Below are 85,656 nucleotides of genomic sequence, written 5' to 3'. Positions count from 1 at the left end.
GATTTCGATGAGCTTGGTGCCCAAGCCATTGAGCAGTGCATACACCAGCACTACGTGAAACGCTATGACCAGCCCTATGCCCAGGAACTTCTTGCCCGGCTCTTGCTGGCGATCTGAAAAATCCATTCCGACTGTCTCCTTAAGCTAAGAATACGAAGGCGCTAATAATAACCTCTGTTGAATAAAAAATTTCGTCTGCTGCCTGAAAAGTTTTCATATTTTTTGTAGCAAAGACAGATTTTTTTTGCATATAGTCCCTTTTTTTGTTGTTAATACCTCTTTATTGCCAGTGCTGACCAGTGTTGGATTCGCCAGTCAGTCCACTTTGTTGCCTTTTTTGCTTTTGTTTGATGACTGAAAAAATATAGGCCTTAATATCGGTAGCACGATCATGATTTTGTGATGATGGCAATTTCAGTTGAGCTCGACAAAACACACTACGCTAAGCGCTGGGAGAATGAAGCTGCCACTCTCGCTGACAAAGTGCGCTTCATTGGCAATACGCTGATCGCCGGCACCATGCATCAGGTGTACCGGATGCAGTTGAAAGTGGCGACCTTGTTGTTCCGGAATGACTAAGCGCTGTTCCTGCTTGCTGACATTAATGAAATACATCACTGCTTTAAAGTGAGCTGTGCTCAGATTTTCGCCATTCAGATGGGCGGCGATGATGGCCGGATTTTGTTCCGGGCCAGTATTAAAGAAGCGCAGCCGCTGCTGAATATCTGTGCTGCTGGACAGGCGGAATAAGACGGAGCTGCTGCGTATTCTCAGCAGATCGCGAAACGCATCGCGGCTCATGGCAATATCCTGCGGGCGTGGCTTGATCCGCTGATCCGCCAGCAGTGGGCGCATGACAGGATAAAAACGCGCATTCTCTTTTTCAGGCGGTAGCCCGGTGCCGAAATAATTTTGTTGATACGTCCAGTCGAGCCGGTTGAACCAATCACCGGAATTGTAACTGTTGCCATCCAGCGATTTGGAACGCAGGATGTCTGATCCCGCATGGAAATACGCAATGCCCTGACTGAATGCCGTTAATCCTAATCCAATAATCTGCACTCTGGCACGGTCTTCGTGACTCGTTGTGAGGGGTAGCCGGAATGCATTGATGTCAAACAGAGTATGGTTATCGTGATTCTCAACATAATTAACGACTTCTGCTGGTGAGCTGACGTAGCCAGCAGGCTGATCGTTGTACTTAATCTCGCTGAGTTTTTTCGTCTGACCATCTGCGGTCTGCATGACGTAGTTAGCAATGGATCCAGCCAAGCCCACCCGCACCATGTCGGCACTACGCTGCACTGTATTGTTTAACAGCGCTGGCGATGCGCCGGCGGCTTCCAGTAAGCCATTGATATACCCCTTGTTTTGTACGATGGCAGCGGCATTGTCGCCATGCCCGCCACCGCGAATGGCATCGCGGGCACGATCGCTGAAGGTGCCGATCTGACTGCCATTCAATGCTAACTGAGATGCCTGAATAAAGCGGCTGCCATTCGCAACTTCGCCAAAATTCCAGCCTTCGCCTATCAGTTGTATCTCTCTGCCATTATCGGTCTGCAATGCTGCTTTTATTTTCTCCATGACCGCGCGAGGCTGATGCCCCATCAGATCAAAACGAAATGAATCCATCTTATATTCACGCGCCCATAGCCTGACGGAATCACTCATCAGCTTTGCCATCATGCGGTTTTCGGTCGCCGTGTTGCCGCAGGGCTGGCAAGTGGAATCTTCAACTTTTCCTTGTGCGTTCAGTCTGTGGTAATAGCCGGGAACGATACGATCGAGGACGGATTGCGGATGTTGCCCCGCAAACGCTGTATGGTTATAAACGACATCCATACCGACCCGCAGACCAGCCTGATGCAGCGCCATCACCATTTTTCTCAGTTCAAGAATACGCGTCGCACCATCGTCAGCATTGCTGGCATAACTACCTTCGGGAGCGTTGTAGTGATAAGGATCGTAGCCCCAGTTGAAGCAGTCTTTACCGGCCTGCGCATTGATGATTGCTTGTTGACGCAGGCTGTCTGCGCCACCGCTGACGTTAGGGCTGATGCAGTGGCGCTCGGGAATGGTGGCAATATCGAAAATCGGTAATAAGTGGATATCGGTGATACCCGCTTCGCTAAGCGCTTGCAGATGACGCATGCCAGCCGATGCCGGTTCGGTAAAGGCCAGATATTTGCCACGGTAGGCGGGGCGTACACTGCTGTCATTGATAGAAAAATCGCGCACATGCAGCTCGTAAATTGCCATGTCTGTCGGATTCTTTACCCGCTCGGGTATTTTGTGCTGATCCCAGCCTGCCGGTTTCAGCGTGGCATTTTGCAGGTCGGCGATATAACTGCGGCGCGAATCGCTGGTCAGGCTGATGGAATAAGGATCTGTGACGCGATTGCGTATCAGCCCTGCGCCTGGAACGAAGACATCGACCAGATAGCGGTAATAGCTGCCGCTCGCATCCTTATTTATTGAGCTTGCCCAGATGCCTGTGCGTTTATCCAATGTCATTGGTAGCATTGCGTTGGCATGGCTAGCTCCCGTCTTATATATGCAGGCACTGACGTGTTGTGCCGTTGGCGCCCATAAACGGAAGTTGGTACTTGCCCGCACGCTGCCATCAGCAGACGATGCGGTCACAGTGACACCAAGTTTTGTCTCTTCAGTAGCTGTCTGATACAGATCGTCTATCACACCGGCGATTTGTACATAGGTGAAATCAATGACTTCGCCACGCTCGTTTTCCTGAACCAGAGTCAACTGTTGCGTGAGTATATTTGCCAGTGTCTGCGCGGACAGCGAATGCCTGAGCAAAGCACCTTCGCCGATGAACTTGTATCGTTGCCGGATGTCTGTTGGCAGAGCCGTAGTTGTGGCAGTTGGGGTAGTCGTGCTGATTCTCAGATCGGCATCGCTGACAGGCAAACCTTTTTGTATGCGCAGTTTTCCGCTGGCTGATGCATAGAGGGTGAATGTCCCTTTTGGGCCTTTCCCTGGCCATTGGATAAAGTCGCGATTCAGCCAGTAGGCGCGGGCGTCTGACTGGATAGATGTCTTATTCAGGATGGTCTGATGTGAAGGGTGATCGCAATCGCGTACGTCAGATGTGCTGGTAAGCGGAGTTGTCTTTGCGTTGATTTGTGCCGAATCTGCCGTATCTGCCAATGTCGCAGAGCAAGTGGCATTCGAAAAGAATAAGGCTAAGGCGCTGACACAGGCGATCAGTCCGGCTCTTGTTCTGATTGGTACAGGCGAAGGCAACACGATGTGCTTGCTTATCTGCACTTTTGTCTCCAAATAAGTAGTTCAACTACATTTAGTATTTTTTGAATATCGCCAGAAAATCTTTGTTTTCTATAGGTTTGCGTTATTAATCAACAAATTTTGTCTGGTAAGTTAAAAAATATTAGACAGGCATATTTGATGAATGTAGTATTGTTACATAAATTTATCTGAACTTGTTCAGAAATTTTTTCAATTTGAGCTTATTCATACTAATGGTGAGAAGTCAGTGCAAGATTTAAAAAAACAAAACTACACATCGCCACGTTTGCTTGCCGATATCGGTGGGACGAATGCGCGTTTTGCGCTGGAAACCGAGCCGCATCGCTTTGAGGCTGTGGCGGTACTGGCGTGTAATGATTACGCTACATTGCATCTGGCGATCTCTGCTTACCTGCAAAGCGATGCAGTACAAAGAATCTGTCAGCAGCCTGTTCAGCATGCAGCGATAGCGATTGCGAATCCGGTTAATGGCGATCAGATCAGCATGACAAATCATCACTGGGCGTTCTCTATTCAGGCCTTGCGCGATGCCTTGCATTTGCAGACATTATTAGTTGTGAATGATTTCACGGCTTTGGCGATGGCTTTGCCTTACCTGGAAAATCATCAGCGCGTACAGATCGGTGGTGGGCAGGCGCAGCCAGAGCGGGTAATAGGCTTAATCGGACCTGGTACCGGTCTCGGCGTCTCCGGTATCGTCCCGGCTGGCAAGCAATGGATTCCTCTCAGCAGCGAAGGCGGGCATGCCAGCTTTTCTCCGGCTGATGCGGCAGAGGTCGATTTATTGAAAGTGATCTGGCGAGAATTTCCGCATGTTTCCGCTGAACGCTTAATCTCGGGTATGGGCTTGGAAATTATTTATCGCGCGCTGGGTGAATTACATGCGGACGGTGCGGATGCCAGTTTGTCTGCCGCCGATATCAGTCGTCGCGCATTGGACGGCAGTTGCGCCAGATGTCGCCAGACCGTTGCCCATTTCTGTGGCATGCTGGGAACAGCGGCTGGCAATCTTGCCATCACTTTAGGTGCGACCGGTGGCGTTTATATTGGTGGTGGCATCGTGCCGCGTCTCGGTGATTTATTTATGCAATCGTCTTTCCGTCAGCGTTTCGAGGCGAAAGGGCGGTTTGCAAACTATCTGGCGGCTATTCCGACCTTCCTTATCACTGCGGAATACCCAGCGTTTCTGGGCGTGTCTGCGATATTAGCGGAAAAATTATCGCTCGCTGATCACGCTACGCACTGATGTCGTATTGTTCTTTTATTCTTGCTTACTATGTCTCCTACATCGATCTCAGGTAATTCCGTTCAGCAATCTGATTCCCATTCGCAGTGGTGGCGCGAAGCGGTGATTTATCAGGTGTATCCGCGCAGCTTTTTGGATACCAATGGTGATGGTGTCGGCGATCTGCCAGGCATTACTGCAAAACTGGATTACATCGCACAGCTAGGCGTGGATATCGTCTGGATTTCACCATTCTTTACTTCACCGATGAAAGACTTTGGTTACGACGTGGCAGATTACTGTGATGTTGATCCTTTGTTCGGGACGCTGAGTGATTTTGACCGTTTGCTCGAACGGGCGCATGCATTGGGTTTGAAAGTCATGATTGATCAGGTGCTTTCGCATTGTTCGGATCAGCATCCATGGTTCGTGGAAAGCCGTCAAAGCCGTGATAATCCCAAGGCGGAATGGTATGTGTGGGCAGATCCGCAGGCAGATGGATCGCCGCCGAATAACTGGCTCTCTGTTTTTGGCGGATCTTCCTGGCAATGGGATGCGCGCCGCCGTCAATATTATCTGCATAATTTTCTGACGAGTCAGCCAGACCTGAATTTTCATCACCCTGATGTACAGCAGGCGCATTTGGACAACATGCGTTTCTGGCTGGAACGTGGCGTTGATGGTTTCCGCCTCGATGCCTGTAACTTTCATTTTCACGATCGTTCTTTGCGCAGTAATCCTCCGGCCACTAAGCGCGATACCAAGACGGTGCAAGACAATAATCCTTACGGTATGCAGTCGCATATTTATGACAAGACGCAGCCTGAGAATATCGCTTTTCTGGAAAAAATGCGCAGTCTGCTGAATGAATACGGCGCGATCGCGATCGGTGAGGTCGGTGCCGATGACTCGCTCGGCGTTATGGCTGAATACACCGCTGACGACAATAAACTGCATATGGCGTACAGCTTCAATTTACTGACGCCTGACGTGTCTGCAGCATATATCCGCACTCAGGTAGAGGAATTTGAAGCGCGGGTGAAAGGTGGCTGGGTTTCGTGGTCGGTAGGTAATCACGACGTGGTGCGTGTGATGTCCCGTTGGGGTGGCGATGCAGCTACACCGCAGTTTGCAAAAATGATGATGGCACTGCAGGCAGCCCTGAAGGGCACGCCATGTCTGTATCAGGGGGATGAGCTGGCGCTGACCGAGGCTGATATTGCGTATGAGGATATACAGGATCCTTATGGAATTACCTTCTGGCCGGAATTCAAAGGGCGCGACGGTTGCCGTACTCCTATGCCGTGGCGCGCCGATCAGCCGCATGGCGGATTTACCGGCGGTAAGCCGTGGTTGCCAGTGCCAGCTGAACATATCGCTGTTGCGGTATCGCAGCAGGAACAAGATCCGGATTCTGCTTTGACGTATGCGCGTCACATCTGGCGCTGGCGCAAGCAGCATCGACAACTGATGCTCGGCGAGATTCATTTTTTTGACGCGCCGGAACCTGTATTAGCGTTTTGTCGTCAGCTTGATGGCGAGCCGACAATTTTTGCCGCATTTAATTTAGGCGATCAGACTGTCAATTTTGTATGGCCGGAAGTGGCAGGAGCAATGCTGCTCACGGGCTACAATTTGCCCGGAACACTGAACAGCAAGACCTTGGAATTACCAGCGTTTGGCGCCTGGTTCGGCACGCGTTAAGAATGTTTGCAGGTGTGGCAGATCACACAATTTGTGTCGATTCTGTCGTGCCTGAGTATCTGAGGCAATCTGAGACAATGCTGGGAAATGAGGAAATTATTTCCCAGTCAGATAAATTTTGTCATCAAAAGTGAATAGCCATTCAGGGCGATAAACTGCAAAAATTGTCGTCAGAAAACCAACTAAAAATGCTTCACCCCATGTCAGTAACAGCATGTAGGCAATGGCGTCGCCAGGGATAATTTTCACTGGTGCGAGCAGCATGTGCGCTGTCAGAGCAAGTAGTCCCGCACTGGCGTTGACGACCAGTGAGCCAAAGAAACCATTGCCAAATAAGTATACAAACATGTGATGAGGTAAATACTGGCGGGTTTTGTTCAGTATCAGTTCACTCAGATAACTGGGGAAGACCGCCAGTACAAGAATATTCGCACCGAGATTCAGCCATATACCATCGTATTCTGCGGTGTATGCCAGCGTGGCAACTGCAATTCCTAAGATCGCCAGTGATCTGCCAAACATCAGTGCAAATAAGGCGACCCCCATCAGATGAAGATGCAGATCGTTATGAACGGGAACGCGCATACGCCATAGCAGTATCAGCACAATGATGCTGGCACACCAGGCGGAAAAAACGGTAGGTTCCTGCAAGCGCTGCCAGGGGATTTTGCGGATTTCCACCCCGAGCAGAACCAGTGCGACCAGCATTCCAAAAATGCATAAACTGATATCAACAGGAGTATAAAAAATGCCCATGGGAGATGCGCGACAGTTGTCCGGATGCTTATCATAATCCTGATTGGCTAACCACGCACTGCGTGATATCAAGAAAAAAAGACAAGCAAAAAAGTATCGTTGCTTGTCTTTTTAGTTTAAGCGCAGCACAAATCAGGGATCGACCAGGGTCACCGTCGCCGTTGCTGTTTTTCCTTTGCCGTCGCTTATGGTGTACTGAAAACTGTCACGTATAAAGCTGCCGAACGGCGAGAAAATCACCTTGTTACCTGAGATGCGGAGTGTGCCCGTATTTCCTGCCATCGGAGTGACCGATACGAGTGTCAAAGGATCGCCATCGGGGTCGCTGTCGTTGGCGAGTGGATCGATCGTTGTTTCAGTGGTACCGGGAACGATGAAGGAATCATTTCTGGCGACAGGCGCGTTATTTACCGGAGGAGCAATGACGTTGAGAGTGACTTGTGCACTTGCTTTTCCACCGCGACCATCGCTGATCGTATATTGAAAACTACCGGGTAAAGAATTGCTGCCCGAAGTGAAAATGACCTTGTTACCTGAAATACGGACGCTGCCGTTGTTTCCGGATAAAGCGGTAATTGCAGAAATGGTTAATGGATCGCCATCAGGGTCACGGTCGTTCGCGAGCAAATCAAGAACGATGTCCGAACTACCCGGGACGGTGAATGTATCGTCATTCGCGACTGGTGCCTTATTCGCAGCGGCAACGCTGACATTGACTTGCGCGGTGGATTGTCCGCCACGACCATCGTTGATGGTGTAAGTGAAGCTGTCATTACCGCTGTAATCGGGATGCGGAACATAGAGAATTTTTTGCGATTGTATCGTCGCCGTTCCGTGCGCAGCGTTGCCGACCGTGCTGATAGTGATTGCATCCGAATCCGGATCAGCGTCGTTACTTAAAACGTCGATCACGACGGATTGATTTTGCTGTGTGCTGGCGCTGTCGCTGGCCGCTTGTGGCGCGCGATTCAGGTAATTTCTGGTTTTAGTTTCGGTTTGAGTTTTTTCCTGATAGCGATACGTATCGACTGTGCGTTTATGCTCTACCGAGTTACGCAGTGCCCTGCGTATCCATGCCGGCTCTTGAGAAATATCCTCGCGTTTGTAAGTGACTTCCGCCGCCGGCGCAGGCAGAACCTGTTCTGGTATTTCTATGACTTCAGTTTTATCGATGCGGCTGACAAACTCGAGATCCACCCGGCGATTTTTTTCGCGCGTTTCTTTGGTTGCTGGATACTTAGGCTCCAACTTGCCTTTGCCTTCAACCACAACTTCTTCGGTATTTACCACACCCAAAGAGATCAGGTAATCCCGCACCGCCACCGCACGTGATAACGACAGTTTTTGGTTGTAGCTGACAGAGCCAATATCGCAGGTATGTCCGGTAATTCTGACATTGCCTTCATGCGGATATTTTTTCAAGGTTTCAGCGATTTTTGCTAATTCCTGTTTTGCAAAATCCGTTAACCCGGCACTATCGATTTTAAAGAACGCGTCACCAGTCATGGTTGTCGTTGTTTTGACCAGACGCTGCTCGGTTCTGGCAGGAATAATAGTCGGAGCTGTTGGTGTGGCGGGTACTTCAACCATCCTGTATTTTTGCTCAAAGCGACTGCTGGTACCGCCAAAACTATAGCGATACATCAGATTAATCCGGCGATCATTTTGTTGGCTGTCGAAATCCCCCGATTTGCGATACTGACCAATTTGCAGTGCCAGACTGTGCGGCGTACCAACAAAGAACTTTTCCGCAGTGAAGCTCACACCGATTTGTTTGCTGCTGGCTTTGCCCCATTCGTAATCAAGCCCAGCACTGACTCGCACGGCATTTTCCGTATAGTAGTGTCCCGCGCGGGCACCAACGCCATAATCATAGGCGCGCTCATACAGACGCGTATTTGTGGTTGTGGTGATGGTATCAATATATCCACGCCCGGCGTCATTGCCGTTTTGTTCGGTAATCGTTGTTGTCAGCGTGTTTTGTAACAGCCGTTTATTGCCGGGGCTGTAACTGGCATACACATGACCAAACCAATCCTGATTTTCCTGACCAATACCTATGCTGAGTTTTTTATCCTTTTGCTCATTCTGGTCGATTGCCGCAAAATATTTGACGACAGAATTTTGTTGCTGCGAGTGGTAACTCAGTTTGCCGCCGCCAGATTTATTGCTCAGCCATACTTCACCCAGCCAGACATTTGTCCCTGAGTCTGATAACACACCAAACAGTTCGCCCGTAAATGTGCCACCATTTTGATAGCCGATGCCGATGCGCGAATTTTCGCCGATGAATTGTAAATTGCCGCCGTTCTGAATGCCCGGATCTGTGGACTGTTGTGCCGAAGCCTGATTCAACTGGGCGAGCAAAGCGAGAAATAGAAGGGATAGCTTAGGTTGAGTGTATCGGGCAGACATAACAAGCGAAGTAGTGATTGAAACGAAACCATGCACGCGGGCTGGCGATAAATGATGGCAGGTCGCCTGATCAAAACGCTGCGTTAATTGGCATAAAAAAACCGCATCAGCCAGAGCGTAATGCGGACGTTTTAATTACTTCAAAAACGTATCAGGTGTATCTGATCGACTATCTCACCATCAAGAGTGCCCGATACTATATTTTGCTTGTTTGGGTGTCAAGCTTCACTGACGGGTTCGTCCAATCATAGCGATTTGTGTCGCAATCAATGGGAACAGGGGATGCAGAAAGAAAAAAGGGCTTACATTTCTGTAAGCCCTTGAATTCTGGTGGTGATAGGTGGACTTGAACCACCGACCCCAGCATTATGAGTGCTGTGCTCTAACCAGCTGAGCTATATCACCAAGAAGCCTTAGATTATGTCAGTTGGCTGTTCTGGTGTCAATACCAGGCATCTGTTTTTATGGAATTCATCGGGTATTTTGCAAAAAAACAAGCGGTTTTTCATGAAATAAGTGTCGAATTACTGCTTCTTGACTACATTCTTGCCATCTCCTGTTGTACCAGATGCAGGATTTGTTGTGATGGATTCTGGCTCAGGCAATCTATCAATATGCGCTCTGGCATGGAGCGTAACCAGGTGAGCTGGCGTTTTGCCAGCTGGCGGGTGGCGATAATGCCGCGTTCCCGCATCTCTTCGTAAGTGCAGAGATGATCAAGGTAATCCCATGCCTGACGATAGCCGACACAGCGTATCGACGGCAGATTTGCGTGTAAATCCTGTCGTTGCTTTAACTGTTTCACTTCCTCTAAAAAGCCGTTTTGCAGCATCAGATCGAAGCGGCTTGCGATACGCTGATGCAGAACGCTGCGATCTGAGGGTTCCAGAGAAATCGGCAGCATGGCGAACGCTGGCCCGGTTTTTGTTTGGCGGGCGAGCAGTGCAGACATAGCCTGTCCGCTCAGTGTGATGATTTCCAGCGCTCTTTGTATTCGCTGGCTGTCATTGGGATTCAGCCGTGCGGCCGTTTCAGGGTCGAGGGTCGCCAGACGCGCATGCAAACCCGGTACGCCTATGCGTTCTGCTTCGGCATCCAGTTCTGCTCGTAACGCGGGATCGGCACCGGGCAGATCATCGAGTCCGTGTTTCAGCGCATTGAAATACATCATGGTGCCGCCGACCAGAATGGGCAATTTACCTCTCGCCTGAATATCAGCGACCAGTCTTTCTGCATCTTTACGGAATTGCGCGACGGAATACGATTCCACCGGATCAATAATATCGATCAGATGGTGTGGCGCGCTGGCGAGTTCCTCGGCAGAGGGTTTGGCCGTGCCGATATCCATGCCGCGATAAATCAGTGCTGAATCAACAGAGATAATTTCGGACGGAATGTGTCTGGCGATTTCCAGCGCGGCAGCCGTTTTGCCGGATGCGGTCGGCCCCATGATCGCGATGACGTTGGCTGCATTCGAGGTGTTCATGCTAATTCCGTATTTATAATTGGTGCAGTCGGTAACGGTGTTGATAGTTCACGATGGTTAGAATTCACTGGCCACGCAAGAACATTTTATCGAGATCGTTCAGACCAAGTTGCACCCATGTTGGTCGCCCATGATTGCACTGATCAGCGCGCTCCGTTTGCTCCATCTGACGCAACAGCGCATTCATTTCCGGAACGGTGAGGCTGCGATTGGCACGCACCGCTGTATGACAGGCAAGGGTGCCGAGCAATTCATTGCGTCTGTCAATCAGGACGCGTGAGCCGCCGAATTCGCGCACTTCACGCAATACGTCTCGTGCGAGTGATTGTGCATCGGCATTTTTAAGCAATGCTGGCACGGCGCGCACCGCCAGCGTGGTGGGCGATATCGCCGCCATGTCAAACCCTAGCGCTTTTAATGTGTCCTGATGTTCTTCGACAGTGCCGACTTCAATTGCGTCAGCATAAAAGGTCACCGGGATCAGCATCGGTTGCACAGGCATGGCGTTTTCATCGAGCGCATTCTTGAGCTGCTCATACAAGATGCGTTCATGTGCGGCATGCATATCTACCAGTACCAGACCTTTGCTGTTTTGTGCGAGTACATACACACCGTGCAGTTGTGCCAGCGCAAAGCCCAGAGGATGTTCATCCTCTGGTAGTGCTTGTGTGGGAACGGCATTTTCTGCGCGGGAACTGTCGCTGAACATAGCACCATAACTTTGCAGATTCTGCGCGACACCATTACCGCTACCTGTCTGATTGCGACCCCATTGGTCGTAAGCATTCGGCGTGCTGTTGCCTGCATTCGTATAGGGGGACGGCGTTGCGAATTGCGCCGCAAACGTCGTTTGTTCACCGGCAATCCAGGGTATCGCTTTTCCTGCCAATACGGATGATGCCGATGCTGCGGTGGCAGGTGCCGGAACGGTGCCGAAAGCAGTGGCAGATGTCTGCGCCAGTGCACGGCTGACGGCATGAAATACAAATTGATGAACGGCGCGGCTATCGCGAAACCGCACTTCAATTTTTGATGGATGAACGTTTACATCAACCAGCGCCGGATCAAGATCCAGCGCCAGAACATAAGATGGATAGCGATCGCCATGCAACACATCCTGATAGGCAGCGCGTACCGCATGGGTCAATAATTTGTCACGGACAAAGCGGCCGTTCACATAGAAAAATTGTGCATCGGCACGCGCTTTAGAGGCGGTCGGCAAACCGACAAAACCATGCAGGCGCAATGGCCCTGCACTTTCATCGAGTGGCAGACGCGCGCTGGAAAATGCATCCCCAAGTATCTGCGCGCTGCGCTTATCAATTGCGCTGACATTCCAGTGATCAACCGCTTTGCCATTATGTGTGAGGGAAAACGAGACGTCGGGGCGCGCCAGCGCGATACGGCGGACAACCTCCGCACAATGACCGAACTCTGTTTGTTCTGATTTTAAAAATTTCCGGCGGGCGGGCGTGTTGTAATACAAATCCTGCACATCGACCGTGGTGCCCGGCGCACCCGATGCCGGAGAGACCTTACCATTTTCAATCTGCCACGCATGCGGCGCATCGGCGGTACGTGTCGTCAGCGTCAGCAAGGAAACCGAGGCGATGGAAGCGAGCGCTTCGCCGCGAAATCCCAGGGTCGCGACATTTTCCAGCTCCGTCAGCGAGGCGATTTTCGACGTTGCATGACGTGCCACGGCGAGTGACAATTGCTCTTGCGGTATGCCGCGTCCGTTATCGCTGATCGCTATCCGTTTGACGCCACCTTCTTCGAGCCGGATGGTGATGCTGCTGGCTCCCGCGTCCAGCGCGTTTTCCAGCACTTCCTTGACGACGGCAGAAGGCCGTTCGACGACTTCGCCGGCAGCAATTTGAGAGATCAGGTTATCAGGCAGCGCCTGAATCGGACGGTAAGGAGAGGAATTCGGATTCATCGCGAGATTATACCTGCGCTGTCTTGCGTGTACTGCGGCTTAGTGTATGATTGCCGCGATTTCTTTGACTGGAACAATAATGGATTTCATGCAACTGTTAGACATGATTTTGCATGTCGATAAGATGTTGGGGATGGTGATTGCGGAATACGGAACGCTGGTGTACGTCGTTTTGTTTGCGATTGTTTTTTGTGAGACTGCCTTTGTGATTTTTCCGTTTTTACCCGGCGATTCATTATTGTTTATTGCCGGCGCTTTTTGCGCGACGGGTGCGATGAACCCCTGGCTGCTGGTAGGTTTATTGCTGCTTGCATCGATCTCCGGCAACACGATTAACTACTGGATCGGCAGCCTGATTGGTCACAAAGTCATGGCGCATGACTATCGCTGGATAGATAAGGCGGCGCTGAAAAAGACCCATGAATTTTATGAAAAGCATGGCGGTAAAACCGTTGTGCTGGCGCGTTTTGTGCCTATCGTGCGTACCTTTGCGCCTTTCGTGGCGGGTATCTCTGATATGACACACCGTACTTTCCAGCTCTTCAATGTGCTTGGTGCGTTGTTATGGATATTGTCGCTGGTCATGAGCGGTTACTTCTTCGGTAACATTCCTTTCATACAGAAAAATCTGAACGCCATCGTACTGGTGGGGGTCGGCGCCGCGATTGTGCCTCTGTTGCTGGGGGCATTGTGGAAAATGCTGAAGCGCTTGCGTAAAGCGGTCTGACGATTGTGAAAAAGCCGACTTCATCGACGCTGATCTGGCTACGTCAGCAAGCGCCGTTGAAACCAGAAGTCGGCCTGGCCTGTAATGGCTGTGGTGTTTGCTGCGCTGCCGAGCCTTGCCCGGTGGCGCTTGTTTTTTTGTGGCAGCGGCATGGAAGTTGCCGCGCCTTATTATGGGATCAGGCTTCAATGTCCTACCGCTGTGGCATGCTGACTCAGCCTGCACAGTATCTGCGCTGGCTTCCGCTACGCTGGCAAGCCTGGTTTGCGCGCAGAGTCCGACGCTGGATCGCCGCTGGCGTTGGCTGCGATTCCAGCGCACAGGCAGAATAAAAAATGCCCGGCGAAATCGTCGGGCATCGTTGTGCTAACTCTGTTGCGGATGATGGATCAGGTCAGCCGGCTTTTTGCCAATGGCGGATTTTTCGAAAAATATTTCTTAATACCTTTCATCACTGCATCCGCCATCTGATCCTGATACGCATCATCGGTCAGTTTTGCTTCCTCTTCCGGATTCGAAATAAACGCCGTTTCTATCAATATGCTGGGAATATCCGGCGCTTTCAGTACCGCAAATCCGGCTTGTTCCACCGAGCCTTTGTGCAATTTATTGATACCGCTGATTTCTGTCAGCACAACTTTGCCGAGTTTTAAGCTATCGTTGATCTGCGCCGTTGTGGATAAATCCAGCAAGACGCTGGCGAGCTGTTTGTCGTGATTTTTGATATTCACGCCACCGATCAGATCGGCCGCATTTTCTTTATCCGCCAGCCAGCGCGCCGCGGTTGAACTCGCACCTTTGTCGGATAACACAAACACCGACGAACCACGCGCAGATGAATTCACAAACGCGTCGGCATGCACCGACATGAATAAATCGGCCTGCACCGCTCTGGCTTTTTGCACCCGCACGTTCAGCGGCACAAAATAATCGGCATCGCGCGTCAGCATTACGCGCATATTTGGTTGCTGTTCTATTTTGGCTTTCAGTCGTTTGGCAATCGCCAGAACCACATCTTTTTCGCGGCTGCCACCACGCCCGGTGGCGCCGGGATCTTCACCGCCATGACCCGGATCAATCGCAATTGTGATCATGCGGGTCATCGCCGGTGCAGCCGATTTGTCTGGTGATTTTTCACTCAGATGCGGTTCAGTTTTTTCGCTGTGTTTCAGCGCCGACTTATCATCAGGCTTAGCCTCCGCCATGAGTTCCGGTTTAGATGCTTTTGGATCAGATTTGCCATCGGCTTTGACTTCACCCGCCATCGTCGGGGTGGTCGGGGCGACGCTTCTGGTCTGAGTGTCTTTGTGCCACTCGCCTTTCTCTATCAGCGCGGCAATTGGGTCGGCCGGATTGGCTGGATACAGATCGAAGACCAGCCGGTGTTTATAGTTGCCAACAGGTTGCAGAGTAAACACCTGTGGGCTGATTTCTTCTTTTAAATCGAACACCAGGCGCACAACGTTCGGTTTATTCTGACCAACCCGCACCTGCTTGATGTAAGGGTCATTCGGCTGTATCTTCGCCACCAGTTCTTTCAGGGTGGGATTTAATTCCAGACCTTCGATATCAACCACCAGGCGCTCAGGATTTTTTACTGTAAAAAAATTGGTATTGAGCTCAATATCATTTTCCAGGGTGACGCGGGTGTAATCTTCGGCAGGCCAGACCCGGACAGCAAGAATTTTCGCCGCATTTGCTGCTTGCGGCACACAAACGGAAAGCAGCAGGGTGCCGCCAGCTTTAATGAAAGCGCGTCGCTTTCCTGATGGGGATTTCTGGCTTACAGATTGGGGGCGAATTGGAGTGATGCGAGACATGCGATACCTTTGGCAGACAACGCCTGCAATTCTACCTCACGACCATCACCTGCAACGCTTAAAAATACATTCAGATCAGGTTCTGGCAGCACGCCATCTGCTTTTTCTGGCCATTCGACGATACAGATATTCGATGCGTTAAACTCTTCGCGGAATCCGGCGTCCAGAAATTCTTCGGCGCTCAGCATACGGTACAGATCAAAATGCATGATCGTTGTTGTTTGCGATTGGATTTTTACCTGATACGGTTCTGCCAGTGTATAAGTCGGGCTTTTTACATTGCCGGTAAAACCAGCGGCGTGAATCATGGCGCGGGTGAGGGCGGTTTTACCAGCACCCAGATCGCCGTGCAGAAAAATAACCAGCCCCGGCACTAAAGTGTGGGCGAGACTTTTTCCTAATGCCTGCGTTGCTGCTTCATCCGGCAGTGTGGTTTTATAATGTGACATTTCCTGCAAAGTCCGTATTCATGAATTCGCTAAACATAGCATATTGCCCCGCCCTTGTGTATTTGCCGGAGTCTGCCGCGTGAATCTGGATGTCGACAGCTTATCTGCTTTATCCGCACAGATCAAAAGCTGGGGCAAAGAACTCGGCTTTGCAGAAATTCGTATTGCCGATGTTGATCTCAGCCACACCGAAGCCGGTTTTCAGAAATGGCTGGACGCCGGTTTTCATGGCGATATGGCGTATATGGCGGCGCATGGCACCAAGCGCAGTCGCCCGGCTGAATTAGTGCCTGGCACCGTCAGGGTGATTTCGGCACGCATGAATTACTTGCCAGCCGATCCGCACTGGCGCGCTGCGGAAGCACAGCATACTGCAGATACAGCGGTGATTTCTATCTATGCGCGCGGTCGCGATTATCACAAAGTTTTACGCAGTCGCCTGCAGCAGCTCGCAGAAAAAATCAGTCAACAGATCGGTGATTTTGGCTACCGTGTCTTCACTGATTCTGCGCCGGTAATGGAAGTGGCGCTGGCAGAAAAATCGGGTCTCGGCTGGCGTGGCAAACATACCTTGCTATTGAGCCGTGAAGCAGGTTCCATGTTTTTTCTGGGCGAGATACTGGTCGATCTGCCGTTGCCGCTTGACCCGCCAGTTGGCAATCACTGCGGTCAGTGTTCATCGTGTATCGATGTCTGCCCAACGAAGGCGATAGTTGCACCATACACCGTCGATGCACGGCGCTGTGTGTCGTATCTGACGATAGAACTGCACGGCAGTATCCCAATCGAATTCCGGCCGCTGATCGGTAACAGGGTGTATGGTTGCGACGATTGCCAGTTGCATTGTCCGTGGAATAAATTTGCGCAAGTTGCCGCAGTCGGTGATTTTGCAGTCAGGAATGGTTTGGATCACGCGCGCATGGTGCATTTGTTTGCGTGGACGGAAGAGCAGTTTTTGCGCATGCTGGAAGGCAGCCCTATCCGTCGTATCGGGCATGAACGCTGGTTGCGCAATATCGCGGTTGGTCTTGGTAATGCGGCGACCACGATGTGCGGCGATGCGGGCATCGTGGCGGCCTTACGCGCGCGTCTTGATCATCCGTCAGAGATGGTGCGTGAGCATGTGATCTGGGCGCTAGCCTGCCATGGCCTGAGCGCGTAGTGAAAATGTGGTGCTGCTATCGCACCAGCGCCAGCCAGATCGGCAGGGTCAGTACTGACAATACGGTGCTGGCAGAAATCAGAAATGCGACGAACGGGCCATTGCCACCCATGCGCGCCGCCAGCACGTAGGCGCTCGATGCAGTCGGCAGCGCACAGAAAATGACGGCGATCTGCAATTGCAGAGCTGGCAATTCCAGCCAGCGGCCAAGTACCAGCGCTATCGCCGGTAACGCCAGCAATTTCACCGAGAGAAAATAGGCGGCGATACCTTTCGCTTCGTGTATCGCTGACACCTTCATCCCGGCACCCACGGCAAGCAAGCCGAGTGCGATGGCGGCATTGCCCAGCCGCGACAGCGTTGCGGCTATTCCTTCCGGTAAGGGAATGTCCAGCAGACTGACGATCACACCGCTGGCGGTGCCCACCACCAGCGGGTTACTGGCGATTTCTTTCAGCAAGCGACCACTGTTATGAGCCAGCGCATAGACCGCTGCCATATTGCAGAGTGGAACCAGAAAGCCTATCAGTAATGCCATCAGCGCGGTGCCCTGATCTCCCGCGAGGCGGGACGCGATCGCCAGCGCAATATAAGAATTGAAGCGGAATGCCGTCTGCACGCCCGATTCAAAAATACGCGGTGCTGTTTTGAACAGATACTTCGCGAGCCAGCCCAGCAACATGCCAGCTATCGTGGCGATGATGGCGACCTGCAACAGATGTCCGGTCGCATGAAAATCAAAACGTGTGCGTGCGGTGGTGTAAAACAGCAGGGCAGGAAACAGCAGGAAGTAAACGAGCTTTTCGACACCAGCCCAGAAATGGCCTCCCCAGTGGGAATGACGGGCGAGCAGGAAGCCGATCAGAATTAAACTAAAATCAGGAAAGAGTAAGGTGAAGATAGACATACTGGGTGGAGTATATTTCAACCCCTAATGTTTACAAGGAGAATAGGGTGAAAATCAAGGATACTCCCCCATTTTTACTAAAAACTACTTCAGGATTCCCGCCAGTTCGACGGCAGTTTTGACTTGCATTTTGTCGAACACATGCGCGCGGTGCACTTCCACGGTACGCATGCTGATACCGAGTTCATCGGCGATGACCTTGTTCATTTTGCCGAGCAAAATCAGTTCCAGCACTTCTTTTTCGCGCGCAGATAAGGTCGCCAGACGTTCATGCACGGCAGCAGAAACACCCGCTGCACGCGATTGCGCCAGCGCTTCCTGCACTCTGTCCATGAGCTTGTTATCGTTAAATGGTTTTTCAAAGAAATCAAAAGCACCGCGTTTGAGCGTATCGACCGCCATCGGCACGTCGCCATGCCCGGTCAGAAAAATCACCGGCAGACGTTTGGTCAGTTTTTTGCCGGATAAAATATCAAACAGATGAATGCCGCTCAGCCCTTCCATGCGCACATCCAGCAAAATGCAGTCGCCTTCGGCATCGAAGCGCAAAGGTTGATCGAGCGAGGCAAGAAACTGTTCTGCACTGCTGTAGCCAATCGCGGCAATCTGGCGCGAACGGGCGAGCCAGGAAAGTGAATCGCGGATCACGTCCTCGTCGTCAATGATGTGTAGCATGTCGTCTCCAATTGCGATATCAGAATGTCACGGGCAGAAGCGGTCACGCTGTATCGGTATGACCGTACGTTGACCGTCTCATTATTCTTTTTGTGACGCTACAGTCGGCAGGTCAGCGGGATTATTTTCTTCTTGCACTGCCGGCAGAATGAAGCGGAAGATACTACCACCGACCGGGTTATCGCGGTGAGTAAGTTTGCCGCCATGAAACTCAATTGCCGTTCTGCAGATATTCAGCCCCATGCCCATACCGGTTGTTTTGGTGGAAAAAAACGGTGAAAACAATCGGTCAGCAACGCTGGCAGGAATGCCATGTCCACGGTCGATGACTTCCACGACGATATCGCCATCGTTGTCGAGGCTGGCTTGTATGCGTAAATTTCTATGTTCCGGCGGTGTGTCTTCCATCGCTTCAATCGCGTTGCGGGTCAGATTCAGCAATACCTGTTCGATCAGTACCTGATCCGCCAGCACCTGTGGTGTGCCGGGCAGTGGCAGCCATTGCAGGCTGATGTGCGCGGCCTGCGCTTGCAATTCGACCAGCGGCAGCGCATTTTTAATCAATACGTTGATGTCGACCAGCTCCCTGGTTGGTTCCCGTTTTTTGACGAACTCATGTACGCTGCGGATAATCTGTCCGGCACGCTGCGCCTGGGTTTTCACTTTTTCCATCGCTGATAACAATAAGGCTTTATCGGTATCGCCCGCTTCCAGCAGATTCATGGCACCGGTGGTGTAACTGGAAATAGCGGCCAGCGGCTGATTCAGTTCATGCGCCAGCATTGAGGCAATTTCGCCCATGGTGGCGAGCCGCGCACTGGAGTGCAGTTTGGCTTCTTGTTGACGAGTCAGTTCCTGCGCCCGTTTGAGTTCGGAAATATCCAGTATCGAGCTCATCCAGCCGGTTTGCTTACCGCTTTCATCAATCAGCGGCGATTCATAAATCAATACCGGAATCCGTTCGCCACTGGCATGCTGATAAATGGTTTCAAAGCCGTCTTGCGGAACCGATCCTGCCAGCAGTTTAGAAAAGCGTTGCTGATATTCTTCGACGACTTCGGGAGCCCAATACGGCATTGGTGGCAGACGACCGATGATTTGCTCTGCCGGGTAACCAACCATTTTGCAGAATGCCGGATTCACATAGGTCATGCGGCCGTGCATATCGCGCGCGCGCAAGCCGGTGATCAGTGAGTTTTCCATCGCAGTACGGAAGATGACTTGCTGGCGCAGAGCGCCTTCTGCTGCAAGGCGACGATTGATGTCGCGCCACAAAGCAACCAGACTCCATATCAAGCCCATTGACAGCAGAATGACCATCACCACCAGCAAATTGGACAGTAGCTTGGGTTCGCTCTTATTGCTATTGGTGCGCAGCGCGAGTGTGACGCCGGGCAGTTCCAGATTGCGGTTATGGGTATACACATTTTTACCCGGCCCGCCGGCGGCCCGCGTTGCAATCACTTTGTCATCGTTGTCCAGCAGAGAAATCTGGTTTTCCTGCGCAAACCACCATGGGACTAATTCTTCCAGTATGCCATTGGCATGGTAAGTGATGATGATGCTGCCGAAATAGTGATTTTCTTTCTTTAAGGGAATCTGACAACTGATGGCGTAATTGTATTTCTGTGATTTGGTTTCCTGCCTCGGAGCAAAACATCGGGTTTTGTTATCCAGTTCTGCCTGCGCAGATTTGATGTCATCGGGTATCAGAATATTGGATGAATTGAACGCTGTGTCATGTGACGACGTGACAACAGCATTGTGCTGGTCGAGTAAGACCAGACGGGAAATCTCATGATTGTTTTGCAGCAGATTCCGGAAGCGCAGCAAAATGGCATCCGGCTTCAGGCCAATATTCATCATATCGGCGCCGATCTGACGCAGCATTTCGTCGTTGCGGTCGATCTGAAATTGTATCGCCTGCTCTACCCAAAGAGTGTCGGCAATCAGTTGCTCCTGCCTTTCATTCGCCTCCATGCGTTGTGCCTGCCACGGCAACCAGATCAGCGTGGTCAGAAACAAGGCAATCAGCAAAATAGGAATGATCCAGCGCCACTTGTCGTTAGGCCATCGCTGCGATTTATATAGACGTTTCATGCTGTTAGTTTACTGCAGGTGTTGTTTATATGGGCAATCGAATGCGGTATGTGGTTTTCCACAATTGTTCAGAGGGTGACTATTTCGAATAATCGTAGAATAATAACTTTGATAATTAATAAACTGGAGACTCTCATGAAAATCAAATCCGTTCTGTTTTCGCTTCTCGCGGCATCACTGGTTAGTGGCGCTGCATTTGCTCAATCCCCTATCGTCATTAAATTCAGCCACGTTGTCGCCAGCGATACACCAAAAGGAAAAGCTGCAGAGCGCTTTAAAGAACTCGCAGAAAAAGCGACCAAAGGACGCGTGAAAGTCGAACTGTATCCCAACAGCACGCTGTATAAAGACAAAGAAGAATTAGAAGCATTGCAGTTAGGTGCAGTACAAATGCTGGCGCCATCGCTGGCTAAATTCGGCCCTTTAGGCGTCAAAGAATTTGAGGTGTTTGATCTGCCATACATTTTCCCGACCAAAGATGTGTTGTATGCAGTCACAGAAGGGCCTATCGGTAAAGATCTGCTGAAGAAACTGGAAAGCAAAGGCATCACCGGTCTGGGTTACTGGGATAACGGTTTTAAAGTCATGTCGTCGAATAAACCTATCCATTTGCCGTCCGACATGAAGGGACAAAAATTACGCATACAATCGTCCAAAGTGCTGGATGCGCAAATGCGTGCATTGAATGCGAACCCGCAAGTGCTGGCATTCTCCGAGGTTTATCAGGCGTTGCAGACTGGCGTGGTGGATGGCACAGAAAACCCGCCATCAAATCTGTACACACAAAAAATGCATGAGGTGCAAAAGCATGTGACGATAACAAATCATGGCTACCTTGGCTATGCGGTGATCGTGAACAAAAAATTCTGGGATGGCTTGCCCGCAGATATCCGCAATGAGTTAGATGGCGCGATGAAAACGGCGACCAAGTATGCGAATGCGATTGCCCAGCAAGAGAACGATAATGCGCTGGAAGCAGTGAAAAAATCCGGCAAGACCACGGTCTATGTACCAACTGATAAAGAAAAAGCAGAATGGCGCAAAGCCTTGCTGCCAGTGCAAAAGCAGATGGAATCACGGATCGGTAAAGATCTGATTGCGAACGTCAACAAAGAAGCCGTTAAACTCGGTATCAAGTAAGTTCTTTCCGTCAAATGAGAACCGGTAAGCTCAGGTTTGCCAGTTCTCATTTCTCATCTCTCATTTTTATCCTTCACAGGAGAACACAATGAAGTTCCTTGATCACCTAGAGGAATGGTTGATTGCGACCCTGATGGGCGCTGCGACCTTGGTCACTTTTATAGCGGTGGTACACCGTTATCTTTCGGGATTTGAAATCCCTTATCTGCAAGACGAGCTGTTAAAAATAAATACCAGTTGGGCACAAGAGCTGACCATTTACATGTTTGTGTGGATGGCAAAGTTTGGCGCTGCCTACGGTGTGCGCACTGGTATCCACGTTGGTGTCGATGTGCTGATCAACAAACTGAGCCCTGCGAATCGTTATAAATTTGTGATTCTGGGATTAGCTGCCGGCGCTTTATTTACCGGTATTGTCGGCACACTGGGCGGTAGTTTTGTATGGGAAATTGCCCACACTGATCAGACCTCCGCTGATCTGGAAATACCGATGTGGTGGGTTTACATGGCGATACCGTTAGGTTCCTATCTGATGTGTTTCCGTTTTCTGCAAGTTATCTGGAATTTCGTTAAAACAGGTGAATTGCCTAAACACGATCACACCCATGTTGATGGTCTCGAAGATGAGGTGAAAGCATGAACGCCACCATTATTTTTGTCTTGTTAATGCTGTTGATGCTGACCGGCATGCCGATTTCGATTTCGCTCGGCCTGACAGTACTGACGTTCCTCTTCACGATGACACAGGTACCGATTGAGTCGGTTGCCTTGAAGTTATTTACCGGAATAGAAAAGTTCGAAATCATGGCGATTCCGTTCTTCATTCTGGCCGGTAACTTTCTGACGCACGGCGGCGTTGCCCGCCGGATGATTAATTTTGCGGCAGCGATGGTCGGGCATTGGCATGGCGGTCTGGCTCTGGCTGGCGTTCTTGCCTGTGCTTTGTTTGCGGCTGTTTCGGGTTCGTCGCCAGCGACCGTGGTGGCCATTGGCTCAATTATTCTTCCTGCCATGGTCAAGCAGGGTTATCCAAAAGGCTTTGGTGCTGGGGTGATTACGACATCCGGTGCATTGGGTATTCTGATCCCACCTTCGATTGTGATGGTGATGTATTCGGTTTCGACCAATACCTCGGTTGGGCAATTATTCATGGCGGGCGTTATCCCCGGCCTGATGCTGGCATTTTTTCTCGGTCTGACTACATGGTTTCTGGCGCGTAAGCACAACTATCCTCGCATGCCGAAAGCAAGCTGGGGCGAGCGTTTTACTGCGTTCAGAAAAAGTGCCTGGGGCTTGTTGCTGATTGTGATTGTGATGGGTGGTATTTACAGCGGTATGTTCACGCCGACAGAAGCTGCCGCAGTTGCAGCAGTCTATGCGTTCGTGATCGCCGTGTTTGTCTATAAAGACATGACTTTGAAAAAAGTACCCAAGGTCTTGCTGGATTCCGCTTCGATGTCAGCGATGCTGCTCTACATTATCACTAACGCAGTACTGTTCTCATTCCTGATGACCAGCGAAAATATCCCGCAAGCGATGGCAAGTTGGATCATGGACAAAGGTTTCGGCATGATCAGTTTCCTGCTGGTGGTGAATATCCTGCTGTTGTTAGCGGGTAATGTGATGGAGCCGTCGTCGATTGTGCTGATCATGGCACCGATTTTGTTCCCGGTCGCGATGAAACTTGGTATCGACCCCGTCCACTTTGGTATCATTATGGTGGTGAATATGGAGGTCGGTATGTGTCATCCACCCGTCGGTCTGAATCTGTATGTCGCCTCTGGTATTACGAAAATGGGTATTACCGAGCTGACAGTTGCCGTTTTACCGTGGCTGATGACGATGATCGCGTTCTTATTGCTGATTACGTATATTCCAGAGATTTCTACCTGGCTGCCGAATTTAATTTACAAATAATTGATTTTTATAATAAATAAATTGGATTAGCACATTTTTCGGATATGTACATGTCTTTTACATATCCGCAACAATTAAGTATTTTTGCGTAGTTTTTTTTTGTCACTGGTATTCGGTCGTGCTATATTCTGCGCAGTCGAACTTTTAGCAGTTCAGAAGATTAAAAGGCGGTAGTGCAAGAAAACGGTACCCATGCCGTACACTGAGGAGACGCGCGTTTTTATTACAAGCTGAGTATTGTGGCAACACAATAACTAAACAGCCGAAAACGCGAAACATGCTTTCAAGGCGCATCATTGATGCGCCTTTTTTCTTTTCCGGATGATATTTATCGCGGTAAGCATTCTGGAATCAGCACATCTGGCGGATAAATTTGTCAGTATCTGTGTGCTATTTTTTTATGCTGACGGCGAGTGCGCTGGCGTTTAAAATTCACAAAGATTTGATTGATGAGCAGGCTGATCTGACGATGGGCATGTTTTCGTCACACTTACTGAAGCAAGTTTTTCCCTTTTTGAGGAACACTCATGTCAGACAAAGAGAGCGGTATTTTTTCTGCCATCGTTGCTGCACCATTTGGCGCAGTCGGAATCCGCGTCGCTGATTCCTTACTGACAGAGCTGGTTTATTTGCCACCAAGGTTCCATGAGAAAGACCCTGGTGATTCCCTCTCTGAGAAGGTGGCGACACAAATACTGCACTACTTCGACGATCCTGATTTTCAGTTTGATCTTCCTTTGCGGACTGTTGGTACGACATTTCAAAATTCGGTCTGGCGTGGAATTTCATCTATCCCACGTGGACAGGTACTGACTTACGGTCAGATTGCCAAGCAAATCCGCTCTGCGCCGCGCGCTGTCGGTCAGGCTTGCGGTGCGAACTGGTATCCGCTGGTGATTCCCTGCCATCGCGTTACCGCAGCGGGTGGTTTGGGCGGGTTTGCTCATCATGATGATGAAACGGGTTTTCACCTCGGAGTAAAGCGCTGGTTGCTGGCGCATGAGGGTGTGGCTGATTATGCGTGAGGATGTTGTCAGTTTAAAAAAGACAGGTTTAATGCCGAAAGATAATTCAGTGCCATTTTTATTGCCTGCAGAATTGATGGCGCAGATAGACCAGTTCTGTGATGTTTTGTGGCTTGAAGACGGGTTGGCAAAAAATACCGTAGAAGCTTACCGGCGCGATATGCGCCTGTTTGCCGAATGGTTGTCCGAAGCGACTGGCAAAGACTTATATCAGGCTGACTACAACGATATCAGCGCCTATATCGCGCTGAAACACACATCATCCAAGGCAACTTCTGCCAATCGCCGCCTCAGCGTATTGAAACGTTTTTATTTGCTGGCTGTCCGGCAGAATCTGGTCAGGCAAAATCCGTGCAGCAAACTCAAATCGGCAAAACAACCCGTCCGCTTACCCAAAACCCTGAGCGAAACACAGGTAGAGTCTTTGCTGCAGGCTCCCGATGATTCTCCTCTCGGGATACGGGATCGCACCATGCTGGAATTGCTCTACGCATGCGGGTTGCGTGTCAGCGAACTGGTGCAACTCAAATCTTTGGAAGTTGGCTTAAATGAGGGCGTTCTGCGTGTAACCGGTAAAGGGGATAAAACACGTTTGGTGCCATTTGGCGAGCACGCCAGATTATGGCTGGAACGTTATTTGAAACAAGCACGTCCGGTGATATTAAATGGTCAAATTGATGATGCCTTATTCGTGACAGCAAGGGGCGGTGCGATGACGCGGCAGATGTTCTGGATCCTGATCAAGAAATATGCAGCACAGGCGGGGATTACGATTCATCTCTCCCCTCACACTTTACGCCACGCATTTGCCACGCATTTACTCAATCACGGGGCGGACTTGAGAGTCGTGCAGCTGTTGCTTGGGCATGCTGACATCTCCACTACACAAATTTACACTCACGTTGCCAGAGAACGATTAAAACAACTGCATGCATTGCATCATCCGCGAGGGTGATTATTTGTATCGTATAACGCGGTTTATCAGCCGTAAGAAATAAAAAAACCTGCGTGGCTCTGAGCGACGCAGGTCTGGTAATTTTGTTGAACGACTTATTTCACTGCGGTATTTTCGTTTAAGAATTTTTCAGCGCGGGTCCAGAAGTCAACATTGTTTTTCAGGGTGCGCCATCCGTGGCCTTCATTCGGATAAGTGATCCATTCAATTTTTGCGTCTTTAGGTGCTGCTTTTTTGAATTGTTCACCGTGTACCAATGGCACTCTTCGATCTGCTGCGCCATAAGCAAGAATCAATGGTTTTGTTAAACGATGTGCTTGCGTGACAGGCGAGGTCGCTTTCAGTTGTTCTGCATCCTTGGTCTGATCACCGATCATCAATGGCATACCGTAACGTGTCCACGCCGAACCAGAGGTATCACTCCAGGTGACATCAAATAAGTAATTGATGTCAGTCACACCAACCCAACTGATACCGCAACGATACAAATCCGGCTCTTTGATTAAGCCCATCAGTGTTGCGTAACCACCATAGCTGGCGCCTGCGATGCAGATACGTTTGGGGTCAGCATAACCCTGAGCAATCGCCCATTTTGTCGCATCTGTTACGTCATCCTGCATTGCCAGTCCCCATTGTTTCCAGCCCGCCCGGAACAACTTGATTCCATAACCTGTACTACCGCGGAAGTCAGGTTCAAGTACAGCATAGCCGCGAGATGCAAGAAACTGTGTTTCGCGGTTCCATTCCCAATGTCCACCCCGGACATAAGGGCCGCCATGTACCATCACCACCATGGGTAAATTTTTACCACTACCGTTTTTTGGCAGCGTGATATAGGCCGGAATTTCCATACCATCCCGCACTTTAATGCGGACAAAGTCTTTATAGGACATGGTCTTAGAATTGATTTCAGGATGGACGTCACCAATCGGAACAAATTTCTTTGTCTCGGTGTTAAAGAGCAAATAGGATCCAGGATGAACGTCAGAGAACGAGTGAACAAGGATAGTATCGTTGTTCGCAGTTTCCGGGCCCCAAATCAGATTTGCCGTATTTGGCAGTGCGGCATCGACTGCTTTTTGCAAACTATTCCATTTTTCATCCAGCCATAAAGTGGAAAAAGCATCGCTCTCGTAATGAATCCCTAGAAGCTTATTTTCTTTTTTGTTAAAAACGAAATTACCATGGAAATCAAATCCTTTTGTGGCGACGATAGGCGTGTCATCCAGTTTATTTTTTTCCAGATCAAAACGGAACACGGAAACCGTGTCACTTTTCTTCGCCGTTGTGACATAAAACTGGCCATCCGGTGCAATAAATGCTGGAGAGAAACCATGCCCTTTTACGTTGTCGTACTCAATCAATTTTCGCCATTGCTGTGTTTTTGGGTCTTTATAATGAACAGCAGAGAGGTTGTCCTCAGAGGTTTCTGCAACCCTTACGTCGCCGAATTTATCAATCATGAAACTAACGGAATTCGTAGGAGTCTGTACGGTTTCGTTGTAGCCGTTCAGGGTATTCAGTTTCATTAAAGTGTAAGACGGTGTTTTACGCGTTCCAGTGCTGCGCGTTATATACACGTCATTGGAGTCTGGCACGTGAGTGACATCAAGAAAATCGTGATAGCCATTGAGCACTCTGAATTTGCCACCGGTGTCACCGGTCGCAATCAATTCTCGTAACTCACTGCCATCTTTATTAATTGCAAATAAACCATTGCCTCTATCGCGGTCACCATCGCCAATGGCGCGATCTCCGACGCCAAAAACAAGTCGTTGGTTATTTACCCAGCTAAAAAATACCACGTCAGTCTTTTCGTAACCAGCCACAATTTTTGGCTTTAACTTATCCACTTCCATGATCGCCAGAACCAAACGATCATTTGCTCCCGCAGCCAACATCGCGATGTTTTTGCCGTCAGGTGAAAACATGACATTCGAGATCTGTTCGCTTTTGAAAAAATTTTCTACTGGTATCAGTTTGTTTTGTGCATGAGCTGACAATGGCATTGCGGCAGTGCTGGTAATCAATACACCAATAGCGAGCGCCCTACAAAATTTGTGAAGCAATGTTTGCATAAATTCCTCAAAGAGAAAGTGATTCAGGCGATAGAAAAAATAAACGCCCCGTTGAACGAGGCGTTTATTGTCCAGCTAACTACACAATATTAACGGAAAGTATATTTCGCAGATACGCGGAAATAACGGCCAGTATTGTTATGCAGTGTCGAGTTGTAACCCTGAGCGATGGACGCAGCAGTAATTGTTGGATAGTAAGGTGCTTTGGTATCCAAAATATTGCTGATGTTGATACCCAGTGTCAGATCTTTGAAACCGGTGTAAGTATAGCCAAGGTCAACTGTTGTCCAGCTTGGAACTGTGCAATCTGGATAGTAGTCGAGGTACTTAGGAATGCCTCCCAGCTGCGGCGTACCTGCTGGCTGACCAGAACCCCAATGACAAACTCCACCATTTGCATAGGTCACATCATTGTTGTAACGACGATATTGCGTGATGCTATCAACAAAGCGGATTGCTCCATTAACGCTATGGGGGCCTTTTTCCCAACGACCACTCAATGTTGCTCTCAAACGAGGAATAGGTCCAACCGAGGTTGCAAAGTCGTTCAGATCACCAGCTGTACCAACAGCATTACGCTCTACGTCACCTGGTTGTTCTGCACGACGGTAGGAGATCAGATAGGTCGTTTGCAGACCGGTAGTCAGTTTGCCGTATTCACCCAGATTTGTACGTAATTTCATATCAACGTCAATACCGCTGACTTCAGTGCTACCTTGGTTGGTCCATGGCGTTTTTATCGCCAGAAGAGGACCCGTACCTGAGATAGGATTACCATTCGCATCTTTCAACTGATTCAATGGATTCGTATCACGAGTGATGTAATCTGCCGGGAAATTAGCAGGATGTGTGAGCAAGAAAGTGGAATCAGCAAGAGCAACAACACCCTCTTGGCGCAGTTTATAAGCATCCACGGTCATGTCAAAGTCTTTTGTCGGCGAGAAAATCAAGCCCAGCGCCAGACTCTTGGATGTTTCTGGCTTCAGATCAGGATTTGCGCCGCCGACCCCTGACATACTCTTAGCGCAATCGGTTTGATCTGCACCGGCAACAGGTGTTGTACCACTCGGGCAGCGAACAGGATCAACAACGTTACTGAGGAAGTACTGTGCACCACCTGGCGCAACTTGTGATAATGCCGGAGCACGGAAACCCTCTGAATAGCTACCACGGAAAGCAAGGCTATCAGTTGCAGTCCATTTTGCGCCGACCTTAGGAACGAAGTTGGCCTTCAGGTTCGGATATTTATCCACACGACCTGCAAAATCCATCTCGAAGTTTTTCATGAATGGAGTACGGACTTCAAAGAAAGCCGAAGAAACATTACGTTTTGCTTCAATTGCAGTTGTCGCCAGACCCAGAATGTCACCGCGAGCATTTGCCGCATCAGGACTAATAGACAGTTTTTCCTGGCGGAGTTCTGCACCGACCGCGAAACCGATTGCACCACCCGGCAAGCTACCAAATTCAGTGCTGGCTTTACCATCCCATTGGGCGATTTGCGAAGTTCCGTTATTTGTCAGGTCTTTAGTGATCGTAGGATCCGCTGCCAAAGAAGCCAGTGAGCGGTTTTCTGTAATCAACTTACGCAAAGTTGGCAGATACAGGAAACCGTACGATGTCTCAATGCGTTTAGAACGGTTCCACAAAAGAGCAGATTCCCAATCCCAGCTACCGAGGCTGCCACGCAAACCAGCCAGCAGACGAGCATTTTGGTTTTCCAGATCAGTACCTGTTTTCAGGTTCTCGAAGCGATAAACGACTGCTGAGCGCGCATCTGGGTTTGGATTGTCTGGATGACCGATTGGCAGAATAGCTTGGAATGGGTCTCCAAGGCCACCAACAACATAGTTAGTCGTTGGAGATCTGCCGTCAATGGTTCTGGCCGCCGAACGATAAACCCGTTTCGAATCAGTGAAAGCAACTTCACTGAATGCAGACAGATTTTCATTAATTTTCAGGTTGCCGACTGCCATGAAGTTGATGTCGTCGGATTTACCCTGAACATCGGTAAATTGATCTGCATCGTAGTTACAGAAAGTACGGCCATACAATACACTGCTTGTCGCGATGCCATTTGCTGCAGAACCAGTTATTTTACGGGACGCGTCGCAATTAGTTTGATTGATAACCGTAGGGCCAGTCGTAATGAATGACTTAGTGTTAGGTGATCTTTCTTTATAGAAAAAACCTTGATTAGAAGCAAAACTGGAATATGGATTCAGACGATAGTTCATGGCTGCATATTGTTCAGCCTGGATATCGTTGGAACCATTGCGTTCGCTGGTAGCTTGTTTCTTCGTCGCATCCAATGACACTAAAACGTTATAGCCTTGGCTTGCGAAATCGCCAAAACCAATGGTGCCGTTCACATTTTGGCGACCAAATTCGCGATCATCATTCGCGCCTGCGGATACACTGACTTCACCGCCTTTGTAATCGCGTTTGGTAATGAAGTTGATAACGCCTGCAATCGCGTCTGAGCCATACACAGCAGATGCGCCGTCTTTGAAAATTTCGACGCGTTCCAGAGCAGACAGTGGAATACTGTTCAGATCATACAACGCAGACTGACCGTTATTTGGATTGGCGTAGGCAGATGGAGCCATACGACGGCCATTCAACAGAATCAGTGTGGAAGTAGAGCTAAGACCACGCAAGGACGCCGTTGCTACACCGCGGGAAAAGCTATTTTGATCAGGAGTATCGTTATAACCGCCAGTACCCATCGATGGGACTTGTTTCAACAAATCGAGAACTGTGGTTGCGCCACTTTCTTTGATTTCTTTGGCAGTAATAGTCTGAATCGGAGATGTGCCTTCTTTATCAGCACGTTTAATATTAGAACCAGTGATTTCGACTTTCTGAACACTTTTCTCTTCTTGAGCTTGAGCCATGCCGGATAACATGACCGTGCCAGCTAAAACTCCGATTGCCAAGCGTACTGACTGTACGCCTATCTTTTCTTTAAAAATCATAATGATCCCCAAACGGTTAACGAACGCAACGCTGATGCTTAAAAAACTGAGTAGATAAAGACTTCCATAGCGAAATAGAAAACGAACCTGAAGGTTTTTTCACGCAATTGGAGTTTGTCTTTTGAACTAGTCAGACTTTGAAAGAAAATGAAAGTTATTAAATCAGACGCACTTCGATTATGTAAATAAAATAGGTATATGTGAAAGTGTTTGTTACATTAATATGACTATTTGTTGCGTATTGGATACAGGAATGAAAATTTCTTTTCTTTTTTCCATGAAATGGGATTTATCTGTTCACCTGAATTCGCTAGAAATGCCCTAGTTGCTCCAGCGAAGTTGTACTAAGTAATTGAAATTTAAAATTTATTTCGGCCCATAAGTAGATGAATGGCTGATGGTTTGCTGATTATTCTCCTTCTTCACCTGCGTATTTTTCTTTAAATCTTTTGTCAGAAAAGGATACTTTCCGTTACGATCAGTCATCATTTTTTTGCATAAGCATCCTAAAAATTGCACTTAATTGGTGCGCAAAATGGCAATTAAAAACTTTTTATTCCTATCTTTATTCAATTTTCTATTTCCTTGAATTATTTCTGTGCATTAAAAACAATTCAGATGACATGGTCTAGAGTGTCCGATACGTTCTCAGTTTGTAAGCAGCGGCTATAATCGCTTGAATATATTCATAGCAATACGAGGTTGAATTTTGGCTAAGAAAGAACACGTATCTGAAACGCCTGCGACGCAGTTTTTGCGTAAAAACAAGGCGGAGTTTTCTGAGCATCCTTACGCCTACGAAGAACATGGCGGTACTGCGGTTTCTGCGCGTGAGCTTGGGGTGGATGAGCATCATGTGATCAAGACGCTGGTCATGCAGGACGAGGCGGCGAAACCTTTAATCGTGTTGATGCACGGTGATCGTAAGGTATCAACTAAAAATCTGGCTCGACAGATCGGCTGTAAATCTATCGAGCCCTGCAAACCGGAAATAGCGCAAAAGCATTCAGGTTATATGGTCGGCGGCACCTCGCCGTTCGGCACTAAAAAAGTGATGCCGATTTATGTCGAGCAGGCGATTCTTGATTTACCGAAAATTTACATTAACGGTGGTCGTCGCGGTTATCTGGTCGGAATTTCCCCCGCACTGTTGCAGAGTTTATTGCAGGCGCGCGCTGTTGAATGCGCTCTGGAAGAGTAATTCTGAGGGAGTATGTTATAAAATGCCCTTATTGTCTGCGTAAATAAAGCGCTTTTAAAAATACTGGGGGGAGTATATTTTTCGCCCCGTAGCTTCTTTAGGAAACACATGAATACTATTCTGGCCGGTGTGCTGGCTTACCTGATTGGTTCTGTCTCGTTTGCCGTGGTGGTGAGCAAATTATTTGGTTTATCTGATCCGCGTACTTATGGTTCTAAAAATCCCGGTGCAACGAATGTTTTGCGTAGTGGTAATAAGGCGGCCGCAGTATTGACGCTGTTGGGGGACGCGGTCAAAGGTTGGTTTGCGGTCTGGCTGGCGACGCATTATGCGGAGCAGTTTAATCTTGATGATGGCAGCATTGCGCTGGTCGCTATTGCGGTTTTCCTCGGGCATCTGTGGCCGGTATTCTTTAAGTTTGTTGGCGGCAAAGGCGTGGCCACTGCGGCTGGCGTATTGATCGGTATTAATGCCTGGCTCGGCGTTGCGACGCTGGTGACCTGGCTGGTGATTGCCTTTGCATTTCGTTATTCCTCACTGGCGGCACTGATCGCCGCGATTTTTGCGCCACTCTATTACGGCATGTTATTTGGCCCGGATGTGAAGTTACTGGCCGTATTTGTTATGAGTGGTCTGCTGGTTTACCGTCATAGTCAGAACATTGTGAATCTGATGAAGGGCAAAGAAAGCAAAATTGGCAGCAAGAAAAAGTAAGAATTCCTGTGTGCCGCGCATTGAGTGCTGCGCGCTGACTTCGTGTCCATAGCACGTCACTCTCCGTAACAAAAAAGGCGCGTTGCGATAACGGCCTTTTTGCTTACGAACGGTGAATAAGCGATTCAGGCCTTGGCTGGCGTAGTAATCAGGCGACGCTTAATTCATGCAAAGGCCAGCGTGGCCGCACATTGAAACCATAATCCCGCGTCGCTGCCGCGGGATTTTTTTTGAGTCGCATTGCGCCTGCGAATGCGATCATTGCGCCATTGTCAGTGCAGAATTCCAGTTCCGGGTAATACACCTGAAAGCGACGTTTGGCGGCGGCCGTATTCAACGCCGCACGTAATTGCTGATTTGCGCCGACGCCACCAGCGATGACTAAGCGTTTGAGGCCGCTTTCTTTCATGGCAGTGACGCACTTGGCAACCAGCACGTCGACCAGCGCATCGACGAAACCGCGCGCGATATCTGCCTTGCTTTGTTCGCAGATATTGGCGGTCTGATTTTTGACGACAGTCAGCACTGCCGTTTTGAGACCAGAAAAACTGAAATTCAAGTCTTTGGAGTGAAGCATAGGGCGCGGAAATGTAAAGACGCCAGGATTGCCGAATTCTGCCAGCCGGGAAATTTCTGGGCCGCCCGGATATGGTAGCCCGAGTAGTTTTGCAGATTTGTCGAATGCTTCGCCCGCAGCGTCATCAAGGGTTTCACCGAGTAACTGATATGCACCGATGCCATCTACCCGCATTAATTGTGTGTGGCCGCCTGAGACTAATAAGGCGATAAACGGAAACTCCGGCGGCTGACTGGCCAGTAGCGGTGACAGCAAATGGCCTTCGAGATGATGTACGCCGAGTACCGGTTTATTCAGTGCCATTCCGAGGCCGCAGGCAAAAGAGGCGCCGACCAATAAGGCGCCAGCCAGCCCGGGACCCTGCGTGTAGGCAATCGCATCGATATCCTGTTTCTGTATCGTTGCTTTCTGCATGACTTCATTTAATAAAGGCAGAGTGCGGCGAACGTGGTCGCGTGAAGCCAGTTCCGGTACGACACCGCCATATTCTCTGTGCATGGCGATTTGGGAATGTAAGGCATGCGCGAGCAAACCGCGTTGCGTGTCATACAAAGCCAGCCCTGTTTCGTCACAGGAAGATTCAACACCGAGCACTATCATGAAGTTATTTTTGAAATTTTTGAAGTATAAAAAAGCTGCGTTTTAGCAAAAAACGCATCTGCATCAACCGCTGCGGGAATAAAAATCCGGCGAGGATATTTACATGGGGAATTTTCGCACCAACGAGATTATAGCCGCCTCAGCGTCTTTTTACTGTGATACAGGCATCGGTGGGCGCGGTGTAGCGATGGGCAGATCGATATAAAAATGTGCCCCTTTGTGTAAGCCGGAATCAAAACCGATATTGCCGCCCATGTGTTCAACCAGCTCTCTGGAAATTGCGAGCCCCAGGCCGGTACCACCTTTTTCCCTGGTGTTCGATGAATCTGCCTGGGCAAATTTCTGAAAAATACGCGAATGAAAGTCGGCTGGAATACCTTCACCATGATCTCGCACGGAAATGCGCACGGTATTTGTCCTGATGGCTGCGCTGATTTCCACCGTTTCATTCTCAGGCGAATATTTGATCGCATTCGATAGCAGGTTGGACAATATCTGCATCAGCCGCTGACTATCGACGGTAACAGTGACATCCGGAACCGGTGCTTGTAATTGCAGATGAATTTTTCTTTGCGTACCGAACGTCAGATTGCTTTCCAGTGCCTGCGTGAGCAGATAATTCAGAGGATAGTTTTGTATATTGAAATGCATCTGCCCGGCACTGAGTTTTTCCATGTCGAGCAAATCATTAATCAGGAACGTCAGGCGCTGGCTGTTTTTGCTGGCAATTGTCAGTAACGGCGCCAGATTTTTTGGTAAGGCGCCGGTAGCACCGCCGAGAACCAGACCGAGCGCACCCGAAATCGAGGTGAGCGGCGTTCGCAATTCATGACTGACGGTAGAAATAAATTCGTTCTTAATTCTTTCTAGCCGCTTGCGTTCGGTAATATCGCGCACCAGCCCGATATACAACGGGTGTCCGCGTCGCCGCACAGTTGAGACGGATAAATCCAGCGGAAAAATACTGCCGTCTTTGCGCCTGGCTTCGACTTCCTGCGTGACGCCGATACCCTCTTCAAATGCATTTTGCCGGATTTTCTGATTCCGGCTGCCATCATCCCAGACCGGTAGCAGCATATTGAAATTATGACCGATCACTTCCTCTTTGTTATAACCAAATATTTTCGCCGCGGCGGCGTTATACGCGTCAACTTTACCGGTGTGATCAATCGTGACGATGCCATCAAGCACATTGTCGAGAATTGCTTCGGTGTGAGCGGCCTGATCACGCAAGGCTTCGGCGTTTGCCTTGCTGTCACTGATGTCCTGAAAAATCCCGTAGATGCGAACGATCTGATCATCCTGATAGTATGGCAAGCCAATTGCACGAACCCAGCATTGTTTTTGTTTCGCAGTAATGATTTCAAATTCTTCGTCAAATTTTTTTCCTTCTGCAATCGCTTCACGCATCAGTTGCAAAATCCGGTCACGGTTCTTTCCTGGCTTGTAAAATAACAAAGCATGGTCAGCGTCAGACTCATAATCGTCGCTGACTTCGTGGATTTGTCTGGTGACCTGGCTCCAGAAAACTTTACGGCTCTGAATGTCGAATTCCCATGTGCCTATGCGTGCTGCCGTGTTCGATTGCTCCAAGAGTGCATAAGCATGCGCCAGTTTTTCTTCCGCCAGTCGCTCTTGCGTGACATCCTGATGGCTACCAGACATAACAAGTGGTTTTCCATCTTCGCTCCAACTGACCACGCACCCTCGGTCTCTGATCCATATCCAGTGCCCGTCCTTATGACGCATGCGGCTGACCAGATCGAAGTAGGGCAATTCTCCCTTGAAATGCTTCTCCAGCATTGCGGTAGAGCGTTTCAAGTCTTCGGGATGACACATATCCAGCCAGGTCTGAACAGTCGTCGGCTGAAGCTCTGCCAGCGTGTAACCGAGCATTTCAGCCCACCGTTCGTTGTAGACGGTTTCTCCGCTGGCGATATCGCATTCCCAGGTACCAATGTTGGTACCCTCGATAATGTTTGCCAGGCGTCTTTCACCTTCTTCATGCTGGCGCTGGACTTTGGCCGCATTGATTAACTGACCTATCGTGATCAGGACAGGTTGCAGAAAATCTATCGTTTGTTGATCGTAATCATCGCTGCTGTTCGCCAGCCCTATAGTGGCGACGATATCGCCATTGTAATAAACCGGAACACACAAGAATCGATGCAGCGCGCCGCTGAGGGCATTGCCGGATATCGCTTGCCCAGTGCTAATAACCTGAGCAAACTGCGCATCCAGAGAATGTGTGGCCACCTCCATCGTGAAATCATTTTGCTCAGCCCCGGAAATCGTACGATCAGCGTTGTCGCTCACCTCTGCGCTGACATAATTTTTCAGGATATAGTCGCCCGTTTTACCCTGCTGCACTTTACAGACCTGACCGTATCGGCTGCCAGTAAGCAGAACTATGTCGTTCAGTAAGGTCCTGATACCTTCGCGCTTATCCCGGCCTTTGATAAATTGCGATTGCGCCCGGGCGACGGCGTCATTCAATTTTTGCTGCAGTTCCAGCGCGTGATCCAGCGCCAGTCGTTTCAGAGTGCTGTTGACCCAGTCGCCTAATACGTTGATGAATTCAATTTCGACTTCGCTATAGGCAGTCGCGCGGGGATGGTCATCTGAAAATCCCAGCGTTCCATACCGATGACCTTCCAGAAAAAGAGGAATGCCGATGTAGGTTTCCTGCCGGAAGCGTTGGTAACTCGGGTGATCGCTGTATTTGCTCTGAGCTATATGTTCGATGCAGACAACGCCTTCATCGACTTTCAGCAAATCAGAATAGGTCTGATTTTTGGGAAACAGCTGCCCTTCATGTAAAGTTTCCAGTGCTGATTGCAGTACGCTGACGTAAATATTATCGCCTTCATTTTTTGAAATGATGCCGGTACTCAGCTTCAGATATTCACAACCAAGCGCAAGCGTTTCCCGCAATAAGGTTTGCGGATCATCGAAGGTAAGCGAAGTGATGCGGGCCAGAGTCAGTAAAGCATCGTGCTGACGGTGTGCCTGTTCGTTGGCAATTTCATGTTCTACGCAGTCGGCCAGGTCGCGCAGCGATGCCAGTTCCTGCGTGGTCAGAATTCTGGCTTCGCTATCGATAATGCACAGTGTACCTATGCGCTGCCCATTTTTTGTATGCAAAGGCGCGCCAGCATAAAAACGTATGAAGGGAGCGTCCAGAACCAAAGGATTATCGCTAAACCGTATATCTTTGCTGGCATCTTCCACAACGTAGACGTCACTCGACAAAATGGCATGACCACAAAATGAAATGTCGCGATGTGTTTCCTGCGCTTCCAGGCCTTGTCTGGATTTAAACCATTGTCGCTCCTCGTCAATTAAAGAAATCAGAGCGATATCGGTGTGAAAAATCTGGCGGGCAAGGCGTGTGATGCGATCAAACCTCTCCTCGGGCTGGCTGTCGAGCAGACGGCATTCCCTGAGCGTACTGAGACGCAGCGCTTCATTTTCAGGATATTCCGGTGGCAACATAGGTGAAATTCGGTACAGGCATCAATTCGGAGTGACTGGCATTCATATCATGAAAGCCGGCTGGGCAACATGTTTCACTGGTACAACTAATAATGTTTAACAAAAAACACCATTGTTTATTGTTAAAAATATATTTTTCTCACATTGCTTTTATATTTTTTCTGCGTAGTGCGCGTTCAGGAAGCGTGCAGTCTGTGCAAAACCATACCGACGATGAATTCTTCCGCATCATCGAAATCCTGTTCTGATAATGACTCCTGCGCAAGAACCAGATTCATTTGCGTTGCAAAGTCCGCATACGACTGTGTCATCGCCCAGATCGAAAATAATAAATGGGTCGCGTTGACGGCCTTGATTTTGCCCGCTGCTATCCAATTTTCAAAAGTCGCTATATCTTTTTTAAATAGAGGCAGAATTTTTTCGCGCATCTGCTGAGAGTACACCGCCGCACCGCCGATGACTTCCATCGCGTAGACACGTGAGGCCTGCGGTTGCTCTTTTGAAAAACGTAATTTTGCATGAATGTATTGCCGTAATAATTGCTCAGGTTCTTCATCTGAAGTGGCGAGAAAATCCATGCGTTCCAGCCATTGATCCAGTATCTGATCCAGTACTTTCTGATACAACACTTGTTTATTGGCGAAGTAATACAATAAATTTTGTTTAGAGATACCTGCACATTCAGCGATCCCGGCCAATGAGCTGCCATGAAATCCGGATTCTGCAAATACCTGCGTCGCGCTGTCTAAGATACGAATCTCAATGGCATCACGCGCGCTGGAGATTTTTTCCACACGTTTATCCATGAGCGGACTCGTCGCTGATGCTGCGTAAAAATCTAAGAAGTTGTGCCGAGTTGCAATACGCAATATTGAAACGGAACCAGGGATAAGTGGTTTCGTGAAGACTGAAAAAATCTGCCGGTGCCAGTAAGATACCGGCGTTTAGTGCCAGTGTCGTTATCTCGTGAGCTGTTCTTTTAGAATCACGCCATCCGGCGCTGATAAACATGCCGCCACGTGGTTCAGTCAGCAGGGTCAGGCCTGCATCCTGCAACAGTCTTATTGCCTCGGTGCGCGAGGTGTCAAGTTGTCGTTTAAGTTTTTCCAGCATGCGCCGGTAGAGCCTGGAACTGATCGCGTGCAACACCGCACGTTCATTGATTTCCGATGTCGTCAGTCCGGTCAGCATTTTGATGCGCAGTAACTCATCAATCAGTGAGTGCGAGGCGCAGAGTGAACCAACGCGCAGGGTAGGGGAGAGTACTTTGGAAAAACTACCGACCCGTATCACACGTCTGAGCCCGTCCATCGCAGCTAAAGAGGGTTCTGGGCGTGTACATAGTTCGCGATAGATATCGTCTTCGACCAGCCAGAAATCGAATTGCTCTGCCAGTGCCAGCAGACGGTGTGCCTGTGCCTGCGAAAGGCTGGTGCCAAGCGGATTTTGCAGTACCGTATTCACAAACATGATTTTTGGCTGATGCAGTATGGCTTTTTCCATCAGTGCATCCAGATCCAGTCCATGTGCATCCCGCTGTATGCCGACCGGAATGCAACCGTGATGACGTATCAGCGACAGCAAATTGCTGTAGCCGGGATTTTCCACCAGCACCGTGTCGCCGGGCTTGCACAGCGTTCGTAATATCAGATCGAATGCATGTGTCGCACCGTTGGTGAGCAGGATCTGTTCTGCATCAAGTTGAAACAGTTCTAGTGACAGATGCTGAGCCAGATGCTGGCGCAGGCTGGGAAATCCCGCTGGGTGACCATAGCCGCGCAGACGTTGGGTGGGGATGCGCATCGCCTGCCTGAGTGCATCCAGCAGGACATCGTCACCATACCATTCCGGTGGCAGCCAGCCTGAGCCTACCGGTAAAGCGGATGACACACCGGAATACAAATCAGGGCTCAGCGCATCGAGCATGGTGGGTGTCGCCGCATGCGGGAGGGGCAATGGCGTGCCGGCTGGTTTGCTCACAAAATAGCCGGAGCCCCGGCGTGAACTCAGCATGCCGAGCGTGATCAGCCTCTCGTAAGATTCGACGACGGTGAAGGTACTGACGGCATTGCATTTGGCAAACTGACGTACCGATGGCATCTTGCTGCCGAGCGCTAAGCGATTTTGCCGGATCAACTGGCTTACTTCCTGCACGATCTGCTCAACCAGGCTGGCTTGACGGCTTCGTTCCAGAGCCAGTTGAGGCCATAGGGATGATCCGGGCGCCTGCTGTATTTCTGTAGTCAACTCCATTTTATCCCCTGATATTGCAACGCTCATCCTGCCATCTGAAGTGGAACTGTGATCTGGACACTTATTGGTATGTCATTTGCTTTTACCAGCGCCTATCGGCTTGTCTGTCAGGATGTCTGTATCGTTCGAATGAAACTGTGCAGTTCAGAAAGCCAATACGGTTGGGTGAAATTCCACTGGCTGTATATGTCTTCTGCGCATATGCTTGGTTAGGATTTCATCATACTTTTACCAATCGGTAAATTATTTCAGGAGAGCCACATGCTTAGCAAACAACAACTCAATGCGTATTGGATGCCGTTTACGGCAAACCGGGATTACAAGGAAGCGCCGCGCGTCGTAGCTTCGGCTGCCGGAATGTATTACCGCGATCAGGATGGTCGCGAGATTCTCGACGGTACCGCTGGGTTGTGGTGTGTACCTTTGGGACATTCTCATCCGACGATAGTCAAAGCGGTGCAGGAAGCGATTGCGACGCTGGATTACGCACCGGCATTTCAGATGGGGCATCCGGCGGCTTTTGAACTCGCCGAACAGTTGATTGATTACAGCGGTAATAAATTCGGTCAGGTGTTTTATACCAATTCCGGTTCTGAATCTGTTGATACTGCGATGAAGATGGTCTTGGCCTATCACCGTGCACGCGGTGAGGCTCAACGCACCCGTTTCATCAGTCGTGAGCGTGGCTACCACGGTGTCGGTTTTGGTGGTATGTCGCTCGGTGGCTTGCCGGCCAATCGCAAACAATTTGCGAATTTGTTGGGCGGTGTCGATTATTTGCCGCATACCTATAATCTCGAAAAAAATGCATATAGCCGTGGCATCCCGGAATACGGCACCCATCTTGCCGATGAGCTCGATCGCATTGTCGCGTTACATGACGTATCGACGATAGCGGCAGTAATTGTGGAACCGTTGTCGGGTTCCGCCGGCGTGATTTTGCCGCCAAAAGGTTACCTGAAACGCTTGCGTGAATTGTGCGATAAGCACGGTATTCTGCTGATTTTTGATGAGGTGATTACCGGCTTCGGACGCATGGCAACACCGTTTGCCAGTGATTTTTTCGATGTCACACCTGATCTGATGACGACCGCTAAAGGACTCACCAATGGCGTTGTACCTATGGGGGCGGTATTCAGTAAAGCGATGATTTATGAAACCCTGCTGCAGAGCCCTGCTGGCATCGAGTTTTTCCACGGCTACACCTATTCTGGTCACCCATTGGCTTGTGCTGCCGGGCTGGCTTCACTCAAAGTATTCAAAGAAGAAAAAGTGCTGGAGCATGCGCAAAGCATGACTGCGTATTGGGAAGATGCCCTGCATTCACTGAAGGGCTTGCCGCATGTGATCGACCTGCGCAATGTTGGCCTGATTGGTGCGATCGAGCTGGCATCGATTCCGGGGAAAGTCGGTGCGCGTGCGATGGCCGTGTACAAGCAGGCATTTGCCGAAGGCGTGTTGATCCGCACCACCGGTGACATCATCGCTTTATCACCACCGTTAGTACTTGAGAAAAAACATATCGACGATCTGTTTGGAAAACTCGCCGATATCCTGAAAAAAACGGTCTGATCTGTTGCACCGGATGCTGAAGTCGCTTTGCCACTGTCAGCGATCTGTTGCGACAATTCTTAACGAAAAAGAGTTTTGTGCTGCCGATGACGGCGACACCATTTTGATGTTTAGTTACTTTAGCTGAGCATCACCGGTGTCGCCGTTCCTCTTATTGCTGTGCCCTGTCACGAAAATTGCTAACAGAAACAGACGAAGTTATTGCCATCAGAAATAAACAATCACCAACGATATTGCTGAATTGGAGCCACCTATGTTGGAAGCACTCAAGCATGTTACATCAGCGACTAGTAGCGATGAACAGCTGCAGGAAAAATTCACCGATCTGCAACCGGGTTTAAGCAGCCGTCAGACAGCGATAGAAAGCGAACGCTGTTTGTATTGTTATGACGCGCCTTGCACACGCATCTGTCCTGCCGAAATTGACGTTCCCGGTTTTATTCAGAACATCGCGACCGGCAATATCAATGGAGCGGCAAAAAGTATTTTGGATCAGAACATTCTCGGTGCCAGTTGCGCACGTGTTTGCCCGACTGAGATTTTATGTGAGCACGCATGTGTGCGTAATCATGATGCAGAAGGTGCGCCAGTCAGGATAGGTTTGCTGCAGCGCTATGCGTTGGATCATATGTACTTCCCAGAGCATCCGTTTACGCGCGCTGCTGCGACGGAAAAAAAAGTCGCGATTGTCGGCGCTGGTCCAGCAGGTCTTTCTTGTGCGCATCAACTGGCGCGGGCAGGACATGACGTCGTGATATTTGAAGCGCAGCCGCAGTCAGGTGGATTGAACGAATACGGAATCGCAAAATACAAACTGGTCGGCGAAACGGCGCAGCGCGAAGTCGATTTTCTGTTGCAGATCGGTGGTGTCAGTGTGCGGCATGGCCAGGTGTTAGGTAAGAACTTGCAGCTGTCTGATTTGCAGCGTGACTACGATGCCGTGTTTCTGGCATTGGGTTTAAGTGCCAGCCGTCGGCTTGGCCTCGATCATGAAGATGCGCCGGGTATGGTCGCGGCAGTTGATTACATCGCAGAATTGCGTCAGGCCGATGATCTGAGTCGCTTGCCGGTTCCGCGTCAGTGCATCGTCATTGGCGCGGGTAACACGGCGATCGATATGGCAGTTCAGATTGCCCGTCTTGGTGCAGAAGACGTGACGCTGGTGTACCGCCGCGGTGCAGAAGATATGTCTGCGACTGCGCACGAGCAATCGATTGCGAAAGAAAATCAGGTTCGTATCCTGACCTGGGCGCAGCCACAGGAAGTGCTGTTGGATGCAGCAGGAAACGTCGCCGGGATGCGTTTTGAAAAGACCATTGTCGTTGATGGAAATCTGAAAACCACCGGCGAAACAATAGAACTTCCTGCCCAGGCGATATTTAAAGCGATAGGCCAGAGCCTGAATCTGGCGAGTCTGCACGATACTGCTGCACAGCATTTGCAGTTTGAGGGCGGCAAGATCCGGGTCGACGAAAAATATAGAACCAGTCTGACTAAGGTGTATGCCGGTGGCGATTGCATCGCTGCCGGACAGGATTTGACCGTACAGGCGGTACAACATGGCAAGCTGGCTGCGCTGGCGATCAATGACGATTTGAAAGCGAAGGTGTGATATGGCTGATCTCTCTGTAAATTTTGCTGGTATTAAAGCACCGAATCCGTTCTGGCTTGCATCGGCACCACCGACCGATAAAGCCTATAACGTGGTGCGGGCGTTTGAAGCAGGCTGGGGCGGTGTCGTCTGGAAAACGCTGGGCGAAGATCCGCCACCAGTCAATGTCTCTTCACGCTATTCAGCGCACTTTGGAAAAAACCGTGAAGTGATCGGCTTCAATAATATAGAGCTGATTACCGACCGCAGTTTGGAATTGAATTTGCAGGAAATCACACAAGTAAAAAAAGACTGGCCGGATCGCGCGATGATCGTGTCATTGATGTTTCCGTGTGAAGAAGAAAGCTGGAAACGTGTGCTGCCTTTGGTGGAAGCGACCGGTGCCGATGGCATAGAACTGAACTTCGGATGCCCACATGGTATGCCAGAGCGCGGTATGGGTGCGGCTGTGGGGCAGGTGCCCGAATATGTTGAAATGATCACACGCTGGTGCAAAAAATATTCTTCGTTACCGGTGATAGTAAAGCTCACGCCTAACATTACCGATGTACGTATTCCGGCACGCGCTGCGTTTGCTGGCGGCGCTGATGCGGTGTCCTTAATTAACACCATTAATTCCATTACCTCGATAGATCTTGATCAGATGATTGCCCGCCCCATCGTCGGCACGCAAAGTACGCATGGTGGTTATTGTGGCAGTGCGGTCAAGCCGATTGCGCTCAATATGGTGGCTGAAATCGCCCGTGATCCGGCGACCCAAGGTTTGCCGATTTCCGGTATCGGTGGCGTCAGCAATTGGCGCGATGCGGCTGAATTTCTGGCATTAGGTGCAGGGTCGGTACAGGTCTGTACCGCAGCCATGCTGCTTGGCTTTCGCATCGTTAAAGAAATGCAGGATGGCTTGTCGCGCTGGATGGATGAAAAAGGCTATCAGCGTATCAGTGACTTTTCAGGTAAAGCGGTGGCGAATACCACCGATTGGAAATATCTGGATATGAATTATCAGGTCATCGCGGAGATTGATCAGGATAAATGCATACAATGTGGGCGCTGTTATATCGCCTGCGAAGACACGTCGCATCAGTCGATTGCACAACTGATCAACGCAGAAGGTACGCGCCGTTACGAAGTGAAAGCAGACGAATGTGTGGGATGTAATCTGTGTCAGATCACTTGTCCTGTAGAACAATGCATCACCATGGTGCCACAGGTAACCGGCAAGCCTTATATGAACTGGACGCAAGACCCGCGTAATCCGCGAGCGCTCAGTAAATAATGCGGATTAGAAAAATAAGTTGAGAAACCGCTTGCTGAGTAAGTTGCTCAGGCAAATCCAGCATCGAAGCATTTTCTTCTGTTTCACGCTTTGCTTGTCATCAGTCTTATGTGAGCGTATAAATCCCGCTTTGTTACGGTATGAGGTGATGTTGCCGCATACCGGGCTTGGTAGGAATTCACACCGCACTGACTGCGTAAAAAATGCATGCGGCCGATATGTGGTTTTGTGGAATGAAGTTTGCTATGCATCTGATACATCTTTTCAGATCTTTTTTTTTGCATCAATTTCACTCCACTTAACACTGACATTTTTTCTCGTATCAGTAGCGTTGTTAGCATGGATGTGTTTGTGCAAATCCTCAGATATTGACCTTGGAGAAAAACTATATGCAAGCGGAAAGCAATCAACTTTGGAATGAGGATTTAGCACCGACCTCAGAAGCGCAGCGCACCTGGCGGTGGTATCACTTCGCCGCGTTATGGGTAGGCATGGTGATGTGCATTCCTGCTTACACTTTATCTGCCAGTCTGATTGAGGGCGGCATGTCCGGCTATCAGGCGGTCTGGACCGTATTTCTGGCGAACGCGATTGTGCTGGTTCCCATGCTTTTGATTGGTCACGCTGGTGCGAAATATGGTATCCCTTATGCGGTGCTGGCGCGTACCTCGTTTGGTGTGCGCGGTGCACGTCTGCCTGCACTCATGCGTGCCATTGTTGCCTGTGGCTGGTATGGCATACAAACATGGTTTGGCGGGCAGATGATCTACACTCTCGGTGGTGTTTTACTCGGACATCCGCTTGGTGGCGACAACATCACAGGCTTAGGGATTAACGCCGCTCAGCTGATTTGTTTTCTGATTTTCTGGGGCATACAGTTCTGGTACATTTTTCATGGCATGGAATCGATACGCCAGCTAGAGACATATACCGCGCCTTTAAAGATACTCATCTGTTTTGTCTTGCTGGCATGGGTGTACAACAAAGCGGGCAGTTTTGGTGCCTTGCTGGATCAGCCTTCACAGTTTGTTGAAGGCGGAAAAAAAGCCGGGCAATTCTGGACGACCTTCTGGCCGTCACTGACCGCGATGATCGGTTTTTGGGCAACACTGGCGCTGAACATTCCTGATTTCACACGTTTTGCCAAATCACAAAAAGATCAGATACTTGGTCAAACCGTTGGCTTACCGGTGCCTATGGGTTTGTTGGCTTTAATGGCGGTGATCGTTACATCGGCGACCGTCGTTTTGTACGGCAAGGCGTTGTGGGATCCGGTGGATGTCGCGAGCCGCATGACAGGTGCAGCCGTGCTGATCGCGCTGGTGATTTTGCTGATCGATACCGTCTCGGTCAATCTCGCTGCGAATCTGGTCGGTCCCGCTTACGATTTTTCTGCATTGAATCCGAAGTTGATTTCGTATAAAACCGGTGGCTACATTACGGCAGGTATCGCGCTGGTGATGATGCCGTGGAAAATTCTGGAAACCACACAAGGCTATATTTTCACCTGGCTGATCGGCTACTCAGCCCTGCTTGGGCCTATCGCCGGTATTCTGATTATCGACTATTACTTCATTCGCCAAACGAAGATTGACGTACCAGCTTTATATGAGGAGCATGGTCAATACAGCTATCAGAAAGGCTGGAATATGGCGGCAGTGATCGCATTTGCGATTGGTGTTATACCGAATATTCCGGGCTTTCTGAATGCAGCATTTCCAGCTTCTTTTCCAGAAGTTTCCGCCATGCTGAAAACAATTTATACCTATGCCTGGTTTGTTGGTCTGGCAATTTCCGGCATCGTGTATTTTGTGTTGATGCGGAAGAAGCGCGCTTCTGTATGAGTGCATCAAGTAACAGATTCGCGTGTCTGTGAAAATTGAAATCAACCGAGGTGAACCTGAGTTGACCTCTTTCATTGCAGCATTCGGAACGGAGGGGTGATGAGTATTCTGATTCGTGGTGGTACGGTAGTGAATGCGGACCGTGAATTTCAGGCAGATGTGTTGTGTGATGACGGAAAAATTCTTGCCGTAGGCGAGCAACTGGATGCACCTGCTGGTGCTGAAATCATTGATGCCGCTGGTTTGTATGTGATGCCAGGTGGGATCGACCCGCATACGCACATGCAGTTGCCATTCATGGGAACGGTCACGCAGGATGATTTCTTTACCGGCACCGCAGCAGGGCTGGCTGGCGGCACCACCAGTATCATCGATTTCGTTATTCCTGATCCGCAGCAAAGTCTGATGGAAGCATTTCATCTCTGGCGTGGCTGGGCGGAAAAATCGGCTGCGGATTACTCGTTTCACGTCGCGGTAACGTGGTGGGATGATAGCGTGCATGCCGATATGGGCAAGCTGGTGCAGGAGCATGGCGTTAACAGCTTCAAGCATTTCATGGCGTATAAAAATGCCATCATGGCGGATGACGAAATACTCGTAAAAAGTTTCAGCCGGGCGTTGGAGCTGGGTGCCATGCCGACCGTGCATGCGGAAAATGGCGAGCTGGTTTATCTGTTGCAGCAACGCTTACTGCAAGAAGGAAAAACCGGACCAGACGCTCATCCCTTATCGCGCCCACCGATGGTGGAAGGGGAAGCAGCGCAGCGTGCCATCGCGATTGCGAATGTACTCAATACGCCGCTGTATGTCGTGCATGTGTCGTGTGCCGAATCTCTGGGCGCGATCAGCCGCGCCCGTGCGAGCGGCCAACGTGTCTTTGGCGAAGTGTTGGCCGGGCATCTGACGATTAACGATAGCGTGTATCAACACCCCGAATTTGCGCAGGCAGCCGGGCATGTGATGAGTCCTCCTTTCCGCAGCAGCAGTCATCAGCAGGCACTGTGGCAGGGATTGCAGGGCGGTAATCTGCACACCACGGCGACCGATCACTGCACGTTTTGCGCTGAACAAAAAGCGGCAGGCAAAGACAATTTCACCAAAATTCCGAATGGTTGTGGCGGCATAGAAGAACGCATGATGGTACTGTGGGATGCCGGTGTGAATACTGGCCGTCTGACGCCTTCCGAATTTGTCAAAGTCACGTCAGCTAATTGCGCCCAGATTTTTAACATCTACCCGCGTAAAGGCGTGATTGCTGCCGGTGCCGATGCTGGCATCGTGTTGTGGGATGCGGAAGGCAGCAAAACTTTATCGGTAAAAACACAGTTTTCGAAAGGCGATTTTAACGTCTTTGAAGGACGCACAGTCAAGGGTATTCCTACCCATACGATCAGTGGCGGTCAACTGGTTTTTAAAGAGGGTGATTTGCGTGCCGTTGCCGGTAGCGGCAAATACATCAAGCGCCCGCCGTTTTCAGCGATGTTCGGTGCACTCAGCAAAATGCACAACGCAATCTGAAGGAGTAAAGCATGTCTGTAGCAGACTTGAGAATTAACGGTGAGCGCTTATGGTCATCACTGATGGAACTCGCGCAGATAGGCGCGACTGCCAAAGGTGGTGTGAAACGTCTGGCGCTGACTGATTTGGATAAGCAGGGCCGCGATCTGGTTGTCTCCTGGGGTAAGCAGGCGGGCATGAGTATCACCATCGATCAGATCGGCAATGTCTTCATGCGCAGGGCGGGGCGAAATTCTGCGCTGCCGCCGGTGATGTCCGGTAGTCATATCGATACCCAGCCTACTGGCGGCAAGTTCGACGGCAACTATGGCGTGCTGGCTGCGCTTGAGGTTGTGCGTACGCTGAACGATCACCATATCGAAACCGAAGCGCCGATCGAAGTCGCGTTCTGGACCAATGAAGAAGGCTCACGCTTTGTGCCGGTGATGATGGGCTCAGGCGTCTTCTGTGGCGCATTTACGCTGGAAACCGCTTATGCCGCGAAAGATACCGAAGGAAAAACCGTCGGTGATGAGCTTGAGCGCATAGGCTATAAAGGTACAGAAGTACCCGGCCAGCATCCTATCGGTGCATATTTTGAAACGCATATAGAACAAGGGCCAGTGCTTGAAGATGCGGACAAAGTGATCGGTGTGGTTCCCGGTGTGCTGGGTTTATCCTGGTACGATTGCGTGGTCACCGGGATGGAAGCGCATGCAGGTCCCACGCCTATGGGCTTGCGCAAGGACGCCTTGCAAGTCGCAACCGGCATCATGCAGGAAGTGGTGAACATCGGTAATCGCTATCCGCCGTATGGTCGCGGCACTGTTGGCATGGTGCAGGTGTTTCCGAATAGCCGCAATGTGATTCCCGGTGAAGTCAAATTCAGTATTGATCTGCGCAACGTGTCTTCTGAATTACTCGATACCATGCATCAGGAAATACTGGCGTTTGTTGAACAGACCAGCAACAACAGCGGGCTTCAGATCAGCGTTGAAAGAGTGTCTTATTATCCGCCATGTCCGTTTCATCCTGATTGCGTGGATGCCGTGCGCAATGCGACTGCCACGCTGGGTTACAGCACGATGGATGTCGTTTCCGGTGCGGGTCATGACGCCATCTACACCGCCAGACTGGCACCTTCGGGCATGATCTTTGTCCCTTGCAAAGACGGTATCAGCCATAACGAAATCGAAGACGCAAAACCGGAGCATCTGGCTGCCGGGTGCAACGTGTTATTGCATGCAATGCTGGCGAAGGCGCAAGTATCCGGCGATTAGATTTTATCTGCGTTTTTTACCGACCTTGATCCGCTTTTTTGTAGCAAAAGCGGATTTTCTTTTTTTTCAAGCAATACAAGATGGAAAAAGAGTCGTTTGATTACCAAAAAAATGACGTGAAGAATGGGGTAACTATTTGTAAAAAATCATTGTCAATTAAGTATTGATGTTAGCCTTTTCAACTTTGAAAAAGTGCATACTTTTGTCGTTGATTATTCTCGATAAATCAATTTTTTAAGGTGGTATATGAAGTATTTGAAAATCTGCAAAAATATAATTTTTAGCTTCATTGCGTTTTTTGCTTTCGTGGCAAATGTGTATGCAGTTGTACCTCAGTCTGGCTGGTGGTGGAATCCGGCCGAGGGTGGTCGAGGTTTCGCATTGGAAGTGCAAAATGGAACAATCTATCTCGCAGGTTACTTGTATGATCCGTCAGGGCGTGCAACGTGGCTTGCGGCAGGGCCTGCCGCCATGTCAGGCTCGACGTTCAGTGCGCCGTTAATTACTTATCTGGGTGGTCAGTCGTTGACCGGCACTTATCATCCTGTGACCGGAACAATGAATAGCGGTAACGTCAGCATCGTATTCTCAGATCCTTCACATGGTTTGATGACGTGGCCAGGTGGTACGGTTCCGATTGAACGGTTCAATATTGTTGCTGGCGGCGTTAATGCTCCTGTGTCACCGACTGCGCCGCAAACTGGCTGGTGGTGGAATCCGGCCGAAGGTGGACGCGGTTACACCATAGAAGTGCAGAATGGGACGCTGTATATGGCGGGGTATATGTACGATGATGCAGGTAATCCTACCTGGTACACCTTTGGCCCGATCTTACCTGTCAGTACAGATACTTATCAGGGCGTTTGGCAGCAGTACGGAAATGGCCAGACGCTGACTGGTCTTTTTAAGCCGGCACAAATGGTTAACGCTAACGTTGGTAATGTGACGCTGAAATTTCAGAGTTCGACAGTGGCCAGCCTGACCATGCCAAATGGAGTCGTGATTCCGCTCAGCCGCTTTCAATTTGGTAGCAGCATACCGACGGTAGCCAGTTTTTCCGGTAACTATTCCGGTAGTTTCAGTGGTGCCGACAATGGCACCTTCAGTGTGAGCCTTGGAAATGATGGTCGTATTATCGGAACTGGCTATTCCACAGTTTATAACTTGACGTTTACCGTTTCAGGTACGGTTTCGTCCAGTGGTAGCGTATCAATGACAAGTACTGGTTATGCAGGCAGCGCTACTTTTAGTGGCAGTATTGATTCCGCTAACGGTAGTGTTACTGGACGTTGGTCAGTGCCAAATACAGCTTACTCTGGGATATTCTCAGGTTTGAAACGTTAATTTGGCATACTTTGAAAACAAAAAAACGGCTAGTAAATAAGCCGTTTTTTTTGTAAATTTGTAGCGGACATCGGTGTCTCAAGCTGGTGTGAGCATACTGTGCCTTGAGGACATCAACTGCCGAGTTACTTAATGTGATCTGCTGGTGCTAAATACATATTGACATCAACCTCATCAATTTGTTCAGCCTCCATAAACATTTTCGCGTATTCCAGATAAATACCTGATTTCAGGAATAACGTGAACAAGTCACCATCAATATGCTGGTCTTTTTTCATGAAGCTCATAATCCTGATGGCTTCGGATAAGGTCTTACCATTTTTGTAGGGGCGGTCGGCAGCTGTCAGGGCTTCAAAGATGTCAGCGATGGCCATCATACGGGCGGTGATACTCATCTCAGCGCCGGTCAGGCGTTTCGGATAGCCGGTGCCATCCATTTTTTCGTGATGACCACCAGCGATTTCAGGTACTTTTGCCAGATAGCGCGGGAATGGCAATTTTTCCAGCATCATGATGGTTTGCGTCATGTGCTCATTGATTTTATAGCGCTCTTCTTCGGACAATGTGCCCCGGGTTACGCACAGGTTATACAGCTCGCCGCGGTTATATAAATTCTCTGGCACCTTGATCTTGAAGCCCCAGGGATTATCTGCAGGAATGTGATCGCGTGCTGAGCGGGTAAAAATATGTTCTGGTTTGTCGCTGAGCAGGTATTCGCTTACGGGCAGTGCCGGTTCCGGAGTACGGTTTTTGCGTTCTTTTTCGTCGTGTGAAATGCCGATGCGGTCAGATAATGTTCTGAGCCATGTGCGTTCAGCGATCGCTTTTATACGGGCCATTTTATCTGGCGCCATGAATTCTCCACCTTCATTGCATTCGGCAATAAAGGCAAAGTCATCATCCAGTTGTCTGATTTCGGAACTAAGTTTTTCTTTCAGTTCTGCCGTATTTCCGCCATTGGCAATGGCTTGCCAGCAGGCGATTTCGGCATCGCGTTTCATTACTTCAAAGCGCATGCGTATTTCATGAATACGGTCATATAGTGTTTCCAGTTTCGTGGCCTTATCGACGATGTACTCCGGTGTCGTTACTTTACCGCAGTCATGCAACCACGAAGCTACATGTAATTCTTCCCACTCTTCGTCATTCAGATCAAAGCTGGCATAAGGCCCGCTGGTTTCTCTGCAGGCTGCTTGTGCGAGTAATTTTGTCAGCACAGGAACGCGCTGGCAATGTCCTCCGGTGTAGGGGCTTTTGGCATCAATCGCACTGGCGATCAGTTGTATGAACGATGCCAGCAAGGCTTTCTGTTCCTGAATCAGACGTTGATTTTCTATTGCGACTGCTGCAGCACCGGATACAGCTTCCGCCATTGCCAGATGGGCATCGTCAATTCCGGCCGCGTCTATCACCAGTGCGATCGCGCCTGACAGTGTGTTGTTGCGGTCTTTCAGAGGGATAGAAATCAGTGTCATTACATGCGACGACTCTGGTAAGGCACTGAAAAAAAGTTTCAGATCGCCTGCCTGTAGTTGCATAATTTGCGAACCGGAATGGCAGGCCGCAACAACCGGATGGCTGTGATCGCTCATGACGACGCTTTGTGCATCTGTTTCAATCACTTGATGATCGGCATAAATCTGTACAACATTCAGCGCATTTTTTTGCGGTTCGTACAGATACAGCAGGCCCGATTTAGCACCTGTTATTTCAGACATTTCTTTTAAAACTCTGGCCAGCAGACGATCGTAATTACTTTCTGATGCAAGGCTGCTGGCGATGTCGAGAAACGATTGTATGGTTGCTTTCATTCCTTTCATAGAATCAGCGAGATCGGCAATTTCTCTGATACGCGATTCAATTTCTATTTTGCTGTGAAAGTCGAAGTGCGCAATTTTTTTCGCTTCGTCTGATAGTTGATTCAACGGCTTTGACGCCAGACGTGAAAAATAAATTGTTACGCCGATTTCTCCGAGCAGCAGTAGCGCAAATATCACGATGTTTTGTTTGCGCATGCTCAGGATGTCTGCCAGCAGCTCCGCATGTGGACTGGCGATCAGTATGTTCAGATCCTGCCCACCCGGAATGTGCAGTCTGGTCTGATATGTTGACCATATCTCACCATGTACATCAATCGCTGCACTTTTAGTGTGAGCCTGTTCTGCTGGCGCCGATCCGTCAGTTTTTCTTATTTGATTCAGCACAGGCGCATCCTGGTCTGAGAGCAGTGGCATGCCTTTGCTGCCATCCTTACGTACGCTGATCTGCGGCTTATAGCTGCCATCGCGCCCGTTTTTCCACGCGAGTAACTGCCCTTGCTGGTCCGTCAGCACAATCGAAGTTGAGGGCGTGACGTTGTGATTCCTGATGATGTCTTGTATCGTCGGTATTTCAATGTCGATGCCAACCACCGCTTCTTCATTCACAATTTTTTGTGAGTAGGTGATACCGATTTGTCCGGTAGTAAAGAAATAATAGGGTTCCGACACGTTTGCCCTGGTTTGATTTTCCATCGCAGACAAGTACCAGTTACGTTGACGCGGATCGAAATTTCTTAAAGGAATTTCCAGCCGTTTTATTTCTTTGAGATTGCCGTTCAGATACACAATGTATTCGACCAGATGACCATGATCATGGCTGGTGCTTTGTGCTATCCAGACGGTATCGGGCGGGGCGTTAAATACTTCTTTGCCGCCATTCGATTTTGCAAACTGACGCAACAGGAAAAAATCGCCATTGGCATAACCGACATAGGTGGAGGTTGCCGATGGCAGTTTTTCTATTGCTTTCGCCAGATAGGCGACATTCCGCAGTCGTTCATTCAGGCTGTTACCGGGTAAGGGGTGAATCTGCGCCAGAATTTCAGTCTGGTTTTTTACCGGCTCATAAATTTCCCGGACATCCGTGGTAATTTCTTTACCGATCAGCTCATATGCATTGTTTGCCTGCGCGAGAATGATTCTGCTCATGTGCGGAAATTGTACCGCGCCCATAATCAGCGCAAAAATCAGAATGAGTCCGGTAAAAAAATAAGAAATGTAGATATAGAAATACACGTTCTTTTTCGTCGGCATGGCATGCTTTCTGAAGTTGTTTTCCAGGGCGGAATGACTTTTTGTTTGGTGCAGAAACTCTCAGTAAAAAAAAGAAAAACTATTCGGTTCAGGCTTGCAGCCTTTTACGTATCAACTTGTATTCCAAGACACTGCAACGAGACGCCGGCATATACAGCTGTATGAAACCCGGCGTGAAAAACGCAATATTTTTTACGTGTTATTTTCATTCGGAGAAAACAAAGCTTGTTCCATCAGGTCTGCCATCGCAATGCCATCCTGATTATTTTCCTCACGCAAACCCATCGCAATATTGATACGGTTTTTCGTTATTTTATTCTGACTTACTTTCCATTTTCCCGTGATGCGGGTGATGGGGATTTCGATGCCGACGATGGCCTCCATCAGATGATGAATATAGTCTGATGGGGCATCGCTGATGTGCCACGGCTTCGTCCGTTGAGCCTCAAAATGTGTGGTCAGGCTATCGAGCAGCGCGAGAAATTCCTGTTGATCTTCGACGACACGTAACTTTCCGTATGTGTGTACCACTGCATAGTTGTATGTAGGAACAACGGCGCCATTCTGTTTTTTTTCTTCATACCAACTAGGTGTGATGTAAGCGCTTGGCCCCTGAAAAATACACAGCATTTCTGACGGGTACTGCCATAGTGGATTTTGTCGCGCGACGTGTCCGCGCAGCGTGCCGAACGGTGCATCAGCACTCGGCGGGGCGATGATCAAGGGAATATGATCCGCAGTCAAGCCATCCTCAGCCTGAGTCACTATGCTCGCCAGAGGATGCTCAGCTATCAGTGCATGCAGTACTTCAATTTTTTGCTCGGAGAACGCTGTGGGCGTGTACATTTTATTCGCTCACACTGGGGTAATGACGACTTCTGCACGGATAGAGTTCGCTATATAACAGTGCTCGTGGGACAAGTGATGCAGCGCCAGAATTTGTTCCGCAGTCGGAATGGTTGACCCGGAAAATACAGTATGCGGGCGCAGTTCTATACGGGTGATGGACATCCGTCTTTTTTCATTTTTTTCCATGATGCCGGCGGCGTTATCTTCATAACTGTCAACGATAAAGCCTTGTTTGCTGGCGAAGGCGAGAAAAAACAGCATATGACAGCTCGAAAGCGCGGCGACCAGTGCTTCTTCCGGATCTATGTTTTCAGCAACCGATAACGGCAGAGGAACGGATGATGGTGCTGAAGACGCAGGTACCGTCAGGCCACCGTCAAATTTCCATTCATGACCGCGGCTATATTTATTGTCACTGAAATTTTGCTCACCGCGATTCCAAACTACTTTTGCACAATACTGTTCCATACAATTCCTTCAGGCGATCATGGATAAATTCAGCTGTACCTGTCCCGACACGATTTGATGCTGCGTTGCCAAACAGCGTGATCAGTAAAACCGGTACGCTCAGTGTTGACAGACAGTTTAACGTAATGATCAGAATACTTGTAGCTGATATCTGCAGCGGTATCAACACGAACTATGATGCCGCTGCGGGTATTGTTGGTTTAATGTGCCAACGTCAGAGTATTGTTTCTTCCAGACGTTGATGTTGTCGCCGGTTAATCGCGTTAATGGTGGCTTGTATCGACGCCGCCTCACTGGTATCGGCCATTGCAACACCAAACTCGCGCGCGCCGTTCACTCGTATTTCCAGAATACAAAGCACTTTACTTTCCGGATTCTGACGTATTTTTTCTTCGCTGTGGCTGAATATCTGCAGTTCTATGCCTTGTGACTGAAAGGCCCGATGTAAGGTTTCATGAATGCCACGGCCTGTCGCACGGATAACTTGTGATTGTCCGTGAGACAGCAGCTCCAGCTGCAACGATAATTGCGCTGAATCGGATGGCTGTGCTCTGTGTTCCAGAAGCTGATGTGCCTGATAAGCGTAGTGCGGAAACGGTGTCAGGTATTCCTGACTGAAAATATGAAAAATTTCTGACGCCTGCATTTCTTTGCCGCTGCTGTCTGCAACGCGCTGAATGACTTGACTGAATTCGATTTGTAAGCGACGTGGCAGCCGTATGCCATATTCATGTTCAAGTAAAAATGCCATTCCGCCTTTACCTGACTGACTGTTGACGCGGATGACAGCATCGTAATTACGCCCTATATCTTGTGGATCGATAGGTAAATACGGGACTTCCCAAAAACCTTGTGGGTCTTGCTGAGCCAGTCCTTTTTTTATGGCATCCTGATGTGAGCCTGAAAATGCGGTATGTACCAAATCGCCGGCATAAGGGTGACGCGGATGTACCGGCAATTGATTGCACTCTTCCACACACTGACGCACAGAATCGATGTCAGAAAAATCAAGCTGCGGATGTATACCCTGGGTATATAAGTTCAGTGCCAGCGTCACAAGATCGACATTGCCAGTGCGTTCGCCATTCCCGAACAGGCAGCCTTCAACACGATCGGCGCCGGCCATGATGGCCAGTTCGGCTGCCGCAACGGCGGTACCACGGTCATTATGCGGATGAATGCTGAGCACGGTCGCAGAGCGGTAAGTGAGATGCCTGTGCATCCATTCAATCTGATCTGCATAAATATTCGGCGTACTTGATTCAACGGTGCCCGGCAAGTTGATGATGATTTTCCGCTCAGGTGTCGCTTGCCATATTTCGCTGACGGCGTCGCATATTTCTTTCGAAAAATCGAGCTCAGCCATGCTGAAGGTTTCCGGTGAATATTCAAAAATCCACTCGGTTTCCGGTTGTGCGTCGGTCAGCGTTTTGATCAGTTGCGTTCCGGCGATGGCAATTTGCTTTATTTCTTCGCGGCTTTTTGCAAAGACGATACGGCGAAATGCGGGTGCAATCGGGTTATACAAATGCACGATCGCACGTCGTGCACCTTTCAGCGACGCGATGGTTCTGTGTATCAGTTCGGGGCGAGCCTGAGTCAATACCTCTATCGTCACGTCATCAGGAATCCGCTGTTCCGTTATTAACTGACGGACGAAATCGAAGTCGGTGTCCGATGCCGCCGGGAACGCCACTTCAATTTCTTTCAGACCGATGCGTGTCAGCATTTCAAAAAAGCGCAATTTGGTGGCGCTGTTCATGGGTTCTGTCAGTGCCTGATTCCCATCGCGTAAATCGGTGCTCATCCAGATGGGTGCTGCACTGATGACGCGTTCTGGCCACTGACGTGCGGGCAAATCGATTGGAGGAAACGGGCGGTATTTGTTCGATGGTTGAGCAAGCATCTGTATCTCTCGGCTAGGTTTTGGCGGCAGTCCGCCTCGCTTTCAAGCGATAGTGGTCTGGACTGTTGAACGGAATGAAGCTGGCGCTCAGAGGTTAACTGACGGCCAGCAAACAGTACGCGAGGCCAGTTAACCGATCGGTAGTCGTAGTACGGATAGCAGTGCTTGCACAGCGACGGACAGCATCAGCCCGGCGTCGCTACGACGCTGAAAACGGCTGATTAATCTGGCGCTGATGTACATGCGGATTCCTGAAGGAGGACTTCGGTGAAGTCGGAAAAACTGAAAATAAAAACGGGAGTAAAACCTGATTGAGACTACTTTTTTAGCAGAATTGCTTTGCTTATTTAGGTAGTAGCAGAGATGCCAGTGATAGCAGAGTCAGTAGCATCCAGCCCGAAAACGCGAGCAGCAGAGCGGGTCTGTGTCCGGTAGTTGTTTTCGCAGCAGTGATATGAGTGGATGTACGCATGGGTTTAATGTAAAGCCTTACGCAGATCGATGTCAAGGCTGAATTTAAAAAAAGCTCCCTTTCCTTTTAGAGAAAGAGAGCTTGGACTGATTGTTGAAATCAGCTTCTGGTGTGATGTGAATACAGATTCACATCGCTGATGTTATTACCAGATCGTGATGCGTTTCTCTGGCGCGGTGTACATTTTGTCGCCTTCTTTGACACCAAACGCAGAGTAAAAAGCTGGCAGGTTGGTCAGTGGCGCATTACCACGTACCGCCGCTGGTGAGTGTGGGTCGGTGTTGATCAGACGAATCGCTTCAGCATCACGCGCCTTACCACGCCAGACTTGTGCCCAGCCCATGAACAAACGCTGGTCGCCAGTGTAACCGTCAATCACCGGTGCCGCTTTGCCGCCGAGTGAGATCTGATACGCTTTATAGGCGATTGATAAACCGGAGTTATCGGCGATGTTTTCACCGAGTGTCAGCGCGCCGTTGACGTTATAACCTGGCAGCGGGCTATACGCGTTGTATTGTGCGATCATCGCTGCGGTCAGTTTGCCGAAATTCGCTTTGTCTTCTTTCGTCCACCAGTCACGCAGATTGCCGTCGCCATCAGACTGACTGCCGGAATCATCAAAGCCATGGCTGATTTCATGCCCGATCACGGCACCGATGCCGCCGTAATTCACCGCATCATCTGCTGCCGGATTGAAGAATGGCGGTTGCAGAATCGCCGCCGGGAATACGATTTCATTCTGACGTGAGTTGTAATACGCATTCACGGTTTGTGGGCTCATGCCCCATTCTTTGCGGCTGACTGGCTGACCTAATTTGGACAATTGGCGTAAGTATTCATGTTCACGGCCACGCATCACGTTGCCGACCAGATCGTCTTTTTTGATGACCAGTTTGCTGTAATCGCGCCACACATCCGGGTAGCCGATTTTTGGTGTGAATTTAGCGAGTTTGGTGAGCGCTTCTTTTTTGGTTTCAGGGCTCATCCAGTCCAGCGTTTCTATGCTTTGTTTGTACGCGAGCGTCAGATTTTTCACCAGTTCTTCCATGCGTGCTTTATTCTCAGGCGGGAAGTATTTGGCGACATACAGTTTGCCCAGTGCTTCCGACATGCTTTCTTCCACGCGTGCCACACCACGTTTCCAGCGCGGCTGGTTGGCTGGAATGCCGCGTAATGTCACGCTGGAGAAGTTGAAATCTTCATCAACAAAGCGCTTCGATAACAGGCTGGCATACGCACTCAGCACTTTCCATTTGTAATAGGACTGCCATACGGAAACAGGTGTGTCCTGGATGATTTTTGCCATGCCACTGAGGAAACCTGGTTGACGAACGATGACGTAATCCACGCGGTTGCCGACGCCAGTGCCAGCGAAATAGGCGGTCCAGTCGAAGCCGGGCAGCAGTTCTGCTAATTTTGCTTTTTCAATTTTGTTGTAGGTTTTGACCGGGTTCCGGTTTTCGACTTTGGTCCATTGGATTTTCGCGATTTCTGTTTCCAATGCAAGGATGCTGGCGGCCGCTTTTTCAGCGTCTTTCTGACCGCTCATTTCCAGCATTTTTTCTATGTGTTTAACGTAAGCATCGCGGAAGCCTTTGAGCTTGGCATCGTCGTCTTTCAGGTAGTAATCACGGTCTGGCAAACCAAGTCCACCCTGACTGACATACACTGCGTATTTGCTGGAATCACGTGCATCCTGGCCGATGCCGGATTGCACCGGCAGCGAAACGCCGAGTTTGGACAGATTAGAAATCAGTGCTGGCAAATCTTCTTTTTTGGTGAAACGGTCAATGCGGTTGAATGTCGCTTTGAGCGGCGCAATATCAAGTTTCTCAGCCTGTGCTTCATCCATGAAACTATTGTAAAGATCGGCGATTTTTTTCTCGTTGCTGCCCGCTTTCAATTTGCTGTCTGCGGCTAATGCTTTGATGATGTCATACGAACGTTGTTCGGATAAGTCGCGCAACTGATCGAAAGAACCAAAGCGGGCGCGGTCTGCCGGAATCTCTGCATTCGCCAGCCATTTACCGGACATGAATTTGAAGAAATCATCCTGTGGCCGAACGCTGGTATCTATCCATTGCAGGTCTATGCCTGAACTGCGGGCGGCTGCGGTAGTCGTTATGGCTGCGGTCGTGGTTTGGGCAAAAGCGGCGCTGGTGCTGCCGGCAGAGATAGCTGCCAGGACGGCAAGCGAGAGCAGGGTGCGTTGCATGTGAGAGTCCCTTTAATTTTTTAAAATCGGTTGAAATAGAGTTCATGAAATGTCATTCAATCGCCTGCATCAAAAGTAATGCAAGGGGAAGAATGCGGTCCAGTTTTATGAGACAAAAAAGCGACTGATTAGTTCGTCAGAATGCGAAATAATCAGCCGCTTTTTTATCCGGATAATGCGGTCGGTGACGCCGGTTTTAGTCTGAATACGCATTGTTGAGGCGATCTTCAGGAGGCTATTTAAGGCGATAAAAGCATGAAATATACTGGGGGGAGTATATTTAAACCTCCTTTGTTTACGAGGAGATTAAGGTGTTTTTTACATATACTCCCCAAAATTACAGCAATTACGAGGATTTTTTCTGACGGTAAGACCAGAACAGCAGCAGCGCGCCGACCACTATCATCGGCAGAGAAAGCATCTGTCCGGCAGAGATCGTGAGTCCGGCGAAACTGACTTCGTAATCCGGCGTGCGGAAGTATTCTGTGCAGAAGCGGGCACAGCCATACAGGATCACAAACAGCGAACCAACTGCCAGCCGAGGCCGTGCTTTGCTGGCGAAGATCCACAAAATAATGAACAGTAAAACACCATCGACCAGTGCCTGATACAGCGGCGATGGATGTACAGGATGATCGACGCCGGGCCAGATCATCGCCCACGGTAAATCGGCGGAGGCAACGCGCCCCGGCAATTCGTGATTGATGAAGTTGCCGATGCGGCCAGCCGCATAACCAAGCGGCACGAGCGGCGCGATGAAATCGTACACATCCGCCAGATGCATTTTTGCTTTACGCGCCCACAAGGACATCGCAATCAGCACACCGAGAAAACCGCCATGAAATGACATGCCGCCTTTCCAGACTTTTAAAATTTCCAGCGGATTGTCGAGGTAGTAGGGCAGCCCGTAAAAAAGCACTTCGCCAAGACGACCGCCGAGGATCACGCCAAGCACGCCATAAAAAAGCATGTCGTCGATATGTTCGCGGGTCCAGCCTTTGGCGGCGACATGCGGCAATCTGAGGCGATAACGGCCCAGAACAATAAACTGGGCAAAGGCGACCATATACATCAGGCCATACCAATGCACGGAAAGGGGGCCAATGGCAAAAGCGACGGGATCAGGATTAGGATGAATCAGCATGTGGTTGTATGTAAAAGCTGTAAAAAGGAGGCGAGTACCGCTGACGGATTATCTTTGCGCCAGACGATGCCGATCTCTACTGCAGGTGCGGCATGTTCAATCGGATGATAGACCACGCCGGGGCGCTGCAAGTTCGAGACGGATTGTGGCACAAGTGCGATACCCATGCCAGCCGAGACCAGACCGACGATGGTTTGCATCTGTATTGCCTCCTGGCCGATGACCGGCGTTTTCCCCACCGCGTGGAAATGGCCGAGTATGGCATCGTGCAATGACGGCGCGATTTTGCGGGGGAATAAGATTAATGGCAGATCCGGACAGTTTTCCATTTTGAGTGAACTGTGACGCGGTAGTAAGTGCTCAGGTGCCGCCAGCATCAGCGGTTCGGTCAGAATTTTCTGATAGCACAAAAGCTGTTGCAGTTTTTCGGGTAAAGGCGGGATCATGAAGCCGGCGTCAATTTCACTTTTTTCCAGTGCATCGAGTTGGACATCGGTCGTCGCTTCACGCAACTCTATGCTGACGTCGGGATGACTTTGGCGAAACGCTCTCAACGTCGGCGGCAGTATGCTGTAATCGGCGACGGAGACGAAGGCGAGAGACAAATGCCCTTGTGCACCAGCGGCGGCTCTTTGTGCCAACTGACGCAGACTATTCGCCTGTTCCAGCAGCCGTCTGGCTTCCGGCAGCAAAGCAATTCCGGCGGGCGTCAGCGCGGTATGGCGGGTGGTACGGATAAACAGTGCGGTACCGAGCAAGGTTTCGAGCGACTGAATCGCTTGCGATAGCGGCGGTTGGGTCATATTCAGGCGTAGTGCGGCTTTACCAAAATGCATTTCTTCCGCAACCGCGATGAAATAGCGAAGCTGGCGTAATTCCAGATGGCGCAGATCAGAATTGCTCATGCGTGAAGATTACCGGTTTTCTTGTCCGTAAAAAAAGCCGACCCAATGTCGGCTTTGTGTTTTCTTAAAACTGAGTGTCATCAACGACGACCGACTTTTTTATCAAACGTCCGTTTCAGGCGTTCTGCCTTCATTTTTTCGAAGTGCGCATCATCTTTGCGTTTATCCAGACCCAGCATGCGTTCGAAAAATTCAAACCACAAAAAGGCAAATATTGCGCCGCCAATAATCCACCACCAGGACATCGTGGCGAACACCGACACTTCGGCAAGTTTTAAGACCAGCAATAAGAACAGCGGGATGATCAGTAGCATAATTAGTTTCCTTTTGTCAGCAGATTAAAACGTATTGCGTGGCAGGTCAACCAGCATGTTTTCAGTCGTGTTCAAATCTCTGAAAAGCGTTAAAATGAAACGGCATTTTTAACCTGGAGAGAACAATGAAATATTCCTTAATCGTAGGTGCTGCTCTGGCAGTATTGGCATCTGGCTCGGCGCTGGCAAATGCCGATCTGGCAAAAGCGAAAAATTGTCTGGCATGTCATGCGGTTGATAATAAAGTCGTCGGTCCTGGCTACAAAGAAGTAGCAAAAAAATATGCGGGCGATAAAACTGCAGAAGCGAAACTGATACAAAAAGTTATCAAAGGTGGTAGCGGTACCTGGGGCGCGATCCCTATGCCAGCGAATCCGCAAGTCACAGAAGCAGAAGCTAAAACTTTGGTTAAGTGGATTCTGGCATTGAAATAAGCAAAACAGACTGCTGAAAAATGCAGATCATCATTAATAAAAAAGCCCGGTTCAAATGAACCGGGCTTTTTTTGTCTGAACTTGAAGCTGATCTTGACGCTGATTATTTCGTCACAGCCAACAGATCACGTTTGCCGCCTTTGTATGTGTACAAAGTCAGTGTACCGTCTTTGATATCGCCTTTGTCATCAAATGCGATATCGCCAGTGACGCCTTTGTATTTGATTTTCTTCAGAACTGGCAAATATTTTGCCGGTTCTGCAGAATTAGCTTGTTTCATTGCTTCGACCATCGTCATCACAGCATCGTAAACATACGGTGCATAGATCTGAACATCGACGCCGAATTTTTTCTTGTAAGCTGCTTTCCAGTTGTCGTTCGCTATTTTTTGCGCGTCGAGAACACCACCAGCCTCAGCACAAACTACCTGGCCTTCGCCGATAGCATCACCAGCGAGTTTAACCAGATCGGCGGTACAGATACCGTCGCCGCCCATGAATTTCGCATTCACGCCCAATGCTTTCATCTGACGCAGCATAGGACCGGCAACCGCATCCATACCACCGAAGAAAATCAGATCAGGTTTTTTCGCTTTGATTGTGGTCAGAATTGCGGCGAAATCATTCGATTTATCCGTTGTATGTTCCTGAACGAGGATTTCTGCGCCTTTACCTTTAGCGCCTTTGACGAATTCTTTCGCCACGCCTTCGCCGTAGGCTGTTTTATCGTCAATCACTGCAATTTTTTTCGCTTTGCTGATCTGTACAGCATAACGACCCAACGTGCCGCCTAACTGGCCGTCGTTAGCCACAACGCGGAATGCGCCTTTGAAGCCTTGGTTGGTGTATGGAACTGCTGTTGCAGATGGGGAAATTTGTGGAATACCTGCATCGTTGTAGATTTTGGATGCTGGGATTGTTGTTCCTGAATTCAGATGGCCGATCACGCCGTTGACTTTGGCATCAACCAGTTTTTGCGCAACAGTCGTGCCTTGTTTAGGATCGCCGCCGTCGTCTTCAGCCAGCAATTCGAATTTTGCTTTTTTGCCGCCTATCATCACGCCTTTTGCATTCAACTCTTCGATCGCCATTTTGGCGCCGTTTTCATTGTCTTTACCTAAGTGGGCAATAGCGCCGGAAACTGGGCCGACGTGACCAATTTTAATAACGACTTCCTGAGCTGCCGCAGAACCGGCAAATGCGAAAGCGATCGCGCCAGCCAGTGGAATCATTTTAGTTTTTAACGACATGAACATACTCCCTTGAGGATTAAAAAGTAGGGCTACAAAACTGTAATGCCAACCTATTCAGGAAACTGAATATACAAAAGGTACAACAGAAAAAAAATTTCGGAAAGCTCTTTAGCATGATTTTTTTTTATCCGAATGATTTTTCCATGCGCCAAAATCGGGCATTTTTTTAACCGGGATTGCCAGCTTTTAACTCATAGAAAGTCAGTACCGATTATTAATGTTGAAGCCTTGATAAGCAACCGCTGTCCATCTCGCGAACACTTCTTTGCAGTGCATCAAAATGTTATGTCGCAGCCTTCCCATGTTCACAAGGTTTGCCACGATAGTGCCGATGTCAGAGTGGGAAGGTTTTCTGAATGAGGACAAATGCCGGGGCGGTAAGGCGCTGGCAGAGATAACTTAGGGCGAGGCGCACAAAGTTGGTGCGACCTCATGAAAATGCGAGTGAAAAATGCTTTGAAATTTTATTTAATAGCGACAATATTTTTTTAATTCTGGTGGTTTTTTACATCAGTAAGAGGCTGATTTTGTGCGGCGCACCACGTTATTGTGATCGACTTTGCGCTTCATCCGAAAGTGCGTGCATTGGATATGTTGCTGGCAGGATAGGTCAGACGACGCGCCGAATGCAGTCGTCTGACCGCAGAAAACTCGCCTGAAAGAATGGAACGAGGTGTTGCAACATTGAGATAAAAAACTATTTTGAATTCTTCACCTTGTTGATTTCCTGGGTGACAGCTCTGGTGACCAGTTCTTCCAGTGAGTTTTTCAGACCGGCGCGAATCTCTTTCGCCAAGCCCTCAACCGCTGTCTGCAATACATCGGCAAGATTGTCCCTGACTCTATGTTCGAGAACAAAATCGACGCGCGCCAGAACGTGCTTCAGTACGTCTTCTTTTAAACTTTGTTCCAGTGTTTGCCAGTGTTCTTCCGGAACGTTGACATTTGTTGCCTCGGCATCCGCTTGTACAACGGTGGCGGACGGTGGGCTTGGTAATGGAGATGAGGATGTTGTTGCAGTTGTTACCGTTCCAGCCTCAGCAAGAACCTGATCCACAGTTTCAGTAACCGGGAGGATAATTTCGGTGAGAACGGGGATGCTGGCATCAATCGAGGTATTCATATTATTTAGCGACGTTATGGCTGAGAGTGTGGCCTTGTTGTTGATAGTAGCGATAGCGTTCGCGCGCTGCCAGCGTGTCTTGCTGGTCGCCTGAGACGATTTCTATCATGCGGCCAAACAGAGGGAAATGTTCCGGCACAGCGGCACTCAGATTGACCAGCAATTCAAAATGCGGGCTTTGATCCAGACGCGTATTGCTGAGGACAATCGGCGTCATTGATGCCAGTGCGTCATCGGCCATGACATGCGGTAAAAAATCGGCTTCGCTGATGGTCCACAGTGCCTCATCCAGGTGGCGCAGAACAGTCAGATCATGATGATAGACCACGACTTTACTGTTTGCTGCGCGCGCCTTGCGTATCAGTCGGCAGGCGTAATGAAGCTTGTCAGCGACATTACTGTGGAAATCGATGCGCGTCATGTCAGAAGCGGAAGTCATTCTCTGACGCAGGCTTTTTGGCCGGAACGTTGGCAGGCTTTTTCTGCTGTGCGGGCTTTTCACCGGCTGTCGTTGCCGGTGCAGCGGGTGCTGCGCTTTCTGCTGCCGGATAACGATAATCTGGCGGCAGCATGTTGCTGGCAGGATAAGCGGCGGACGTTACCGCAGCTTTCCAGTCGTCAGCATTGTAACCACGTAATTTCTTGCTGCCGATTTGCATCACAGGAAGCTGGGTGTCGCCACTGATTTGCTTCAGCTTTTCTATGTCTTCGGATGTTTTGATAGTTTTTTCTGAAAAAGGAACACCGGCGGATTTCAACAGATTTTTTCCATCATTACAGGGCGCGCAATTGGCCGCTGTGTAAATGGTCACCGGATTTTTTGAGACAGCCTGCCCGAGTTCATAAGGAAAATTCGCTGTGCTGACCGAGCCGGACAATTCTTTTTTTTCCAGCAATTTCTGATTCGCCTGTGGCGGTGTGTCGGAATACGTGATTTTTCCATCCGGTCCAACAGATTTATACAGCTGTGCCTGCGCTTGCACTGCCAGTAACATCAAGGGCAGAAGCAAGAAATGCTTTGCTGAGGTTGTTCGTTTCAAGGTGTGCTCCTTCAGGCTGACATGCCGCTATGGCGTAATAAAGCATCGATGGCGGGCTCTCTGCCACGGAAGGCTTTGAATGAATCAAGCGCCGGGCGTGAGCCACCAACTTCCAGTACTTCTTTCTGAAACTTTTGTCCCGCTGTGCGTGACAGATTGCTGCCCTCGGTTTTACCGTGTTCTTCAAACGCAGCATAGGCATCGGCAGATAATACCTCGGCCCATTTATAACTGTAGTAACCAGCGGCATAACCACCGGCAAAGATATGGCTGAATGCATGCTGGAAGCGGTTGAATTCCGGCGCGGTAAACACAGAAATCTGTTCTCTGACCTGATTCAGAATATCCTGCACCGACTGCGTTCCGTGCGGATCAAACTGATCGTGCAGACGCATATCGAACAGCGCAAATTCGACCTGACGCAGGGTTTGCAAGCCAGACTGAAAATTTTTCGCCGCAATCATCTTGTCGTACAGGCCGCGCGGCAGGGATTCGTCGGTGTCGGCATGGGCGGTCATGTGTTGCAGCACATCCCACTCCCAGCAAAAATTCTCCATAAACTGTGATGGTAATTCGACGGCATCCCATTCCACGCCGGAAATGCCGGATACCGATAAATCATCAACTTGTGTCAGCAGATGATGCAGGCCATGACCGAATTCATGGAACAGGGTGATCACTTCATCGTGGGTAAAGTAAGCTGGTTTGCGCACGCCATCCACCGTCGCAGGCTCGGTGAAATTGCACACCAGATAGGCAACCGGTGTTTGTATGCCATCGGCGTTTTTGCGGCGACCACGGGCATCGTCCATCCAGGCGCCGCCGCGTTTGCCCTGACGTGCATACAGGTCAAGATAGAACTGACCGATCAGTTGGCCGTCTTTTTCTATGCGATAAAACTGCACATCAGGGTGCCAGGTATCCGCTTTATCGATACCGATGGTGACGCCAAACAAGGTCTGAATCACGCGGAATAAGCCGCTGATGACTTGTGGCTCCGGAAAATACAATTTCACTTCCTGCTCAGAAAACGCATAGCGCTGTTCGCGCAGTTTTTCGGAGGCATAGGTGACATCCCAGGCTTCTAGTGTGCTGATGCCTAATTGTTCTGCGGCGAAACTGCGTAATTCCTGCAAGTCTTTTTCGGCATAAGGGCGGGCACGCTGGGCGAGGTCTTCAAGAAAGCTGCTGACCAGCGCCGGTGATTCTGCCATCTTGCTGACCAGAGAAACTTCGGCAAAATTCCGGTAGCCGAGTAATTCTGCTTCTTCTTTGCGTAACTGCAGCAGTTCCGAGATGATTGCGGTGTTATCCCATTCTGGCTTCGCACCTAATTCGGATGCCTTGGTGGCATTCGCGCGATAAATCGTTTCACGAATCTGGCGATTGTCGGCGTATTGCAATAACGGGAAATAGGATGGGAAATGCAGGGTGAACTGATAACCGGCTTTACCGTTTTTTTCAGCCGTTGCTTTGGCTGCCTGAATCACATCTTCCGGCACGCCTTTGAGTTCGTTGATGTCGCTGATCAGTAACGCATAATCGTTGGTGGCATCGAGCACATTTTCGGAAAAACGCGTGGTCAGCATCGCGTGTTTTTCCTGAATTTCTGCATAGCGTTGTTTCAGTTCGTCCGGCAATTCAGCGCCCCCCAGACGGAAATCACGGATCGCGTTTTGTATGATAGTTTTGCGTGCCACAGGCAAGGCATCAAACCCGGCTTGTGCGCGCAAGGCTTTGTATTTGCCGAACAACGCCAGATTTTGTCCCAGCTCGGTCCAGAACTCTGTGATCGCCGGTTGATTTTCATTGTAGGCCGCCCGCAATTCCGGCGTATCGGCTACGCCATTCAGATGGCTGACGATGCCCCAGGCACGGCCCAGTTTTTCGGTGGCGTTCTCCAGTGGCTCAACAAAATTTTCCCACGTCACTTCGTCCTGACTGGCGGACAGTTGTTCGACCACGGCACGGTTTTCCGCCAGCAGGCTGGTGATGGCGGGCGTGATGTGTTCGGCGCGGATATCGGCAAAACGTGGCAGGTCGGTAAAGTCGAGTAATGGAGAACTGGTTGTCATCTTAATTTCTTTCGGCAGCTTCAATCGTGTTGACCAGTAACATGGTGATGGTCATAGGACCTACGCCACCCGGAACCGGTGTGATATAACCCGCGACTTCTTTGGTTGGCGCATAGTCAACGTCGCCACAGAGTTTGCCTTCATCGTCACGATTCATACCAACGTCAATCACAACGGCACCTGGTTTGACCATGTCTGCGGTGACGATATTGCGTTTGCCAGTGGCGACAACAAGAATGTCGGCGTTGCGCGTATGCGCAGCCAGATCGCGGGTCTTGGAATTGCAGATGGTGACGGTGGCACCGGCTTGCAAGAGCAACATCGCCTGTGGCTTGCCGACGATATTCGACGCACCGACCACGACCGCATTCGCACCGCGCACCGGGTAATCAATCGATTCCAACATTTTCATGACGCCGTATGGTGTACATGGACGGAACAGCGGCTGGCCTGTCATCAGCAAACCGGCGTTGCTGATATGGAAGCCGTCGACGTCTTTTTCTGCGGCGATCGCCTCGATGACTTTATTCGCGTTGATGTGCGCAGGCAAAGGCAGTTGCACCAGAATGCCGTTAATTTTCGGATCCTGATTCAGTCTTTCGATGTGGGCGAGCAAATCGGCTTCGCTGAGATCGGCGGCATATTTTTCCAGCACCGAATAAAAACCGCAGTCTTCACATGCTTTCACCTTGTTGCGGACATACACCTGCGAGGCCGGGTTTTCACCGACCAGGATGACTGCCAGACCCGGCTGTTTTCCTTGCGCTGTCAGGGCAGCAGCACGGTGCGTGACATCGGCACGGATTTGTTGGGAGAGTTCGGTTCCGCTGATAATTTGGGCAGTCATGATGGGCTTTGCAAAAGAAGATCAAGCCGCGATTATAAATTATGCGGTGGCTCACCGGATAACTATGCAGAGTGAGGCAGAATGCAAACGTATGCCTGCGTGAGAAGTCTGCGTGCCGGATAGCTGAAATATCACGTATATCACGTTGAGGCTGCGCTCAGACGTGTGCGGTGAACTGGAGTTTCGACGATATTCAGAGCAGAGAACCAGATCGAGTTGTTTTTAACTGTAAATATACTCCGGGGGAGTATATTTACAGCCCCAATGATTTCAAAGACATTAGGGGGGATTTTGATAATTTAAGGGGGAGTATCTGCAATATCGACAGTAGCGGACAAAGCGATGATGCCCGCAGCGAGTGTCAACAAGGCTATTTATACATGACGACGGCCAGCACCAGCCCTAATACGCACAAAGCATAGATAAAGAGTGCGGTTGTGGGTGGGGCTATCCCTGCATTTGTCGCGGAACGCTTACCGCTATCGGCGGAAGCGCGCGCTTTGCTGCCTTTTGCAGACGGCATCTTTTTCTTACCATGCACATCCGGCATCAGCTCGAGCAGTGGCGCAGAGTCCAGCTTAAGCAGCTTGGCGTATGCGCGGACAAAACCGCGGACGATTGCCGGTGCCGGCAGGACGTCATAATCGTCCGCTTCAATTGCCAGTATCTGGTGACGTGTTATTTTCAGTTGCGTCGCCACCTGATCAACAGTCCAGCCAGACGCATTGCGGGCTGCGGCCAGCCTGGCGCCCGGCGAAGAGGATAGGCGTTCAGCATCAGCGTTAAATACATCAGTCGCAATGGGTTGCCCAAGCCTGGACTCAATCAGTTCCTGATAATGAAAAGATCCCGTCACTTCTGATAATAACGGCTGACCCGACCCGGCATCACTCATAGAACCCTCGCTTTAAAAAAACGATATTTTGCGCAAAAACGGCGAATAACTATAGCACTGATCATATTGCTTTTTTGTAACTGTGTGTAATTTTTATAGTGTTGCTTACTTTATCGTTGTAAAGCCGTTACTTCATGTCATTTAGACTCAGATATTGCTTTTTTTGCTACATCGAAAGATGTGCTTATGCGTGGTTTACGTCGGTGAGTTGACGTGATCTTGATCTCTTATGCAAGCCCGGTTTGTCACCTGCATGGTACTTTTGATCATCATCATTTTTACCAGTTGGCTGATTGTTGTGGCTCCGCCGTGGTAAAAATTTAACGCCGTTGTCTAAGCCTGATGCAAATAATGCGCCATAAATGCGCGATAATCTCGGGTTGGTTTAAAACCAGCCAGACTCTCGTCCGGTGCTTTCCTTTTCCCGTGGGCCTATCCGCTTTGATTCCGGAGTATGACAAATGATAAAAATTGCCGTTGTTTCATATAACAATGAAACTCCTATCTCCCCCGTTGCGGCCAGTTTTAGTGAAACACCGCAGACGATAGGACGCAGCGACGACAATTTTCTGGTCTTACCAGACCCCAAACATTTCGTTTCCCGCACTCAGGCGAAAGTCTGGAGCGATGGAACACACCATTATCTGATGAATGTCAGTCTGGCGAATCCGGTCAGTGTTAACGGTAAAGAAATTGATCCTGAGCATGACTATGCCATTCATATCGGCGACCAGATTCAGATTGGCTTATATGTGCTCGAAGTTCTTGCCAGTGAGGCGCAAAGCGACACCACATTATCTGCAGTCGGCGGAACAGATGTCATTGGCGCACCGGCTCCGACCGAGAGTGTATCGTTCGTAAAAACAGCGGCATTGCAAGGCGACCGGAAAGAGACGCCGCAACCTCCGCGATTTTTAATGCGTGCGGACACCGATGCTGTTGCTGAAAACTTGCATCAGGACGAGGTGCATAGTCTGCCACCGGCTACCACGATGCAGCCAGCATCGGACGGTGTGGTAGCTGAGGCGGTCGAGGTAGCAGATGTCGCAAAACTGGCCGAATCAGCGAAGGCTGTCGCGGATTCCAATGACTTATTAAATGCCTTTTTGCAGGGCGCGGGTCTGACTTCTCTGCACATTTCCTCCGGGCTGACAACGGAACTGATGGAAACATTAGGCAAATTAGTGGCGACGTCGGTGGAAGGGACGATGGGTTTGATTTCGCAACGGGCATTGGTGAAACGCGAAGTGAATGCGGATGTCACCATGGTGGTGTTACGAAAAAACAATCCCTTAAAATTTTTCCCGGATAGTCAGACGGTACTGACGCAGATGCTGCGCAAAAAAATGCCCGGCTTTATGACGCCGGCAGAAGCGATGGAAGATGCATTTCAGGATTTGCGCGCGCATCAGTTGGGCGTTGTCGCCGGGATGAAGGCCGCGATGGATGCGCTGCAAAAAAAATTTGAACCGGCTGGATTTGCGCGCTTGTTGCCGGTGCCGACGTTGATGGATAAGATGAATCCGGCACGCCGTAAAGCGGACATGTGGGATCATTTTGTGGAAATGTTTGAAGATCTTTCGCTGGAATCGAAAGACGAATTTCAGACCTTGTTCGGCAAAGAATTTTTAGCTGCTTACGAACGCGAAGTGGAACGTGCCAGACACGAATCCCCTGCGCTCTGAATGATTGCGTGATGATGCCCATGCATCTGGATACTGCATACATTAACGCGATCGGTGACCGGCAATCGAATCAGGATGTACTTGACAGCGCGTTTGAGGATGGCCTCGCCTGTTTCGTACTGGCCGATGGAACCGGCGGGCATCTGGGCGGCGAAACCGCCGCCAATCTGGTTACTGCGAGTATCATAGCCAAGTTCCGGAAAGATGCGTCGTTCAGCGCCCATGCCTTGCGCTCTTATATAGAGTCGGCGATACAGCAGGTTGGGCAAGAGAAAGCGTCCAGCGTCCGGCAGGAAAATATGAGTTCGACCATGGCAACGCTGCTGATTGATATCGCGAATCGCTGCGCCTTGTGGGCGCATCTGGGGGATACGCGGATTTATCTGCTGCGTCAGGGAAAAATACTGTCGGTCTCGAAAGATCACAGTCTGGCGCAAAGAATGGTCGACGCAGGTTATGCTGATTATGCAGCGCTACGGCAACATCCTCATCGCAACATATTATTTGCCGCGGTTGGTGCCGAGGGTGATATTGTTCCGGAAGTAACACTGGATGCCGTGGCTTTGCAAGAAGGCGATGCCTTCCTCATCTGTACGGATGGCTTCTGGGAATGGGTGCATGAAGACCAGATGGAACAGAGCTGGCTGGCAAGCCGGAGCAGCGAAGCGTGGTTGAAGCAGATGAATGCGATGGCCGAAAAAAATATCGCCAATACCGATGTCAGTCGGGATAATTTTTCAGCATTTGCCATTTGCGTCCGTGATGCCAGCGCTTTGTGATAAGACATGATCTGGCATTTTTACCCTTTGATTTTAGCTTCTAATTTTTAGCCTCTGAGTAAGCCTTGAATACAACTAAATTACTCGATAACGATGTCGCAGACGAGCACCCGGCAGGAACCGGAAATTGCCTCGCGACAGGGACTCGCCTGAATGATTTTGAAATTACCGGTGTACTCGGTCAGGGTGGGTTTGGCATCGTGTATCTGGCCTTCGATCATTCCTTGCAGCGAACCGTAGCGATCAAGGAATATATGCCGGGCGCACTTGCCGGCAGGGCAGAGGATGGCAGCGTCGTCGTTCACACTGGCCGGTACAAACCGACGTTTGATGCCGGTCTCAAGAGCTTTATCAATGAAGCACGTTTGCTGGCGCAGTTCGATCATCCGTCGCTGGTAAAAGTTTATCGCTTCTGGGAAGAAAATAAGACGGCTTACATGGTGATGCGTCACTACGATGGCGTGACGCTCAAGGATATTGCTGCCACGCGTCCCGAACTCGTGACGGAAGCGTGGCTCAAATTTATTTTCCGGCAAATTCTGGATGCGCTGGATACTTTATACCATGCCAGAATACTGCACAGAGATGTGTCACCCGATAACATTATTGTGCAAAAAAACGGTGACGCGGTGTTGCTGGACTTTGGCTCAGCACGTCAGATTATCGGTGACATGACGCAAGGATTAACCGTTATTCTGAAACCCGGCTATGCGCCGGTCGAGCAGTATGCGGATGACGATGATCTGCGTCAGGGGCCGTGGACCGATATTTATGCGTTGGCCGCTGTCATGTATTACATGATTATCAAATCCCCGCCTGTGATGTCCGTGGCACGTGTGGTAAAGGATACGCTGGTGCCTTTGCAGCAAGATCCTCACCCAGGGTTCAGTACAAAATTTCTGAGTGCAGTTGATCAGGGTCTGGCGATACAGCCGCAGGACAGACCACAAACGATGGATGAATTCAGGCGCTTGCTTGGTATCAGCGCGCTTGCCTCATCCCGTAAATCGCGCAAATCCTCGTCCCAGCGCAAGGCGAGTGAAAGCGGGCGCACGGATGCCAGCAATCCGTCATCGCAAAAACTTACCACGACCACGCGTCTTGGTAAGCCGGTTGCCGCCGGGATGATTCCCGGAATGTTGCGTGAAAAACTGCAAGCGCTACGCCAGAGTTCCACCACCCGCGCAGGACAGGCTGTTATCGGCGGTATTCTGATTTTGCTGGCAGCCGGTGTTTATTTCGCCAGTCGCCATGAGAGCGTGCAACCAGTGTTGTCAACCGTGCCGGTTGCACAGCAGCAGACCGTTGCGTCATCGGTCGCGGTCACGGCATCCATTCCGCTTGCATCAGATATGACCAGTAGCCCGGATCCGGAAGCGCAGGCATGGGAAAAACTGAGTAGCAGCGATCATTCAGAGCCGCAAGCGATCAGCGCATTTTTGCAGCAGTATCCGAATGGGAAACATGCCGCGGCGGCGCAAGCACGTTTGAATGAATTAACGCAGGCGGCAGAACAGGCCAAGGCGCAGAGTGCTCCGGCTGAACCTGTGATCAGTAAAGTCAATGTTAAACTTGCCGTCAAGCCGTGGGGCACAGTGTTTGTCGATGGTGTGCAAAGTGGTGCCAGCCCACCGCTGAAGAATTTAAGTCTGACCAAGGGTAAGCATAAAATCAGGATTACCAATCCAGGTTTCCCCGACTATCTGATCGAGGTTGACGCTGGTAAAAATAATGCCAGCGTCATCGAGCATGAGTTCGTTGCTAAATAAGTTTGAGTAAAATGAAGAATAGATTCCGCCTTTTTCCTGTCTGCAGCCTGCTTCTTGTATGCACCTTTTTGCCGGGATGCGAAACAGCTCCAAAGAATGTTCCGGCATCAAAAGCGGCAGTCAAATCGAAAGAGGCAAAACCTGCAGCAGCGGCTAATCCAGCACCTGAAGCCGCAGCACCAGCACCGGTGATCAGCCCTGATGTGCAGGCTTACAACGAGGGAAGCGCCTTATATAACGACGGTAATTACAACGGCGCGATCAAAAAACTCAGTGGCGCGACCGAGATCTGGAATGGTCATAACAAGGCGATACAACTCGATGCGCTGAAAACAATGGCGTTCAGCTATTGCGTAACATCCAGAACACAACTGTGCCGTCAGCAATTTGAGCGGGCCTTAAAGCTTGATCCCAACTTTGATCTGATGCCGAATGAGATTGGTCATCCGATATGGGGCCCGGTCTTTTTGAAAGCTAAAAAAGCCAAAAGCCTTAAAAAATAACAGGGCGTCATGCTGCGCAGCTTTTGGTTGTGCAGCTATTTTGCTGCTGTTCTGCTCAAGTGTTTCTGTCATCGCGTTCGCTTATGACATCGCAGATGCTGACTTCCTCCAGCCGTCTTTCTCGCTGATATAAATTCAAAAACAGGTATAGACAAGCAACGCCGCGCTGCTTGTCTTTCTGCGCTTGTTTTCGCCATGCATGCCTGTAAAAGTTTCATTTCCCATTTTTGTGCACTACCTTGGTCAGATGGCGGATGAGAATCAGGTTTGCCGGATCGGTTTCCCGGTGCAGGAGCTGACTATTCTATGCAGCAACTTTCGTTAAAAAGCAGGCGATAAAATATGTTGCGCCGCAAACAAAATTTCACATTATAAAATTGAATATCGCTATTTGGAAAATTAAAAAACCCCTGCTAGAATGCCTGCATAAATAAAATTTCAGTTTATATTCGTCGATACGCTAACGCGCGCTCACCTCGAAAGCGCACCAACAGGAGGCCTCTTATGTCACCCCAGATAGACCAAGTTCTGGCGCAAGCCGTCAATGATCCAGATGTCATGGAAACGAATGAGTGGCTTGATGCGCTCGAATCCGTGATTGAGAATGAAGGCCCTGAGCGTGCTCATTACCTGATGGAGCGCATGGTTGATCTGGCGCGCCGCCGCGGTGCGCATATCCCGTTCTCCAGCAATACCGCTTACGTCAATACGATACCGGCCGATCAGGGCGAACATTGCCCGGGTAATCTGGAAATCGAAGAAAAACTGCGCTCGATGATGCGTTGGAACGCGATGGCGATGGTGGTGAAAGCCAATCGTCTGGATGGCGATCTGGGCGGCCATTTATCCAGCTTTGCTTCGCTGGCCAATATGCTGGGCATAGGTTTCAACCATTTCTGGCATGCGCCGACCGAAGACCACGGCGGTGACTTGTTGTACATCCAAGGTCACTCTGCGCCAGGTATTTATGCCCGCGCATTTCTGGAAGGTCGCCTGACCGAAGAACAGTTGCAGCATTTCCGCCGCGAAGTTGACGGTAAAGGTTTGTCTTCTTATCCGCACCCGAAACTGATGCCGGATTTCTGGCAGTTCCCAACCGTCTCGATGGGCTTGGGGCCATTGATGGCGATTTATCAGGCGCGTTTCCTCAAGTATCTGCATGCGCGTGGTATTGCGGATACAGAGAAACGGAAAGTCTGGGCATTCTGTGGCGATGGTGAGATGGATGAACCGGAATCCATGGGCGCGATCGGTATGGCAGGCCGCGAACAATTGAATAATCTGGTGATCGTGGTCAACTGTAACTTGCAGCGTCTGGATGGCCCTGTACGCGGCAATGGCAAAATCATTCAGGAACTGGAATCCGATTTCCGTGGCGCTGGCTGGAATGTCGTCAAAGTGATCTGGGGCAGCGGCTGGGATGAATTGCTGGCGAAAGACAAAGAAGGCATCCTGCAAAAAGTGATGATGGAAACCGTTGATGGTGAATATCAGAACTACAAAGCCAGAGATGGCGCTTATGTCCGTGCCCACTTCTTTGGCAAACATCCTAAATTGCTGGAAATGGTCAGCAAAATGTCGGATGACGATATCTGGCGTCTGACCCGCGGTGGTCATGATCCGCACAAAATTTATGCGGCTTATAAAGTGGCACAGGAAAGCACAGACAAACCAACTGTGATTCTGGCGAAAAGTATCAAAGGCTTTGGTTTCGGTAAATCCGGCGAGGCACGTAATACCGCGCACAATACCAAGAAGCTCGATGATGAAGCGATCAAAGCCATGCGCGACCGCTTCCAGTTGCCGATCGCTGACGCTGATCTGCCAGCTATTCCTTTCTACAAACCAGCTGACGACACGCCGGAAATGCAATACCTGCATGCGCGTCGTAAAGCGCTGGGTGGTTATCTGCCGCAACGCCGTCAGAAAGCGGATGAAGCACTGGTCGTGCCAGCATTATCGGCATTCCAGGCGATGCTGGAGCCGACCGCTGAAGGCCGTGAAATTTCTACCACTGCCGCGTATGTCCGCGTACTGACGACCTTACTGCGGGATGCGAGTTTAGGCCCGCGCGTCGTGCCTATCATGGTGGATGAATCACGTACTTTCGGTATGGAAGGCTTGTTCCGTCAGATCGGTATTTTCAGCCAGGTTGGTCAGTTGTATGAGCCTGTCGATAAAGATCAGGTCATGTACTACCGCGAAGATAAAGCCGGTCAGATTCTGCAAGAGGGTATCAACGAAGCTGGTGGTATGAGTTCATGGATCGCTGCAGCGACTTCCTACTCGACGAATAACCGCGTGATGATTCCGTTCTACACGTATTACTCGATGTTTGGTCTGCAGCGTATCGGCGATCTGGCCTGGGCTGCGGGCGATATGCGTGCACGCGGCTTCCTGCTTGGCGGTACAGCCGGTCGCACGACGCTGAACGGCGAAGGCTTGCAGCATGAAGATGGTCACAGCCATGTGTTGGCATCGACGATTCCGAACTGCGTTCCTTACGATCCGACCTTTGCGCATGAAGTGGCGGTCATCATGCATGACGGCCTGCGTCGTATGGTGACGAATCAGGAAGACGTGTTCTACTACATCACGCTGATGAACGAGAACTACAGCCATCCGGGTCTGAAAGCGGGTCAGGAAGAGGGCATTATCAAAGGCCTGTACCAGTTGCAAAGATCGGCAGAAACAACCAAACATCGCGTGCAGTTGCTGGGTTCCGGCACGATACTGCGCGAAGTGATTGCCGCTGCTGAATTGTTGCAATCTGATTGGGGCATTGCAGCCGATGTCTGGTCTGCACCTTCGTTCACTTTGCTGGCGCGCGATGGTCAGGATGCTGAACGCTGGAATATGTTGCATCCGACTGAAGACGCACGTTTGCCATACATCACTCAGTGTCTGAAAGACACGACAGGTCCTATCGTGGTATCGACGGACTATATGCGTACGTTTGCTGAACAGGTACGTGCTTTCATCCCTAAAGACCGTAGCTACAAGGTCTTGGGAACGGATGGTTTCGGTCGCTCCGATTCACGTGCCAAACTGCGTGAATTCTTCGAGGTGAATCGTTACTTCGTTGTGATCGCTGCACTCAAATCGCTGGCTGACGAAGGCGCTTTGTCTGCTTCCGTGGTGGCTCAGGCAATCGCGAAATACGGCATCAACGCAGACAAACCAAATCCGGTGACTGTGTAACAGCATGAGGCAGGGTGCGCCAGGCGCACCCAACGAAAGAAACGCAAACGGAGCTAATTTATGAGCGCAATTGAAGTCAAAGTACCGGATATCGGTGATTTCAAGGAAGTGGAAGTCATTGAGCTGATGGTCAAAGTCGGCGATACCATCAAAGTCGATCAATCTCTGATCACGGTCGAATCAGACAAGGCCAGCATGGAAATCCCGTCCAGCCATGCCGGTGTGGTTAAAGAAATTAAAGTTAAAGTTGGTGACAAGGTCGCCGAAGGTTCGTTACTGGTGATCGTCGAAGCCGGTGGCGATGCGGTCGCGCCTGCAGCTGCACCAGCTCAGCCAGTTGTTGCGCCTGCGACGCCCGCCGCGCCAGTGGCTGCAGCACCAGCATCCGCGGCGGCGGTTGCAGCGGCACCTGCGGTAACAGCTGCTGCACCAGTGGCAACTGCGGTGGCCGGTAAAGCGCATGCCTCACCATCGATACGCAAATTTGCGCGTGAACTCGGTGTTGATCTGAGCCGCGTTGCCGGGTCTGGCCAGAAAGGCCGCATCACGCAGGAAGACGTGCAGAACTTCGTCAAAGGCATCATGGCTGGCAGCACCGCTGTTGCTGCGGTTTCTGCTCCGGCAAAAAATGGCAGCGGCGTCGGCCTTGATGTATTGCCGTGGCCATCGCTGGATTTCAGCAAATTTGGCGCGACGACAATTTCACCTTTGTCACGCATCAAAAAATTGTCCGGCCCGAATCTGCATCGCAACTGGGTCATGATTCCGCACGTCACGCAATTTGACGAAGCCGATATCACCGGCCTCGAAGATTTCCGTAAATCGTCGAACGAAGCGATGGCAAAATCCGGCGTCAAGCTGACTATGCTGGCCTTCGTGATTAAAGCGAGTGTGGCTGCGCTGAAAAAATTCCCGGCATTTAATTCTTCGCTCGATGCAACCGGTGAAAACCTGATCCTGAAACAGTATTACAACGTTGGTTTTGCTGCCGATACGCCGAATGGTCTGGTGGTGCCTGTTGTCAAAAATGCGGATCAGAAAACCTTGTCGCAAATTGCACAGGAAATGGGTGATCTGTCGGCGCAAGCACGCGAAGGCAAACTCAAACCAGCCGATATGCAAGGTGCAACCTTCACGATTTCTTCTCTCGGCGGTATTGGCGGCACGGCGTTCACGCCTATCATCAATGCACCTGAAGTGGCGATTCTGGGCTTGTCGAAATCCAGCATCAAACCAGTGTGGGACGGTAAAGCATTCCAGCCGCGTCTGATGCTGCCTCTATCGCTGTCTTACGATCACCGCGTGATCGATGGCGCGATGGCCGCGAAATTCACTGCTTATCTGGCCGACGTGTTGGCTGATCTGCGTAAAACCTTGCTGTGAGCGGAGACCAGGCTATGAGTGCTATCGAAGTTAAAGTTCCCGATATCGGCGACTTCAAAGAAGTCGAAGTGATTGAAGTGCTGGTCAAGGTTGGCGATACGATCAAGGTGGATCAGTCCTTAGTGACGGTTGAATCCGATAAAGCCAGCATGGAAATTCCTGCCAGCCACGCGGGCGTGATCAAAGAGCTGAAAGTGAAGCTGGGCGACAAAATTGCCGAAGGCAGTATTCTGCTGGTGATTGAGGCGGAAGGTGCAGTTGGTACATCGGCAGCGAGTGCAACACCTGCAGCTCCAGCAGTTGCGGTAGCGCCAGTTGCTGCCACTCCAGCCCCGGCTGCCGTTGCCGCGCCTGCAGCTCCACCTGCACCTGCCGGACCAGTCGGCATCGTCGAAGTCAAAGTGCCGGACATCGGCGATTTCAAAGAAGTTGAAGTCATCGAAGTCATGGTCAAAGTAGGCGATACGATCAAGGTCGATCAGTCATTGATCACGGTGGAATCGGACAAAGCGAGCATGGAGATTCCTTCCAGCCACGCTGGTGTGGTCAAAGAAGTCAAAGTCAAGGTAGGTGATAAAGTCGCCGAAGGCTCGTTGTTGCTGTTGGTGGAAGCCGCGGGCGCAACATCTGCAACATCTGCTGCGGTCGCGCCTGCTGTTGCTGCCTCAGTTGCCGCCGCAGTTGCTTCGGCTGCTCCAGCTACTCCTGCACCGCTTGCGTCTGGCTACACTGGTCAAGTCGATATTGAGTGCGACATGATGGTACTCGGTGCCGGGCCTGGTGGTTATTCCGCCGCCTTCCGTTCTGCCGATCTTGGTATGAATACGGTGTTGGTTGAAAAATATTCTACACTCGGCGGTGTGTGTCTGAATGTCGGTTGCATTCCATCCAAAGCGCTGCTGCACGTTGCTGCGGTGATCGACGAAACATTGCACATGGAAGCGTTGGGCGTGACATTTGCGAAACCGGCGATCGATATCGACAAGCTGCGCGGCTACAAAGAAAGCGTCATCAAAAAAATGACGACGGGCTTAGCTGGCATGGCGAAAGCGCGCAAGGTCAATATCGTGCAAGGCGTTGGTCAATTCCTCAGCCCTTACCACATTGAAGTCACTGCCGCAGACGGCACTAAAAAAGTAGTGCAGTTCAAGCAGGCGATTATCGCGGCTGGTTCTTCCGTCGTGAATCTGCCGTTTGTTCCTGCAGACCCACGTATCGTCGACAGCACTGGTGCACTGGAATTACGTCAGGTGCCGAAACGCATGTTGGTGATCGGTGGCGGCATTATCGGTCTGGAAATGGCGACTGTGTATTCGACACTCGGTGCGCGTATCGATGTGGTTGAAATGATGGATGGCCTGATGCAGGGCGCAGATCGCGACATGGTCAAAGTCTGGCAGAAGCACAATGAAAAACGTTTCGACAACATCATGCTGAAAACCAAAACGGTCGGCGTTGAAGCACTGCCGGAAGGCATCAAGGTCACGTTTGCATCCGCAGTTGAAGGCGAAGCTGCACCGGCACCGCAAGTCTATGATCTGGTGTTAGTGGCTGTCGGTCGCAGCCCGAATGGTAAGAAGATCGCGGCAGACAAAGCAGGTGTTGCAGTGACAGACCGTGGCTTTATCAACGTCGACAAACAGATGCGTACGAATGTGCCGCATATTTTTGCGATCGGTGATCTGGTTGGTCAGCCTATGTTGGCGCATAAAGCCGTGCATGAAGCACATGTGGCTGCCGAAGCTGCCGCTGGTGAAAAAGCCTACTTCGACGCACAGGTGATTCCGTCGGTCGCTTACACTGATCCTGAAGTTGCATGGGTCGGTGTGACTGAAGACGAAGCCAAAGCCAAGGGCATCAAAGTCGAAAAAGGCTTGTTCCCGTGGATGGCTTCTGGCCGTGCTGTGGCGAATGGCCGCGACGAAGGTTTCACCAAATTGCTGTTTGATGCAGAAACCAAACGCATCGTCGGCGGCGGTATCGTCGGTACGCATGCCGGTGACATGATAGGCGAGATTGCGCTGGCAATTGAAATGGGCGCAGATGCGGTGGATATCGGCAAAACCATCCATCCACATCCAACGCTGGGTGAATCTATTGGCATGGCGGCGGAAGTCTATAAAGGCGTTTGCACGGATTTACCACCGCAACGCAAGAAGTAAGAGCATCCCTCGTTCTCAAGGGAACGGTACTGCATGACAAAAAACCGCGCTTCAGGGCGCGGTTTTTTTATGGCTGCTCGCTGCTGCTTAACATTTGCAGGCAATGCAGAGATTGCCTGCATCTGGTACAGGTCAACAGGTCAACAAGGTCAGCCGTTCAGCATTTTCATCGTTGCTGCCGGATAGCGTTCTCCGGCGACGGCTTCCGGCGGAAAAATCTGATTCAGAGCCTGTACATCGGCGGCAGACAGTGAAACGTTCAGCGCCTCCCAGTTTTGCTCCAGATAAGAGCGCCGTTTGGTTCCGGGAATCGGGATGATATGCGGGTCTTGTGCCAGTACCCAGGCGAGCGCGAGCTGTGAGGCGGTGCAGCCATAGTGTGTGGCAAGCTGTTCTACTTTCTGTACGAGCTGCAGGTTTTTATTAAAATTTTCTCCTTGAAAACGCGGGCTGGAACGTCGGTAATCATCTTCAGAAAATTGGTCCGGACTGGTCAGTGCACCTGTCAGAAAGCCGCGTCCCAGCGGGCTATACGGCACAAAGCCAATACCGAGGCGGCGACATGCAGCGAGTACACCCTGTTCCGGATCGCGCGTCCACAAGGAATATTCGCTTTGTATTGCGGTGATCGGATGAACCCGGTGCGCGCGCTCTATGGTGGCAACGGATGGTTCCGATAAGCCGATATAACGAATTTTGCCTGCCTTGACCAGATCGGCCAGTGCGCCTACCGTTTCTTCTATCGGTGTATGCGGATCAATCCGGTGCTGGTAATACAGGTCGATGGTATCCGTGCCGAGACGACGCAGGCTGCCTTCGACTGCGCTACGGATATACGCTGGCGTACCATTGACGCCGCGCAGATGCGGATTGGACGGATCGCGCACGATACCGAATTTAGTCGCGATAAAGCATTGCTGGCGCTTTCCCTGTATCGCTTTTCCTATCAGTTCTTCATTGGTGTAAGGGCCGTACATATCGGCAGTGTCGAGCAAGGTGATGCCGATTTCCAGTGCACGATGAATGGTGGCGATGGATTCGGCATCGTCGCGGTTGGCATAGAAATCGCTCATTCCCATACAACCCAGCCCCATGGCGGAAACCAGCGGGCCATTACTGCCGAGCTGGCGGGTTTTAAGAGATACGGTTTCTGTGGCGGCTGGTGCCTGAGTCTGTTTGTGGTGCGGATTGCTGGTGCTCATGAAGGCTGTCCTTGGGGTGTATGGATGGTAAATCGATCTCAGCCCCGAAGTTCGCCTGCATATCGCTATACATGGCAATTTTCAGTTGCAGTACCGTCAGGTTGTCCTGCAAGGCTGCGATCGTCTGTTCCACGCTTTGGGTATGCTGTTCCAGCAAGGCCTTGCGTGCAGACACACTCTCTGGCGTATTGCCTTCCCTGCGCCATTCTGCATAGCGCAGCATGTCGCGTACCGGCAAACCGGTGCGCCGTAGTTTCAGCAAAAAGTCTATCCATCGGATATCTTCTTCACGGAACTGGCGATGTGCATTACTGCGCCGTGCGACCGGATCGAGCAAACCGATCCGTTCGTAATAGCGCAGGGTATGCACACTGAGGCCGGTGGCAGCAGCGGCTTGTTGTATCGTCATGGGAGTGGTCATGGCAGGCAGTCTAGAAGTTGGAGCGCGCTCTAAGTCAAGCACATTCCTGAGAAAATAGTTGAGTATGAAAGACAAGATTGCGCAGACAGAATAGCAGGATTCAATCTTATGCCCCACCCTGAAACAGACAGACAGTTTTCTTGCGAAACGAAAACAAATGGCATCGTATTCCGATCCGACGTTGCCGGTTTCACCCGGGCTGATACTGCACTTGTCAGCATTTTTACAGCAACTGTCCTGTTATCGATTCTGCCCATGCCATTTGTCGCCTTCAATATACTCCCCCTGGTATGTTTTAAGCCCCTTTGTTTATAAGGACATCAGAGGTGTTTTTTATAAAATAGGGGGGAGTATCCATAATTGTTGCTTTCAGCGGGTGAATACCCGCCCATTCATCTGGGTGGTTTCGCTGGTGTTGTACTATTGTCTTTTCATGATGGCATTCATTGCTCCCTTGTCTGATTTAACCTGTCTGTGATTGAAAGGAATCTCCATGCCCTTGGTGACATTGACGGTACGCCGTCCTAAAACTGCTGCGTTTAAAGACACGGTACTTAACAGTATTCATGCGGCGCTGGTTGCCACCGGCGTACCGCAGGACGATGTATTCCAGCGCGTGCTGGAACTCGATGCCGAAGATTTTCGATTTCATGCGCGCTATCCCGATGCAGTAACTGATCGCGATGACAATTTCATTCTGATCGACATTCTGTGGTCGGCCGGACGCAGCGTCAAAGTAAAAAAAGCCTTACTGACAGACCTGATGCAAAAGTTGCAGGCGCAGGGTGTTAATCCGGAAAATGTGATGCTGGTATTTAAAGAAACCAGCTGGGAAAACTGGTCTTTTTCCGGTGGGCGATTGCTGCATACCTGAATCCTGAACCCTGAATTCTGTAAGTTTGTTCGTGAAACTGAGGAAACCCTATGAAAAAAATGTGGCAGATGTGTAGTGCGCTGATGGTATCGATTGCCGTGTTCTGTGCGTCGCCAGCGCAAGCCGACAGCACAGAACGTGGTATTTCCCTGGTAACGCCAAATGGCGAGATACAGGGCAGTTTATTGCAGCCGGAAGGCAGCGCAAAAGTGCCGGTCGTGCTGATCATCGCGGGCTCTGGCCCGACCAATCGCAATGGCAACAGTGCAGGATCATCCGGCAATAACAATAGTCTGAAAATGCTGGCAGAGGGCTTGGCCAATCAGGGCTACGCATCGGTGCGCTTTGATAAGCGCGGCGTGGGCGACAGCGCCGCCGTGGCAAAGACGGAATCGGCTTTGCGTTTTGAAACTAACGTCGATGATGCCGCGGCGTGGCTGAAGATGCTGAAAGCGGATACGCGTTTTTCTGATGTGGTGGTGCTGGGACATAGTGAAGGTTCGCTGATTGCGATGCTCGCCGCGCAGCAAGTGCCAGTCAGCGCGCTGGTATCGGTTGCGGGCGCTGACAGCAATTTAGCGGATGTGTTGCGTCAGCAATTGTATGGCAAATTACCACCCGATCTGGTGAAGCCGAATGAAGACATTTTGCAGGCCTTACAGGCTGGGAAAACCACCGCCAGCGTGCCGCCTGCGCTGCAGTTTTTATATCGCGAGAGTGTGCAGCCATACCTGATTTCCCTGTACCGCTATACGCCGCTGCAAGAAATTCGCAAACTCACGATGCCAGTGCTGATTTTGCAGGGCGATACCGATATTCAGGTTGATCGCAGCCAGGCCGAAGCATTGAAAGCGGCAAAACCAGATGCAGAACTCCACATCATCAGCGGCATGAATCATGTCTTGAAAATAGTACCGGCCGATGCAAAGAAACAAATGGCCTCGTATTTTGATCCCACGCTGCCGATTTCACCTGAGCTGATACGTCATTTGTCGGCATTTTTGCAGCAACTGCCGCGTCACTGATGCTGCTGGATCGATTTTTGGTCTCAAATATACTCCCACCAGTATATTTTAAAGCCCTTTGTTTATAAGGACATCAGGGCTGTTTTTATCAATACATGGGGGAGTATCCATCAATGCCGCATCTTCCGCATTGCTGACGCGGTACTTATGCCGCACTGCACCTAAAGTCCTTACCGTTTTCGCGTCGGCGGTCATTGCCAATGGCTGTTTTGTTGTCATAGTATGAATGTATTGATCCAGATCAAGATGGGCAATCCACTACAAAAACGATGGAGACAGCATGGCAGACCAGACTCAAGGACGAGGTGGTGACAGCGCGCCACCCGACATTACCACCATCATCGATACCGCATCACCCTTTCCACCTATCCGCCGCATAGCCATGTTTCGCCCTTTCACCTGGCTGCGGCTGGGCTGGGACGATTTTCGCGAATCCGGCAGCGTCAGTATTTTTTACGGCATCTGTTTCGCTGCGATGGGGCTGATACTCAATCTCGTGCTCAGTCATGCGCCGCAATATGTGTCTGCACTCAGTTGCGGTTTTTTACTGATCGGGCCCTTGCTGGCGCTGGGTTTGTACGACATCAGCCGCCGTATAGAAAATGTGCGTTCCGGTTTGCTCGGCAGTGTATTTTCCATGCGTGGCCGCTGGAGCAATATCGGCGTGCTGGCACTCGTGCTGGCAGTGATACTGATGGTCTGGGCACGCGCTTCGCTGGTGATTTTTGCGCTGTTCTATAACAAGGGCATGCCCACTATGCATGGCTTTCTGACGCAGTTATTTTCACTGAATAATCTGGAATTCCTGTTGGTCTATGCCTGCATCGGTTTCATCTTTGCGAGTATCGTTTTCGCGATCAGCTGGGTCTCGATTCCTATGATGCTGGACCGCGACAGCGATGCCATCACCTCGATGATCATCAGCTGTGTGGCGCTGTTCATCAATGTGCCGGCAAGCATCGTCTGGGCGCTGATCATCGTCAGCTTTGTGGTGCTCGGCTTCATGACCTGGAGCCTGGGTTTCATTATCGCCATGCCGGTGATCGGCCATGCGACCTGGCATGCGTACAAAGAAGTGGTGGGGAATGCTTCCGACTCAAGAGTGTATCGGAAATGAATCTTGAATGCGCTGATAAGTGCATGCCTTTGTTGGAAATGTTTTTTTAAAGATTTTTTCCTTCTGGCCTGAAAAAACATCTTAAAATTAATAAAAAAGAAATCTACCGTCAAAAATATGAAATGATAATTTATACGGGGATTGGCTTAAAAAAAGGATTCCCGTCATAATTAAGAAATTGTGAAAATGACGGCTGAGTCCAGGACTGACATGAACTACACCCCAATCCCAGAAGACGCAATCCGACAGGCAATTGATGCTGAAGCAGTTTTCACCGAGTTCCATAAGACACGGAAAAGAGCTCGGGCGTACGCATCTGGAATGTATTGGAAGCAAGAGCCTGAGGGGGAGCAGCTCGTTAAAACTCTCCCGCACAAGCGACAAGAGCGGCTAGGTCGTCGGTCGCCTGAAACTGAAAAAATCTACGAAGCCTACATTCCAAAAAAGAAAGAAATTGAAATGCGAGCGGCTACCTTGGCTGCAGAGATGGATAAACATCGCCGTCTCA

At 50.1% G+C, this 85,656-nt stretch carries 64 protein-coding genes and 1 tRNA gene (1 of these 65 cut by a window edge); 31 read left to right on the top strand and 34 right to left on the bottom strand.

Features of this window, described 5'->3' with window-relative positions:
- Nucleotides 1–414: 414 nt before the first annotated feature.
- Nucleotides 415–3,291, bottom strand: a complete 2,877-nt coding sequence (locus H8K29_RS17455) for an alpha-1,6-glucosidase domain-containing protein (RefSeq protein WP_186898610.1) — start codon at nucleotides 3,289–3,291, stop codon at nucleotides 415–417.
- A 226-nt stretch (nucleotides 3,292–3,517) separates the two neighbouring features.
- Between H8K29_RS17455 and H8K29_RS17450 the strand changes: the two genes are divergently transcribed.
- Entirely contained in the window at nucleotides 3,518–4,537 is a 1,020-nt protein-coding gene (locus tag H8K29_RS17450) for a glucokinase (RefSeq protein WP_370527218.1), read from the top strand.
- Nucleotides 4,538–4,567: 30 nt separating this feature from the next.
- Entirely contained in the window at nucleotides 4,568–6,220 is a 1,653-nt protein-coding gene (locus H8K29_RS17445; protein WP_186898609.1) for an alpha-amylase family glycosyl hydrolase, read from the top strand.
- 96 nt (nucleotides 6,221–6,316) lie between these two features.
- Here H8K29_RS17445 and H8K29_RS17440 read toward each other — a convergent pair whose 3' ends face one another.
- From H8K29_RS17440 to mutL, 5 genes are all read right to left on the bottom strand, one after another.
- Nucleotides 6,317–6,976 carry an energy-coupling factor ABC transporter permease gene (locus H8K29_RS17440; protein WP_255423435.1) on the bottom strand — a complete coding sequence of 220 codons (660 nt, stop codon included), beginning with the start codon at nucleotides 6,974–6,976 and terminating at the stop codon, nucleotides 6,317–6,319.
- A 132-nt stretch (nucleotides 6,977–7,108) separates the two neighbouring features.
- Nucleotides 7,109–9,391: an OmpA family protein gene (locus H8K29_RS17435; RefSeq protein ID WP_186898607.1), complete on the bottom strand. Its 2,283-nt coding sequence runs from the start codon at nucleotides 9,389–9,391 to the stop codon at nucleotides 7,109–7,111.
- A 328-nt stretch (nucleotides 9,392–9,719) separates the two neighbouring features.
- Nucleotides 9,720–9,796, bottom strand: a tRNA-Met gene (locus H8K29_RS17430).
- Between the two features lie 133 nt (nucleotides 9,797–9,929).
- Nucleotides 9,930–10,877: a tRNA (adenosine(37)-N6)-dimethylallyltransferase MiaA gene (gene miaA / locus H8K29_RS17425; protein ID WP_186898606.1), complete on the bottom strand. Its 948-nt coding sequence runs from the start codon at nucleotides 10,875–10,877 to the stop codon at nucleotides 9,930–9,932.
- 64 nt (nucleotides 10,878–10,941) lie between these two features.
- Nucleotides 10,942–12,816, bottom strand: coding sequence for a DNA mismatch repair endonuclease MutL (mutL, locus tag H8K29_RS17420; protein WP_186898605.1), 1,875 nt, complete (start codon nucleotides 12,814–12,816; stop codon nucleotides 10,942–10,944).
- 79 nt (nucleotides 12,817–12,895) lie between these two features.
- Here mutL and H8K29_RS17415 point away from each other — a divergent pair, with 79 nt between their 5' ends.
- Together H8K29_RS17415 and H8K29_RS17410 are read left to right on the top strand one after the other, a co-directional pair.
- Nucleotides 12,896–13,543 carry a VTT domain-containing protein gene (locus tag H8K29_RS17415; protein ID WP_186898604.1) on the top strand — a complete coding sequence of 216 codons (648 nt, stop codon included), beginning with the start codon at nucleotides 12,896–12,898 and terminating at the stop codon, nucleotides 13,541–13,543.
- A 5-nt stretch (nucleotides 13,544–13,548) separates the two neighbouring features.
- On the top strand, nucleotides 13,549–13,875 hold the full coding sequence (locus H8K29_RS17410; protein WP_186885993.1) for a hypothetical protein: 327 nt from the start codon (nucleotides 13,549–13,551) through the stop codon (nucleotides 13,873–13,875).
- 57 nt (nucleotides 13,876–13,932) lie between these two features.
- Here H8K29_RS17410 and H8K29_RS17405 read toward each other — a convergent pair whose 3' ends face one another.
- Both H8K29_RS17405 and tsaE read right to left on the bottom strand, forming a co-directional pair.
- Complete coding sequence (locus tag H8K29_RS17405; protein ID WP_186898603.1) at nucleotides 13,933–15,363, bottom strand: N-acetylmuramoyl-L-alanine amidase; 1,431 nt, start codon at nucleotides 15,361–15,363, stop codon at nucleotides 13,933–13,935.
- Entirely contained in the window at nucleotides 15,327–15,812 is a 486-nt protein-coding gene (tsaE, locus tag H8K29_RS17400) for a tRNA (adenosine(37)-N6)-threonylcarbamoyltransferase complex ATPase subunit type 1 TsaE (protein WP_186898602.1), read from the bottom strand. Before tsaE ends, H8K29_RS17405 begins: the two co-directional genes overlap by 37 nt.
- Before the next feature lie 79 nt (nucleotides 15,813–15,891).
- Between tsaE and queG the strand changes: the two genes are divergently transcribed.
- Nucleotides 15,892–16,974, top strand: a complete 1,083-nt coding sequence (gene queG / locus H8K29_RS17395; RefSeq protein WP_186898601.1) for a tRNA epoxyqueuosine(34) reductase QueG — start codon at nucleotides 15,892–15,894, stop codon at nucleotides 16,972–16,974.
- 16 nt (nucleotides 16,975–16,990) lie between these two features.
- Here queG and H8K29_RS17390 read toward each other — a convergent pair whose 3' ends face one another.
- From H8K29_RS17390 to H8K29_RS17380, 3 genes are all read right to left on the bottom strand, one after another.
- Nucleotides 16,991–17,881 carry an AEC family transporter gene (locus H8K29_RS17390; protein WP_186885989.1) on the bottom strand — a complete coding sequence of 297 codons (891 nt, stop codon included), beginning with the start codon at nucleotides 17,879–17,881 and terminating at the stop codon, nucleotides 16,991–16,993.
- A gap of 84 nt (nucleotides 17,882–17,965) precedes the next feature.
- Nucleotides 17,966–18,556, bottom strand: a complete 591-nt coding sequence (locus H8K29_RS17385; RefSeq protein ID WP_186885988.1) for a response regulator transcription factor — start codon at nucleotides 18,554–18,556, stop codon at nucleotides 17,966–17,968.
- A gap of 81 nt (nucleotides 18,557–18,637) precedes the next feature.
- A complete protein-coding gene (locus tag H8K29_RS17380; protein ID WP_186898600.1) occupies nucleotides 18,638–20,656 on the bottom strand; it encodes a sensor histidine kinase in 2,019 nt (672 codons plus the stop codon).
- A 135-nt stretch (nucleotides 20,657–20,791) separates the two neighbouring features.
- Here H8K29_RS17380 and H8K29_RS17375 point away from each other — a divergent pair, with 135 nt between their 5' ends.
- The 5 genes from H8K29_RS17375 to xerD all read left to right on the top strand — a co-directional run bounded on the left by H8K29_RS17375 (nucleotide 20,792) and on the right by xerD (nucleotide 25,693).
- Nucleotides 20,792–21,796 (top strand): TRAP transporter substrate-binding protein, encoded by a 1,005-nt coding sequence (locus H8K29_RS17375; protein WP_186898599.1) that lies wholly within the window; start codon nucleotides 20,792–20,794, stop codon nucleotides 21,794–21,796.
- 88 nt (nucleotides 21,797–21,884) lie between these two features.
- Nucleotides 21,885–22,436, top strand: coding sequence for a TRAP transporter small permease (locus H8K29_RS17370; RefSeq protein WP_186898598.1), 552 nt, complete (start codon nucleotides 21,885–21,887; stop codon nucleotides 22,434–22,436).
- Entirely contained in the window at nucleotides 22,433–23,713 is a 1,281-nt protein-coding gene (locus H8K29_RS17365) for a TRAP transporter large permease (protein WP_186898597.1), read from the top strand. Before H8K29_RS17370 ends, H8K29_RS17365 begins: the two co-directional genes overlap by 4 nt.
- A 527-nt stretch (nucleotides 23,714–24,240) precedes the next feature.
- On the top strand, nucleotides 24,241–24,738 hold the full coding sequence (locus H8K29_RS17360; RefSeq protein ID WP_186898596.1) for a methylated-DNA--[protein]-cysteine S-methyltransferase: 498 nt from the start codon (nucleotides 24,241–24,243) through the stop codon (nucleotides 24,736–24,738).
- A 31-nt stretch (nucleotides 24,739–24,769) separates the two neighbouring features.
- On the top strand, nucleotides 24,770–25,693 hold the full coding sequence (gene xerD / locus H8K29_RS17355; RefSeq protein WP_186898595.1) for a site-specific tyrosine recombinase XerD: 924 nt from the start codon (nucleotides 24,770–24,772) through the stop codon (nucleotides 25,691–25,693).
- A gap of 95 nt (nucleotides 25,694–25,788) precedes the next feature.
- Here the strand turns inward: xerD and H8K29_RS17350 are convergent, their stop codons facing one another.
- Both H8K29_RS17350 and H8K29_RS17345 read right to left on the bottom strand, forming a co-directional pair.
- On the bottom strand, nucleotides 25,789–27,771 hold the full coding sequence (locus H8K29_RS17350; RefSeq protein ID WP_186898594.1) for a S9 family peptidase: 1,983 nt from the start codon (nucleotides 27,769–27,771) through the stop codon (nucleotides 25,789–25,791).
- An 89-nt stretch (nucleotides 27,772–27,860) separates the two neighbouring features.
- On the bottom strand, nucleotides 27,861–30,749 hold the full coding sequence (locus H8K29_RS17345; RefSeq protein WP_186885980.1) for a TonB-dependent receptor domain-containing protein: 2,889 nt from the start codon (nucleotides 30,747–30,749) through the stop codon (nucleotides 27,861–27,863).
- A 706-nt stretch (nucleotides 30,750–31,455) separates the two neighbouring features.
- Between H8K29_RS17345 and ybaK the strand changes: the two genes are divergently transcribed.
- Entirely contained in the window at nucleotides 31,456–31,950 is a 495-nt protein-coding gene (gene ybaK, locus H8K29_RS17340) for a Cys-tRNA(Pro) deacylase (RefSeq protein WP_186886009.1), read from the top strand.
- A gap of 108 nt (nucleotides 31,951–32,058) precedes the next feature.
- Nucleotides 32,059–32,664: a glycerol-3-phosphate 1-O-acyltransferase PlsY gene (gene plsY / locus H8K29_RS17335; protein ID WP_186885979.1), complete on the top strand. Its 606-nt coding sequence runs from the start codon at nucleotides 32,059–32,061 to the stop codon at nucleotides 32,662–32,664.
- A gap of 148 nt (nucleotides 32,665–32,812) precedes the next feature.
- Here the strand turns inward: plsY and tsaD are convergent, their stop codons facing one another.
- The 4 genes from tsaD to H8K29_RS17315 form a co-directional block, all read right to left on the bottom strand.
- Complete coding sequence (tsaD, locus tag H8K29_RS17330; RefSeq protein ID WP_186898593.1) at nucleotides 32,813–33,841, bottom strand: tRNA (adenosine(37)-N6)-threonylcarbamoyltransferase complex transferase subunit TsaD; 1,029 nt, start codon at nucleotides 33,839–33,841, stop codon at nucleotides 32,813–32,815.
- Nucleotides 33,842–33,991: 150 nt separating this feature from the next.
- Nucleotides 33,992–37,336 carry a PAS domain S-box protein gene (locus H8K29_RS17325; protein ID WP_186898592.1) on the bottom strand — a complete coding sequence of 1,115 codons (3,345 nt, stop codon included), beginning with the start codon at nucleotides 37,334–37,336 and terminating at the stop codon, nucleotides 33,992–33,994.
- A gap of 176 nt (nucleotides 37,337–37,512) precedes the next feature.
- Nucleotides 37,513–38,142, bottom strand: coding sequence for a TetR/AcrR family transcriptional regulator (locus H8K29_RS17320; protein WP_186898591.1), 630 nt, complete (start codon nucleotides 38,140–38,142; stop codon nucleotides 37,513–37,515).
- Nucleotides 38,135–39,589: a PLP-dependent aminotransferase family protein gene (locus tag H8K29_RS17315; RefSeq protein ID WP_186898590.1), complete on the bottom strand. Its 1,455-nt coding sequence runs from the start codon at nucleotides 39,587–39,589 to the stop codon at nucleotides 38,135–38,137. Before H8K29_RS17315 ends, H8K29_RS17320 begins: the two co-directional genes overlap by 8 nt.
- Before the next feature lie 261 nt (nucleotides 39,590–39,850).
- Here H8K29_RS17315 and H8K29_RS17310 point away from each other — a divergent pair, with 261 nt between their 5' ends.
- From H8K29_RS17310 to H8K29_RS17280, 7 genes are all read left to right on the top strand, one after another.
- A complete protein-coding gene (locus H8K29_RS17310) occupies nucleotides 39,851–41,161 on the top strand; it encodes an aspartate aminotransferase family protein (RefSeq protein ID WP_255423434.1) in 1,311 nt (436 codons plus the stop codon).
- Between the two features lie 253 nt (nucleotides 41,162–41,414).
- Nucleotides 41,415–42,773: an NAD(P)-dependent oxidoreductase gene (locus tag H8K29_RS17305; protein ID WP_186898589.1), complete on the top strand. Its 1,359-nt coding sequence runs from the start codon at nucleotides 41,415–41,417 to the stop codon at nucleotides 42,771–42,773.
- A gap of 1 nt (nucleotide 42,774) precedes the next feature.
- A complete protein-coding gene (preA, locus tag H8K29_RS17300; protein WP_186898588.1) occupies nucleotides 42,775–44,049 on the top strand; it encodes an NAD-dependent dihydropyrimidine dehydrogenase subunit PreA in 1,275 nt (424 codons plus the stop codon).
- Nucleotides 44,050–44,438: 389 nt separating this feature from the next.
- Entirely contained in the window at nucleotides 44,439–45,893 is a 1,455-nt protein-coding gene (locus H8K29_RS17295) for an NCS1 family nucleobase:cation symporter-1 (protein WP_186898587.1), read from the top strand.
- Nucleotides 45,894–45,992: 99 nt separating this feature from the next.
- Nucleotides 45,993–47,411 (top strand): dihydropyrimidinase, encoded by a 1,419-nt coding sequence (gene hydA / locus H8K29_RS17290; protein ID WP_186898586.1) that lies wholly within the window; start codon nucleotides 45,993–45,995, stop codon nucleotides 47,409–47,411.
- Nucleotides 47,412–47,422: 11 nt separating this feature from the next.
- On the top strand, nucleotides 47,423–48,670 hold the full coding sequence (locus H8K29_RS17285; protein WP_186898585.1) for a Zn-dependent hydrolase: 1,248 nt from the start codon (nucleotides 47,423–47,425) through the stop codon (nucleotides 48,668–48,670).
- A 306-nt stretch (nucleotides 48,671–48,976) separates the two neighbouring features.
- Nucleotides 48,977–50,014 carry a hypothetical protein gene (locus tag H8K29_RS17280; protein ID WP_186898584.1) on the top strand — a complete coding sequence of 346 codons (1,038 nt, stop codon included), beginning with the start codon at nucleotides 48,977–48,979 and terminating at the stop codon, nucleotides 50,012–50,014.
- 125 nt (nucleotides 50,015–50,139) lie between these two features.
- On the opposite strand, the gene H8K29_RS17275 is transcribed toward H8K29_RS17280, so the two are convergent.
- From H8K29_RS17275 to H8K29_RS17240, 8 genes are all read right to left on the bottom strand, one after another.
- Nucleotides 50,140–53,088, bottom strand: a complete 2,949-nt coding sequence (locus H8K29_RS17275; RefSeq protein WP_186898583.1) for an HD domain-containing phosphohydrolase — start codon at nucleotides 53,086–53,088, stop codon at nucleotides 50,140–50,142.
- A 192-nt stretch (nucleotides 53,089–53,280) separates the two neighbouring features.
- A complete protein-coding gene (locus tag H8K29_RS17270; protein WP_186898582.1) occupies nucleotides 53,281–53,934 on the bottom strand; it encodes an FMN-binding negative transcriptional regulator in 654 nt (217 codons plus the stop codon).
- Between the two features lie 9 nt (nucleotides 53,935–53,943).
- Nucleotides 53,944–54,405: an OsmC family protein gene (locus tag H8K29_RS17265; protein ID WP_186898581.1), complete on the bottom strand. Its 462-nt coding sequence runs from the start codon at nucleotides 54,403–54,405 to the stop codon at nucleotides 53,944–53,946.
- Nucleotides 54,406–54,619: 214 nt separating this feature from the next.
- Nucleotides 54,620–56,311, bottom strand: a complete 1,692-nt coding sequence (gene leuA / locus H8K29_RS17260) for a 2-isopropylmalate synthase (protein ID WP_186898580.1) — start codon at nucleotides 56,309–56,311, stop codon at nucleotides 54,620–54,622.
- A gap of 617 nt (nucleotides 56,312–56,928) precedes the next feature.
- Nucleotides 56,929–58,998 (bottom strand): M13 family metallopeptidase, encoded by a 2,070-nt coding sequence (locus H8K29_RS17255; RefSeq protein ID WP_186898579.1) that lies wholly within the window; start codon nucleotides 58,996–58,998, stop codon nucleotides 56,929–56,931.
- 346 nt (nucleotides 58,999–59,344) lie between these two features.
- Nucleotides 59,345–60,142 (bottom strand): prolipoprotein diacylglyceryl transferase, encoded by a 798-nt coding sequence (gene lgt, locus H8K29_RS17250; RefSeq protein WP_186885964.1) that lies wholly within the window; start codon nucleotides 60,140–60,142, stop codon nucleotides 59,345–59,347.
- Complete coding sequence (locus H8K29_RS17245; RefSeq protein WP_186885963.1) at nucleotides 60,136–61,047, bottom strand: LysR family transcriptional regulator; 912 nt, start codon at nucleotides 61,045–61,047, stop codon at nucleotides 60,136–60,138. The genes lgt and H8K29_RS17245 overlap by 7 nt, the downstream gene beginning before the upstream one ends.
- 80 nt (nucleotides 61,048–61,127) lie before the next feature.
- Complete coding sequence (locus tag H8K29_RS17240) at nucleotides 61,128–61,361, bottom strand: TIGR04438 family Trp-rich protein (protein ID WP_186885962.1); 234 nt, start codon at nucleotides 61,359–61,361, stop codon at nucleotides 61,128–61,130.
- A gap of 125 nt (nucleotides 61,362–61,486) precedes the next feature.
- On the opposite strand from H8K29_RS17240, the gene H8K29_RS17235 reads away from it, so the two are divergent.
- Nucleotides 61,487–61,795 carry a c-type cytochrome gene (locus H8K29_RS17235; protein ID WP_186898578.1) on the top strand — a complete coding sequence of 103 codons (309 nt, stop codon included), beginning with the start codon at nucleotides 61,487–61,489 and terminating at the stop codon, nucleotides 61,793–61,795.
- 103 nt (nucleotides 61,796–61,898) lie between these two features.
- Here the strand turns inward: H8K29_RS17235 and H8K29_RS17230 are convergent, their stop codons facing one another.
- The 7 genes from H8K29_RS17230 to H8K29_RS17200 form a co-directional block, all read right to left on the bottom strand.
- A complete protein-coding gene (locus H8K29_RS17230; protein WP_186898577.1) occupies nucleotides 61,899–63,044 on the bottom strand; it encodes a branched-chain amino acid ABC transporter substrate-binding protein in 1,146 nt (381 codons plus the stop codon).
- A 700-nt stretch (nucleotides 63,045–63,744) separates the two neighbouring features.
- Nucleotides 63,745–64,170, bottom strand: coding sequence for a hypothetical protein (locus tag H8K29_RS17225; RefSeq protein ID WP_186898576.1), 426 nt, complete (start codon nucleotides 64,168–64,170; stop codon nucleotides 63,745–63,747).
- A 1-nt stretch (nucleotide 64,171) separates the two neighbouring features.
- Nucleotides 64,172–64,591, bottom strand: coding sequence for a DNA polymerase III subunit chi (locus H8K29_RS17220; protein WP_186898616.1), 420 nt, complete (start codon nucleotides 64,589–64,591; stop codon nucleotides 64,172–64,174).
- A gap of 1 nt (nucleotide 64,592) precedes the next feature.
- Nucleotides 64,593–65,210 (bottom strand): glutaredoxin family protein, encoded by a 618-nt coding sequence (locus H8K29_RS17215; protein ID WP_186898575.1) that lies wholly within the window; start codon nucleotides 65,208–65,210, stop codon nucleotides 64,593–64,595.
- 11 nt (nucleotides 65,211–65,221) lie between these two features.
- Nucleotides 65,222–67,285 carry a M3 family metallopeptidase gene (locus H8K29_RS17210; protein WP_186898574.1) on the bottom strand — a complete coding sequence of 688 codons (2,064 nt, stop codon included), beginning with the start codon at nucleotides 67,283–67,285 and terminating at the stop codon, nucleotides 65,222–65,224.
- Between the two features lies 1 nt (nucleotide 67,286).
- A complete protein-coding gene (gene folD / locus H8K29_RS17205; protein WP_186898573.1) occupies nucleotides 67,287–68,132 on the bottom strand; it encodes a bifunctional methylenetetrahydrofolate dehydrogenase/methenyltetrahydrofolate cyclohydrolase FolD in 846 nt (281 codons plus the stop codon).
- A 370-nt stretch (nucleotides 68,133–68,502) separates the two neighbouring features.
- Nucleotides 68,503–69,027, bottom strand: a complete 525-nt coding sequence (locus H8K29_RS17200; protein ID WP_186898572.1) for a RodZ family helix-turn-helix domain-containing protein — start codon at nucleotides 69,025–69,027, stop codon at nucleotides 68,503–68,505.
- Nucleotides 69,028–69,488: 461 nt separating this feature from the next.
- Here H8K29_RS17200 and tagH point away from each other — a divergent pair, with 461 nt between their 5' ends.
- The 7 genes from tagH (at nucleotide 69,489) to lpdA (ending at nucleotide 80,509) form a co-directional block, all read left to right on the top strand.
- On the top strand, nucleotides 69,489–70,712 hold the full coding sequence (gene tagH / locus H8K29_RS17195; RefSeq protein ID WP_186898571.1) for a type VI secretion system-associated FHA domain protein TagH: 1,224 nt from the start codon (nucleotides 69,489–69,491) through the stop codon (nucleotides 70,710–70,712).
- A gap of 11 nt (nucleotides 70,713–70,723) precedes the next feature.
- Nucleotides 70,724–71,491: a PP2C family serine/threonine-protein phosphatase gene (locus tag H8K29_RS17190; RefSeq protein WP_186898570.1), complete on the top strand. Its 768-nt coding sequence runs from the start codon at nucleotides 70,724–70,726 to the stop codon at nucleotides 71,489–71,491.
- 65 nt (nucleotides 71,492–71,556) lie between these two features.
- Entirely contained in the window at nucleotides 71,557–73,260 is a 1,704-nt protein-coding gene (locus tag H8K29_RS17185) for a serine/threonine-protein kinase (protein ID WP_186898569.1), read from the top strand.
- Nucleotides 73,261–73,271: 11 nt separating this feature from the next.
- Nucleotides 73,272–73,763, top strand: coding sequence for a TssQ family T6SS-associated lipoprotein (locus tag H8K29_RS17180; RefSeq protein ID WP_186898568.1), 492 nt, complete (start codon nucleotides 73,272–73,274; stop codon nucleotides 73,761–73,763).
- A 504-nt stretch (nucleotides 73,764–74,267) separates the two neighbouring features.
- On the top strand, nucleotides 74,268–76,964 hold the full coding sequence (aceE, locus tag H8K29_RS17175) for a pyruvate dehydrogenase (acetyl-transferring), homodimeric type (protein ID WP_186898567.1): 2,697 nt from the start codon (nucleotides 74,268–74,270) through the stop codon (nucleotides 76,962–76,964).
- 60 nt (nucleotides 76,965–77,024) lie between these two features.
- On the top strand, nucleotides 77,025–78,347 hold the full coding sequence (gene aceF, locus H8K29_RS17170) for a dihydrolipoyllysine-residue acetyltransferase (RefSeq protein WP_186898566.1): 1,323 nt from the start codon (nucleotides 77,025–77,027) through the stop codon (nucleotides 78,345–78,347).
- A gap of 14 nt (nucleotides 78,348–78,361) precedes the next feature.
- Nucleotides 78,362–80,509, top strand: coding sequence for a dihydrolipoyl dehydrogenase (gene lpdA / locus H8K29_RS17165; RefSeq protein WP_186898565.1), 2,148 nt, complete (start codon nucleotides 78,362–78,364; stop codon nucleotides 80,507–80,509).
- A gap of 149 nt (nucleotides 80,510–80,658) precedes the next feature.
- Here lpdA and H8K29_RS17160 read toward each other — a convergent pair whose 3' ends face one another.
- Both H8K29_RS17160 and H8K29_RS17155 read right to left on the bottom strand, forming a co-directional pair.
- A complete protein-coding gene (locus H8K29_RS17160; RefSeq protein ID WP_255423436.1) occupies nucleotides 80,659–81,603 on the bottom strand; it encodes an aldo/keto reductase in 945 nt (314 codons plus the stop codon).
- A gap of 40 nt (nucleotides 81,604–81,643) precedes the next feature.
- On the bottom strand, nucleotides 81,644–82,132 hold the full coding sequence (locus tag H8K29_RS17155; RefSeq protein ID WP_186898563.1) for a MerR family transcriptional regulator: 489 nt from the start codon (nucleotides 82,130–82,132) through the stop codon (nucleotides 81,644–81,646).
- A 493-nt stretch (nucleotides 82,133–82,625) separates the two neighbouring features.
- Here H8K29_RS17155 and H8K29_RS17150 point away from each other — a divergent pair, with 493 nt between their 5' ends.
- From H8K29_RS17150 to H8K29_RS17135, 4 genes are all read left to right on the top strand, one after another.
- On the top strand, nucleotides 82,626–83,006 hold the full coding sequence (locus tag H8K29_RS17150) for a tautomerase family protein (RefSeq protein ID WP_186898562.1): 381 nt from the start codon (nucleotides 82,626–82,628) through the stop codon (nucleotides 83,004–83,006).
- A 50-nt stretch (nucleotides 83,007–83,056) separates the two neighbouring features.
- Nucleotides 83,057–84,031: an alpha/beta hydrolase gene (locus H8K29_RS17145; RefSeq protein ID WP_255423433.1), complete on the top strand. Its 975-nt coding sequence runs from the start codon at nucleotides 83,057–83,059 to the stop codon at nucleotides 84,029–84,031.
- A gap of 280 nt (nucleotides 84,032–84,311) precedes the next feature.
- Nucleotides 84,312–85,148: a DUF2189 domain-containing protein gene (locus H8K29_RS17140; RefSeq protein WP_186898561.1), complete on the top strand. Its 837-nt coding sequence runs from the start codon at nucleotides 84,312–84,314 to the stop codon at nucleotides 85,146–85,148.
- A gap of 210 nt (nucleotides 85,149–85,358) precedes the next feature.
- Nucleotides 85,359–85,656, top strand: the start of a protein-coding gene (locus H8K29_RS17135; RefSeq protein WP_186898560.1) for a GSU2403 family nucleotidyltransferase fold protein. Its footprint extends 650 nt past the window's final position; 298 of the gene's 948 nt are visible here — the first part of the coding sequence; the start codon lies at nucleotides 85,359–85,361; its stop codon lies beyond the right edge, outside the window.

The sequence above is a fragment of the Undibacterium sp. CY21W genome, assembly GCF_014284265.1.
GTDB classification, from domain to species: Bacteria; Pseudomonadota; Gammaproteobacteria; order Burkholderiales; family Burkholderiaceae_D; genus Undibacterium; species Undibacterium aquatile.
The sequence above is the reverse complement of the archived record's forward strand: the minus strand, read 5'-3'. Positions and strand labels throughout refer to the sequence as shown.

Coding starts and splice junctions, on each gene's coding strand:
- H8K29_RS17310 (WP_255423434.1), top strand. CDS start 39,851: ATGCTTAGCAAACAACAACTCAATGCGTATTGGATGCCGTTTACGGCA.
- H8K29_RS17435 (WP_186898607.1), bottom strand. CDS start 9,391: ATGTCTGCCCGATACACTCAACCTAAGCTATCCCTTCTATTTCTCGCT.
- H8K29_RS17445 (WP_186898609.1), top strand. CDS start 4,568: ATGTCTCCTACATCGATCTCAGGTAATTCCGTTCAGCAATCTGATTCC.
- H8K29_RS17380 (WP_186898600.1), bottom strand. CDS start 20,656: ATGAAACGTCTATATAAATCGCAGCGATGGCCTAACGACAAGTGGCGC.
- H8K29_RS17200 (WP_186898572.1), bottom strand. CDS start 69,027: ATGAGTGATGCCGGGTCGGGTCAGCCGTTATTATCAGAAGTGACGGGA.
- H8K29_RS17350 (WP_186898594.1), bottom strand. CDS start 27,771: ATGCAAACATTGCTTCACAAATTTTGTAGGGCGCTCGCTATTGGTGTA.
- H8K29_RS17245 (WP_186885963.1), bottom strand. CDS start 61,047: ATGAGCAATTCTGATCTGCGCCATCTGGAATTACGCCAGCTTCGCTAT.
- lpdA (WP_186898565.1), top strand. CDS start 78,362: ATGAGTGCTATCGAAGTTAAAGTTCCCGATATCGGCGACTTCAAAGAA.
- tagH (WP_186898571.1), top strand. CDS start 69,489: ATGATAAAAATTGCCGTTGTTTCATATAACAATGAAACTCCTATCTCC.
- mutL (WP_186898605.1), bottom strand. CDS start 12,816: ATGAATCCGAATTCCTCTCCTTACCGTCCGATTCAGGCGCTGCCTGAT.
- lgt (WP_186885964.1), bottom strand. CDS start 60,142: ATGCTGATTCATCCTAATCCTGATCCCGTCGCTTTTGCCATTGGCCCC.
- H8K29_RS17230 (WP_186898577.1), bottom strand. CDS start 63,044: ATGTCGTTAAAAACTAAAATGATTCCACTGGCTGGCGCGATCGCTTTC.
- preA (WP_186898588.1), top strand. CDS start 42,775: ATGGCTGATCTCTCTGTAAATTTTGCTGGTATTAAAGCACCGAATCCG.
- H8K29_RS17345 (WP_186885980.1), bottom strand. CDS start 30,749: ATGATTTTTAAAGAAAAGATAGGCGTACAGTCAGTACGCTTGGCAATC.
- H8K29_RS17155 (WP_186898563.1), bottom strand. CDS start 82,132: ATGACCACTCCCATGACGATACAACAAGCCGCTGCTGCCACCGGCCTC.
- H8K29_RS17190 (WP_186898570.1), top strand. CDS start 70,724: ATGATGCCCATGCATCTGGATACTGCATACATTAACGCGATCGGTGAC.
- folD (WP_186898573.1), bottom strand. CDS start 68,132: ATGACTGCCCAAATTATCAGCGGAACCGAACTCTCCCAACAAATCCGT.
- leuA (WP_186898580.1), bottom strand. CDS start 56,311: ATGCTTGCTCAACCATCGAACAAATACCGCCCGTTTCCTCCAATCGAT.
- H8K29_RS17405 (WP_186898603.1), bottom strand. CDS start 15,363: ATGTCTCGCATCACTCCAATTCGCCCCCAATCTGTAAGCCAGAAATCC.
- H8K29_RS17440 (WP_255423435.1), bottom strand. CDS start 6,976: ATGGGCATTTTTTATACTCCTGTTGATATCAGTTTATGCATTTTTGGA.
- H8K29_RS17285 (WP_186898585.1), top strand. CDS start 47,423: ATGTCTGTAGCAGACTTGAGAATTAACGGTGAGCGCTTATGGTCATCA.
- xerD (WP_186898595.1), top strand. CDS start 24,770: ATGCCGAAAGATAATTCAGTGCCATTTTTATTGCCTGCAGAATTGATG.
- H8K29_RS17180 (WP_186898568.1), top strand. CDS start 73,272: ATGAAGAATAGATTCCGCCTTTTTCCTGTCTGCAGCCTGCTTCTTGTA.
- H8K29_RS17390 (WP_186885989.1), bottom strand. CDS start 17,881: ATGTCTATCTTCACCTTACTCTTTCCTGATTTTAGTTTAATTCTGATC.
- H8K29_RS17375 (WP_186898599.1), top strand. CDS start 20,792: ATGAAAATCAAATCCGTTCTGTTTTCGCTTCTCGCGGCATCACTGGTT.
- aceE (WP_186898567.1), top strand. CDS start 74,268: ATGTCACCCCAGATAGACCAAGTTCTGGCGCAAGCCGTCAATGATCCA.
- tsaE (WP_186898602.1), bottom strand. CDS start 15,812: ATGTCACATTATAAAACCACACTGCCGGATGAAGCAGCAACGCAGGCA.
- H8K29_RS17360 (WP_186898596.1), top strand. CDS start 24,241: ATGTCAGACAAAGAGAGCGGTATTTTTTCTGCCATCGTTGCTGCACCA.
- H8K29_RS17320 (WP_186898591.1), bottom strand. CDS start 38,142: ATGGATAAACGTGTGGAAAAAATCTCCAGCGCGCGTGATGCCATTGAG.
- H8K29_RS17240 (WP_186885962.1), bottom strand. CDS start 61,361: ATGCTACTGATCATCCCGCTGTTCTTATTGCTGGTCTTAAAACTTGCC.
- H8K29_RS17150 (WP_186898562.1), top strand. CDS start 82,626: ATGCCCTTGGTGACATTGACGGTACGCCGTCCTAAAACTGCTGCGTTT.
- H8K29_RS17210 (WP_186898574.1), bottom strand. CDS start 67,285: ATGACAACCAGTTCTCCATTACTCGACTTTACCGACCTGCCACGTTTT.
- H8K29_RS17220 (WP_186898616.1), bottom strand. CDS start 64,591: ATGACGCGCATCGATTTCCACAGTAATGTCGCTGACAAGCTTCATTAC.
- plsY (WP_186885979.1), top strand. CDS start 32,059: ATGAATACTATTCTGGCCGGTGTGCTGGCTTACCTGATTGGTTCTGTC.
- tsaD (WP_186898593.1), bottom strand. CDS start 33,841: ATGATAGTGCTCGGTGTTGAATCTTCCTGTGACGAAACAGGGCTGGCT.
- H8K29_RS17265 (WP_186898581.1), bottom strand. CDS start 54,405: ATGGAACAGTATTGTGCAAAAGTAGTTTGGAATCGCGGTGAGCAAAAT.
- aceF (WP_186898566.1), top strand. CDS start 77,025: ATGAGCGCAATTGAAGTCAAAGTACCGGATATCGGTGATTTCAAGGAA.
- H8K29_RS17415 (WP_186898604.1), top strand. CDS start 12,896: ATGGATTTCATGCAACTGTTAGACATGATTTTGCATGTCGATAAGATG.
- H8K29_RS17270 (WP_186898582.1), bottom strand. CDS start 53,934: ATGTACACGCCCACAGCGTTCTCCGAGCAAAAAATTGAAGTACTGCAT.
- H8K29_RS17385 (WP_186885988.1), bottom strand. CDS start 18,556: ATGCTACACATCATTGACGACGAGGACGTGATCCGCGATTCACTTTCC.
- miaA (WP_186898606.1), bottom strand. CDS start 10,877: ATGAACACCTCGAATGCAGCCAACGTCATCGCGATCATGGGGCCGACC.
- H8K29_RS17305 (WP_186898589.1), top strand. CDS start 41,415: ATGTTGGAAGCACTCAAGCATGTTACATCAGCGACTAGTAGCGATGAA.
- H8K29_RS17275 (WP_186898583.1), bottom strand. CDS start 53,088: ATGCCGACGAAAAAGAACGTGTATTTCTATATCTACATTTCTTATTTT.
- H8K29_RS17295 (WP_186898587.1), top strand. CDS start 44,439: ATGCAAGCGGAAAGCAATCAACTTTGGAATGAGGATTTAGCACCGACC.
- H8K29_RS17140 (WP_186898561.1), top strand. CDS start 84,312: ATGGCAGACCAGACTCAAGGACGAGGTGGTGACAGCGCGCCACCCGAC.
- H8K29_RS17145 (WP_255423433.1), top strand. CDS start 83,057: ATGAAAAAAATGTGGCAGATGTGTAGTGCGCTGATGGTATCGATTGCC.
- H8K29_RS17325 (WP_186898592.1), bottom strand. CDS start 37,336: ATGTTGCCACCGGAATATCCTGAAAATGAAGCGCTGCGTCTCAGTACG.
- hydA (WP_186898586.1), top strand. CDS start 45,993: ATGAGTATTCTGATTCGTGGTGGTACGGTAGTGAATGCGGACCGTGAA.
- H8K29_RS17315 (WP_186898590.1), bottom strand. CDS start 39,589: ATGGAGTTGACTACAGAAATACAGCAGGCGCCCGGATCATCCCTATGG.
- H8K29_RS17235 (WP_186898578.1), top strand. CDS start 61,487: ATGAAATATTCCTTAATCGTAGGTGCTGCTCTGGCAGTATTGGCATCT.
- H8K29_RS17365 (WP_186898597.1), top strand. CDS start 22,433: ATGAACGCCACCATTATTTTTGTCTTGTTAATGCTGTTGATGCTGACC.
- H8K29_RS17370 (WP_186898598.1), top strand. CDS start 21,885: ATGAAGTTCCTTGATCACCTAGAGGAATGGTTGATTGCGACCCTGATG.
- H8K29_RS17255 (WP_186898579.1), bottom strand. CDS start 58,998: ATGCAACGCACCCTGCTCTCGCTTGCCGTCCTGGCAGCTATCTCTGCC.
- H8K29_RS17160 (WP_255423436.1), bottom strand. CDS start 81,603: ATGGGGCTGGGTTGTATGGGAATGAGCGATTTCTATGCCAACCGCGAC.
- H8K29_RS17225 (WP_186898576.1), bottom strand. CDS start 64,170: ATGAATACCTCGATTGATGCCAGCATCCCCGTTCTCACCGAAATTATC.